Origin of the sequence: Martelella mangrovi (assembly GCF_040545495.1) — a bacterium.
In the GTDB taxonomy this organism is placed as follows: Bacteria; Pseudomonadota; Alphaproteobacteria; order Rhizobiales; family Rhizobiaceae; genus Martelella; species Martelella mangrovi.
Genome location: NZ_JBEPLY010000011.1, coordinates 54,743 through 170,085, shown reverse-complemented (window position 1 = coordinate 170,085; position 115,343 = coordinate 54,743). Strand labels below are relative to the sequence as shown.

Below are 115,343 nucleotides of genomic sequence, written 5' to 3'. Positions count from 1 at the left end.
CTGCAGCGGCATTATCCGCAGTTCATGGAGGTGATGAAATTCCAGCTCACCTCAAGGAGAGAGTTCGAACGTCTCGCCGCCACGGATCCTGCAACGCTCACCGACCTCGAGCGTTCCGCCCGCTTTCTCTATCTTCAGCGCCTGGCCTTCGGCGGCAAGATCATGGGGCGCAGCTTTGGCGTCGACCGCCATGGACCGGCCCGCTTCGACCTGACCCGGCTTGGGCCGATCCTTGAGGAAATCCATGAGCGTCTGTCCGGTGTTGTCATCGAGAACCTCGACTGGCGCGCCTTCATCGATCGCTATGACAGGGAAGGGGCCTTGTTCTACCTCGATCCACCCTATTATGGCTGCGAGACTGACTACAGCAGGGACAGCTTCAAGCGCGCCGATTTTGCCGAGATGGCGGAACGGCTGGCCGGTATCAAGGGGCGGTTTATTCTCTCGCTGAATGACAGGCCGGAAGTACGGGAAATCTTCTCGGCTTTCGAGTTTGCCGATGTGAAGCTCGACTACACGGTCGGTAGCGGCGCCCAAAAGGCTGTTGGAGAGGTGATTATCGTTGATGCGGGGGATGATCAAGAAGATCGCAACATGCCGCTACTATGAAGGGCTTGTGGTTGGCTAAGGTTGCTCACTATTGCCGTCGTTCTCCAGGCTGGTGTCAGTTGCCGGGTACCCGTAAAGGACTAATCTATCGTAGTCAGGCATCCTGCCGTCGCAAATTATTTTTTTGATGGACTTCGATATAGTCTTCAAAGTGGTAGTCATGACATCAGGTTTATCATTTTTCTTTGATATTGTGCCAGTATGAACCGCTTTTGATGCCTGATCGTAGCATGCCATAACAGACTGAAAAATATGATTCCTTTCATCCGGGTCTAGACCGATGTGAAACGATGAACGTAGGGCCAGCCGATACCTCAATTCATTCTTGTTGCCGTCATTAAGGTACAAAGATTCAAGGCAGACACGCAGAGCTATGGCTTGCTCAACCAAGTCTGTTTCTGAAAGGCAGTCATTGTATTTTCTTAACGGTATCCGGAGTCGGTTTTGTAAGGTCGAAGGGAGAGCTGAAAACTTTTGAAATAGATGTTCCGCGCCCTGCGTTTGGATGCCTATTACAGGCGGTCCGAGTGGGACTGGAGTGCGCCTCGAGTGGGGTGCATAGGAAACACCAAAGTTTCCGCTCGGAACATAGTCGGCAGGAATGATCGCCGTCGCTGCAATTTGAAAGCCTCTGTTCGCGACAACTGCCAAAAGCCCGATCCTATCCTCGATATCTTCAATTGTTGGTGGCTTCTCGATGTTCTTCCAGTCGATCGAATCTCCGGCCTCTTGTATGTGTTTCTGAAGGGAAATCTTCCTCCATAAAATGTAGTCGTCGCTTTCCGCCAGATATCTTCTGTCTTGCATGCTGAATTGCGACAAGGCCCGAACGGGAGAGTGCCAACGATGAGACAACTGTAGTTTGTCGGAAAATGACGCATCATCATCAGAACTTTCGCAATACAACCCCTCCACAATGATGACTTGGTAAGCATCTACATGATCATCGTTTATGTAGCTGTATAGTTCCTCAACGGTCTGCTCAGGCGTTGTCTCCAGAGAGCGCAAAATAAGCCACGAAACGAGTGTCTTGTGATTCAGATGGAGTCCGCCATAGGCAATCCTATGAAAGTAACTCTCATCAAATATCGCGAGACTAGGCGAGTTTCTGACACAATGAAAAACCTCTTCAAACCTACGATCGAAATATGTCAAATAGAGGTCTTGACCATCGGCGTCAGTAGCTAAAAGAAATTGTTTCAATTTGATACCAGAGATAGCACGATTGATCTCCGAAATTAGATTTTGCCTGGCGATATCTATTTCCTTCTCCTTTCACCTAAGCATCTACACGACTGAAGTGCTTTTTCGAGACTATAAGGAATCGACCAAAATCAATTCTTCGTCTGCGAGCGGTACCTGTAGCCTATTCGCCTCATCCCACGGTGCTTGCATCCAGACGTCCATTTCCTCCTTTGTCATCAGGATTACCGGCATTGCTTTTGGATGGATCGGCTTCACCACCGCGTTGGCCTCGCAAGTGAGAAAGCCGAACAGCTCATGCTTGCCCGGACGAGGATTCTTCTGTGAGCCACGTTCGCCCTCCCACGTTGTCCAGATCCCGGCAAAGGCCGCCAGCGGCTTGTCCTCGTTGATGGCAAACCAGCGCTTTGTCTTCTTCGGCTTGGAATTTTCCCATTCGCAAAATGTCGTCCACGGCACCAGGCAGCGGTGTTCCGGGCCCAGCCATCGGCGCCAATGGGGCGAGGTGGTATCGCGGATATTGGTGAGGCCGGTATCCGGTTTGCCTTTGGTGACGAAGGGAGGCGAAGGCATCCCCCATGTGGCAAAGGCCAGCTCCCGCTCGCCATCTGCATTGCGCACAATCGGCGCGGATCGATCCGGATAGCAGTCGCCGTTCAGTTCGGCGCGGTTCGTCAGGTCTCGAGTCGGTTTGAAAAGCTGGCGCACGGCCTCGTGTGTTGTCGTGTTGTTGTAGAGATTGCACACTAGACGTCATCCCCCAGTTTGACCGTCTTCCACACCTGGACCATCCCTGCCGGTCGCCTCACCCTCATATCACCATAATCTCCGACCTTTGGCGAGAGCAGCGCTGTCGTCATATATTCCATCGTGCCGCAGCGCGAGCACGGGAAGGGCGGTTCGTGCGCGTAATGTTGCCAGCCAAAAATCGGCACCAGATCAGAAGCTAGATAATTGATCCGCCGCCGACACCCCCCGCAACGTACCTGTAGAATCATGCCATCTTTGGCCGCATTATCGAGCGTGCGCCACCCTCGGCCGGGCGGCTCTCCAGGTGGAGGCCTTCTTGCGGGCATGGTCTTTTACCTCTTGAGTGTTCCTGTTATGTTCTATTTTCTGAAATGAAGAAAACAGAGTCAAGAACAGGAGAAGCCGCATGGCTCGTACGCAGGCACGGTCAAATCGGAAAAGGAATGCAGAGCGGAAATTTCCTGTCAGCGTACGCATCCTTGTGCCCGAGGGCGGTTATGGTCGCAAAACGACAGAGATGCACCTCTGGCTCAAGGAGCGCTACGGGCTGGAAGGGTTTGCCTGGACTTCAGACAGTATTCCGGGAATTCGCGATGCCAGCAGGTTCTTCTTTCCGAATATAGCCGGAGCAGCCGCATTCATGGAACGGTTTCCCGATCTTGAATACGCCGCCGCTCCCGAGGTCAAATTGTGGGGGTAGTATGGGTGCGGGCGTGATACTGAATGTGTAACAAAATGAGAACCATGCAGGTCGTTTGTCTCTATTTTTCTTTATAAATCAATGCACAATATAATAGGTGCGTGCGCTCCACGCGCACCACAAAGTAGCTGTTTAAATAGTTATAAGATATTGAAATATATTGATTTAGTTTTATGTCCATTTTTCGTGATTGCTGACTGTAGCGTGACGCGCGGTTTTGCAATTTTGACAGCTGGTTTTGCAGCAAACAGATTTTTTCCTTGGGGAAACGCCTCGGGCGGAAACTCTAGATTTCAGATCAGTTAGCATTCGGTGTTTCAGCACCTTGTCCACCCTCGGCCGATCCGAGCGTCTCAGCACAAGCTTCGGCGCTACTCCGATAGTGCTTGTGCCATTCATTCCGGATAAACTCGCGAATTTCCGATACCTTGTCCGGTTCCGATCCGTTGATCACCATGTTAGCGACAATTACATCCATCGCAGGTATCTGTTCCAAATCGCAGTTTGCCACCAACCACTCGGTCCACAGAGCTCCAGAAAGCTTGTCGTCGTAGTCTTGCGCCATTGCTAGGGTAACGGGCACCAAACTGACCAAGATCGTTATCAGGAATTTCATATTAGCCTTACCTCCATACGAACATCAAAGGCATACTAGCCGAAGGTCATTCGCAGTCCACTCGCCATTGTTGTGGATGGAAGCTTTTCGGATAGCTAATGCCCATCCACCCAAAATTACAGGGGGGCCTAGCAAGGCTAGTTACCCGACTTGTCTTCTTGCATTGCCCCACTGATAGGGTCTTCTCAATCCAACGCCGCCACCCGATGGATAGCCCGCGCCGCCGCCAGCAGCGAGGCGAGCCGCTCGATGGTGGCGTCGACCGGGGCGAGGGCGCCGATGGCGCTGTTGCGGCGGCCCTGGCCGATGTCCTCGGCCGCGAGGTCGACCTGGTTCATGATGTCCTCGGCGTCGCGCTGCATGGCCTTGATGATCTGGGTGATGGCGATCTTGTTGTCACTCATGTCGGTCTCCTTTGTTGATGACCGGACCATCGCTCTCGGCGGGGCTGAAGACGAGCAATCGGAGTGCTTCCGTCGGCCGGATGTGAATCAGTTTTGCTGTCACCGGCCTCATTCGGCCGCCACGAGCAAAGGTTTTGCTGGCGTTATGATCACCTCCTTCACGCCCTTCCCATTCCCATCCGAGATCGAATAGGTGCAGTCGACCTCCTCGATCGCAAACCGTGAGAAGGTTTCGAAGACGCCTTGAACGGCGTTTAAGGACAGGATGAAGGTGCCTTGAAGGCCGCTTAAAACCTCCGCCATCGCCTCGAAATCCTCACGGCCGAAGACGCCCGCGCCATAGTCGGCCTCGTTTCCCCAGTAGGGCGGATCGAGATAGAACAGCATGCCCGGCCGGTCGTAGCGGTGGATGAAGTCCTGCCAGGGCAGGCATTCGATGACGACGCCGGCGAGGCGCTCGTGAATGTCCTCCAGCGTCGAGGCGAGCTTGACCAGATTGAAGCGGGCGCCGGTGGTCTTGCTGACGCCGAAGTTCCGGCCGGCGACCTTGCCGCTGAAGGCGAGGCGCTGGAGGTAGAGGAAGCGGGCGGCGCGTTCGAGATCGGTCAGCGTCGTCGGGTCGGTCTTCATCAGCCGCTCGAACTCGCGACGGCCGGAGATCTGGAAGCGGAGTGTGTCCATGAACTGCGGAAAGTGGCGCTGCAGGATGCGGAAGAAGTTGGCGACATCACCGCTGATATCGTTGATCACCTCCGTCTTCGGCTGGCGATTGCGGCGCAGGAACACGCCGCCCATGCCGACGAACGGCTCGGCGTAGCCATCGTGCGGGGTCGCATTGATCTTGCGGATGACGGTTTTCGATAGGATGCGCTTGCCGCCGATATAGCCGGCTGCTGGCGTGACCGGGGCAACCGGCCGCTGATTTACCATTTCCAGTATCTCACGGCTCAGTCACAAGGCCGAGGTCCGTTTTCGGCGGGTACGAGGGCGACGGTTGGCGCTGCAATCTGAAAAGACAGTCCTGCCGCGATGATGTGTTTGCGGGGCTTGATCAAGCTCGTATGAAAAGCCGCCAGCCCATGATGCGGTGGTCTTCACAAAAAAAGCGCGCCGGTTGTCGGCGCGCTTTCTGTTTTGTTTCGTGGGCCCCTGTCGCTGCGATGCGAGGGGCGCATGATCTTATTTTTCGCCCGGGTAGACGAGGCCGATCTGTTTGCGGATGTCGTCAAGCGTGTGCATGATCGCGACCGTCTGGTCGAGCGGCATATAGGTCGAATTCGGTTTGCCGGAGCGCACCAGTTCTTCCATTTCGAAGGCCTGAAACTGCATGCCGCGGTTTTCGACCGTTTCGGCATATTCCTCGATCACGTTGCGCTTGTGGTCGATGACCTTGAAGGAGGTCGGCGTGTACCAGATCGTGTCGATCTCGATGCGCGCGTCCGAACCGTAGATCATCGCCTTGTTGGGGCCGGCGCAATCGAGTGCCGAGACACTGGTCGAAATCGCGTCGCCCGCATGCTTCATGGTCACTGCGATTTCGGCATCGACACCGGTTTCGGTAAACCGCGCCGTCGCCTTGACCTCGCTGGGCGCGCCCAGAATATCGAACATGAAGGAGGTTGGATAAATGCCGAGATCGAGCAGCGCGCCGCCGCCGAGCTCCGGCGCGTTCAGCCGGTGGGCCGGGTCCTTCGGCAAGAACTGGCGATGTTCGGCATGAACAGAGAGAAGCGTTCCCAGCGTACCGGCATCGATGATCTCGTGAATGCGCTTCATGTGCGGCAGGAAACGGGTCCACATTGCTTCGAGCAGGACAAGATTTTTCGCGCGTGCAAGTGAAACCAGTTCTTCGGCCTCACCGGCATTCAGCGTGAACGGCTTTTCGATCAGCACATGCTTTCCCGCTTCCAGCGCCAGCTTTGCGCAGTCGGCGTGATAGGGGTGCGGGGTGGCGACATAGATGATGTCGACATCCGGATCGGAAACGAGCGCTTCATAAGAGCCGTGCGCCTTTGCAATGCCGAAACGGTCGGCAAAGGCTTGGGCCTTTTCCTGCGACCGCGAGCCGGCTGCCGTCACCGTCAGGCCCGAGGCCTGCAGATCCTTGGTGAAAAGCTCGGCGATCAGGCCGGTGGCGAGAATACCCCAGCGAAGTGTATCCTGCATGGCGATGTTTCCTCCTGTTGTGTCATGAATGATTGTATCGGAACGCCTGTCAGCCGGTCATGGCCTCAGCGTGTTGCAGTCGAATACCATTCTCGTCGAAAAAGTGAAGGTTTTCGCTTTTGAAGCCGAGAGGCAGGCTGTCGCCGCGCCGGGCATCGAAATGTCCCGGAACCTTTGCGATGAGGGCATGTTCCATGGCGGGGTCGACATCCATATGCAATACGGTCAGTTCGCCGAGCTTTTCCGCAAACTGCGTCTTGCCGGTCAGGTTCGCCGCGGCCGCATCCACCCGGTAGAGATGTTCCGGCCGGATGCCGGCCTGAATGATTCGGCCATCATCACCGGCCGGAAAAGCGGCGCTGTCGCCGAGCAGAACACTGGTCTCGGCCAGTTTCAGCCGCGCGGTAGCGCCCGAAAGGTCAAGCGTCCCTTTGAGGATGTTCATTTCCGGTGAGCCGATAAAGCGGGCGACGAACAGATTTTGCGGTGTGTCGTAGAGTTCGAGCGGCGTGCCGATCTGCTCGATCCGGCCATCGCGGAACACCACGATCCGGTCGGCCAGCGTCATCGCCTCCACCTGGTCGTGGGTTACATAGATCATGGTCGAATCGGGCATCTTGTCCTTCAGATCCGCGATTTCGATGCGGGTCGCGACGCGAAGCGCGGCATCGAGGTTGGAAAGCGGCTCGTCGAACAAAAACACCTTGGGGTCGCGCGTCACCGCCCGGCCGATGGCAACGCGCTGGCGCTGGCCGCCGGAGAGATTGCGCGGGTGGCGGTCGAGATAGCTTGTCAGTTGCAGCATCTCGGCCGCCCGGCGCACCCTCTTATCGATTTCCGCTTTGGCCATGCCGGAGACCTTGAGCCCGAAGGCCATGTTTTCGTAAACCGTCATATGCGGGTAGAGGGCATAGGACTGGAACACCATGGCAATGCCGCGCTCGCCGGGCGGGATGCCGTTCGAAACTGCGCCATCGATTTTCAGCGTTCCGCTGGTGATTTCCTCAAGCCCTGCAATGATGCGCAGCATTGTCGATTTGCCGCAGCCGGACGGGCCGACGAAAACAACAAACTCGCCCTTTTCGATGTCCAGATCGATGCCGTGAAGCACTTCCACGGAACCGAAGGATTTGGTGATTTTCGAAAGCGAGACACTCGCCATGGTCTATTCCTCCTGTTGGCCGTTCCGGCCGGATGCGCTTCAGCTGCGCTGTGGCGCCTCTTTTGCGCGCCAGGATTCGTATTCGTCACGTGCCGAGGGGTGCAGCGGGTAATATTTTCTCAGGTCTCCGCCCTCCGACAGGCGCAAGCGGGAAAAGTCCTCCCATTCTGCATGTTCGCTGGCCACGGCAAGAACCTTTTCGGCCAGAGAGACGGGCACCGTGACCGCGCCGTCGGCATCGGCAACGATGATGTCGCCAGGCATGACCAGAACGCCGCCGCAGGCAATCGGCACGTTGACGGCGTGGGGGAAGAGGCTGGTCTGTGTATGATAGTTCGGCGTGGTGCCGCGCACCCACATCGGAAGACCGGTTGCCAGCGCCTTGCGGCTGTCGCGAATGCAGCCGTCGACAACGATGCCGGCGCCGCCGCGCCCGGCCATATAGGTGACCATCATCTCGCCGAAAATGCCGCTGCGCATGTCGCCGCGGGCATCGACAACGACGATATCGCCTTCCTCGACCTGATAGAGCACCTGACGGTGCATCTGTGCTTCGGGGTTTTCATATTCATCGATGTCATAAACATCTTCCCGCTTGGGGAGAAACTGCAGCGTCAGGGCAGGGCCGGCAATGGTCGGGATTTCGCGGTTGCCGCAAAAGGGAACCGGTCCGCAAATATAGGGGTCGCGGATGCCGAGCTTGTGCATTTCGCCGCTGATGGTCGCGGTGCCGATATCGGCAAGGGCTTTCACGAGTTCCTTCGGGGGGCGTTCGATTGTTGGAATCTGCATTGATTAGTCCTGTCTGGAAATCGCGGGTCGCGTCTCTTGCGCGCTCGGATCTGTCGTGTTTTTGGTTTTTCGGGCCGGGGGCGGATTTCGCCGCCCCCGGCATTTTCGTGGTGGGAGAGGGGATCAGTTTTCGGCCAGTGCCTCGATCTCGTCGGAGGCCCACTGAACGGCTTCTTCAGGGCTCAGGCCGTCGACCAGCATGCGCTGAACCGAGTTCGAAATGATCTTCGAGGTGTAGACCTCGGAAGCAAGCGGCGTCGGCGCACCCTTGTAGCCGATGGTCAGGCCGTTGCGGGCCAGGTTGTCAAAGTCCGCAAAGGCCGGGTTTTCGGTAAACAGCGGCATGGTGGTGGCCATGCCCGGGAAGATCGGGAACCAGCGGCCGCCGGTGACCTCGATCAGTTCCTGGTAATGCTCGGGCTGGAAGAAGAATTCGATCCATTCCTTGGCAAGATCGGCCTGCTCGGTCTGGCTGGAGACCATCCAGGAGAACGAGCCAAGCATGGTCGAACCGGCGTCCTCACCTTCAACGCCGGCGGGAATGCCGATGAGTGCCGTGTTTTCCAGAAGTTCAGGATCGTTTTCGACCATCCAGGAATAGACGCTGGGCGGGTTCATGATGAAGGCGGCGCGGCCGGTCTGGTAGGCCGTGTTGTTGCCGCCGTCGTCCCAGGTCAGCACCGAACGCGGAATGGTGCCTTCGTCGAACATATCCTTGATATACTGATAGGCGGCAATCGTTTCCGGCGAATTCCATGTCACCGTCGTGTTGTCGTCGGCAAACATGGCGCCGCCAAACGACCAGATCAGGATACGCAGATCGGATTCGGCATCATTGGCGTTGGAGAGCGGCAGGCCGAGACCGGTATATTGCGGGTTCTTTTCGACAATCGCCTGCGAGACTTCGCGCAGTTCCTGCCAGGTCGTCGGCATTTCCATGCCGGCTTCCTCGATCAGGTCCTTGCGGGCAAACATCGGCACGAGATCGATTTCGATCGGAACCGAATGGGCCTCGCCCTCATAAACCGCCTGCGGCACCATGCTCTCGTAGATACCGCCTTCATGTGCACGCATGGTTTCGAGCACGTCGTCGATCGGCTGCGTCATGCCGGCGGCGGCATAATACTGGGTGTTCTGGCCGAGCTGCATGAAGGCATCCGGCGAAGACTGCCCCTCGAACGCCGATGCAAGGCGCTGGGTCAGGACATTGGCCGGGACGATGATGTAGTTGACGTCGATGCCCTTCTCCTCGCCGAATTCCTCGGCCATCTGTCCGATCAGCTTGTCGGCCTGCTGATTGAAGGCCTGAAGCCCCCAGATATTGAGTTCCTGCGCCTGCACGCCGGCCGCAGCCAGAACGACTGCCGAGGCGAGAAGCGTTTGTTTCATGCATTTCATGGTTAGTCCTCCACTTGGTTGAGAAGTCAGCTCCATCATCCCTTCACGCTGCCGGCGGCGAGGCCTTCGACAATGTAGCGCTGGGCGACGATGTAGATGATCAGGATGGGGATGATGGCGATGACCGAACTGGCCATCAGCTGGCCCCATATAAATGTGTCCCCCATGACGAGGCCGGAGAGGCCCGCGGTGAACGTCTTGGCATCGTCCGAGTAGGCGTAGACGAGCGCATAGAGAAATTCGTTCCAGGCATGGGTGAAGGCAAACAGCGCGACCACCGCGATGCCCGGGCGGGCAATCGGCAGAACGACGCGTCTGAGGATCTGGGCGCGGCTGGCGCCATCCATCAGTGCCGCTTCATCGAGTTCCTTCGGGATCGTGGCGAAATAGCTGATCATCATCCAGGTGCAGAACGGCACCGTGAAGGTCAGATAGGCAACGATCAGGCCGGTCTTGGTGTCGATCAGGCCGAGATGCTGAAGCACGAGAAACAGCGGAATGAACAGAAGCGACGGCGGCAGGAGATAGGCCGTCACGATAAGCCGTGCCGTGATCGTGCGCCCCCTGAAACGCATGCGGGCGATCGGATAGGCCGTCATCGCGCCGACCACGGCGGAAATGACGGTGACGCCGATGGCGACCAGGAACGAGTTGATCACGTAGTGCAGAAAGGGCGAGTCAAACAGCGCCGCCTTGTAGTTGGCGAGGGTGAACTGTTCCGGCCAGAGGGTTGGCGGGATCGCGTAGATCTCACGGGATTTCTTGAACGATGTGACGGTAACCCAGTAGACCGGCGCCATCGACCAGAACAGTGCGACGAGAACGCCGATGGCCGTGAGGATGTTGCGGGTGATCTTGGTGTGTTGACGTTCGACCATGACAGGTTCTCCTCAGGCCTCGTCCTGCTTCAGCATGCGCTGGGTCAGCAGGAAGATGAGAATGACAAACACCGGAATGACCGAGACGATCACCGCCGAGCCGAGGCCGAGATGGCTCTGGGTGATGGCGTATTCATAGGCAAGCGTCGGCAGGATATGGGTTCGTCCCGCCGGTCCGCCGCCGGTCAGCACGTAAACCATCTCGAAGGAGTTGAAGGTCCAGATGGTCGACAGCATGACGGTAACGGCGATGACGCCGCGCAGCTGCGGCAGCGTGACCGAGAAGAACCGGCGAACAATGCCGGCGCCGTCGATTGCGGCGGCCTCGTTCAGGTCGGACGGCACCGAGGCAAGTGCTGCGACAAACATCATCGTGAAGAAGGGAAGGCCCTGCCAGACCATGGCGATTGCAATCGAGAACAGTGCGACAGAGGGATCGGAAAGCCAGTAGATCGGACGGTCGGAAAGGCCGAGCTGCAACACCAGATATTGCAGGACGCCGCTTTGCTCGTCGAAAATCCATTTCCACGACAGGCTGGCGATCATGCCGGGAACCGCCCAGGGCAGAAAGGCCAGAGCCCGGATCAGCCCGCGGGCCGGCATTCGCTGCGACAGGAGCACGGCGAAGGTCAGCCCGAGCACCAGCTTTACGGCCACGGTGCCGAGCGTCAGAAACAGCGAATTGAGCGATGCCCGGCCGAAGGTTGCGTCTGAAAACAGCGTCGCGAAGTTGGAGACGCCGTTGAAGGTGCCGCCCTGGGCAATCATGCGGTCTGTAAAGGCGGTGGAAATGCCGTCGACCAGCGGATAGGCGATAAAGGCGGCAAAGATTGCGGCTGCCGGCGCCAGAAAGATATAGGCCATCAGCCAGTCCGGACGGTGACGGCGCGGCCGCACCGGCGCCGGAGGCGTGGAAAAGCCTTCGGGAAGCGGTTTCGGGGCCATGGTGTTCACCGTGCCCGTTCTTTGGCCGCCGCCTCGATAAGCCCGCGCATGTAACCGATGGCGTAAATCCGCCCGAGGCCCTCATAACCCGGATTGGCATTGGGCTCGCCATACATCACCGGCGCATGATCCGGCCGCATGACGCCGTCAAAGCCGATATCCATATAGGCCTTGATGGTTTCATACATGTCGGTCTTGCCCATGCCGTGGAAGGTTTCCCGCAGGTTGCGGGCATCGCCCTCGACATCGCGGAAATGCACGAAGTGAATGCGTCCGTCCTTGCCGAGATTGCGGATTGCAGCCGGAACGTCGGCATCCATCGCAGCAAAATTGGCCTGGCAGAAGGTGATGCCGTTGGCCGGGCTGTCATTGAGCTTCAGGAGCCGTTCGAAGGAGCTGACGCTGCTCATGATCCGGCTGACCCCCATGATCGGTGAAAGCGGCGGGTCGTCGGGGTGCATGGCAAGCTTGACCCCGGCCTTTTCGGCCACCGGAACGGCACGCTTCAGAAAGGCTTCGAGCGTGGTCCAGAGCTGATCCTCGCTGACGATGATGCCCTGGTGGGAGCGCGGGTCCTTTTCGATGATCGAGTGATCGTAGCTCGTGGTCAGCGCGCCGCCGGGAAGGCGCTCGGTCACCGAGGTGCGCATCCAGCCGTGGATCACCATCCAGCTGTAGCAGAGCGTTTCGATGCCGAGCGCGCCCATGTTTTCAATGGTCGCCAGCATCTGCTGCATTTCCTGCTCGCCTTCGGGCTTGCCGAGCTTGAAATTCTCCATCGGCACCCAGCCTTCGAGCACGCGCACCTTGTAGCCAAAATCCTCGAAAGCCTTCATCGACCGGGCCAGCGTCTGCAGGTCCCAGATCGGCACGTCCGGTGTCTGGTCGCGCAGGGCCACGGCATCCTCGACGCACATCTCGCGGCCATAATGCCACTTGGGCGACATTGCGGGCTCAAGACACATTGCAATTTTCACTTTTGATTCCTCCCGGCGCGATCAATCTATGGACAAACAAGAAAAGTTCATATATGAACTTATAAAGTTCTTATTAGAACAATAGGCTCGAAAAATGAGGGCGTCAAGCAAATGAGCGGCACAAGCACGAATGGAAACCCGACGATCGAGCGGATGGTGATGATCCTGAATGCGCTGGAGCGGGCACCGTCCGGCCTCAGTCAGTCGGATCTTGTCCAGCAAACCGGGCTTGCCAGATCGACGGTCTACCGGATCCTCAATTCCCTCGCGGATTCGCGGCTGTTGCGGGAAACCGCGCCGGGAACCTATGTGTTCGGAAACCGTTTTCTGGAACTTGCCGCGCGGGTCACGCCGACCTCGCATTTTTTCTCGCTGGCGCGGTATCTTCAGTCGGACCTTGAGGCGCTGGCGGCAAATATCGGCCAGTCCTGCAAGATTTCCGTTTATGAAAACGGCGCGATCATGGTGGTTGCAGGGGCAACGGCAAAACGCCCGCACGCCCTGAATTACGAAATCGGAGAATATCTGCCGGTTCATGCCGGTGGTGCCAGCAAGGTGCTGATGGCCTATCTGCCGGATGACGAGCGCGAGCGGCTGTTGCGCAAGAACCCCGTGGCGCTGACGGAGCGGACGATCACCGACCGGAACCAGTTGCGCAAAGAACTGGCGGAGGTGCGCGCGCAGGGATGGGCCGAAGACAGGGGCGAATATAGCCTCAGCGTCAGTGCTTTCGCCGCCCCGATCCGCGATCATACCGGTGCCGTGATTGCCGCGCTTTCGGTTCCCTTCCTCACCACCGCCGACGAGGCGCTGCGCGACCGGCTGCGCGCAGAAACCATTAGCGGTGCCGATAAGCTGAGCCGCCTCATCGCGCACTACGCCGGCTAGGTGTCCGGCACGCCGCGTTTCATCGCGACGGTGTTTCGACTGTCGTTAACGCGCTGCCCGGCATTGAAAGCCAGACGATCCTGGATGCACGGAGGCGTATGCAGCCTGCACCGTCCATGCCGGTGTGAGGCATGCTGCAGGTGCTGAAGGAGCATCGGCATCAGGCGCCGGCATGGAACGCTGTATTTCGCGATCCTTTTCGGCTTGCGGCTATCGTGTGCGGTCTCTCCGGCCCCGTTTCTCCGCCCGGGAAGAGCTGAGGCGATTCTTTTTGCCGTCTTCGGGGACTGCACGACCTCCACGACACGTGTAGGATAAGAATCATAAATTACAACTTGTTATGCGCTTTTGCAGGTATCTTTCGGCGTTTGCATCGCAAGCCTGTGAGGCGATGAGCGCATTAAAAGTGTCTCATGGCGCTTGTAAAAAGAACAAATAAGGAACATAATAAAAACATAAAGTGAAACGGAGGCGAAAATGACCGAACTTCTGCGTGATGTGGCTGCATTTTTCTCGATCACCCTGTTCCTGACGAGTATGGCTCTGATCATAAGCTCGCTGTAACAGGCCATTATTGTCTGCCGGCGTGGCCGGCGACGCTTCCCGCTCTGTGGTGGCCGGACAAGCTTTCTGTGCATATGTGTTGTTTGCGTTGCGCCGGTCGTGCGGGCCTGCGAAAATCACATTCGAAGACAGAGCATGATGGAGCTGGCAATGGCGGGCGATAGCGCGAAGAATGAGCAAAACGAGTCGGGCGAAGCGCCGGTCAGGTTCGTGCATCTGCGCATCCATTCGGCTTATTCGCTGCTTGAAGGTGCGCTGCCGCTCAAGAAGGTGTTGAAGCTTGCCGTGGAAGACCGCCAGCCGGCTGTTGCGGTTACCGACACCAACAATCTTTTCGGCGCGCTTGAATTTTCGCAGAAGGCAATCGACGACGGGCTGCAGCCGATTATCGGGTGCCAGGTGTCGATCGATATGGAAGACGATGGCGATGGGGAACGGCGCGGCGGTTCGCATCTGCCGGTCAAGCTGCCGTCGCTTGTGTTTCTGGTGGCCAGTCCGGCGGGCTACGCCAATCTCATGCACCTTGTCAGTGAGGCCTATCTCGGCGGTGAGGCGCATGAGAGCGTCTATATCCGCAAGTCATGGCTTGAATCCAGAACCGATGGGCTGATCGTGTTGAGTGGCGGGTCGGGCGGTCCGATCGATCAGGCGCTGACCGCAGGCTTCGAGGCCAAGGCCCGAGACCGTCTTTCAGCGTTGAAGACGCTGTTTGGTGACCGCCTTTATGTCGAGCTTCAGCGTCAGGGGGCGTTCGATGTCCAGCGCGAACGCCATGTGATCAATCTGGCCTATGAGCTCGAGCTGCCGTTGGTGGCGACTAATGAACCTTTCTTTCCCGCGCGCGAGGATTTTGAGGCGCATGATGCGCTCATGGCCGTCGCCCACAATGCCATCGTCTCCGACGACCGGCGCTTCAGGCTGACGCCGGACCATTATATGAAGACACAGGAGGAGATGGCAGAGCTGTTTGCCGATCTGCCTGAAGCGCTCGACAACACCATCGAGATTGCACGGCGCTGCAGCTTCATCCTGCACACGCGCGATCCGATATTGCCACGCTTCACCGGCGCCTCCGATGACCCGGAAGAGGCGGAACGGGCCGAGGCGCTCGAACTGCGCCGTCAGGCGGTTGAAGGGCTTGAAGCGCGGCTCGACCACGTTGGTCTGAGCGATGGGCACACCCGCGAGGATTATGAAGAGCGGCTTGAATATGAGCTCGGCATTATCGAGAGCATGAAGTTTCCGGGATACTTCCTGATCGTTTCGGACTTCATCAAATGGGCCAAGGAGCAGGATATTCCTGTCGGTCCGGGTCGTGGCTCGGGTGCGGGCTCGCTTGTGGCTTATGCGCTGACCATTACCGACGTTGACCCCTTGCGGTTTTCGCTGCTATTCGAACGCTTTCTGAACCCCGAACGCGTTTCGATGCCGGACTTCGATATCGACTTCTGTCAGGACCGGCGCGAAGAGGTGATCCGTTACGTTCAGCGGAAGTACGGACGGGCGCAGGTGGCGCAGATCATCACCTTCGGTTCGCTGCAGGCGCGTGCGGCGCTGCGCGATGTGGGCCGTGTGCTGGAGATGCCTTACGGGCAGGTGGACCGGATCAGCAAGCTGGTGCCCAACAATCCTGCCAACCCGGTGACGCTTGCCAAAGCCATCGAGGACGAGCCGAAATTTCAGGAGGCCGCAGAGGAAGAACCGATTGTCGGCCGTCTTCTGGCGATCGCCCAGAAGATCGAAGGGCTGTACCGGCACGCCTCGACGCATGCCGCCGGCATCGTGATCGGTGACCGGCCGCTTTCGCAGCTGGTGCCGATGTATCGCGATCCGCGATCGGACATGCCGGTCACCCAGTTCAATATGAAGTGGGTGGAACAGGCCGGTCTGGTCAAGTTCGACTTTCTGGGTCTGAAAACGCTGACGGTGTTGAAGACGGCGGTCGATTTCATTGCCCGGCGCGGCATCAAGGTGGACCTGTCACTGGTGCCGCTGGATGACCATGAATCCTACGAGATGATGGCGCGCGGTGAAACGGTCGGCGTCTTTCAGGTGGAAAGTGCGGGCATGCGCAAGGCGCTGATCGGTATGAAGCCCGACCGCATCGAAGATCTGATCGCGCTTGTGGCGCTCTATCGTCCGGGTCCGATGGAAAATATCCCGGTCTACAACGCCCGCAAGCATGGCGAGGAGGAGATCGAGTCGGTTCATCCGATGATCGACCACCTGCTGGCGGAAACCCAGGGCGTCATCATCTATCAGGAACAGGTGATGCAGGTGGCGCAGGTGCTTTCCGGCTATTCGCTCGGTGAAGCTGACCTTCTGCGCCGCGCCATGGGCAAGAAGATCAAGGAACAGATGGACAAGCAGCGTGTCCGTTTTGTCGAGGGGGCGGTTGAGAAAGGCGTCAAGAAACAGCGCGCCAACGAGATTTTTGACCTGCTCGCCAAATTCGCCAATTACGGCTTCAACAAGTCGCACGCCGCAGCCTATGCAATCGTTTCTTATCATACCGCCTATCTGAAGGCGCATTATCCAGTCGAGTTTCAGGCCGCTTCGATGACGCTCGATATGGCCAATACCGAAAAGCTGAATGACTTTCGCCATGACGCCCGCAGGCTGGGTATCGACGTTGTCGCACCGTCTATCCAGACGAGCTATCGGCATTTCGAGCCGGGCGAGGGGCGCATCTATTATGCCCTTGCCGCGATCAAGGGCGTCGGCGATGCGGCTGTCGACCATATTGTCGAGATGCGTGGCGACCGGCCTTTCGCGGATCTGGAGGATTTCTGTCAGCGTATCGATCCCAAACTGGTCAACCGCCGGGTTCTTGAAAGTCTGATCTGTGCGGGTGCTTTCGATTGTTTCGGTCATGACCGCGCAGCGCTTCTGGCCGGCCTCGACCGGATCATCGGATTGGCGCAACGCACGCAGGAGGATCTCGTCAGCGGTCAGGCCGATATTTTCGGAAATGCCGGCCAGGTGGCGAAGATCGTGCTGCCCGACTATACGCCGCTTTCGGATTCGGAGCGGCTGATGCGCGAATATCAGATGCTTGGCTATTACCAGACGGCGCACCCGCTCGATGCCTATACCGATATTCTCTCGAAGATGCGGGTGCAGGCGTTTTCGGAGTTTCAGCTTTCGGTCAAGAACGGCTCCGATCGTGGCCGCCTTGCCGGCACGGTGGTCGCCAAGCAGGAGCGCAAGACCCGTACCGGCAACAGGATGGGCATCATCATGTTCTCGGACGCGACCGGACAGTTCGAGGCCGTACTGTTTTCGGAGATGCTCTATCAGTATCGCGAATTGCTGGAACCTGGAACCTCGGTCGTGATCACGGTGTCCGCCGAAATGCGGCCCGAGGGGATCGGCATGCGGATACAGACGGTGCAGTCTCTGGAAGAAGAGGCTGTGCGCCAGCAGCGTGCAATGCGGATATTCCTGCGTGATGACTCGCCGATAGCCTCGCTTGCCCGTCATCTGAATGACAACGGCGAGGGTTTGGTGTCCTTTGTGGTGATCCAGGATCACGGCCTTCGCGAGGTCGAGGTCGAGTTGCCGGGCAAATATCGCCTGTCTCCCGAGGTCGCATCCGCGATGCGGGCCGTTTCGGGTGTGGTCGACGTCGAACTGGTTTAGAGCGCGTACGAAAGCCGGTTCGTTACGCGAATCATTGTGCTTTTGATTCTCGTTGCAACGTCGAACCCGGTCGCAGGCGCGGTGGCAGCGCGTAAAAAGCGGGCTGGCACCGCACTGTTTTCTTCCTGATTTGCTGATATGCGCCTGTTGCGATGGCGTTGGGGCGGTTCTGCCACGCGGTTTCGCGCTTGTTTTCTTTACCTTTTGTAAAGGTTTGAGGCTTTTGGGAGGGGTGCTTGTTGCCAATTCGCAACAGCAAGCGGGTAAGGGGGCGTTGAAGGCGGCAAAGGCGACGATTGTTGATTGCGATCATCACGCGGTCTTGTATGTTCAATCTCGGAAGTTAGGGCGAGACGGCCCGGTCTTCTTGAAACCAGGATATGGGGCAGGGAACGCTTCGGCGAAAATCCTATATCCGCTAAAACCTTATTTGGAGGTCATTATGAACGTGAAGAGCCTTCTTCTCGGCTCCGCTGCCGCTGTTGCCGCAGCTTCCGGCGCTCAGGCTGCCGACCCGGTTGTGGTCATTGAGCCTGTTACTCCCAACTATGTTGAAGTCTGCGACACCTTTGGTGCCGGTTACTTCTATATCCCGGGCACTGAAACCTGCCTCGACATCGGCGGTTACGTCCGTTTCCAGGTCAGCGCTCTCTCCAAGCAGGAGCCGACTTGGGCCGATAACACGCCCAGCACCTGGGACGTCTTCACCAAGGCACAGCTCGATATCGCCAGCAAGACGGAAACCGAGCTCGGTGTCCTGACCGGTGTTATCAAGCTGAACGCTGAAGTTCACAGCGCAGGCGATACCGACACTGACGTCCATCTTGACCAGACCTACCTCGCTCTTGGTGGTTTCCAGGCTGGTTACTTCCAGAGCTACTGGGATGACGGTCTTATTGGCGAAATCGACGATCTGTCGGGTAACACCAAGTTCAACTCGATCCGTTATGTCTTCACCGGTGACGGCTTTGTAGCCGGTCTCTCGGTTGATGCTCTGACCGACGAGATGGTTGGTTACACCGGCGATCCGAACCTGGCTCGCATCGGTGTTTCCGGTCGTGTTGGCTTCCAGGCCGGCGGCCTCGGCATGAAGGTTGACGGCGGCTACGACACCTTCAACGAAGATGGTTCGATCCGCGCTATGTCCTCGCTGGCACTCGGCCCGGGTTCGCTCGATGTTGGTGCAAGCTGGGCTTCCGGTTGGAACGCTTACGCGAACACCTTTGATACCTGGTTCGATGACTATCCGCTTGCCGATAAGCCGGCTGCAAACTCGGTCTATGCCGAGTGGCAGGTTGCTGCTGGCTACGCTCTGGACGTAACCGAAAAATTCACGATTACGCCTGCTGTTCAGTGGACCTCGGTTAACATTCCGGACCGCTCTAACAAGAGCTTCTACACCTTCGGCGCTCTGTTCGACTACGAAATCGTTGACGGTCTGGCTGCCAAGATCAACGTTGAATATGCTGATCTCCCGGACTCCTACTTCAACAGCGATACCTGGGGCGGCTGGTTCCGTCTGCAGCGCGACTTCTAAGTTGCGTTCAGTTATCTGAATTGAGAAACCCGGTCCTTGTGGCCGGGTTTTTTGTGCTTCACCGCTCTTTTCGGCAAAGCCGATGCAGACCTTGCGCTGTGCAGGCGTTTGTTGCTGCGTTTTTGCTGCCCGCTTATTGTAGGGCAGGGCAAGGTGACCGTGCTTCTTGTAATATGATTAGCGCGAGCCCGATCCGATTGCCGTCCTAAAACAGGTCTCGGCGTTCGGTTAAGTCTGTTGCTGTGACATTTTTTGCAAGGATGGCTGGTGCGGACGGCGGGGCTCGAACCCGCATGACCTGACCGGTCGAGGGATTTTAAGTCCTAATTGTGACTGGTTCTGTTCCCTGATAGTCCCAAAAACAGAACTATAATAAGCATTTATCTCAACGATTTAAGTGCGCACAAATAGTCCTGAAAATGGAACTAAATTTGCGCCGTGACTAGATGTGACTCCCCCGGGTGACTAGGTGTGACTCGATTAGTGGACACCCCTAACCATCCCGTCACAGCCCGCCCTCTAAAATGGCCAACTCCTGTGACCGTCTAGTGACTTGCCGGCCTCTGTCTAGTGAAGGCCCGTGTTCTGTCTAGTTACTAGACGCTCAATTAGTGGACACTACTAGTCCACTCCCCACTCCAGTCAAATATTCAAGTCCTAACCTAGGGTCTAACTTCAGTTGAACCTTAGGGGAGGACTTTTGTGTGAACTAAAGGTTCTTCTCATATGACTAATCAGTACAAAGACCTACTCAAGGTGCAACTTGAGTTGGAAGACGAGATGCTGTCCGCAGGCCGTGACCGCTTCTATAAAGCGATTGAAGATGCGAAAGCCCGTGGCGAGGAGAGCAGCACCACGTATGGGAACCGGTTGATCAAGCAGCTAGTCATGCCCACCGCTTCGGCTATTGAGGAGTTCCTTCAGGAAGCAGACTCCGGGCGGGCAGGAAAGCGACACAGTGCTGTTCGTTACCTGCGGCTTCTCGATCCCGAGACGACAGCCTATCTCGCGTTGAAGCGAGTACTTGACGGGATCACGAAGCAGCACACATTGCAGCACGTCTCAATCGCTGTCGCGTCCGCGCTTCAGTCCGAAGTCTGGATGACCAAGTTCAAGGATGCCCACCCTGACAAGTTCGCGGTGACGATGCGGCATGTCTCCTCGGCAACCTCACGCCGCCACGCGGAGAACGTCGCGCGGATTATGGCGGGTCGCGTAGGCGTGACCGAAGATTGGCCGACGACTGACAAGCTTCAGATCGGCGCAAAGCTGATCGAGCTTTTGCAGGAGAAAACTGGACTAGTACATGTCGTTCGAAGGACGGTGAATGCCCGGGACACCCGCGTCTATGTCGAGGCCACCCCGGCGACACTGGAGTGGATCACCAACGCCAACGAGCGCATGGACGAGCTGACGCCTGCGTTCCTCCCTACAGTGATCCCTCCGAAGAAATGGGAAGACGTTTATACGGGCGGCTACCATAGCGGGTTGACGCGGAACCTCCACCTCGTCAAGGGCGTCAATGGGAACCACCTAGAAGAGCTGGACAACTTCGGTATGACTGACGTGCTCCGCTCTGTGAACGCCATGCAGGAAACCCCGTGGCGGGTTAACAAGCCCGTTCTAGATATCCTGTGCGAAGCTTGGAACAGCGATATGCGCCTTGCTGCCCTGCCGCCGATGGAGGCCGACGCCTTGCCGCCGAAGCCGGGCGATATCGAGACGAACGACGACACCCGCAAAGAGTGGAAGCGGAAGGCCGCGAAGGTCCACGCCAGCAATTCAAAGCTGAGGTCTAAGCGGCTCCAGCTCCGCAAGATCATCGAGATCGCCCGGAAGTTTGAGGACTTCGAGGCGATCTACTTCCCGCACCAGTTGGACTTCAGGGGCCGCGCCTACTGCGTCCCGATGTTTCTCAACCCGCAAGGCCCGGACCACGCTAAGTCACTCCTCACGTTCGCCCAAGGCAAAGCCATTGGCACCGGGGACGGCCCGCGCTGGCTCGCAATCCACGGCTCCAACACATACGGCTACGACAAGGTTTCCCTTGATGCGCGTGTCGATTGGGTGATTGAACATGAGTCCCAGATTATCGAAGCCGCCACGCTGCCCCTAGATGACGGCCTGAAGTTCTGGGCGGGCGCTGATAAGCCTTGGCAGTTCCTTGCGTTCTGCCTTGAGTGGGCCGCATACAAGCGCGAGGGTGCGGCTTTCAAGTCGTCACTGCCGATTGCCTTGGACGGCTCCTGCAACGGCCTCCAGCACTACTCAGCGGCCCTACGTGACCCTGTTGGAGGTCGGGCGGTCAATCTACTGCCTTCCGACAAGCCCCAAGACATCTACGCCAAGGTCGCGGAAGTGACGCAGGGACTCGTGGAGTCTTTTATTTGCCCTGATAGTTCTAAAAATGGGACTATCTTAGGCCTAGAGAAGCTGCGGGAAACGTGGGCGCGGTTCGGGATTGATGAACGGGAGATGGCCCACCGCTGGCTCGCCTTCGGTCTCAACAGGAAGCTGACCAAGCGTTCCGTCATGACGTTGCCCTATGGTTCCACCACGTTCTCATGCAGGGAGTTCCTTCAGGAAGCCACGGAAGACCAGATCGCCGCTGGGAAGCCGAACGTCTTTGCGCTGGGGCCGGAAGACGAGGGCATCTTCCGTGCAACCATGTGGCTCCAGCCGCTCGTCTGGCAGGCTATCGGGGAGGTCGTGAAGGCCGCTCGTGTCGGTATGGACTGGCTGAAGGACTGCGCCAAACTTGCCGCGAAGGAAGGTCTGCCGGTAATCTGGGAGACACCCGACGGCTTCCTCGTTCAGCAGATGTACCGCAACACCAAGGCGCGGCGGATCGTCACGAAGCTAGACGGCTTCACCACGAAGCTGACCCTCCGCGAAGACCTTCCGACACTGGATAAGAAGCGGCAGGCTTCCGGCATTGCCCCGAATTGGGTCCACTCAATGGACGCCACGGCGATGCGCATGTTCGTCAACCTTGCGAAAGAGCGCGGGCTAGACCGGTTCGCGCTGGTGCACGACTCCTATGGAACAACGGCGGCAGACGTAGGCGTCATGGCCGACTGCCTGAGGGAGGCGTTCATCAGTCTTTACACGCTCAGCGATCCGCTTGCGTCGTTCCGCGTGGACGTTGCGATGCTTCTCTCGGACGAACTACTGGAGAAGCTGCCCGCCCTTCCTGACAAAGGCATCTTGGACATTCAGCGGGTGGCGGAGTCCGACTTTTTCTTTGCCTAGATAGTTCTATTTTTGGGACTATCTAGCCGCTAGACGGAAGTTTAGTGGACACTACTAGTTCTCGGAGGCCGGGCTTCTGGGAACCCCCAACATCACATCAGAAACAACACGAAGGGAGAACGCTATGCGTCTCACTATTCGCATCGGCGCGGCCCGCGACGAAGTGACCATTGACGGCCACACGTTCGACCGTTCGACGCTCAAGGGCAGCGAGAAAGCTGTCATGCGCCAGATGGTCCGGTCCACTTTGAAGCAGCTCTGGAAGGTCTAAGGCAATGCGGGCAAACGTATATGAAGCGCTTATCAACGCTGACCGCGTGAAGACCGCGACGGCCACCTTCCACTGCATCGACGCCCTCCAGCGGTTCCACGAGGACCGGGGGGTTCAAACGAATGCAGCCGCGATCCTGTTCATCCTGCTTTGCGAGCGCTTCCAGCTCAATCAGCAGGACGTTTTCACGGTCGCCAAGAACCTCCTCAATACACATGACGACAGGCTTGGGACAGAGTTCGAAGCTATCCGCATGTACCTGCGGGAGGAACTGTAATGGACAATCCGCTTCAAACCGCTATCGCCCTTTGGCGGGCCGGTAAGCGCCCTTCGCTGGTTATCTTCGCTGCCCTCAATGAGCAGGGCTACAACGTGAAAACCCTCGAACGCATCTACTACCGTAGCCCCGGGTAATTCCTGGGGCTTTTCTGTTTAAGAAAGGAAATCCACATATGGCGAAAGCCAGACGCGCCCCCACCTTCCTGACGCCTGCCGTTACCTTCATCTATCCGAAGCTGAATGAGCCGGATACGAAGTACAAGGAAGAGGGGGAGTTCTCTGTCAAGGCGGTCCTGACCCGTGACGAGGCTGCGCCGTTTATCGAAGAACTTCGCCCCGTTTACGAGGCAGCGGAAGCCGAAGCCCGTGAACGCCTAGGCGAAATGAAGCCCGCGCAGGTCAAGAAGCTCGAAGCCAAGGGCATCACCTTCAGTATGAACCCGCTGTTCTCGCCGGTTTACGACGAGGAAGGGGACGAGACCGGCGAAGTCGAGTTCAAGTTTACGATGAAGGCCTCCGGCGTAGTCCGTAAAGGCCCGAAGGCCGGGCAGCCGTGGTCCCGCCGTCCCGCGCTCTTTGACGCCAAGGGCGCTCCTCTCCGGTCCAGCGTGGCCATCTGGGGGGGCACTGTCGGCAAGGTCGCTTTCACGCCTTCTCCGTATTTCGTGGACGGCACCCTCACTGGGGGTCTCGCCCTGCGTCTCTCCGCTGTGCAGGTCATCGATCTCGTTTCCGGCGGCCAGCGCTCGGCGGCAGGCTTCGGCTTTAGCAAGGAGGAGGGCGGTTACGAGCAGCCCGAGGAAGCTCCTGAGGACGAAGACGCCAAGGAAGAGCAGGTGGATAGTGGGAATAATGCGCCGGAAGAAGAAGACGACTTCTAATCCCGGCCTGAAGTACGGCTTCCGTAGTGGCCTCGAAGATAAGGTCGCTGCGGAGCTGCACGAACAAGGTATTCCGATCCGGTACGAAGACCCCGACGAGGTGATCAACTACACCAAGCCGGTCTCCTATCATAAGTACCACCCCGATTTTGTGCTGCCGAACGGCATCATCGTGGAAACCAAAGGTCGCTTCGAAACTGCCGACAGGAAAAAGCACCGGTTGATCCGCGAGCAGCACCCTGACAAAGACATTCGTTTCGTATTCTCCAACTCACGCCAGCGCATCAGCAAAACGTCCCAGACGACCTATGCCGCGTGGTGCGAGAAGTACGGTTTCAAGTTCGCAGATAAGTCCGTTCCTGCGGCTTGGCTGATTGAGGCCACACGTTCCAAGACAAAATGAGGCACATTGACCACCTCGTAGTTCACTGCGCGGCTACCCCTGAAGGCAAGCCGTTTACCGTCAAAGATATCGATCGCTGGCACCGGGAGCGGGGCTTCCGCTGTATCGGCTATCACTACGTTATCTATCTTGACGGCTCCATCCACCCCGGGCGACCGGTCGAGGAGATTGGCGCTCATGTGAAAGGGCACAATCGCAGCAGCATCGGCATCTGCTACATCGGAGGCGTTGCGGCGGACGGGCGCACCGCGAAAGACACGCGGACTCCTGCCCAGAAGGAAGCGCTGGAAACATTTCTCCGCTCTCTCAAGCGGAAGTACCCGGGCGCTGCCATTCTGGGGCACCGCGACTTCCCGAAAGTGCGGAAGGCTTGCCCAAGCTTCAACGCGAAGAAGGAATATGCCCACATTAAATAACTGTCTAGTTGCTAGACGGTGGTTTAGTGGACACTACTAGTTCTTATGAAGGCTTCATAAGCCACTCCTCTCGTTGCATCTCTAAAATATCCCTGACTAGCCCTCGTTCCTCTTCACTGAGGGGCGGGGGCCTTTTTGTTTTCTGCGCCGACTCATGCGCGATCAACCTCTTGATAGGAAATAAAATGAAAAACATGGCTCGTTCGTTGAACATGACGCCACAAGCACGTCTCCTGTTTGCTCACATGGACAGGACCGGCTCTATCTCGGCCCGCGAAGCGATGGCCGACTACGGCATTACCTCGGCCTCTCTGGCCCGCCGCGTGTGCGACATGGAGCAACACGGCATCGCGATTGTCCGCTCCATCAAGACGCACCCGATCACCGGCAAACAGTACACCCGCTACTCCATCGACATTGAAGCCAACAAGTAAGCTTCGCCAGCTCTTTCAAGGATACTCCCCCATGTATGAACAGTACCTCAATACCACGACGCTCTCCCTTGCTGCTTTCTTCGCACTCGTCGGCCTCTACCATGTTGGCCGCTTTTACGTTTTCCCGGGCGGCAAGGCCGCAGCGGCTCAGCTCAAACCGGCCAAGCTTCGCCAGCACGGGCGCACCGCTGGCCGGACGTGCGGACGCTTCTCCCGCAAGGTCGCAGGCACGATTGGCTCCCTGATCGACTCGATCCCCTCTGCCCTCGACGTACGGGCGGGCTGGCGTCGGCGTCTCTACATGACCATCCTCGTTCCACCGCTGATGCTGGCAGCCGTGTTTATGGCTTTGACCGCACTGGTGCTGGGCGGGGTTGTCGGCCTTGTCAAAGCTCTGGCGGCGCTGTCCTTTGAGCTGCTTTTCGAGGCGGGCGAGATTGGCCACGCACTGAAGAGGGCATGGACCGAGAAGTCTCCTAGCTAATGTCTGGAGAAACGGTCGGCCGTTCTGAGGAGGAGAGCGAGTTCCTAGAGCATCTGCCATGCGATAAGTGCGGCTCCAGTGACGCGAATGCTCTCTTCTCAGACGGTCACCTCTATTGCTATTCCTGCGAAGCCTACACTCCCGCCGAAGGTGGCCCGCCTCCTGAAGCGGGGGGGAACAGGCAAAGGAAAGCAGGGGGCCTGATCTCTGGCGGCGAGTTTTCGGCGCTGACGAAACGAGGGATTGCCGAAATGACCTGTAGGAAATGGGGATACAAGCTCTCCTCCTACAACGGCAAGCGCGTTCAGGTCGCTGAACTCTACAATCCCGAAGGTTCCGAAGTCGTGGCCCAAAAGCTGCGTTTCGCGAACAAAGACTTCCTCGCTCTTGGCGACCTCAAGAAAGCTGGCTTGTTCGGGCAGCATCTCTGGCGCGACAAGGGCAAGATGGTTGTAGTCACTGAGGGCGAAATCGACGCCCTTACGATATCCCAGCTCCAAGACCTGAAATGGCCTGTGGTCTCAATCCCCTCTGGCGCATCGGGAGCTAAGAAGGCACTGGCGAAAAGCCTCGAATGGCTTCTTGGCTTTGAAACAATCGTTCTGTTCTTCGATAACGACGAGCCGGGCCGTTCGGCAGTGGAGGAATGCGCTCCTCTGTTCCCGCCCGGACGCTGCAAGATCGCCCGCATGGACGGCTTCAAGGACGCGAACGAAGCTCACCAAGCAGGGCAATCCGGCGAAGTCATCAACGCCATTTGGGGCGCTAAGGTTTACCGCCCTGATGGGATCGTCGGTGGCGCTGAGATATGGGAAGACCTCACCAATGATGACGAACTGGCGGAAGCTTCCCCTTACCCGTGGCCGGGGCTGAACGAACTCCTCCACGGTCTCCGCATGAGTGAGCTAGTCACCCTGACAGCAGGCTCAGGCGTCGGCAAAACAGAAGTCGTGCGGGCAATCGCTCACTACCTCCTGACCGGAGGCGAGACGCTTGGGATGCTGATGCTTGAAGAAAGCATAAAGCGGACTGCAAAAGGCCTGATGGGGCTGGAGCTAAACCGCCCGATCCATCTCGATATGACCGCATGGGCTGACCTCCCGGAAGAGGAGAAGGAAGCCCGCCGCGCGGCCTATGACACGACGGTCGGCTCCGGGCGGTTGTTCCTCTATGACCACTTCGGTTCGACGGAAGTTGAGAACCTTCTGAACCGCGTCCGCTATCTCGCCAAGGGCTGCGGCTGCCGGTACATCATCCTAGACCACCTTTCGATTGTGGTCTCAGGCCTTGATGACGGCGACGAACGCAAGGCTATCGACGTGGCAATGACGAAGCTCAGGACGCTGGTACAGGAGACAGGCATTTGCCTAATCCTTATCTCACACCTGAAGCGCCCACCTATGGGCAAGGGACACGAAGAGGGGGCGATGACAAGCCTCTCCCAACTTCGCGGCTCCCATTCCATTGCGCAGCTCTCTGACGCCGTTGTCGGCCTAGAGCGCAATCAGCAAGACGAAGTTACCAAAAACATCACGACAGTTCGCGTCCTGAAGAACCGCTTCAGCGGGGAAACGGGGATCGCCGCTCACCTCCTATACGAAAAGGAGACCGGCAAGCTGACTGAGTGCAGCCCCGAGTTCGTCAAATCGATGGCGGACGAGGCAGAAGCAAAGTCGAAACGTTCTGGGTTCCCGGAAGAGGACGACGAGTTTTAACCAAATAGTCCCGAAAATGGGATCAATGATAGGAGATTGAGATGAATGATGGATACAAGCCTGAGGGCCTTCACCATCGGATGAAGCGCCCAGCCGCCAAGGCGGAGTGCGGCGTCCCCGTCCGCATCTTTGACCGGAAGAACCCGGAACGTTTGCTCGGATTTCTTTGCAAAAGACCATCGGCTTCTGTGAAGGGAGGGGTCTTTTGGATGGCTATTTCACGCGCCCCCACGCGGTACCTGTACGAGGACGTTGACGAGTTCAGCCTTAGCTCGGTTTTGCACGTCAAATTTCAGATCGCCTATCGGGACACGGAAGAGGGCTGGATGCGTGAAGCTGTACTCCAGACAGACGAGGCTCTGGAGACTCTGAAGCGGCTCCCTGACTTCCGCTTCCCCGGGGAAACAGGCTGCGAAGCTCGGATGCGCCAAGGGTACTTTGGCTGACCAAGCCCGCCGTCTCGTATTTGATATTGAGACGAACGGCCTCCTAGACGAGCTAGACCGCGTTCATTGCCTAGTGCTTCGAGATATCGATACAGGCGAAACGTGGTCCGGCTCGGCGGACGCCGCTTACAAGTCACCGAATGGAGCGGTAGTTATCTCCATAGCGGAAGCCGTGAAGATGCTGACGGAAGCGTCCTTGCTGTGCGGCCACAATATCATCGCCTTCGACATTCCCGCGCTCCAGAAGGTCTACCCGTGGTTCAGACCGAAAGCGGTAATCCGTGATACGCTGGTTCTCACGCGGCTTCTCTGGCCTACCGAAACGATCCGTGACGGGGACTTCAAGCGCTTCCGCGCGGGTACGATGCCTGCGAAGGTCATTGGGCGCTACAGTCTTGAAGCGTGGGGCTATCGGCTCGGCAATTACAAAGGCGACTACGCAGGCTCATGGCTCCACTGGAACGTGGAAATGCAGGAGTATTGCGAGCAGGACGTGGAAGTCACCACGGCTTTGTTTGCCCGCTGTGAAGCGAAAGAACCCGCGGAAGAAAGCGTCCAGCTTGAACACGCGGTTCAGACGATCATCTCCCGGCAAGAGGCATATGGCTTCGGGTTCGACGTTGGTAAAGCGGGCGAACTCTACAGTCTCCTCGTGCAGCGCCGGACGGAGCTGGAGGCCCGCCTTCAGGAAGTCTTCCCGCCGTGGGTTGTCGAGACCCCATTCTACCCCAAGGTCAACAACAAGGCCCGGGGATATGTGAAGGGCGAACTCTTCATCAAGCGCAAGGAAGTGACGTTCAACCCATCCTCCCGCGTCCATATCGCGCAGCGCCTCACGGCTCAACGCGGCTGGGAACCGAAGGAGTACACCGACGACGGAAAGCCGAAGGTGGACGAAACGGTCCTCTCAAGCCTGCCGTGGCCGGAAGCCAAAGTCCTGACAGAATTCCTCCTGGTCGATAAGCGGATTGGCCAACTCGCCAACGGCAAACAGGCGTGGCTGAAGCACGTCAAGGAAGATGGGCGCATTCACGGCAGGGTGACAACGAACGGCGCGGTCACGGGCCGCATGACGCACTCACACCCGAACTGCGCTCAGGTTCCTTCCGGCGATAGCCCTTACGGCCACGAATGCCGGAGCCTCTGGGTGGCGAAGGGGCGCGGCAAGGTGCTGGTCGGTGCTGACGCCGACGCCTTGGAGCTTTGCTGTCTCGCTGGCTACATGGCCCGCCATGACAACGGGGATTATGTCCGCGTCGTTCTGGAGGGTGATAAGAGCAACCACACTGACATTCACTCGGTCAACGCGCGGGCGCTCGGCTGTGACAGAAGCACGGCCAAGGTCTGGTTCTATGCCTTCATCTACGGGGCAGGGGACTTCAAGCTGGGCACGATCCTCGAAGCGCCGCCCGGGCAGGAGATGAATTACGGCAAGCGGTCTCGCGCTCGCTTCCTGAAGAACCTCCCCGCCCTCGGCAAAATCACCAAGCGGGTGAAGGACCGGGTGAACGGGAAGGCTTTCACGCCTGACGGTAGCAAGGCCCCTCGTCATCTGAAGGGATTGGACGGGCGCAAACTAAGCTGCCGGTCGGCGCATTCCGCACTGAACACGCTCCTGCAAAGCGCGGGGGCGATCCTCATGAAACGAGCTTTGGTCATCTTGGACGATGCCCTTCAAGCCGCTGGGCTTGTGCCCGGCGTGAACTACGAGTTCGTCGCGAACGTCCACGACGAGTGGCAAATCGAGACGGACGAAGACAAGGCTGAATATGTCGGACAACAAGCGGTCGCAGCCATTACGGCAGCGGGCGTCTATTACAACTTCGGCTGTCCCCTTTCAGGCTCATGGTCTGCGGGGGCAAGCTGGGCAGAAACTCACTGAGGTACTGGAGCGGTGCTGGCATAACCCGCCGTATACCAAGAGCGACTTCGCAAAATGTGAAGCCGACTGGATCGCAGTTGCCGCCAGTCTCAACTGGATCACTACGCAGGTAGGGCTGGGCGAGTTCGGGCGGCAATGGCGGGTCACGCCGGAGGGGGTACATGTGCTCTTCTCCGGCTGGGGCCGCTTAGAACTGCCTAGCGACTAGACGGAAAGGAAAAAGAGCAACCATTGAAACGCACGTTGCTAATCGACGCTGACGTTACGGCTTATCAAGCCGCGTCTGCCGTCGAAGAAGCGCTTGAAATCGAGCCGGACTATTGGGTCTGGAGCTGTGATTTCAAGAGGGTGAAAGCCCGCATTGAGGAGAACATCGCGTTCTTCATGCAGGAGCTTAAAGCCGACGACTATATCCTTTGCCTTACGGACAGCGCCGGGAACTTCCGCCGTGAAGTCTACCCCGGTTACAAAGGAAACCGAGTCAAGGTGAAACGCCCGCTGGCCCTGAAGCCAGCGAAAGAATGGATGATTGAGGAATTGAACGCTTACTTCAGGCCAAGGCTTGAGGGCGACGATATCCTCGGCATTCTCGCTACCCATCCCCACCTCGTCCCGGGAGAGAAGGTTATCGTGTCTTTGGATAAGGACATGAAGACGGTCCCCGGCCTTTACTACCGGAACCCTGATGATGGCCTCGTGTTGATCACTGAGGCCGAAGCCGAACGGTATTTCTTCAATCAGGTTCTCACGGGCGATGTGACGGACGGCTACCCCGGGTGCCCGGGCGTCGGGCCGAAGAAGGCCGAGAAAATCCTAGGCGACCTGGGCGGCGCGGAGGCTTGGCAGGCAATCGTCGCTGCCTATGAGAAAGCCGGTCTGACCGAAGCCGACGCCCTGACGCAGGCCCGGTGTGCCCGCATCCTTCATGCTTCCGATTATGACTTCAAGAGAAAGGAACCCAAGCTTTGGAATCCCCCAAAGTAATCACTAAGTTCTTCCGGGGGCAGTACAAATTCCCCCTCAACTTTACGCTGGTTATTGGCGAAGAGCGGAGCACCGGCGCTTATCAGTACCCGTTCCGCTGGTTCGCGGTAGGCAGCACTCCGCACCCCTTCATTGCCCATACCCGGTTCGCGTTCCTTGAGGTATACGGGCGCACCTTTGGCATGGAATGGCAGTGGCCACGGTTCTCTACGGAGAAAACCCGGAGGCTTCGCAAGTGATCATCGGCCTCTACAGTCCGCAGGCCGGGAGTGGAAAGTCCGAAGCCGCCTATGCGCTGATCAACTCCGCAAAGTTCTCCCGGGTCCGCCTAGCCGGTGCCCTCAAGGAAATGCTCGGTGCGCTCCTCTATAGCATGGGATTCCGGGGCGATGCCCTTCGCGAAATGGTCGATGGAAGGCTGAAGGATACCAAAATCGCTGCCCTCTACGGGAAAAGCCCCCGCGATCTCATGATCTCCCTCGGTCTCAAGTGGGGCCGGGGGATGGTCGCCGACACCCTCTGGCTGGACACCGCCCGCAGGGCTTTGAACGCCGTAACAGGAGCAGGCGCCTCGGCTGTCGTGGACGATATCAGGTTCCCGAACGAGGCCCAGATGATCCGCGACATGGGCGGCTATCTTGTGAAGATCGAACGCCCGTCTCCCTCCCGGGACGGGGGCAAGGAAGCTGAAGGCCAGCTAGGCGGCTGGGGGTTCGACGCGGTGATCACCAACGACGGGACGCTTGAGGAATTTAAGCGGAAAGTCGCGGCACTTCCGCAACGCCTGCGCCGCCCTGATTAGTGGACACTTCTAGGTAAGTGAGCCCCCACAATGGAAAAGAACGAACTACCCACTATTCCGGCAATCTCGGACGAACTGCTTTCCGCGCTGGACAGGCGTTTCCCCGAGCGATGCCCGGACGCCGAGACGCCAGACCGCGAAATCTGGATGGCAGCGGGAAAACGGCATCTCGTCCGCTTCCTTCTCGCTGAGAAGGCCCGCCAAGACCAACAATCAATGAAAGGAAGTGTACTTTAATGTGCATTCGCTTCGGCCCTTCTCGATCCCAGAAGAGGGCCATGCAGAGACAGAACGAACTTCAAGAGCAGATTTTGGAGCAGCAGAAGCAAGCCGAAGCTGCCCGACAGGCTCAGGAACAGAAAGCGCTTCAGTTGCGCGAGCAGGAACTTTCCTTCCAGAAAGAGCAGGCGCTGTACACCAAGGAACGGCAGGCGAAGGCCGACGCTATCGCGGCGCGTCCCGATGCCGTGACAGTCTCAGGCGCTTCCGCTGGCACCGTAGGGGAGGTCATGACGAACGACATGACCGCCTCCAGCGATGATACCGTGACCCGCAAGAAACGCGGACGCGGCGCGTTGCGCATCGACATGAATAAGCCGCAGTCGGCGGGCGCGACCGGCATCAACATTCCGCAAGGCTAAGTGGCCGCAGGTAATACGGCAGCGGGGCGGTATGCGCAGCTAACCTCCAAACGCAGTTCCTTCCTCTCTCGGGGCTGGGACTGCGCAGAGCTGACGATTCCGTCCCTATTGCCTCGCAACCACGCGACCGCTTCAGGCGGTTCGCCCGCATTTCATACACCCTATCAGGGCCTCGGTGCCCGGGGCGTGAACAACCTCGCTTCTAAGCTCCTCATGGCCCTTCTTCCGGCCAATCAGTCGATATTTCGGCTGACGATAGACGACTTCACGCTGGAAGAGCTGACCGGCAAGCCCGACGCTCGTGCGGAGATTGAGAAGGCGCTGGGCAAAATCGAACGGGCTGTCGGGACTGAGATTGAGGCAACCGCCGTCCGTCCTTCGATCTTCGAAGCGTTCAAGCAGTTGATCACGGTCGGCAATGCCCTGCTTTACGTGCTCCCTGAGGGGGGCGTGAAGGTGTTTAAGCTCGACAACTACGTGGTGAAACGTGACCCCTCGGGCAACGTGATCGAGATTGTCGTAAAGGAGCAGGTCTCCCCGCTCGTTCTGCCGGAGAAAACCAAGCGGCTCTTGAAAGACAAGGGCGAGCGCGAAAGCGCTGATGGTACGGTGGATATCTACACATGGATTCGACGCAAGCGCGGCAAGTTCAGCGTCCATCAAGAGGTGAAGGGAGAGCTTGTCCCCGGGACGAAAGGAACGTACCCGGTCGAGAAGACCCCTTGGATTCCTCTTCGCTGGGTGAAGATTGACGGCGAAGACTACGGACGCAGCCACGTTGAAGAATACATTGGCGACCTCCGGTCCCTCGAAGGTCTGACAAAGGCTATCGTTGAAGGCTCGGCAGCCGCCGCAAAGGTGCTTTTCCTTGTCGATCCTAACGGGATCACGAGTGAACGCACGATTGCCAACGCCCCGCCTAGTGCGGTTCGTTCGGGGAACGCAAAGGACGTTTCGGTCCTTCAGGTCGACAAATATGCCGACTTCCGCGTTGCTCTCGAAACGGTCAACCGACTTGAACAGCGGCTCGCCCAGGCATTCCTTCTTACGGCCTCTGTCACGCGGCAGGCCGAACGGGTTACTGCCGAAGAAATCCGCCTCATTGCGGGAGAGCTTGAGGATGCCCTAGGCGGCGTCTACTCGGTACAGAGTGCCGAGTTTCAGCTTCCCTTCGTGCGGCGCTTAATGTTCCAGATGGAGCAGCAGGGCCGACTTCCTTCTCTCCCGCCCGACACGGTACGCCCGTCCATCGTGGCCGGAATGAACGCACTCGGACGAGGGCACGACCTCAACCGCTTAATGACCTTCAGCCAGACCGCAAGGCAGGCCGTGGGCGACGAAACATTCGCCGAAGCGGTTCGCGGGCACGACTTCATCACTCGCATCGGCACTTCGCTGTCTATCGACATGGACGGCCTCATGCGGACTGAGAAGGAGATTGCGGAAGGCCGTAGGCAGAACAGCCAAGCGCGGCTCATGGAGCAGCTAGGCCCCGAAGCCATGCGTCAAGCAGGGCAGCAACAGATCACAGCACAGCAGAAAGGAGCCTCGTAATGGCAGAAGAACAGGACGCGGCAAAGCCCGCCGCCCCCAAGAAGAAGACCACCCGCCCGAAGGCGCAGCCGTCTAGTCACCAGACGAACGGCGTGATTGCCCCCAACATCAAACGGATCGACTTTTAATGGAAACATCTGAAGGAACGCAGGCACCGGAAGCCCCGCAGGAAACGGCAGCAGCCGAACGCCCCGCTTGGCTTCCTGAGAAGTTCAACTCCCCGGAAGACTTTGCAGCTTCCTACGCTGAGCTGGAGCGCAAACAGTCGGCAGGCGCAGCCGCGCCGCAGCCGGTGAGCGGAGCGGAGGCACAGGCAACGCCTGAAGCGGCAAAGGAGCTTGGCAATTCGCTGGAGGCGAAGGGCCTGAACATCGCTGACTTCTACGCGGAGTATGCCGAGCACGGCTCCCTTTCCGAAGAGAGCTACAAGAAGCTGGAGGAAGCGGGCCGTCCCCGGGCTGAGATCGACAGCTTCATTCAGGGGCAGGAAGCCTTGATGGCGCAGCAGACAGCATCGATCTACGCTGAGGTCGGCGGCGAAGCCAAGTTCAAGGCTATTCAGCAGTGGGCACGGGCAACGCTCTCTCCTCGGGAGATCGAGGCATACAACCGCATCACGGAAAGCGGCACCTTTGAGGCCCTGAGGCTGGCAGTGCAGGGCATGGCCTCGCGCTATCAGGCGGCGAACGGCAGTGAACCGCAGCTCGTCGGAGGTGAATCCGCTGGCCACGCTGAAGGCTTCGGCTCCAAGCAGGAAGTTATCGAAGCCATGAAGGATCCTCGCTACCGCAAAGACCCTGCCTATCAGAAGCAAGTCTATGAAAAGCTCCGAGCCGGTAGCCCCTTCCGCCCCTGATCAGTCGGACTATACCCCCTCGTGGAGAATCCGCCGCAAGCTACTCTATCTCGTTTTGGGATGGAGCGCGGCGATGGTCACTTGGCTCCTTATCCTAGGACCGAATGACTCTCTCCACGAGACGGGGCTTCTGGCTATCACCGGCATGACCACCTCACTTCTCCTCGGCTATTTCGGCTTCGCCACGCTCGGCGACCGCGACACGCTCAAACACCGGAGACCCCGACCCTGATCAAGAAGTTTCTGAAAAGCTTCTACGGCTATTTTACCGCCGCTTTGATCGGCCTCGTATTCACGCTGGGGCTGATGACGAAGAACCTAACCCAACAGAACTGGAGCCTTCAGGCCGACAATGCCTCCCTGAGACAGGAGCAGGCCGAACTCCAGCTTTCCATGAAAACCCTTGAAATGACCTATACCAAGCGCCTCGCTGAAACTGAGGCACTTCTGAAGGTCAAGGAGGCTGTCAACAGTGAAGAAGACGAGCCTGTGCCTCGCGCTATTGCCCGTGCTCTTGATGGGCTGCGTGAGCGCTAAGCGCGTCATTCCTGAGTCCCTTCTAGTCTGCAAGGACGCTCCCGAAGTCCCGGCTCAGGGGGCGCAATCCCGCGCTGTCGGGAACTACATCATCGACCTTTACGATGCCCACTCCGATTGTTTCACGCGCCTCAACGGGGTCCGTGCGATTGTCGCAGGGGAGAATAAACCGGAGGGAGGCCCCTAGGCCTTCCGCCTCGCTGCATCGCCAGAACTACTCGTGTGTTTCCAAGACCTCACGGCTCCTAAGCCGGTAGTCAAAAGGTTTCCCAACAAACAGGATTGAATGAAAACGCAGGCCCTCTGAGGAGGATAACCCGCGTGGCCGCTCGTGAATGTTTTGGAGACCGACAATCCCAAACAACACACACGAAAGGCTCACCCTTAATGGCTGATGCAAATGCTACCCCGTCGCGTCTCGGTATCAAGAACGGCACAGGCGCTGACGACGCTCTCTTCCTTGACGTTTTCTCCGGCGAAGTCCTGACGGCTCACGATGAAGTCAACGTCATGGCTGACCGCCACTACGTCCGCACGATCACGAGTGGCAAGAGCGCTTCCTTCCCGGCAACATGGAAGATCGACGCCCACTATCACGTCCCGGGCCAGTTCATCGGCGGGCAGGAAACCGTTCAGAGTGAGCGCGTCATCACTATCGACGACCTGCTTATCTCTGACGTATTCATCCCGAATATCGACGAGGCGAAGAACCACTACGACGCCCGGTCCATCTTCACCCGCAAGGCGGGGCAGGCGCTCGCAAACGAGTGGGACCGTAACGTCCTGAAGACCCTGATTCTCACGGCCCGCGAAAGCGGCACTGTGGAGGGTTCCCCGGGCGGCTCGCGTCTCGACGCTGGTGCGGACATTCTCACCAACGCCAACTCCGCCCTCGTGAACTCGCTCTATGAGGCGGCGGTAGTCCTCGATGAAAAGGACGTACCGGAGCACGATCGCTACGCGGTCATCAAGCCCGCCCAATACTACAAGCTGGTGCTGGACCCGAAGGCGATCAACCGCGACTTCACCGCTGGCAACGGCGATATCCGCACGGGCAAGGTCTTCGATATTGCCGGGATCAACATCGTTAAGTCGAACCACGTCCCGACGAAGAACCTCTCTGCTCCCTCTGGTGCGGCGGGCCCGCGCCCGATGGCGAAGTATGCGGGCGACTTCTCCAACACTGTCGGCGCGGTGGCAACGCCGGATGCTGTCGGCACTGTCAAGCTGATGGACCTCGCGGTTGAGGGTGAATACCAGATCAACCGGCAGGGCACTTTGATCGTCGCGAAGTACGCGATGGGCCACGGCGGTCTCCGCCCGGAGTGCATCGTTGAGCTGTCCTCGGCCACTGGCGCGTAAAGCACAAAACTAACCCTAGGGGGGCTTCAGAGAAATCTGTGGCCCCCCTTTTTTTCATCTCCAGCAATCCGTCTAGCCCCTAGACGCAGCGAAAGGATCAATGAGCAACGTAAGCCTCACGACGGAACTAAGCGCAGTCAACACTATTCTTTCCATTATCGGCGAAGCCCCGGTCAACACGGTCGAAGATACCGGCGTTGTCGATGCGGTAATGGCCCGTCAAATTCTCCAAGAAACAAACCGGCAGGTTCAGGCCGTAGGCTGGAGCTGGAACCTAGACGAGAACTACAAACTGGTCCCCACGTTTCCGCTTCCCGGCACAATCTACGTCCCCGCCAACACTCTCGCGGTGGACCCGGTGGACCGCAAGGAACACCTGATCGTTCGCGGAACCCGTCTCTGGGACCGCCTCAACCACACCTATTCCTTCGATGCGCCGGTCTTCGTGAATATCACCCGGCTCCTCGACTTCGAAGAGCTTCCGCAGCCTGCGCGGCATTACATCACCGTGCGGGCGGGCAGGATTTTTCAGGACCGCGTGGTCGGCTCCCAGACGCTCTCCGGCTTTAACGCCAACGACGAGGCGCGGGCCTATGTGCAGCTCAAGAACATTGAAGCCGAAGTCGCCGGTTACACCTTGTTTACCGGTAGCCGAAGCCGGAGGGGCTTGAGCTAATGCCGGTGATATCGGGGTCGATCCCGAACCTTGTCAACGGCGTGTCCCAGCAGCCCTTTGCCCTCCGACTGGCCTCACAGGCCGAAGAGCAGATTAACGGCTATAGCTCCATCGTGGACGGCCTCGCGAAGCGTCCCCCCACGCTGCATTCGGCAAAGCTTCAGGCTGACCTAACCGACAACTCCTATCTTCACATCATCAACCGCGATGCGAACGAGCGCTATGTCGTCGTGACTGGCGAAGGCGACCTGAAGGTCTTCGACCTCGCGGGCAATGCGCAGACGGTCTCTTTCCCGGATGGCAAGGACTATCTGGCGAGTACGGACCTCTCGATGATCACCATTGCGGACTACACCTTCGTGGTGAACAAGAGCATGTCTGTCGCCATGGCCGAAGAGACCGCGCCCGAGCGTCCCCCTGAGGGAATGGTGTTTGTGCGGCAGGGGAACTACCAGACCACTTACCGGGTTTTCGTGGATGAAACCAAGGTGGCTGAGTACACCACCGACAAGCTTGAAGCTTCAACCATTGCGACGGATCACATTGCCGCCCAACTTCAGCAGCAGTTCGCGGAGAACGCCGATTTCAACGTGAGCCGGTCGGGTTCAACACTTCACATCTACCGGAAAGACAGCGGTAGTTTTAAGCTCCGCACAGAGGACGGGATCGCGGACGCTGGGATGGTCGCGATCACGGGCAGTGTTCAGTCTTTCACGAGCCTGCCAGCGAAGGCGATCAGCGGCTACATGGCGGAAGTCACCGGGGCGCAGGGGAACCAGTACGATAATTTCTACGTGCAGTACCAAGGCTCGAACATGGATGGGGTCTGGCAGGAGATAGCAAAGCCCGGGCGCAAGGTCGCGCTCGACGCAGCAACGATGCCGCACGTCCTTGTGAGAGAGGCCGACGGTTCCTTCACATTCCGAAAAGCCGAGTGGGAAAAGTGCGAGAGCGGCGACGAAGACACAGCCCCGGAGCCTTCCTTTGTCGGTGGGAAGATATCCGACATCTTCTTCTACCGGAACCGCCTCGGCTTCATCTCCGACGAGAACGTTGTTTTCTCCCGGTCGGCGGACTTCTTCAACTTCTGGCGGTCCTCGGCAACAGGCCTCTTGGACACAGACCCGATTGACGTTGCGGTCTCCCATGTGAAGGTCTCTCTCCTCCGCCATGCGATCCCCTTCAATGAAACCCTCATTCTCTTCAGTGATCGGACGCAGTTCGTCCTGGGGGCGGGGGACATTCTCACGCCGGATACCGTGTCAATTGCGCAGGCTACCGAGTTCGACGCCTCGGCAAGCTGCCGCCCGGTCGGGGCAGGTTCCTTCCTGTATTTCACCACCAGTCGCGGGGGGTTCTCCTCGGTGCGGGAATACTATGTGACCGGCGATGCGAACAACAAGGATGCGAACGACGTAACGGCGCATGTTCCGCAGTACATTCGCGGGGGGATCGCCAAGCTCAGCGCCTCGACAACTGAGGACATAATCGTGGCGCTCTCGGACACCTGCCGTAACGAGATTTACACCTACAAGTATTTCTACACCGGGCAGGAAAAGGCGCAATCCTCGTGGTCTCGCTGGACGTTCCCAGAGCAGGACAAAATCCTCAACTGCGATTTCATCGACAATTCGCTGTGGCTCCTGATCAAGCGCCCTGACGGCCTCTACCTTGAACAAATGAAGATTGAGGCAGACCGCCGCGCCGGGGCGCTTCCGTTCGATATCCATCTGGACCGCCGCGTCTCAGAGCAGCAGTGCCTTGATATTTCGTATGATCCCGCCAGCCGGAAGAGCACGATCAAGCTGCCTTACGAAGAGGACGGCAAGCTTCAGTTCGTCACTGTCGGGGACGGGGGGCCTCGTCCTAAGGGCTACCTCATAGACCCGGAGCGCCCGAGCGCGGACGCTGTTAGAGTGCCCGGAGACTACCGGGGCGTTTCGTTCTGTGTCGGCAGGGTTTACGAACTGCGTTATGTCTTCTCCCCGCTGATGATCCGCGACAACGCGCCGGGCGGTGGGCAGATCGCGAACACTGAAGGCCGTCTGCAAATCAGGCGCGTCCTCGTGAACTACAACCGCTCCGGCTACTTCCGCATCGAAGTCACCCCGTACCGGCGCAGCACCTACACCTACGTCTTCTCAGGGCGGGTTATCGGCTCCGGCAAGAACGTCTGGGGGGAGCCTGTGGTGGATACGGGCAGCTTCAAGTTCCCTGTCATGTCCAACAATATGCAGGTCAAGATTGAGGTCATCAACGACACTCCGCTACCCACGCACCTCCTTAACGCGGATTGGGAGGCCCTCTACTCAGTGCGCACCCAGAGGATAGCCTGATGGGTGCGCCTCGCTTTCGTCCTACGGTTCTCAAGGATTGCCACGTCATGGCAGAGGAGCTTCGCCCGGAGGATAAAGAAGAGGCCCGGGCGGGCGGGGCTTCGCCGCTTCAAGCGCTTGTCTCGGGCTTTGCGCTCTCCGATCAGTGTTTCACGATTGAAGCCGACGAGGGGCCTATAGCGATCTTTGGGCACGTCCGCCTCCCGGACGGGGAAGGCTCGCCTTGGTTATTGGGGACTGAAGGGATCGAACGCCATTGGCTTTGGTTCCTCCGAAACTCACCCGAGATCATCGCCCGGGTTCAGCGGCCCTACCGAAGGATCTACAATTTCGTGGACGCTCGAAACGCCGTTCACATCAAATGGCTCCGCTGGTGCGGCTTCTCCTTTGCGGAGCAGCCCCTAAAGCTGGGGCCGGAAACCAGACCCTTTTACTATTTTTGGAAGGAAACCCCATAAGTGTGTGCCGTTATCGGCCTTGCGCTAGGTGCGGCAGGCTCGCTTATGTCCGCCAGCGGGCAAAGCCAAGCCGCAGCAGCAAGGAACCTATACGCCGCTGAGACTGACACCAAGCGGCTTCAGCAGCGCTTGGACGTTACCAAGTACAACAACAAGAAGTATGCGCAGGATATCCGCTATCAGGGCGAAGTTCTGGAGTTCAAGCGTTCGGAGTTTGACCGGCAGGCCGAACACAGCGCGAAGGCTATCAACTCGATTGAGACGAACCTTTTCAATCAGTTCGGAACCCTGATGAACCGGATGGTTCAAGAGAACATGGCCGCAGTTCTCGAAGAGGATGAAATCCGCAGGAGCGGCAGAAGCGCCCGGGCGACCGCGCAGGTGAATGCCGACGCTAGGGGAGTCAGCGGCGCTTCCGTGGATATGATCGCAGGCGACATTAGCAGGCAGGAGGGGGAAGCCCTGACGGTTCGCGGGATGAACGCCGCAGCGACACAACAGCAGCTCCTCCTTGAAGGGCAGGCAGTGAAAGCCCGCTCAGACACCTCGATCTATAACCTTGGCATTCAGACCTTCGCGCCGACGCCTTCCGTCCAAGCGCCCGCCCCGGTCGCGCCCTATCAGCCCACTCAGCGGGTCAAGGGGCCTTCGCTGGCGACCACGCTTGTTTCAACAGCAGGGCAGGCGGTCTCTCAGTATGCCGGCCTATCGGCGCAGGGCATCAACCCCTTCGCGATCTAACCCAACACAAAGGATAATTAATGGCTGATATACAGCGCGGGTCATTCCGGCCTGTCGCCGCGCCGCGCGATACCGTGGCGGTACAGCAGCGCTCCCTCGAAAGGGGGGCGCTTCCGGTCCAAGAGGTGGCACCTCTCGCGCCGAACGGCATTGTCATGTCCGCAGCACCTGCCGCAGGCCCGTCCGGGCTTGAACAACTCGGCGCAGCCCTGTCTAGCTTCAGTCCCGGCGTGAGTGCTTTGCTCGGCCAGCGGCAGATAAAGAAGAAGAAGGAAGACGGCGTTGAGGCGGAGCTTCTTGCCCTCAGGGACAATACAATGTCTTGGGCCGAAGCCGTTAAGGCGGACCCCTCGCTTGCTGAAAAGAGTCCCTACTTCCGTAAGGCCTACCGCGCCCGCACCGCCCGCAACCGCATTCAGCACCAGTCGGGGGAACTCCTCACGGAGTATTACAGCTCGCCCTTGGCAGCGAGCGATGACCCCGCCGCAGTGGAGCGCTGGCTTGTTGACGGCCTGAAGCCCGTGATCGACTCGGCGGGAACCCCGGAAGAGCGCGTGGCGATGCTGGAGGAGGCGAACGCAGTCTCTCAAAAGTTCGTCAACGCTCACCGGAAGAACGCCGTGACCAACCTTGTCTACAACAACATGGCAAGCATCGGCGTATCGCTGGGAACCACGCTCGATAACTTCATGCTCCAAGGGCCAGCCTACCAGATGCCCGGCGACCCCGACGCAGAAGGCGCTTATTATTCCGCCCTGCGCGGCCACGAAAGCGGTGGGCGAAACATCAAGACGGCCTACGAGGGCGGCTCCGCCTTTGGCGTCTACCAGATCACCAAAGGAACATGGAGCGGGCTGATCAAGCGCCACCCGGACTTGGGGCTTACCGAAGCTGATCGCCTGACGCCGGAAGGGCAGTCAAAGGCTATCCCGGCGTTGACCGCTGAGTTCGCCGCCGCGATCCGGCAGGGCGGGTTCGTGGACACCGACAAGAACGTCTATATGGCCCACTTCCTAGGCGGGGAAGGCGCTGTCCAATTCCTCAGGGGACTGGAGAGCAACCCCAACGCGCCCGCGACTGCCTACGCCAGCGCTGAGGCTGTCAAGGCAAACAGGAATGTCTTCTACACCAAGGACGGACGCGCCCGGACAGCGCAGGAGGTATACGCGCGACAGACCGCGAGGTTCAGCGCGGGGATTACCCACCGCACGGACACAGACGGCCTTATGGATACCTCGGCTACGATCCCGGCGCTTTCCGGCGAGATTGCGCAGCTAGAGGAGAGCGCCCGTATGCAAGGGGTGGCACCTTCGGCTGTCAACTCGATGGTCATCACCGCCGTTACGGGGGCGATGATTGAGTACGGCGACCCTTCCCTTGCCGACGCGATCATGCAGCCGCGCCCAGACGGGACGCCCGGAGCCGGGATGACGCTTGAGGGGCGGCAGGCGATTGAGCAGGCGAAGGCCCAGATTCTCAACAATCAGGTGAAAGAGGAGAACAGCCGGTATGCGGCGGAGCAGCGCGACGAGAAGGTCCAGAATAAAGCGATCCTTCAGCAGGTCGGGGACGTGTTGCTGGAGCAGCTAGATAACGGGGAAACCCCTACGCTGCCCGCGTCTCTCCTCAGGGAAATGAACTCCATCTCCCCGGACCTAGCTGACAAGGGCGTCAAACTGGCCAAGAGCCTCCAGAGTTTCAGCACAGCGGAAGACACTACCGCCGTCGCTGCGTTCTCGGCGCAGGTCTACCAAGGGACCGCCAATGCCATAGACGTGGTGAATAAGGTCGCGGAAGGCGTGATCAACGACCCCTCGACTATCCGCAACCTCCTCAGCGCGGCGGCAAGGAATGAGCAGTCAAGCGTCCTGTCCCGGCCTATCGTCCGCTCCTACCTGTCGGATATTGGCGATCTCGTGGGCGACCCCCTGTTTGAATCCGGCGTCTTCCAAAACCCGGAGAAAGCGGCCCAAGCAACCCACGCGCTTCAGAACTCGGTGATCCGGTTCGAAGAGCAGCACCCCGGGGCGTCGGAAGCGGATTATGCGGAGTTCCTGGCCAAGGAGACAGAGGTCATTGTCACACGCTTCAAGCCCGACAGTGATTATGCCCTGTACGGCCCGGGATACAACGCAGCGGGCCAGAGTGACACGCCCGACCGTCTAGCGCCTAGACAGGATGAAGCCCCGGTTAAAGTGGACACTTCTAGAGCTGACTCGCAGGAAGACGGGGCCGTGGTGCCCCCTCATGAAGGCTTCAATTGGATGGAGAAACCGGCGTTCAAGGACACGGACTCCCTCTTGAACAGCTATCGGCTTTTCCTCGGGGGAGACAACAGTGCTGCCTTCTCCCAATGGGTTCTAAAGCTCGATCTCCAGACCCCCGAAGATATCCAGAAATTCGTGACGTATCAGAAGCACTTGGTACGGTCGCAGTAACCAGAAAGGAAACTAGATGCAGCAGCCTACTGAGGGGGCAGGGCCGGGACAACCCGCGCTCGCCCCTGAAGAGGTCAGTCACCTTGACGCCCTGCGTCAGGGACTCCTCGAACAAGGCCATACGACAGAAGAACTCCCGACCGAACCCGCACTAGAAAGGAGCCTCCCGCGCCGTATCGCGACCGACCTTGTGAACACTCCAAGGCATGTTGCGCGGGGAGGGCTGAAGGCCGTCAATGCCACGTCCGACGCCGCATTCAGTGCAGGCAATTGGCTGAATGAGCACGTAGCCGACTTGGGGCACCTGACGTTCGGCAGCGCAGCCAACAATGGCTTCCTCGGCTGGGAGCAGGGGAACCCCTCGAAGAACGCCGCCAAGATACCTCTGTCCGTCATGGGGGATGCGCCGCAGTCTGCCGTCGGCGGGCTTACTGAAGGCGTGGCGCAGTTTGCGGTGGGGTTCGCTACCGCAGGGAAAGCCCTGAAGGCCTTCGGTTTCACCGCTGAAGGCGTTGCCGGGGCGATGGCGAAAGGCGCGATGGCCGATGCCTCCGCCTTTGATCCCCACGAAGAACGCCTATCAAACCTGATCGAAGCTTACCCGGTCCTGAGTAATCCCGTGTCCCGTTATCTGGCAGCAGGCGACGAGGACGGGGAAGCGGAGGGGCGTTTCAAGAATGCGCTCGAAGGGCTTGCCCTTGGCGGGGCTACCGAACTCCTCGCCTCCAGTGTCAAGGCCCTGAAGCTGTTCCGCAAGGGTAAACACGCGGAGGCTGAGGAGGTCTTGGAAGATATCGCTGAAAAGACCGGGCCGGAAGTAAACCCGTTCAGTGACCCCGACCAGATGGAGTTTTCTTTCGAAGGGGGAGGTCCGGGGGCCGATAGCCCACGCGGGGCTTTCGAGAATAACCCGGGAGCCGAAGTCCCTCCGACGAAGCCGAAGGCGGGCGACCCTCCGTTGAAGCCGGTGAAGAAGCTGGTGGAAATGGACGAGGAAGCCGTGTGGAAGGTGGCCTCGAAGACGCAGGCAGAGCGGGAGCTAGGCGACGGGGAGAACCTGTCGGGCATCCGGCTCGATCTTATCGAGAACGGCGAAGACGTAGGGCAGATCATGTCAACGCTCCGGGATACCTACCGGAAGGACATGGATCAGACTATCGGCGGCAACGCGGAGAACGTCCGCTCATTCGAGCAGGTGCAGAAGAACGTGGATAGGCTCGCGGATATCATCGGGGGCAACCCGAAAATCCTGATGCAGCGCCTCGCCGCGAACAGCGGTAACATGAAGCACCTCGACGCCGAGACCCGCCTATATGAAGACTTCCTGACCACCGTCACGAACAAGGTCTATGAGCTGGGCGAGAAGGTCTCCGATCCCCGGGGAGGTACCTACGGATATGCGGATAGAGCCGCCTTGCTGAAGGACTTCGCCAAGCACTACGAGCTTCTTGCGAATGTTCAGTCGATGTACAAGGGCATTCAGACAAACCTTGCGCGATCCCTCAACGCAATGAAGATGGGCGGCAAGGTCCGTAAAGACCTAGCGTTGAACATCGATCCCGACGAGATTTTCAACGGCGGGGCGGCGGCTGTCGAAGGCCTAGCGCGGCGCGTGACGGCGGGCGGCAGGAATCCGAAGAACGTGGCCAAGTCCACCCGGGGCGGGTTCTTAGGGAATGCGCTCGGCACGGTGAACGAGTATTGGGTGAACGCGATCCTCTCCGGGCCTAAGACCCATCTGGTCAACATCGCTTCATCGCTGATCAACACAGCTCTTCTCCCGGCTGAAAAGGCGCTGGCAGGGGCGCTTCGGGGAGCTACACCTCAGGGCCGTAGCGACATGCTTGAGGCGGGGCTTCAGTATGTCGGGATGGTCGCGTCGTTCCGGGACGCGGTGAAACTCTCGGCCAAGTCCTTCAAGCTGGACGATGGCATTCTTGACCCCTTCGCAGGAAAGTACGAGCTTAGGAACTCGATCTCCTCTCAGGCCTATGGCATTCAAAACCCCGGCCTTGCAGCCGCTATCGACGGCCTCGGCAAGCTGGTCCGGCTCCCTTCGCGGTTCCTCACCTCCGAAGACGAGTTCATCAAACAGCTCAATTATCGGGGGCAGGTCCGTGCCCGTGCGTACCGGGAAGCGCTTCAGCAGGGCCTTCTAAAAGACCCAAAGAAGTTCGCAGAACATGTTGAAAATGCTTTGGATAGCGCCATTGATTCCGGCAACGGGAGGGCGTTTGACTCGACGTTGCTAGAGCAATCCCGCTCGGCCACGTTCACCAACGATCTCAAGGCGGCAACATGGTCCGGGAAACGCACGGTAGGCGAATCCCTCCAGAACCTGACCCAGAACCACCCGACGATGCGGCTGATCATGCCCTTCGTTAGGACACCGACCAACATCATGCGCTTCGTCTGGAACCGGACGCCGGGCTTGAACCTGTTGAGGAAGCAGTATGCTGACGACATTATGGGTAAGAACGGCAAGCCCGCACAAGCTCAGGCGGCAGCAATGATGACAACCGGGACGGCCCTCTGGGGGACGGCGATCTCGTTCGCATCCGAAGGGACGATCACCGGCTACGGCCCGCGTGACCCAGACCTTCGCAAGCAGCTTATGGAGACCGGCTGGCAGCCCTACAGCGTCAAGACGACCAACGACGACGGCAGTGTCACCTACACGGCATTTGACCGTGCGGACCCCTTCGGAATGTTCTTCGGTCTCTCCGCAGACTTCGCCGAAGTTGGCGGCTTCCTTGAGGACCGCCCGCGTGAAGAACTAGCGGCTGGCCTCACCACCGCGCTCGTGAAGAACCTCTCCAGCAAGTCCTACCTCACCGGGCTTACGCAGGCCCTAGACGCTTTGTCAGAGCCGGAGAGGCGCATGGGTTCGTACTTCCGCAATTTTGCAGGCTCTTTCGTTCCGGCGGCGGTCACTCAAATGCTGAAGCAAGACCCCTACATGCGAGAAGTCCGCACGGTGATGGACGCGATCCATGCCCGGACGCCCGGGTTCAGTACCGAAGTGGACCCGCGCAGAACGATCCTCGGGGAGAAGGTTCTGATCCGGCCCGCCTTAGGGCCTGACTTCATTTCCCCGGTGGCGCAGAACACGCACTTGGCCGGTGCCCAGCCGAATGAGGAGGGCTGGAAGGAGACCCCGCAGACGAACGTTGACGACGAGCTTGCCCGTCAAATGTTTGTGGAGGATCGCCCTATCTCGCTCCCTCCGAAGAAGAAGGGGACCGTCGATCTCACTCAGTATAAGAGCGCGAAGACCGGATATACCGCCTATGACCGGTGGCAGGAGCTTACCGGTACGGTTGAACTCGGCGGGATGACGCTGCGGCAAAGGCTCAACGAGGTGATCAATTCTGATGCCTATCGGAACAAGCTGACAGACGGGGACATGGACCTCGCCGGTTCCAGGAGCGACTTGCTCCGCCGCGTGGTCGGCACCTACCGAAAGGCGGCTGAGGCCGTCCTGCGCCAAGAAGACCCGGAGCTTGACTTAGCGCTGAGGCAGGCGGAGCACCTGAAAGCCCTGACCAAGCGCGTCGGTGCTGACATGGCGAAGCGCCAGCAGCAGCAATAGCCGTCTAGCGACTAGACACAGACTTAACTGGACCCTGAGGAGGCGAACCTTCCTCGGGGTTTTCTTGTTTATCAAACACGAAAGGCCGCAATGGCTCTATCTTATGTTCAATACCAAGGGGACGGAAACACGCGCTCGTTTTCAATCCCCTTCACGTTCCTGCAAAAGGAACACATCGAAGTGCGCGTCAGTCTTGATGTGGTCCCCTACGAGTGGGATGACCCGCACACGATCCGCCTTACGCCTGCCCCGTCGCAGGGTGCGGTAATCGAAATCAGGCGCATTACACCCCGCGATAACGCGATGGTGGACTTCACCGATGGGTCGGTGATGGTCGAAAGCGATATGGACCTAGCATTTACGCAGGTTTTCTACATCGTCCAAGAGGCGATTGATATCGCTGGTGGTACGCTGGAGCTTCTGCCGGATGGCTCTTACGGAGCGGGTGGGCGCAGAATCGCGAACCTCGGCAATGCCTTGGATGCTCGCGACGCCATTACGAAGGAGTATCATGACGGAACGTTTCTTCCGCAGATGACGGATCTCCTTAACTCGACAATCGCCAGCGCTAATTCTGCGAATAAGGCCGGAAGCGGCGCTCTTGGAGCATTGGAGGCCGCGAACAGCGCCCGCGACCTTGCCCTTCAGTACAGGAACTCGGCTGACCGCTTCAAGGACCGGTCAGTCGAGGCTGAAGAGGCGGCTGCTCACTCCGCTGCGGAAGCGGCGGATTCGAAGGCAGAGGCTAAAACCGCGCGAGACAGCGCGAGCGGCCACCGCTTGAATGCCCAGAACGCACGGGCGGCGGCGGAGGAGGCCCGGGACACCGCGCTTGGTTACCGGGATACGACAAAGGGCTACCGCGATGAAGCTCTTGCTCACCGGGACGCGGCGGCGGAAAGCGCTTCAAACGCTGCCGTGTTTGACCCCTCCACCTTCTACACAAAGCCGCAGGCAGACGGGCGGTTTGCAACGGAGAGCGATAGCGTCGCGCGATATAACTCGGCAAACACGAATGCCAACAGCCGCTTGTCGAAAGGCGGCGATACCGTGACCGGCGAGATCAAAGCCAGCAATGACCGGAACTTCCGAATGATGAACGGTAGCCGGGGGGTGTTCTGGCACCTAAATGCAGATGATCTTTATCTGATGATCACTGATCCCGGTGATCAGCATGGGTCTTGGAACGGCACACGGGCGCTCCGAGTGCGTCTTTCGGACGGCTTTGTTTGGCTTGATCGAGCCCAGTCCAACACAAACTTTGGCGTTGGCGGTGCAATGGTTCATACAGACGGCAATATCCGTGGCAGCCGCTGGGAAAGCTGGGGCAATTCCTATGCTTTCGACGCGATCAGCAACCGCATCGAAGACCGAAGCTTCTGGCGCACACAGGACTATATCGCCAACAGCGGCTCCGGGGAGGTCGGCACTTTGGGCTTCTTCTACTGTTGGCGGGCATTGAATCCCGGAAATCTGGTCGCGGGCGGAGACATTCAGTGGGCGAGCGGCCAAGGCAATCCTTATTCAAACCCCGCTGGGACGTGGCGCTGCTTGGGGCTTATCCATACAAACCGCGGCCAAGGTTCTACGCTATTCGCGAGGGTGTCATAATGATGGATTTTCGGAACCCCGTATTCAGCTCGCCCGATAACTCAACGATCAACGCTGAGGTCGACCACCTAACGTTGGGGTGGATTCCCTTCACTGCCGTCAACGGCGACGAAAGTACGCAAGAAATGTTTGATGCGATGCTATCGGACGCTGCACCATATGCCGCCCCCGCGATCCGCCCTTCTCAGGTGGACGCAGAGCGCGACCGTCGCATCGCCGGAGGGGTCAGCTACGGCGGGGCAGTCTACCAGTCACGCCCTGCCGACGCCGAAAAGGTTTCCCGCTGGGCAGGAGTTGCCCGGGCGGCGCTCGAAGCCGGTTCGGCTCCCGGGGACTACCGCTGGCACGGGCAGCCCTATGACTTTGAGTGGATCGCGGCAGACAACGCTTCCCATAAGCTTGATGCCGCCGCCATGGTCGCGCTCAACGACGCGATGCTGGCGCACGAGCAAACGCATGTTTTGGCGGCGCGTAAGCTTAAAGATACTATCCCGATACCTGATAACTACGACGACGACGCCTTCTGGCCGCAGCATGAAACACAAAGAAAGGACGCATAATGGAAACACGCGCATATAAACCGACAGGCTCCCCGTGGACGACCTGACGAACTTCTCCCTCATGTTGGGCCGTCTGGAGGGGAAAGTGGACGCTCTCCTCTCCTCTCAAGGGGCAGTCGAAGAGCGTCTGATGAAAACCGAAAAGCGCCTCAGTGACCTTGAAAAGCTCAGGGAGCAGGGCACCGGCGCTTGGCACACGGCCCGAACCATGTGGCTCCTCGGGGCCTCGGCGCTCGGCGCTTTACTTGCAACATTCAAGGACTACTTGTTTAGCCGATGACTAAAGCTTCAGAAGATGCTTTAAATACTCTACACGCCCTTTTGGCCAAGGAGTTCGCAAAGCGGATCGAGAGCGGCGAAGCCTCAGCAGGCGACCTCTCGGCAGCCCGGCAATTCCTGCGCGACAACAGCATCACCGCCACAGCGCCAGAGGGCAGCCCCCTCGGCAACCTCGTTGAGAAAATGCCGTTCTCGGCAGACGAGGACAGCGCCTCCTCCTACAACTAAGCACTCCGTCTAGCCACTAGACAGTTGACCGGCCCGTTTAACAGCGGGTCGGTTTTTTTTCGTTTTCAGAAAGGACCAAAACAACATGCCAACGCAGAGCGGCACCAACCCGCTCTCGGACTTCCGAAACTTTCTCTACCTAGTTTGGAAGCATCTCAACCTCCCTGATCCTACCCCGGTTCAGTACGATATCGCCCTGCGCCTCCAGCATGGGCCGCGCCGCGATGTGATCGAAGCCTTTCGAGGCGTCGGCAAATCATGGATCACTTCAGCCTACGTCTGCTGGCTCCTCTACATGGACCCGGAACACCGCATCCTTGTGGTCTCGGCGTCTAAGTCCCGTGCGGACGATTTCACTACCTTCACGCTCCGGCTGATCAAAGAAATGCCCGTGCTTCAGCACTTGATCCCGGGCAAGGATCAACGCGAGAGCAAGATTTCGTTCGACGTAGGCCCTTCCTCGGCCTCCCATGCGCCTTCGGTTAAATCCGTGGGCATCACCGGACAGCTCGCGGGTTCCCGTGCGGATACGATCATCGGCGACGATATCGAAGTCCCTAACAACTCACAGACGCAGGCCATGCGGGATAAGCTGGCTGAACAGGTCAAGGAGTTCGACGCTATCCTGAAGCCCGGAGGTCGGGTTCTCTACCTAGGCACTCCCCAGACTGAACAGTCCCTCTACAACCTCCTGCCCGAGCGCGGGTACAATGTCCGCGTCTGGCCTGCCCGCATTCCCTCAGAGAAGCAGTTGGCCGTCTACGGGGAGCGCCTTGCTCCCTATATCAAGCGCCTGATTGAGGCGGGCGGCGTTGAAGGGGCCTCCACTGACCTACAGCGCTTCACTGACGAGGATTTGTTCGAGCGTGAGGCTTCTTATGGCCGGGCGGGCTTTGCCCTCCAGTTCATGCTAGACACCCGCCTATCGGACGCTGACAGATACCCGCTCAAGGTGGCGGACCTGATCGTCATGAGCTGCAACCCGAACCTCGCTCCAGTCCGTACAATCTGGGCTTCCTCGCCGGAACTCGCGATCAACGATCTCGTCAACGTGGGGTTCGCCGGGGATACCTTCTATCGGCCCATGCACGTAGATACAGACTGGGCGGAATACACCGGCACTGTGATGGCCATAGACCCCTCAGGGAGGGGCAAGGACGAGACTTCTTATGCCGTGGTGAAGTTCCTCCACGGATACCAGTTCCTGACCGCCTGCGGGGGCTTCCCGGGCGGCTATGAGGATTCCACTTTGAAGAGCCTCGCTGAGATCGCGAAGCTTCACGGGGTTAGCCAGATCGTCACTGAGGCGAACTTCGGTGACGGCATGTTTACCAAGCTCTTGCAGCCCGTCATTCAGAAGGTTCATCCTTGCAGGATCGAGGAGGTTAAGCATCACGGCCAGAAGGAGCAGCGCATTATCGACACGCTGGAGCCGGTCATGATGCAGCACCGGCTCGTAGTGGACCCGAAGGTGATCGAGCAGGACTACAAGACGATCCAGCACTACCCGCTGGAACGGCAGGCCCACTACATGCTCTTTCACCAGTTGACACGGGTGACCCGCGACCGGGGCGCTCTAGTCCAGGACGACCGCCTAGACGCTCTCGCAATGGCCGTGAACTACTGGACGGAGCACATGGCAAGAGACACCGATAAGGCAGCCGAAGCCCACCGCGAGGCCATGCTTGAGAAGGAGCTGAATAGGTTCATGGAGGCCTGCGGGAGGGGTGAAAATTCCCTTGTATGGTCAAGGGTTTAGATTAGTGGACACTTCTAGGGTGGATGATAGATAAGGATATAACCTAAGGTACACCTAAGTTATAACCTAAGTGACACCTAAGGTGGACACTGAAGTGGCACCTGAGGCCATGTGATCATTTTCCTAAGCTGTCCCCCAGCTTCATCTCCTACTCAGTCAATACCCTCCCATCACCCCCTATGTTGCCCCGTGCGGATCAGCATAGGGGGTTTTTGGTCCCCATCATTCTATTTCCCTCATAGAGCCTCACACAGCGCCTTCAGGTTCTCCATAGGCAATCACAGGGGAGGAGCGTCTAAAGCTCACCACGGAGCAACCTCAGGGGAAACTGGAGTCGAACGGGGGAACATTTTGGTGAAAAAATCTGAAGCGCTATATTACGGAGCGGCTGGCGCAAATCCCCCCCACGGGGGGTCACGAATGGCCGCGCGGTGGATTGAAGAACGCGGGCACGGGGGAGGGGGTCGTCTGGTCACGCCTTCCGGTCACACGCGGGCCTAACCCATTGAAATAATTGGCCCCACAAAGGACTTGAAGTCCCAAAGAGAGCCGGAAGGGGGCTTCCGTCTAGCGACTAGACACTTGCAAGCCGCCGCCTGATAGGCATGGGCGGGCCGGTGCGATCTTTTGCCCTCTGAATTGCATATCTATTGTTTTCGCCCACGGGACTAGACGGAAGTGTCTAGTGACTAGCCGGTCCCTTCAGTCTCCACCTAAGCCGCCTCGCGCCCGCGCCCGCGTTATCCCCTATCATTGGTTCACCCTCGCCGACCTAAGCGCCCCTCATGCGCCGCGCAAAGTCACGCCAAATTGTGCCACAAGCGGGACTAATAGCAAACCAATGTGCCACAAATGAACACGCTAAGTTATTGAAATAAAAGCCAAACCAAAAATATTTTCTGAAATAGTCACAATAGGGATTTACATAGTTCTGAAAATGGGACTATAACTTAGTCACACCGAACGGAACAAACCGAACGGAGGACCGGACCTAACCACCGGTCGCCACGAAGTCCCTCAAGGGGCGGGCGTGAAGGCAATACAAAGGCGGCAAACTCAGAAGGTTTGGTGGGGTGGCAGCAATCGCGGCTTGGCGGCGTGTGAAACACGTCTGAGGCACTGGCAAAGGTGATGGCGCTCAAGACTTGATCAATAGGCGGGCTAATGCCGCTCGTCCTGATGATGGCCTAGGGCAGGGCCGAAATTGATTAAAAGAGGAATTGAAGGGCATGGATGACGCCGACTTCACCGACAAGGCAGCGGCCAACGGCTTTGACGCAGGACGTAATGCGAACTTCCTAGCAGACCTCGCCGGGATAATAGCAAAGAAATCAAAGGCTGTGGCAGCCGCTTCTAAGGAAACTCTCTCCGAATATCGGGGCATAGGGATAGCGCTAGGCGAAGCCCGTGAGGCCCTGAAAGCGGAACGGGGGGCTTTCCACAAATGGTGTGACGCTTCCGAGTTCCCGTTTAGCCGGGCATGGCGCTTGCGCTTGATACAGCTTGCTGAAAACTGGGATGCGATCCTAGCGGCTGTGGAAGCCCTACCGGAAGCTTCCCGCAAGTGGACGGTGGACGGCGCGATAAGTGCATGGCAGGCCGCGAAGCGCGAAGCTAAGGGCGGAAGCGAAAGCGGGAACGACGCGGGCGAGGGGTCCACGAAGAAAGAACGGTCCAAGAAAGAGACTGAGGCCGAGCGCTTGCGGCGACAGCTTGCGGAAGCTCTGGCTCGTATCGAGGAGCTAGAGAACGCCTTGAAGGGCACCAAAGCAGGCGCGTCGGCGGGCAAGGGCAAGCAGAAGGCCGCTAATGACGCAAAGCCGGTGGATGGCGCGACCAAGGCCCGGGCAAATAAGGTTTGGGGCCTGTACAAGCGCGGGGCAACGCCCGGGGAGTGTGGCGCGGCTAAGGCCCGGCTCGATGAAATGGCGCGGAAGTTCGGCATGGACTTTGACACGTTCGCCCGGGAATGTGGCCTTGCGGCCTAACTTTGTCTAGACAGTCCCAAAAATGGGATTGTCTGGCGTCTGGAGCTAATGCCGCTCCACTGATGATGGCCTAGGGCAGGGCCGAAACGCCCCGGAGATTGTCTAGCGACTAGACGGAAGGACGGACCAGATGGCCTACCAAATACCAATACGATATTTCATGTATGACACCGAGATTGACACGGAAATAATAGAAGTGGGGCAGGGGGATTTTGAACGCTGGATGAAGCCCGGCGACCCGGTGGAATATGAGCGCGACACGATACGCGAAAACGGGGTGGCGCAAGTCTGCCTCACGCTTCGCCGTTCGGTGGCAGATGGGGGATTGGTATGAAACGCGGCAACCTGACATTCGAGGTTATTCAGTCGAACGAGTTCGGGCACCTGTGCCGCGCCTGCAAGGGCGCATACGAGGAGATAGGCCGCAAATTCATACACAACGGGCGTTGCGGCCCGGGGAAGTCAGCGGCGCGGGCTCTTGAGGAATTTGTAGCATGGTGCGGCTACTGAAAGACCGCCCTTGATTTGCCCTGATAGTCCCATTTTCGGGACTGTCGGGCGCGTCTGAGGCTGAAGCCGCCTCACTGATGATGGCCTACGGCAGGGCCGAAACGTTTCAATAAAATGGGATCAAAACAATGAAATGCGACCTAACACCGCGCATCTATGTCGCTTGCCTTGCCTCTTACAACAACGGGATATTGCACGGCGCATGGATAGACGCATCGGCGGACGTTGAGGAAATGCAAGAGGAAATCGCGGCGATGCTGAAGCGCTCGCCAATGCCGGAAGCAGAAGAATGGCGCATCGACGACTTTGAGGATTTAGGCCACCTACCGGACTTGGTGAGCTTGGAAGATGTCGCCCGGCAAGTCGAGATAATAGAAGCGGCGGAGAACTGCGGCATCGACCCCATGGCAGCGGCGGACGCCTTAGCGGACATGGGGGGCCCGGACGAAGACCCCGAAGACTGGCTTGGGGGTCATTACGCGGGGGCTTTTGAGCGCGATGCGGAAATGGCCGAAGAGATGTATTTCGCAGCCTACGGCGAAGAGAGCATCCCGGAACACTTGCGTTGTCACATCGATTGGGAAGGCGTAGCGCGGGACATGCTGGTTGGCCTGAGTTCCTACTCGGGCAGTGATGCTATGCGCCACTATTTCCACGCATGACATTCCGCGCCTTTACGATATAATCAGCGAGATAACGGACCTATGCAGATGCAGGACACCGAGAATATGGACCAAGCCCAACTCACCAAGATCAACGCGGAGATCGCAAAGCTGATGGCTGAGACCGCCAAGATCAACCGGGAGAATCTTTTCTATCCCGTGATCGTGACCGCGACGGCAACCCTATCGCTTGTCGCGATTGTCCGGCTGTTTCTCTGAGGCAATCCCCTTCAGAACTGACGTTTCCAAGGCTCGCTAATCGGCGGGCTTTTTATTGGGGACAGGACACACAAAAGGAAGCCTTTCCTAGGGCTTCCAGCGTCTGAGGCTGAAGCCGCCTCACTGATGATGGCCCACGGCAGGGCCGAAACGCACAATCACACATCCCTGCATCTGCGCTCCCTGTCTAGTCGCTAGACGGAAGGCTTCAGCGCGTCCGGGATAAGAGGAAATCACGATGAATCCTATTCTTTCGCTGACGCGGGCGGTCGTTGAAGTGGCGGCTCTTGTACTGTTTATCGCCGGGTTTTTACTGCTTTGCGTAGGTCTGAACTAACCATGTTTGAAGATTAATCAGACGATTAGACCGGTCCGCTAGACAGGCGCAGAATGAGGGGAGTAATTCCGTGAGCTACAATGCAGACGTCTCGGCCTACGTGGCCGCACTCGAGGAACTAGAGGTAGAAATCGTTCGTAAAATTGCCGAAGCAGATAGCGCTAACCAACGGGCGGAAACCCTGAGAAAGCGCTTGCGCGGCCTAACATCGAAGGCGGCAGTACTGGAAGAGGAGCGGGACGCAATGGCGCTCGCGCTCAAGCAGGGGCGAGAAGAGCTAGAGGAGAAGTGCGAAGAGCTGAAAGACACCAAAAAGGAGCTGGAAGAGTTCCAGCAAATCGGAGGCCGCGTGGCAGACGACGCAGCGGACCTTTTGAGGGACTACCTCGTGGCTCACGGCTATCCCGAGAACCCTGTAGGGCCGGTGAATGACAGAGAGCTCAACGCCTTGGTGGAGTGTCTACTCGGCTAGGACGGCCCCTCTTGAAAACATAGAATGAATTCAGTCGGAACCCCGGCTGGGAAATGCGGAATACAAAATATGCGACAAGATACATATAGACTTATTCACATAGTCCCAAAAATAGAATTATATATCGAATGGCTGTGGTCCTGCCCGGGTCTCAAGGGGGCACCGTTCGAGTATAGGGTAAACCGCAGGTCGCGCGACATAGAGATACGCAAAGGGCGACTCTACATCATAGCCAGCGTGAAGCGAAAAGAGAAAATCAAGAACTTTATAAACGAAGGGATTTTTGAAGATGGCCAAGATCGACCGCCATGCCGATCTGATGAAGATGGTTGAACTCGTTAGGGGCATCAGTAACAAGGTAGGCCCGACCCGGGTGCTTTGCATCATCGCCGCGAACCCGGGCATCAGCCCGACCGAGATTTTTGAGCGCTATTTTGAAGAGGAAGGCGGTTCGCGTTCCTCCTTTTTCCGGCACGTCCGGGAACTCTGCGGCGAGCGGGAGAAAAGCGACAAGTCAACCGAACCGCTCCCAAAATTCGTGAACCGAATCCACGTCGTGGATAACAAGACCAGCCAGCTCTTCCTCTCTCCGCTCGGGGAGAGGGTCTACAAAGAGTTCGGTAAGATTTTAGGCCCTAAGCAATAAGGAGATAGCAATGGCTGTTAGGAAGCGCGGCAAGTCCTTTCAGGTGGACTTGACGGTGAACGGGATGCGCTTGCCAAGGTACTCTTTTCCCTCTGAGAAAGAGGCGGAAGTTTACGAGGCAAGGGCAAGGGCGGCGGTCCTGTGCGGCAAGCCTGTGCCCAATCCCCGGGAAGAAGAAGACGTGGAAAAGCCTAAGGCCGAAGCGCGTACGGGCGACCCTGCCTCTTTCGGCGTCTGCGCTTCGCGGACGTTCGAGCGCTACTGGCGCGGCACTCGCTCAGAATACAAGATGGCGGGCATGATTCGCATTCTGGAGAATTTCTTCGGTGCGAACCGGGTTGTCAGCACGATTGATTCGAACCTACTGGACGAGTTCATCACGCATTGCGCCGGTATTGGGAACTCGAACGCGACGATCAACCGCAAACTTGCGTGTATCTCGAAGATCCTTCGGTTCGCACGGGATCGCGGCATCGTCCGTCATTTGCCGGTGATCGAGCGGAAGAAGGAAGGCGTCGGGCGCGTCCGCTGGCTGTCACAGGAAGAGGAGGAGGCATTGCTTTCCCTGTTCCGGCTTTGGGGGAAAGATGACCACGCGGATGTCGTTACGGTCCTGATCGACACAGGCCTTCGCCCCGGGGAACTCTACAGCCTAACGGGCCGCGACATTGATCTGAAGCAGAAGACGTTGACCGTCTGGGAGAACAAGACGGACCACCCGCGCACTGTCTACATGACCTCAAGGGTTCTGAAGATCGTTAAGAAGAGGGTCGCGCAGGCTGAAAACGGGAGCGCTAAGCTCTTCGACTACAGCAATGCGTGGATGCGGGACGGTTGGGACCGGGCACGGAACCACCTAGGATATGCCGACGATCCGCACTTCATCCCCTACATCTGCCGCCACACCTGCGCCTCGCGCATGGTTCAGCGCGGCGTCCAACTGAATGTCGTGAAAGAGTGGCTAGGTCACATGTCCCTGCACATGACCATGCGATACGCGCACCTATCCCCGTCTAATTTGAAGGCAGCCGTCTCCGCTTTGGACGAAAAAGAGGCACGGGAAAGCGCATAAAAACGCACCTTGATTCGAGCACACAAGGCACATATAGATGCTCGGGTCTTCTAACTGAGATTGTGTCTCTCCGGGTCACAAAAGCTGTGACTTGCAGGCACAAATGGCATCGCGGACGTGGTGGAATTGGTATACACACGAGACTTAAAATCTCGCGCTAGATCAATGGCTTACGGGTTCGAGTCCCGTCGTCCGCACCAGCCCTTCCAGTCACAAATATGGGATTTTAAGTCCCTTGCGTCTACCTGTTTCGCCACGTCCGCATTCGGTTTCGAGGTTTATTATGGCCGGGAGTGATAGGCAACACTTCTTCGCTCGATACGCATCTGCTTTTTTTCGCAGTGTCAGCGCTGCTATTATTGACGTTTTTCAGCCAAGACAACGAAGTTTTTACATTGTTTTCAATATGAAACATGGCAAGTGTGTCGCTTGCGTCACAGTAATTCAGTTTAATCTCACGTAAAAGACGATGGCGGGTATACGTCTATTTCCCGCCACAAACAAAGAGCATGTGGGATGTCGGGATGATGCCCGGAATGGCCGTGTTCGGGTGTTGAAGCCAGGTTACGGCAGGTTGGTATCCGGTGTACCGGTTCCGGCACAATGCGCGTCACGCAAGTGTCCGGACAAGTGTCATGGTGAAGAAACGTTCGATGATGATTCAAAAGACAGGTCACAGACAGATCGGCGTTTTCCTGGTGATGGCGAGCCTGATGATCGGCTATTCGCTCACGCGTCCGGTCCATGCGTTCGATATCACCACGGACGTGCCCAAGGATTCGGGTCGGTTCGATCTCTTCCGTTTCGGTTTCAAGGCCTACAAGAACGGTGACAAGAAAAAAGCCGTCGAGGCTTACCGTTATGCCGCCGAAAAAGGCCACACAGGGTCGCGCTGGGCTCTGGCCAACATGTATGCCGATGGCGACGGCGTGCCGGAAAACGACTATGAAGCCTTCAAGGCCTATGCGGAAATCGTCAATCAGGATGTCGAGCCCGGCTCGCCCGATACCGGCTTTTATGTGAATGCCCTGCTGGCGCTGGCCGGTTATTACCAGACCGGAATTCCCGATACCCCTGTCGCAAAGGATCTGGGGCAAGCCCGGCAGCTTTATTTTCAGGCTGCTTCGGTTTTCGGAAATCCCGAGGCGCAGTTCCGTTTGGCCGAAATGATCCTCAAAGGTGATGGCGGCGCCAAGAATGTGCGTCTTGCCAAGAAATGGCTGAACCTTTCAAGAAAGAACGGCAATGTCGGTGCCATGGCGGTCTTCGGTGATCTGGTGTTCAACGAGGGGCAGTCGGTCCTCGGTCTGGCCTATCTCACCATGGCGGCCGACCGTTGCGGGCCCAGTGAATGCCACTGGATTCGTGAGCTTCAGGAAAAATGTTTCTCGGTTGTCGACGAGAGTGACCGGCGTGGCGCAATCGCACTTGCGCAAAATATGAGCACAAGCAACCCTTGATTGTTGCTTCCATGAGCACGGTGGCGTGCCCGCTGTGCGTTAAAATGCGCCTTCAGAAGTTGTTCTCCGATGTCATCGCGGCGGCGCGCTGCTGAAAGCAGCGCGGGAAGCGCACATGTTTTATCTTTTCGGCAAGCCTTACACCCATTCAAATTCGAATGCAGCGACGACCGGGACATGGTCCGAGGGCTTTTCCCAGCCGCGGACTTTTTTGTCGATTTCGATTGTCTTCAGCCTGTCTGCGGCTTCTGATGACAGGAGCATATGGTCAATGCGGATACCGTTGTTCTTCTGCCACGCGCCGGCCTGATAGTCCCAGAATGTATACTGTCCGGCCTTGTCGTCGGCGCTCGTGACCGCGTCGTAGAGGCCAAGCCCGAGCAATGTCGTGAATGCTTCGCGGGTTGCAGGCAGAAACAATGCGTCTTCGGCCCATGCCGCCGGATCGTGGCAGTCGCCGGGGCGGGGGATGACATTGTAATCGCCGGCCAGGATCAATGGCTCTTCCAGCGCAAGTCTTTGTGAAACATGGCTCTTGAGCCGATCAATCCAGGCAAGCTTGTAGGGATATTTGTCGCTGTCGACGGGATTTCCGTTCGGAAGGTAGATCGAGGCAACGCGGATGACGCCGCCTGAAACGCTGAAAACGCCCTCGATATAGCGCGACTGGATATCGTCATCGGCGCCGGGAAGACCGCGATCCACCTCGTCGGGCGCCTTTTTCGACAGCAGCGCGACCCCGTTGAAGCCTTTTTGTCCGTGGGTTTCGACGTGATAGCCCAGCGCCTCGATCGGCGCCCGCGGAAAGGTCTCGTCCTGTGACTTGACCTCCTGCAGGCAGGCAATGTCGGGCTGTTCCGCTTCCAGCCAGGCCAGAAGATTGTCCTGCCGGGCCTTGATGCCGTTGATGTTCCAGGTCGCGATTTTCATGGGCTGGCTTTCTCGGTGCTTCGGTCTGTTCCTTATGCAGAGGACGCTGCCGATTTGCAAATTTCAACAGTGCTTGCGGCGTGTGCCGATTGACCGCCACAAGGCTTCCGGGAAATATGACAATTCCATGGCATGGAAATTGCATCGATGAAAACGCTAACAGCAGGGGACAACGCGCGGTCTTGGCCGCCTTTGAGAGAAAAGAAATGAGTGAACAAAATCCGACTGCGGAACACCATCACATCATATTCAAGCTGAATGACGTGCCTTCGCCGGGCGCGTCGTTTCTGGCAGCAATTCAGCATATTCTGGCCAGCATCATCGGCATCGTAACGCCGACGCTGATCATCGGCGGTGCACTCGGGCTGGGGGACAGCATGCCGCATCTTCTGGCAATGGCGATGTTCGTCTCCGGTGTGGCGACGTTCATCCAGTGCCGGCGCATCGGTCCGGTGGGGTCCGGGCTTTTGAGCGTGCAGGGAACGAGCTTTGCCTTCCTCGGCGTCATTCTTGCCGCGGGCTTCGCGGTCAAGGGCAGGGGCGGCACGCCGGATGATATCCTGGCGATGATCTTCGGACTTTGCCTTGTCGGCTGTATCGTCGAAATCATCCTCAGCCAGTTCATCACCAAAATGGGGCGCATCGTGACGCCAACCGTCACGGGCATCGTCATCACCGTGATCGGCCTCAGCCTTGTGAAATCGGGCTTTACCGATTTTGCCGGCGGCGCCGGCGCGGGCGAAAACCTCGGTGCGCCGGTCAACATTTTCCTGGGCCTTCTGGTTGTCGGTGTGATCATCTTCTTCTCGTTTTCCAAGACACCGATGGTGCGCATCGCAGCGATCATGATGGGGCTTGTCGTCGGCTTCGTCGTCTCGATCTTCTTCGGCATGGTGGACTTTTCGCAGCTGGGTTCCCAGCCGCTGTTCGCCATACCCCAGCCGCTGCGCTACGGTCTGGACTTCGATATCGGCCTGTTTCTTCCGATTGCCTTCGTCTATCTGATCACGGCGATTGAAACGACCGGAGACCTGACGGCAAACTCGGTGATCTCCGGTGAGCCGGTGCAGGGCGATGTTTACCTCAACCGTGTGAAGGGCGGGGTTCTCGCCGATGGTCTCAATTCGGGTATCGCCGCGCTTTTCTGCACCTTCCCCAACACCACCTTCAGCCAGAACAACGGCGTGATCCAGATGACCGGCGTGGCCAGCCGTCATGTCGGCTACTATATTGCCGGCATTCTGCTGGTTCTCGGCTTCTTCCCGGTCATTGGCGGGGCATTTCTGCTTGTGCCGAAACCGGTGCTTGGTGGCGCCACCGTCGTGTTGTTCGGCTCGATTGCCGTTGCCGGTATTCGTATCCTGGCATCCGAGCCGATCGATCATCGCAAGGTCTATATCATGGCGGTGTCGTTCGGCCTTGGCCTCGGTGTCACGCTCGTCCCGCAGTCCATGCAGCAGATGCCCGACATCATCCAGAAGGTGTTCGCAACGCCGATCACCCTGTCCGGTCTGTCGGCCATCGTTCTCTCGCTGCTTATTCCCGAAGGGGCGGGCAAGGAAATCGAGGACTGATCGTCTGACGGAAACGAAAAAGGCCGCGTCTTCGGGCGCGGCCTTTTATGTCTGAGGTGAAAGCGATCCGGTTGATCAGATCGCGAAACTGGTGCCGCAGCCGCAGCTTGCCACCGCATTTGGGTTCTGGATCTGGAAGGACTGGCCGAGCAGATTGTCGATGAAGTCGATTTCGGAGCCTGCCAGATAAACCAGCGAAATGCTGTCGATCAGCACCGTCGCGTCATCCTTGATGATCACCGCATCGTCTTCTTCCGGGCCTTCCACAAGATCGAACTTGTAGGAAAAACCGGAGCAGCCGCCGCCTTCCACAGAAACCCTGAGGGCATGTTTGTCGGCTTCACTTTCAATAATCGAGGCGATCCGCCGGGCGGCCGCATCGGAAAGCGTCACAGTCTGGGTGTCCATTTGTCTTCTCCGGGCCACAGGGCTTCATGGCGCCTTCAGGTGTGTCGGCGCCGAAAGCCAGGCCGTTTGCTTGTCCATCGGGCGCTGAATGCCGCGATGCCTTTCAATAACGTCCAATCTTAGTTAAGAACGACAGGGAAGGCCGTCAACGGTCAATTTGCACCCGGCTTCTCCGTGTGTCGCAAAAGCATGCATTTCGTGCAACAGGATTTTGAATGACAATCGACAGATCGGCTCTGGGCTTCGGTGATGTCGCGCTCGCAGTCTATGCCTGCGATCCGTGGACCAGCCGCGGCCGGCTTTTCCCCGAACATGACAGCCTCACGCGCTCGCCGTTTCAGCGCGACCGGGACCGGATCATCCACACAACGGCCTTCCGGCGGCTGAAGCACAAGACCCAGGTCTTCATCGCCCAGGATGGCGATCATTACCGCACGAGGCTGACGCATACGATCGAGGTGGCTCAGGTCGCCCGCTCGCTTGCGCGTGCGCTCAGGCTTGACGAGGATCTCGCCGAGGGCGTCGCGCTGGTGCATGATTTCGGCCACACGCCATTCGGCCATACCGGCGAGGACGCCCTGCACGAGAAAATGGCGGACTATGGCGGGTTCGATCACAACGCCCAGTCGCTCAGGATCGTGACCAGTCTGGAACGGCGCTATGCCGATTTCGACGGCATCAACCTGACCTGGGAAGCGCTGGAAGGACTGGTCAAGCACAACGGACCGCTTGAAACGGCTGCAGGCGAGGGCCGTGACGGCCCCGTTCCCCAGCCGATCGTCGATTACAGCCGCCGTCATGACCTCTGGCTTGCAACCCATGCCAGCCTCGAAGCGCAGATGGCCGCAATTGCCGACGACATTGCCTACAATACCCACGATATCGACGACGGGCTGCGCTCGGGCTATTTGACCCACAAGATGCTTGAGGAGGTTCCGTTTCTGGAAGGCCTGATGCGCGAAGTCCATGATCGCTATCCGAATCTGGAAGAGGCGCGCTTTACCAACGAGGTCATGCGGCGGCAGATCACGGCGATGGTCGAGGATGTCATCGGCGTGACGCAGGCCAACCTGCGCAGCGAAAAACCGCAAAGCGCGGACGAGGTAAGGCATGCCGGGCGCACGCTGGCGACCTTCTCGCCCGAAATGGCCGAGGTCGACAGGCAGATCAAGACATTGCTGTTCGGCCATATCTACCGTCACCCTGACATCATGAAGATCCGCGCCGGCGCGGCGCAGATCGTCAGCGAACTGTTCGATGCCTATTTCGCCGATCCTCAGCTGATGGGCTCGCATCCGTGGATGGACGGGATCGAGGCCTTGCGCCCGGCGCAGCGGGCCCGCCTCGTGGCCGACTATCTTGCCGGAATGACGGACACCTATGCCGAAAAGACCCACCGGCAGCTGTTTGACCATACCCCGGAATTGCGCTAGGAGCCGCGGCAAACAGCGCTTTTGCCGCCTTCCGGCGGCCCTATGGGACATGACATGAACCTCTTCACGGATTTTGAGCAAAGACTGAACGAACGGCTGCTGACGATTGCGGCCATTGCTGAAAAAAGCGCTTCCCTCGATTTTTCGCGCCTGGTGGTGGAGCCGCCGCGCGACCCGAGCCATGGCGATATCGCCATCAATGCGGCGCTGGTCCTGTCCAAACCACTCGGCAAGAAACCGCGCGATCTGGCAGCCGAAATCGTTGCGGCGCTGGAAAGCGACGAAGACATTGCCGAACTGTCGATTGCCGGTCCCGGTTTCATCAATATCCGGCTTTCCGATGCCTTCTGGAAGCGCATGCTGATCGCCGCCATTCGCGAGGCCGAGGATTTCGGCCGCAGCACGAGCGGGCAGAACCGGAAGATCAATGTCGAATATGTCTCGGCAAACCCGACCGGGCCGATGCATGTCGGCCATTGCCGCGGCGCGGTCGTCGGCGACACGCTGGCAAATATTCTCGCCTATGCCGGTTTCGACGTGACCAAGGAATATTACATCAACGATGCCGGCGCCCAGATCGATGTGCTGGCCCGTTCGGTATTCCTCAGATATCGCGAAGCGCTGGGCGAGACGATCGGCGATATTCCCGAAGGTCTTTATCCCGGTGATTACCTTGTTCCCGTCGGCGAGGCGCTGAAAGCGGAATATGGTCCATCGCTTCACAATCTGCCGGAAGAACAGTGGATGCCCGTCGTCAAGGACAAGGCGATCGAGGCGATGCTGGCGATGATCCGGGATGATCTGGAAGCGCTCAATGTGCGCCACGAGGTGTTTTTCTCCGAACGCACGCTGCATGCCGACGATGCCGAGCGCATTCGCACCGCGATCAACGACCTCACCTTCAAGGGGCATGTCTACAAGGGCACGCTGCCGCCGCCGAAGGGGCAGCTTCCCGAAGACTGGGAGGACCGCGAACAGACGCTGTTCCGGTCCACCGATGTGGGCGATGATATCGACCGGCCGCTGATCAAGTCGGACGGCAACTACACTTATTTCGCCGCCGATGTCGCCTACTTCAAGGACAAGTTCGATCGCGGCTTTCACGAGATGGTCTATATTCTCGGCGCCGATCATGGCGGCTACGTCAAGCGGCTGGAAGCCGTCGCAAAGGCGGTCGCCGGTGACGAGGCCAAGCTGACGGTGCTGCTGTGCCAGCTGGTGAAGCTGCTGCGCAACGGCCAGGAAGTGAAGATGTCGAAGCGCTCGGGCAATTTCGTGACCTTGCGCGAGGTCGTTGACGAGGTCGGCCGCGATTCTGTCCGCTTCATGATGCTCTATCGCAAGAGCAGCGAGCCGCTCGACTTCGATTTTGCCAAGGTGACCGAACAGTCCAAGGACAATCCGGTGTTTTACGTGCAGTATGCCCATGCGCGCTGCATGTCGGTGATCCGTCAGGCGAAGGAAACCTTCCCGGACCTTGAAATCACGCAGGAATCTCTGGAAAAGGCGGTTGCCGAAGCGAATTTTGAACCGGAAGAACTTAAAGTTGTGGCAAAATTGGCCGAATATCCGCGAGTCGTGGAGTCGGCAGCACTGATGCGGGAGCCGCATCGACTGGCATTTTACCTCTATGATCTTGCGTCAAACTTTCATTCCCACTGGAATAAGGGGAAGGACAAGAAAGAATTACGCTTTATTAATGAGGATAACGGACAATCGACGCTTGCAAAACTGGGACTGGTTTCTTCCGTGGCCGCTGTCCTGCGCTCCGGCCTGACATTGACGGGCACGGATGCCCCGCAGGAAATGCGCTAGAAACTGTCTCACCCGCACTTTACCATGCGCCGTTTGCGGCGCGTGGCAGCCTCGGTGGTAGAAGATGGCAGACAAGAACAAACCGGATCATGACGCCGGAAAGGTCGAACAGGACGATCCCTTCGCCGAACTGGCGCGGCTGATCGCCCCACGCGAGGAAGAAAAACCGCGCGCGCCGGAGACCGCGGACGATCTGGCTGACGAACTGTTGCGCGAATTCGATGCCTTTCCCGGTCAGTATCCGGCAGCCGAAGACCAACCGGTGGCGCCCGAGCCCTATATGGAGCCCGAGCCTCAGCCGGAGCCGGGCCCTGCGCCGCAAGGCCAGCCCCTGGTGTTCGAATCCTTTCATCCGGTTGACTATCCTGTGCGTGCGCCGCGCGAGGAACCGCAGGCGCCGGTCGATGACTATGTCGAAGCGCCGCTGCCGTCACAGCCCCCGGAGCCGAGCCTCGATGAAGCGTTTCTGGAAGAAGAACTGAGGCAGTCGATTTCTTCGCTCGACCTGTCGGATGACCGGCAGGACGAGCCGTTGGCTGCAGCCGAAGAGGACACGCGCGCCGAAGAACCCGTCCCCGGGCCTGCATTTCTGGTCGAGCCACCGGAAGCGGATACGCAGGCGCAGGAAGCCGGCTGGGAAGAGACCTGGTCTCCGACGTCTCAAACTGACGATCCGTCCGTGAGCGATGCGGATGTGGAACGGCAGGAAAATGAGCTTGCGCTTGATCTCGATGAGCTTGCGCTCGAGCTGTCCGATGTCGCCGCGGCTGAAGACAATGGGCCGGAACCGCTGGAAGAAGCCGGCGCGGGCGAAGCAGGCCGCGACGATGTCTTCGATCCGGCCGCCATCGTTTCGACCGACGATATTCCCGCCCCCGTCGACGAACTCGACCTGCCGCGCATGGGCGATGAGGCAGAACCGGCGCACGAACCGCCGCCGCCCTACGAGTTTGACCTCGATGAGGAACTCGCCGATGCGCTGGCCAGCCAGGCGGCTCTTGTCGATCCGCTTGCCGAGGCGCCGCCCGCAGAAGCAGCACCCGCCCCGGACAATGCCGGGCATGCGCATGACGACCGGGTTTATGACGAGGATATCGAGCGCGCGCTCGAGGATGGCTTCCAGTTTACCGAGACCGGTGCACCGGGCGAGCAGAATGCCTATGCCGATCTCGCTGATGACGGCTACTATGACAGTGACGCGCGTGAACGGCGGCCGAGCTGGCTTGCGGTCACCTTCATGGGCTATGGCCGGGTCATGCTCGTCGGTCTGGCCGTCGTTGTTCTGGCGGTGCTGTCGGTGTTTGCGGGGATGCGCTATTTCGGTGGCGAGAGCGACAGCGGTCCGGTGATCATTGCCGCCGATGATACGAGCGTCAAGGAAGCGCCGGAGGACCCCGGCGGCGAGGTGGTTCCCAACCAGGATAACGTGATTTTCAACGATGCTTCCGACACGCTGGAGGCCGCGCCGCGTCAGGGCAGTCTGATCGCTTCGGATCAGGAGCCGGTCGACGTTGACAATATCGCGCCCAATCCGCTGGCCAACGACACGGCAGGTCAGGCCGGCAGCGGTGTTGTCGAGCCGCGCAGGGTGCGCACCATCATTGTTCGCCCCGATGGCACGCTTGTCGAGCGTTCGGCCCCTGAAGAGGATGCCAATAGCGGCACGACGAACAATGTCCGTGGCCTCGATACCGTCACGGCAATGCCGGACAATGCCGGCCGTCTGGTGCCCGCAGGCAGCGGAAATAGCTCGAATGCCGCTGATGCCGGTGTGGAAGCCGAAGCCGCGCCGCAGACAGCGCCCGGGGCCGCACCCGAAACAACGCAAAACCCCTCGGTCGCCGATGTCCTGAACGGTACGGCAGCAGAAACCGCCGGAACGCAAACCGAAGATACGGCGAATGCCGAGCCTGCGGCCGATGCCGAACCCGAGACCGCCGAGGCGCCTGTCGAGGATTTCGGCATCGCCAATGTGCCGATCCCGACGCCGCGTTCGTCGACAGGCGGCGCACCGGTTTCAACGGCTTCTGCGCCGGCGCAACCGGCCCCTGCAACTCCGGCACAGCCGGCGGCTTCGGCGGCTCCGGCCGCCGGTGCCTCGGCGCCATCGTCGCGCTATGCGATGCAGATTGCCTCCCTGCCGTCGGAAGCGGAAGCGCGTCAGGCCTATCAGCGGCTGGCCGCTCAGTATCCGGCCATTCTTGGGCGCAGGCCCGTGGAATTTGTCAGGGCCGATGTTGCGGGCAGGGGGACCTATTACCGGGTGCGCATTCCGGCTGAGAACCTGTCGGCTGCGCTTTCCCTGTGCGAGAATTTCAAGGCCGCAGGCGGCAGCTGCTACGTTCCGCGATGAGGGCGATGGTTTGCGCCGTTACGGTTGCAACCCCCGTGTGAAGAAAACTGTGCATGACATGCAGGCATCGTTCGTGCTTTTGCGCGAAACCACTATGATTCGGCGATGACCAGTTCGAGCAGAGCCATGATTCTGGGTTGTGGCGGTCCACGGCTCAGCGTGGAGGAGAAGCAATTCTTCCGCGCTGTTCAGCCGTGGGGTTTCATCCTGTTCGGGCGCAACATCGAAAGCCTTGAACAGGTGAAGATGCTGACCGGGGAAATGCGTGAGGCCGTTGGCTGGCAGGCACCGGTTCTGGTGGACCAGGAGGGCGGCACGGTGCGCCGGCTCAGGCCGCCGCTGGTGCGCGACTATCCCCCGGCTGCCCGGATCGCCGCGCTCTATGCGGCGTCCCCGGAGGCTGCACGCGAAGCGGCGTGGATCAGCGGTCGGTTGATGGCCGGTGATCTTCTCCCCCTCGGCATCAATGTCGATTGCGCGCCTGTGCTTGATATTCCGCCCGCTCCCGGCGCCGGCTTTCTGGCAGACCGGACATTCGGCTGTGATCCCGATCAGGTGATTGCGATGGCCCAGGCACAGGCCGACGGGTTGAAGGCCGGCGGCGTGCTGCCGGTGGTCAAGCACATGCCGGGCCATGGCCGGGGCCTTCTCGATTCACACAAGCGCCTGCCGGTGGTCGATGCCCCGCTGGCGCTGCTGCGGGACCGTGATTTCCGGCCCTTCAGGGAGGTTACGGGCATTGCCATGGCCATGACCTGTCATGTGCTTTTTGAGGCGGTGGACCCGGACAACCCGGCGTCGGCGTCCAAAAAACTCGTCGAAGAGGTGATGCGCGGCGAAATCGGCTTTGACGGGCTTATCATCTCCGACGATATTTCGATGAACGCGCTTTCCGGTGATATCGCGACACGCGCGCGCGCGGTGGCAGACGCCGGCCTCGACATCATCTTGCATTGCAATGGCGATATGCCGGAGATGCGCGCGGTTGCCGGCCAGGCGCCGCAGCTTGCCGGCGATGCGCTGACGAGGGCGACGACAGCGCTTGCCAGCGCGCCCGAGGCCGATGACAGTGACCTGAAGGCGCTGTCACGTCGTTTTGACGCGCTGATGGATGAAAAGGGGTAGGGCATGCAGAAGACCTTCTTTTCCGAAGATCCGGGCGGCACGGTCGAGGTGCGGGCCGCGGGCGAGGCGGTGCTGGTCATCGACGTCGGCGGATTTGAAGGCCCGCTCGACCTTCTGCTGCATCTGGCCCGCACACAGAAAGTCGATCTGGCGCGGATTTCCGTGCTGGCGCTGGCCGAGCAGTATCTGGAATTCATCGAAAGCGCGCGGCGCATCCGCATCGAGCTTGCTGCCGACTATCTGGTGATGGCGGCTTGGCTTGCCTATCTCAAGTCGCGGCTTCTGATCCCGCGCCGCGCCAGCGACGAGGAACCCTCGGGCGAGGATATGGCGGCAACGCTGGCCCACCGGCTGAAGCGGCTGGAAGCGATGCGCGATGCCGCCTCCAAGATCATCAACCGCAACCGGCTCGGCCGTGACGTGTTCCAGCGCGGCGCGCCGGAGCATATTCCAGATGAAACCGGTTCAGCCTTCAAGGCCACGCTTTACGAGCTTCTCGATGCCTATGCCAATCTCAGGCAGCGTCAGGCCGTCAGTGAGGTGACGATCGAAAAACGCCTCGTCTGGTCGCTGACCGATGCCCGTGAGCTGCTGCAGGACCTCATCGGCGAGATCGGCGAGTGGACCGCGCTTGACCGCTATCTGCTGCGTTATCTTTCCCGCCCGGGTGAGATGCGCACAGCGATTGCCAGCACATTTGCCGCATCGCTGGAGCTGGTGCGCGAGGGGCGGCTGGACCTGCGGCAGGAAGAGGCGTTTTCTCCGCTGCTGATGCGACGCGGCCGCGATCGCGGACACCCCCGGACGCCGGTTCCCGGAGAGGCGGCCGAATGAGCGACGACGAGGCCGAAGACACCGGAGCGGTCGCAGCGGAAAATCCGGAACTGCTGCTGGAGGCCGAACGCATTGCCGAAGCGCTGGTCTTCGCGTCCGCTGAGCCGGTCGGCGAAGCCTATATCCGCGAACGGATACCCGAGGGTGTCGATGTCGCGGCGGTGATGGCCAATCTGAAGGGACACTATGCCAATCGCGGCGTCAATCTGGTGCGGGTCGAGGATTACTGGGCCTTCCGGACGGCGTCGGACCTTTCCTTCGTGATCCATCGGGGAGAGCGGGAAGCTCGTAAACTGACGCGCGCGGCGCTGGAAGTGCTGTCGATCATTGCCTATCACCAGCCGGTGACGCGGGCCGAAATCGAGGAAATTCGCGGTGTCCAGACCTCCAAGGGCACGCTCGACGTGCTGATGGAGGCGGGCTGGGTGCGGTTTCGCGGGCGTCGACGTACGCCCGGCCGGCCGGTCACCATGGGCACGACGCGGGCCTTCCTCGACCATTTCGGCCTTGAGGAAATCCGCGATCTGCCCGGTCTGGAGGAACTCAGAGGTGCGGGGCTTCTCTCAGGGCGCATTCCGCCCGGTTTTCAGATCCCGCTGCCGCTCAACGATGACGAGGACCTTGCCGATGACGAGGACCCGCTGGATGCCGCAGACCTTGAGGATCTCGGCCTTTTGACTCCGGGCGGTAAACATGATGAATAAGCTCTAGAAAGGGCTCGGATCGACCGGCCACAGCAGGATTTCTGGAGCGACGATGAACCTTGCGGCGCGCAATTTCGGCTCAAGCGGCACGGCCGCCCGGTTGCAGTTCGAAAATATCCGTCATGGGTATGGCGGTCGCGAGATCGTTCGCGGTGTTTCGCTGACGGCTTTTCCCGGCAAGGTGCTCTGTCTTCTCGGTCCCTCCGGTTCCGGCAAGAGCACGCTTTTGCGCATTGCCGCCGGCCTGGAAATCCCGCATGCCGGGCGGTTGCTGATCAATGATGTCGAAGCGAGCGGGCCGGCCGGCTTTCTGCCGCCGGAGCGGCGCGGCGTCGGCCTGATGTTTCAGGATTTTGCCCTGTTTCCGCATATGACGGTGGCCGCCAATGTGGCTTTCGGGCTGACGCATGTGCAAAAGCCGGCGCGCCAGGCCATTGCCGCGGAAGCGCTGGCCCGTGTCGGCCTTGCCGGATACGAGGCCAAATATCCGCATATGCTGTCGGGCGGCGAGCAGCAGCGGGTCGCGCTGGCCCGCGCGGTGGCGCCCCGGCCTTCGGTGCTTTTGATGGACGAGCCGTTTTCCGGCCTCGATTCCCGTTTGAAGGATCAGGTAAGAGCGGATACGCTGGCCGTGCTGCGCGAAACCGGCGCCACGGTGGTGGTGGTGACCCATGACCCGGAAGAGGCAATGGGCATGGCCGACCAGATCGCGCTGCTGAAGGATGGCGAACTGGTGCAGACGGGCAGCGCGCGGGAGCTTTTCACCCGGCCGAACAGCGTGTTTGCGGCGTCCTTCTTTTCCGAAATCAACAGGTTCGATGCCCTTGCCCGCGACGGAAATGTCGAAACGCCGTTCGGCACACGCCCTGCGCCGGAAAATTTGATGAATGCCGAACTCGACCTTGCCGTGCGTTTGAGTGACATCCGTATCACCACTGCGGAACACCCTGAGGCCACACCTGCAACCGTGCTAAACCGCCGGTATCTCGGGACTTCGGAGCATCTGACGATGCGTCTGGAACAGGGCGGCGATGTCGTTGAAGCCAGCGTCGGCGCAGGCGTGCTTGCCGACGGTATAAGCAGGGTTTTCCTGATTGTTGCCGATGACTCAATTTTGATGTTTGAAAAACAACCATAAACATCTTACACCGGAGACAAAGTGGTAACAGGAGAAATAGGCCATGGGTAATCTCGGAATCTGGCAGTTGCTGATCATTCTGGCAATTGTCGTCTTGCTGTTCGGCCGCGGCAAGATTCCCGAATTGATGGGTGATGTCGCCAAGGGCATCAAGAGCTTCAAGAAGGGTATTTCAGACGAGGACGAAAAGCCGGCTGAAACGGACGACAAGACCGTCGAGCACAGGGCAGACGAAAAGACCAAGCAAGGCTGACACGGTGCCGGACAGCCTAAGGGGCTGTCTGCAGGAGAATGTGAATGCTTGATATTGGCTGGACGGAGCTTCTGGTCGTGGCGATTGTTCTGGTCGTCGTTGTCGGCCCGAGGGAGCTTCCGCATGTCCTGAGAACGTTCGGCAAGACCATGACCAAGATGCGGCGCATGGCTTCCGATTTCCGTTCGCAGATGGATGATGCGCTGAAAGAAGCGGATATGGAAGATGTTTCCTCCGCTATACGGGATGTTAGAAAACTTAATCCCGCCAATCAGTTGCGCGATGCGGTCAATCCTTTGCGTCAAACGGCGCGCGATCTTCAGTCCGACCTGAAGACCTCGACTTCGCTGGAAAACAAGCCGAAGACGACGACCGACAAGCCGGATCTGCCCAAGGCCTCCTATCCGGCGCCCGGCGAGAAACCGGCCTTCACGCCGGACAACGTCTTCCAGAAGGCGGCCCGCAAGGACGATGAACAGGCAGGCGATCTGGTCTCGAAGCGACAGGATGACGGGCTTGTCAGTCGCCGTCCCGGTTACAGGGGAACGGCGCGGCCGACAAAGACTGCCAAGGGACGCTCAGGCGGGCGGAGGAACGACCGATGAGCGTCGAAAACGATATCGAAGACAAGCCGCAGCCGCTTGTCGAGCACCTGATCGAACTTCGGAAACGGCTGGTCTGGTCGCTGGCGGCGTTCTTCGCCGGTTTTCTGCTCTGTTTCGCCTTTGCCCGGGACCTGTTCAATATTCTGGTCCTTCCCTATAAATGGGCGGTTGTCTGGTCGGGTCTCGATCCGGACAAGATGCAGCTGATCTACACGGCGCCACAGGAATTCTTCTTCACGCAGATCAAGATTTCGCTGTTTGGCGGCCTGTTGCTGGCCTTTCCGATCATTGCCTTCCAGGTCTACAGTTTTGTCGCGCCGGGGCTTTACAGGAACGAGCGGTCGGCTTTCCTGCCGTTCCTCGTGGCATCGCCGATCCTGTTCATCGCCGGTGGCGCAATCGTCTATTTCTTCCTCATCCCCGTGGTAATGATGTTTTTCCTCGGCATGCAGCAGGCGCCCGAGGGCGGCGAGGTTGCGATTTCGCTTCTGCCGAAGGTTTCGGAATATCTGAGCCTGATCATGTCGCTGGTGCTGGCGTTCGGGCTGGTGTTCCAGCTGCCGGTGGTCACCACGCTGTTGTCGCGGGCAGGGCTTGTCAGTGCGGCATGGCTTGCCAAGCAGCGCAAATTCGCCATCGTCATCGCCTTCATCATCGCCGCCGTTCTGACGCCGCCCGATCCGCTGTCGCAGCTCGGTCTGGCGCTGCCGACGGTGATTCTCTACGAGGTCGCGATCTATGCCGCCAAGCTGGTCGAGCGCCGGCGCAAGGAGGAAGGCGACGACGCGGAGGAAACGGCGTCCCCGGAAGACGAAGTTTAGGCGATATCGTCAAAGCGTGTCTTGCGCTTTGAAGATGAGTTGGGCACAAGAGGGCCGCTGGTGCAGACGCGCCGGCGGCCTTTTTTCTTCATGGGAAAGCAGGAACGATGCTCGATATCAAATGGATTCGCGAAAACCCGGAAGCGCTGGACAAGGCGCTGGCAACGCGCGGCGCCGCACCGCTTGCGGCTCAGATCGTTGACCTTGACGAGAAGCGCCGGTCCGTTTTGCAGCGTTTGCAGGAAATGCAGTCCCGCCGTAACAGCGCCTCGAAGGAAATCGGCGCGGCGATGGGCAAGAAGGATACCGCGCTTGCCGAAAAGCTGAAGGCCGAGGTCGCCGACATCAAGACGGCGATGCCGACGCTTGAGGAAGAGGAGCGGGCGGCAACGGCCGCGCTCGACGATCTGCTGTCCGGCATTCCCAATGTTCCCTTTGAAGATGTCCCTGTCGGCGCGGATGAGGACGACAATGTCGAAATCCGCAAATGGGGTGAGAAGCCGACATGGAACCATCCGGCGAAGGAGCATTTCGAGATCGGCGAGGCGCTCGGCGGCATGGATTTCGAGCGTGCGGCCAAGCTTTCCGGCTCGCGCTTTACCGTATTGAGCGGCGCATTTGCCCGGCTTGAGCGGGCGCTTGGGCAGTTCATGATCGACATGCACACCGAAAAGCACGGCTACCGCGAGGTCAGCCCGCCGCTTCTGGTGCGCGATGCCGCCCTTTATGGCACCGGGCAACTGCCGAAATTTGCCGAGGACCTGTTCAAGGCATCCGAGGACCGCTGGATGATCCCGACGGCGGAAGTGCCGCTGACCAATCTTGTCGCCGGCGAAATCCTGCCGGCCGAAACGCTGCCGCTGCGCTATACCGCGCTCACCTATTGCTTCCGCTCGGAGGCAGGGTCTGCCGGCCGTGACACGCGCGGCATGTTGCGCCAGCATCAGTTTCTGAAATGCGAGATGGTGTCGATCACCGATCCCGACAGTTCGCTTGCCGAACTGGAGCGGATGACGTCTGCCGCCGAGGACGTGCTGCAGGCGCTTGGCCTGCATTACCGGGTCGTGACGCTTTCCACCGGGGATATGGGCTTTTCCGCCCGCAAGACCTACGACATCGAGGTCTGGCTTCCCGGTCAGGACACCTATCGCGAGATTTCGTCCTGTTCGGTCTGCGGCGATTTTCAGGCGCGCCGCATGAATGCGCGCTACCGGCCGAAGGACGAGAAGGCCACGCGTTTCGTTCATACGCTGAACGGCTCGGGCGTTGCCGTCGGTCGCGCGCTGATCGCCGTTGTCGAGAACTACCTGAATGAAGACGGCTCGGTCACGGTTCCCGAGGTTCTTGTTCCCTATATGGGCGGCAAGACCAGGATCGAAGCGGAAGGGTGAGCGGCGACAATGCGTATTCTGCTGACCAATGACGACGGCATTCACGGGCCGGGCCTTGCCGTGCTTCAGAAAATCGCTGCGGAACTCTCCGACGATATCTGGACCGTTGCGCCGGAAACCGATCAGAGCGGTCTTGCTCATTCGCTGACCCTGTCGGAGCCGCTTCGGCTGCGCCAGATGGGTGAAAAGCAGTTCGCGCTGCGCGGCACGCCGACGGATTGCGTGATCATGGCCGTGCGCGAGGTGTTGCCGGAGGCGCCGGACCTGATCCTCTCCGGCATCAATTCCGGCGCCAACATGGCCGATGACGTCACCTATTCCGGCACCATCGCCGCGGCCATCGAGGGCACGCTGCAGGGCGTGCGCTCGATCGCGCTCAGCCAGGCGGGGCGTTATGACAATGGCCGGCATTTTCCGTGGGAGGTTGCCGAGCAATACGCCCTGCCGCTGATTCGCAAGCTGTTGCCGCTGGAACTGCCGGAAGGCACGTTTTTCAACGTCAACTTTCCCTATTGCGCGCCAGACGCGGTTGAAGGTGTCCGGGTTACGGCACAGGGCAAGCTTGAATCCGGCCTGTCGGTCGAAAAACGCACCGATGGCCGCGGATTGCCCTATTATTGGCTGACCTTCCGCGAACGCCTGAGTGCGTTTGCCGAAGACAGCGACCTGAATGCGGTCGGCGAAAACCATGTTTCGGTGACACCGCTTAAGCTCGACTTGACCGATCACGCGGTTCGCGACAGGATCGCTGCAGCGCTGGCATAAATGACGAGGTCGAACGGTGGCGACGAAGCTTCAGGAACGTGAGGGGTTTGCCGCCCTGGTGATGCGGCTGAGATCCAGCGGCGTCACCAATCTCGATCTTCTGTCGGCCGTGGAAACGACGCCGCGCACCGCCTTCACCCCGTCCCACATGACGCCCTATGCCTATTCCGGCCGGTCGATCCCGATCGAATGCGGCGCTTTCATGGAAGGTGCAGATCTGGCGATCCGGCTTGTCGATATCCTCAAGGTCAAGCCCGGTCAGCGCGTTCTGGAAGTGGGTACTGGCTCCGGCTACACCGCCGCGATCATGGGGCGGATTGCCGAACGGGTGCTGACGGTGGAGCGCTACCGCACGCTTGCCGACCTTGCCCGCAAGCGCATGGCCGATCTGGGTCTGAAAAGCGTGGTGGTGCGCCAGGCCGACGGCCGTGAGGGCCTGAGCGGCGAGGGGACCTTCGACCGCATACTGTACACCGTGGCGCTGCCCGAAATACCGCGCGCACGCGTCGAGCAACTGGTTTCCAACGGTGTCATCATGGCGCCGCTGATCCGTGAGGGCGCGCCGCCGCTGATGGTGCGGATGACGCGGATCGGCAGCCGTTTCGAGCGCGAGGATCTTTTTGAGGTTCCTTATCTGGCCGTCGAGCGCGGCCTTTCCAAGGCGCTCTAGGCGCTTTGTCGCAGGGCGTGTGCGCTCTTTTCACATCTGCGCCAACCGCATCCTCTCATGCTTCGTGAATTGATTTTCTGCATTGTCGCTCGGGCTTTAACCGCACGGTAACTCTGTTGTGGTTAAAACCAGTGCAGTATTTAGTTCAAGCGTACAGGGTCGGTTCATGCGTATTTCAGGTGTGCCGGAAGGCGGCAAGGCAACACAACGTATTCTGTTCGTTTCGGCGTTGGCGATCATGGTCGCAAGCTGTAGCTCGGAGAGCGCACGGCTTGGCCGCGGACCCGATACGATGACAACAGGATCGGTTTCCGGAATTCCGCAGTACCAGTATATGGTGCCGCCGGCGAATGTCGGAAACGGAGGCTATCAGGCGCAGCAGTCGCAGAACGCCGGTTCCGCCGTGGTCAACCGACAGCCTATCAATACCGCGACAACGGCAGGCTCCGGTGCCCGGATGGCGACGACGCCGGCCCCCGTCCAGACCGCGGCTCTGGCACAGCCCGCCAATCCGTCGACGACCTACAATCAGCAGCAGGCAAATGTCGGCGCGCCGAGCAATCTGCCGTCGCGCACGCAGGATGTCGCCACCAAGCGGGTGATGATCCGCTCGGATGAATCGCTTTCCGCCTTTGCGGCGCGCAATGGGTCTTCCGAGCAGGATATTCTGCGGCTGAACGGCCTGACGAGCGCCTCGCAGGTCCGCCCCGGTCAGGTTCTGCTTGTGCCGCTGGTCTCGCCGCAGACCTCGGCTGCCAAGGCGACCGCGCAGACCCAAGGCCTGCCGCCCGCCTCGCCGACGCCGGCTCCGACCGACAAGCCCGATCAGCGCGTTGCCGTGCTGCCGAGCACGACCAGTACACGTGAACGCCAGAGCACGTCTTCCGGTGGCGCGACAGCCCCCACCGCAGCCGGGCAGAGCGGCGATGGCCGCAGCCCCGACGGCGGCAATGTCTACACCGTAAAGAGCGGCGACAGCCTTTATGTCATCGCCAAGGAAAACGGTGTGACGGTTGATTCGCTCAAGGCTGCCAACGGGCTGACCTCCGCGAATATCCGGATCGGCCAGAAACTGCAGATTCCGACCGGCGGTGCAGCGCCCGCCCAGCCGGTGACGCCGGTTCAGACCGCAACGGCCGAGCCGCAACAGCAGCAGACTGCGCCCAAGCAGACGGCGGCAGCGGAAACGGAAAAACCGAAGCCCTACCAGCCGCCGGCGGCTGAAAATGAGGTTGTCGTCGAGGATGTCGCCGTACGCAGCGATGCCGGCGAAGACGTTCCCCAGGGCACCGGCATTGCCACCTATCGCTGGCCGGTCAAGGGCGCCGTCGTGGTCGGCTTCGGCCAGCCCTATGGCGACGATCTGAGCGAGGGTATCGATATTTCCGTGCCGCAGGGCACGCCGATCAAGGCGGCTGAAAACGGTGTTGTGGTCTATGCCGATGACGGGCTTTCCGATTACGGCAATGCGATCCTTATCCGCCATGACGATGGCCGCGTGACGGTCTACGGCTATGCCGAGGAACTGACGGTCAAGCGCGGCGATAGTGTCCAGCGCGGCCAGACGATCGCCACTTCCGGCATGACCGGCAAGGCGAGCCGCCCGATGGTGCATTTCGAGGTCCGCGACAACACCAAGGCCGTCGACCCGATGCCTTACCTCAACGGCTGAAATTGAAAAACGGGCAGGCCGGAAAGGCCTGCCTCGGTTTGTTGACAAGCCCTTGTTGTAGACACTCGGAGCCCGCCTAGCCTCTGTCCGTCACCCCGGACTTGATCCGGGGTCCAGTTCGGTGTAACTCCCTGTATACAAAGGGTTTATTTTTGATGGTCTTCTGTATTTGGCCCTGGATACCGGCTCAAGGCCGGTATGACGAAAGAACGTGAGACGAGCGTTGTCAGCAGTCCGGGGCAGGCCTTTCCGGCTTGCCTTTGCGTCTGCATTGTCTCCAGCCCGTGCTCTCATTCTAGAACAAGCGCCAATGGCTTCCTCCCGCCCTCTCAAAGCGACAGATGCTTCCTCTGGCGGCCGGCGATATCCTGCACGAACTGCCATGCGACCCGGCCCGAACGGCCGCCGCGGGTGGTTGCCCAGGTGAGGGCTTCGGCATGTAGTTCGTCGGGATCGCCATCCAGGTTGAAATGGGCGGCATAGCCGTCGATCATGGCGAGGTAGTCGTCCTGGCTGCACTTGTGGAAGCCGAGCCACAGGCCGAAACGGTCGGAAAGCGAGACCTTTTCCTCGGTCGCCTCGGACGGATTGATGGCGGTGGAACGCTCGTTTTCGATCATGTCACGCGGCATCAGGTGCCGGCGGTTCGAGGTGGCGTAAAGCAGGACATTGTCCGGCCGGCCCTCGACGCCGCCATCCAGCGCCGCTTTCAGTGATTTATAGGCGCCGTCGTCGTGATCGAAGGAAAGGTCGTCGGTAAACAACAGGAACCGGTATGGCGAAGCCTTGAGGATGTCGAGAAGGTCGCCAAGCGAACCGATATCTTCCCGGTAGAGTTCCACCAGTTTCAGCTTGATGGCCGGATTCGTCACGATTTCGGCATGGATCGCCTTGACCAGCGATGATTTGCCCATGCCGCGCGCGCCCCACAGCAGCGCATTGTTGGCGGGAAAGCCTTCGGCGAAACGCAGGGTGTTGTCATAGAGAATGTCGCGCACGTGATCGACGCCGTGGATCAGCGAAAGGGTGACGCGGCTCGGCTTGCCGACCGGCGAGAGGTAGCGCGCCTCCGGTTTCCAGACAAAACAGTCCGCAGCATCGAGGTCGCTCTCACGTGCCGGGGTTGGCCCCATGCGTTCCAGCGCATCGGCGAGTCTTCTGACTTCCGCGATCAGCGCATCGGTGGATTCTTTTCCCAATTTCTACTCCCTTGATTTCGAAAAGCAGTCTTTTGGGCACACAGCTTTTCGGTTTTTGCCGTCCTTGCAAGGTCGAAATGCTGGTAAAAAGGTCGCTTCACCCCAAAAAGCACGCTTGTTTTTGCCGCTATTGTTGCATTGAACTGGCCTCCGACTATATACCGGCGACACATCCGAGGGGCGTGAGCCCCGTTTATGGTTTGAGGAGTTTTGAACGACATGTTTAGCACGGCTTATGCCCAGGCAGCGGGCGGCGCAGGCGCGATGGGATCGGGTCTCGAAATGATCTTCCTGTTCGTGCCTCTGATGGCGATCTGGTACTTCCTGTTGATCCGCCCGCAGCGCCGCCAGGCCAAGAAGCGCCAGGAAACGCTGGCTGCCATTCGCCGCGGCGATCAGGTGGTCACCGGCGGCGGTATCGTCGGCAAGGTGACCAAGGTGGTCGATGACAGCGAGCTGGAAGTCGAGATCGCCGAAGGTGTCCGCACCCGGATCATGCGCAGCTATGTGTCCGATGTTCGCGTCAAGGGCGAGCCGGTCAAGACTGAAGACGCCAAGTCAAAAAGCTGATGAGACTGCAAACGGTCCGGTGTCGCCCTGAAAAAGGCGGGATTGGGCCGGATCTGCATTGGTGCATGCACTGCCGGGACTGACCGTGCCGGTTGATGGGCTGACAAACAGACGGGGCGATGCCTGAAGGGTGTCGCCTGCTTCGTGAAAACCGACGAACCGAGACCTTCATGCTGTATTTTTCCCGTTGGAAGACCTTATTCATCTGGCTTGTTGTGGTGCTGGGGGTGGTGATTGCCGTTCCGAACCTGTTCAGCGACCAGCAGCTGGCAAAACTTCCCGGATGGATGCCGGACAGCAAGGTCACCCTCGGTCTCGACCTGCAGGGCGGTTCCTACATCATGCTTCAGGTCGATCGTTCCGACATTGTCACCGATCGCCTGAATACGCTGGTTGACGATGTTCGCGCCGATCTTCGCGAAGCGCAGGTGCGCTACACCGGTCTTTCCGGTTCGGGCGAGACGGCACAGGTGCGCATCACCGATCCCGATCAGTATGCCGCCGCCGAAGAGGCGCTTATGCCTCTGGCCGAAACCGTGAATGCCGGGACGCTCAACGGTGGCACATTTCAGGAAGTCAGCATTTCCGACGATGAAAACGGTCTGATCCAGCTTTCGCTCACGGAAGCCGGTATCGACTATCGCATGCGCTCGGCCGTACAGCAGTCGATCGAGGTTATCCGTCGCCGCGTCGACGAACTCGGCACGACCGAGCCGCTGATCCAGCGGCAGGGCGACGACCGCATTATCGTCCAGGTGCCGGGTCTCGATGATCCGCAGCGTTTGAAGGCGCTCCTGAACAAGACCGCGAAGCTGACCTTCCACATGGTCGACACCACGGTTAATGCGCAGGACGCCATCGAGGGCCGTCCGCCGGCAGGCGACGAAGTGCTCTATTCGATGGATGATCCGCCGGTTCCCTATGTAATCGAAAAGCGGGCGCTGATTTCCGGTGAGGATCTGGTCGACGCCAAGGCGGCCTTTGACCAGCGCACCAATGAGCCGGTCGTCAACTTCCGCTTCGATTCGCGCGGCGCCCAGCGGTTTGCCCAGGCAACCCAGCAGAATGTCGGCCGGCCTTTCGCCATCGTGCTCGACGATCAGATCGTCTCGGCGCCGGTGATCAATGAGCCGATCCTTGGTGGTTCGGGTCAGATTTCCGGCAACTTCTCGGTCCAGGGCGCCAATGACCTTGCCGTGCTGCTGCGCGCCGGTGCGCTGCCGGCCACGCTGACGGTGGTCGAGGAACGCACGGTCGGGCCGAGCCTTGGTGCCGACTCGATCCGTGCCGGTGTTCTCGCTTCGGTGATCGGTGCGGCCCTGGTCGTCATCTTCATGGTCGCGTTTTACGGCATGTTCGGCGTGGTCGCGAATATCGCACTGTTCTTCAATATCGTGCTGCTGATCGCGCTTTTAAGCATTATCGGCGCGACACTGACGCTTCCCGGTATTGCCGGTATCGTGCTGACCATCGGTATGGCGGTCGACTCGAACGTGCTGATCTATGAGCGCATCCGCGAAGAGCGGCGGCGCAATGGCCGCAGTGTCGTTCAGGCCGTCGATTCCGGTTTCCGGCGGGCGTTTGCGACCATTATCGACGCCAACCTGACCACGCTGATTGCGGCCGTGATCCTGTTCTTCCTCGGTTCCGGTCCGGTGCGCGGTTTTGCGATTACGCTGGCCATCGGTATCCTGACCACGATCTTCAGTGCCTTCTATCTGACCCGCTTCATGATTTCCGAATGGGTCCGTCGCCGCCGTCCGAAAGAACTGCCGAAGGGCATTCGCACGGGCATGTTCGACGGCATCAATTTCTCCTTCATGAATTTCCGCAGGATTTCGTTCATCACGTCGGCGGTTCTCGTTGTTGCCTCCGTCATCGGTTTCGGGACCCATGGCATGAATCTCGGCATCGATTTCACCGGCGGCTCGGTCGTGCAGGTGGAATCGAAGTCGGGCCCGGCAGACATCAGTCAGATCCGTACCGACCTGAACGGCCTGAATATCGGCGCTGTGCAGGCGCAGGGGTTCGGGTCCGACAAGGATGTACTGATCCGGATTCAGGCGCAGGACGGCGGGGCCAATGCCGAACAGAGCGCGATTTCCAAAATCCGCAGTACGCTGGAAAGCAGCTATGATTTCGTCCGTGTCGAAGTTGTCGGCCCGGTCGTTTCCGGCGAACTTTCACGCTCTGCGACCATTGGCGTGCTGGCCTCGCTGATCGCGATCCTGATCTATATCTGGTTCCGTTTCGAATGGCAGTTCGCCGTCGGCGCGATCATCGCGACCGCGCATGACGTGCTTTTGACCATCGGTATCTTCGTGCTGACGGGGGTCGAGTTCAATCTCACCAGTATTGCCGCGGTGCTGACAATCGTCGGTTATTCGCTGAACGATACGGTGGTGGTCTATGACCGCGTACGCGAGAATCTGAGGCGGTATCAGAAGATGCCGCTGCCGGAGTTGCTCGATATCTCGATCAACCATACCCTGTCGCGAACCATCCTGACCGCGTTGACGACATTGCTTGCACTGGCCGCACTTTATCTGTTCGGCGGTGAGGTGATCCGGTCCTTCACCTTCGCGATGCTGTTCGGCGTGGCGATCGGCACCTATTCGTCGATCTATATCGCAGCACCGATCCTGATCGCCTTCAAGCTGCGGCCCGATACATTCCAGAAGAGGGATGCGGAGAAAGACGCGCCGGAAGAACGCGGAACCGTGACGGGAATCTGATCCAATGGCGCGTGGCATCGAAATCCGCGAGGCGCATTTTCCCGGGACCGCGCCGATTGACACCTACGGCAATGGCGGGTTCCGCTTTGCCGACATGTCACATCGCGGATCGCTGCTGTGTGTGCCGTCCGGCATTCACGGCTGGGATGTGACCACGCCGGAGGAGATGACGGTATCCGCTTTCGAGCGGGTGCTGGATCAGGCTGACGAGATCGAGGTGCTGCTGGTTGGAACCGGTCTCGATATGGTGATCCTGCCCAAGCCCCTGCGTGAGGCTCTGCGCGCGAAAAAGATCGTTGCTGATCCGATGAATACCGGCGCTGCGGTCAGGACCTATAATATCCTGCTTGGAGAATCGCGTGCCGTTGCCGCGGCGCTGATTGCCGTGTGAAAAAGCGGGCCGGTTTGTTTCACGGACTTGCAGAACACTGGAGCATGTGTCGTGGCGGATCACGCCGAAACTGAAGGATTGCTGCTGTCCGAACTGCGTGAAGCGGATCGTGACCGTTATCTGGCAGCGCTGCTTTCGCCGGCCGACAGGCGCGGTGCGCTTGCCGCACTTTATGTGTTCAATGCCGAGTTGGCACGTGTACGCGAACGGGTCAGCGAGCCGTTGCCGGGCGAGGTGAGGCTGCAATACTGGCGCGATCTTCTGGAAGGGGCCGGTCACGGCTCGACCGAGGCGAACCCGACGGCCTCAGCCCTGCTTGCGGCCATCGACACCTTCCATCTGCCGCGCGAGCCGCTGATCCGCATGACCGAAGCGCGGATTTTCGATCTTTATGACGATCCGATGGGCACGACCTCGGAATTCGAAGGCTATGCCGGTGAAACCGCCTCGGCCCTGATCCAGCTTGCAAGCCTCGTGCTGGATCCGAAGGCTGCGGCCACCCATGCAAATGCCGCCGGTCATGCCGGTGTTGCGCAGGCTGTTGCCGGATCACTGCTGCTGTTGCCGCGCCACAGGACTGCCGGACAGGTATTCGTGCCGACCGAAATTCTGACGGCCACGGGGCTCGATCGGGAAAGCTTTCTGATTGCCAGCGACCGTGCGCGAGTCGGCAATGCGATCCGCGCTTTTGCGTCCTTCGGCCGGTCGCATCTGGCGAAATTCAGGGAAACCGGCCGTATTGCAAAAACACTTGCACCGGCATATCTGCCTATGTCAGTCTGCGAGAACATTCTTGTAAAGGCTGAAAAACTGGGTGAAGCTATCCTCGAAGAAGAGATACGGCCGGCCCAGTGGAAGAGGCAGCTCCTGATGATGCGCTCTTTACTGTTTCGCAAAATTTGATGAGCATGCTCACGCTGAAATATCGGATCTAGGGCCTGTTTTCCGGCCAGTTTCGCGGAATTCACCCTCTGGATTCGTTTATGCAGTCGCGATTCTTTGCGGGCCGCATCAGGAGAGGAAGGGCGTGAATGGAAACTTGGGTCTGGCTTCTGATCGCTGTGGTCGTCGCCATTGCTGCTTACTACATTTTCGGACGCGCGAAGGCGCAAAAACCGGATGATGAATTCTCGGTAGACGAGGCCAATGGATGGGCCAGCCGCGAATTCAGCCGCAGTTATCCCGATTCGAATGTCGCCGCGGTCATTGGCGATACCGAGATCGAGACCTTCTTTCTCAGATTGTCGGATGGCAAGGTCGGGATTTATCGCTCCCGGCGCGGCAAGGGGCAGGCCATCATCGTCAGTCAGAGCGATTATCGTCTGCGCGCGCTGCCGGAGGCCAATGGCCTGCAGGTGGATTATCCCGAAAACGATTTCTTCAGCGGAAACTATCATTTCCGCAGCGAGCAGGATGCCGCGGACGTTTCAACCTGGATGCTGAACGCCCGCTGACAAAGGTTTGGCCGGCGTCAGCCGTCGATCCAGGTTTTGCAGGCCTCCAGCGCGCGTTTGGCCACAAGCTGCTTCTTTACCGATGATTTGGCTTTGCCGCGCGGCCGCTTGCCGGTCTCGGGATCGATCAGCGCGCCGGGTTCCAGCTCGGGAAACAGGCCGAAATTGACGTTCATCGGCTGGAACGAGCGCTTTCCGCCTTCTTCTTCATGGGCAATGTGCCCGCCGGTGACGTGGCCGAGCAGGGCACCGAGCGCGGTTTCCGGCGGCGGTGCCACCGGGGCCTGCCCGAGCCGTTCCGCTGCGGCGAATCGCCCGGCGAGAAGGCCGATGCTGGCGCTTTCCACATAGCCCTCGCAGCCGGTGATCTGGCCGGCAAACCTGAGCCCCGGCCGCCCCTTGAGCGTCAGCGTTGCGTCGAGCAGCGTCGGTGAGTTCAGATAGGTATTGCGATGCAGGCCGCCGAGGCGGGCGAACTCGGCTTCCTGAAGGCCGGGAATCATCTTCAGCACGTCCTTCTGGGCGCCGTAGCGCAGCTTGGTCTGAAACCCGACCATGTTGTAGAGCGTGCCGAGTGCGTTATCCTGACGAAGCTGCACCACCGCATAGGGCTTTTCGTCCGGCTTGTGGGCATTGGTCAGGCCCATCGGTTTCATCGGGCCGTGGCGCAGCGTCTCGCGGCCGCGTTCGGCCATCACCTCGATTGGCAGGCAGCCATCGAAATAGGGCGTGCCTTCCCATTCCTTGAAATCGGTCTTGTCGCCGGCAATCAGCGCATCGATGAAGGCGTTGTATTCTGCCTCGTTCATCGGGCAGTTGATATAGTCCTTGCCCGTGCCGCCGGGGCCGACCTTGTCATAGCGCGACTGGTACCAGCAGATATCCATGTCGACCGTGTCACGGTAGACGATGGGCGCGATGGCATCGAAAAAGGCAAGCGCTTCCTTTCCGGTGTTCGCGCTGATCGCTTCGGCAAGGGCAGGGGCTGTCAGCGGCCCGGTGGCGATGATCGCCTGATCCCAGTCTTCCGGCGGCAGCGCCGTGACTTCCTCGCGCACGATGGTGACCAGCGGATGAGCGGCAAGCTTCTCGCTCACAGCATCGGAAAACCCGACGCGGTCCACGGCCAGCGCGCCGCCGGCGGGCACCTGATGGGCATCGGCTGAGGCCATGATCAGCGAATTTGCCATGCGCATTTCGGCATGGATGACGCCGACGGCATTGCTGGTGGCATCATCGGAGCGGAACGAGTTGGAGCAGACCAGTTCGGCAAGCCCGTCGGTCTTGTGTGCCGCCGTTTCGCGAACACCGCGCATTTCGTGTAAGATCACCGGAACGCCGCGATTGGCGATCTGCCATGCCGCTTCGGAGCCGGCAAGGCCGCCGCCGATGACGTGAACGGGTTTGGGAGAGGTGCTGGTATCGGACATTGTCGTTCAAACCGGAAGGTTGGCCGGATGCTGATCACGGCGTGTTTCATACGATTGCGCGGCAGCGTAAAGCCGCCGGAGCCTGCTTTGCAAATGACAGATCGGCGGCGTGCCGTCGAGAGTGGATCGCAGATTTACGGCTTTTCGTGCTTTCGTCGAAATTTTTTCGCTATGCCAAACGTTTGTCACGGTTGACCCTATAAAATTGGGCAGAGAAAATTTACAAACGTCAAGCCTTTGAAAGTGCTGAAACAAAAGTTATGTCATAGTGGGCGCTTACATTTACCGTCCCGCTGAGCTGGCGAAATCCTTCGGATCAGATGGCCGTAAAAAGCGATCCGTGGCGCTCCGGTTGATTTAGGTCATGTGATCTCAAACCGGTACGAGGGATATAGCAAATCGATTTAAACGCCAATTTGATTTCGAAAAGGGGAATCGACATGGAACAGATCACGCCTGATAGCACCCAGAATATTCTGGGGCCGGAAGAACTGGATCTGACGAATAGATACTGGCAGGCGGCCAATTACCTGTCGGTTGGTCAGATCTATCTGATGAACAACCCCCTGCTGAAGGAACCGCTCGAGGAAGAAGACGTCAAGCCGCGCCTGCTCGGCCACTGGGGCACGACCCCCGGACTGAACTTCATCTATGTCCACCTGAACCGCATCATCAAGAAATACGAGGCCAGCACGATCTATATTTGCGGCCCCGGTCATGGTGGTCCCGGCCTCGTTGCCAATGCCTATCTCGACGGCACCTACACCGAAATCTATCCGGAAATCACCGAAGACGAAGAGGGCATGCAGAAGCTGTTCAAGCAGTTCTCGTTCCCCGGCGGCATCCCGAGCCACGTCGCACCGGAAACGCCCGGATCGATCCATGAAGGCGGCGAACTCGGTTATGCGCTCGTTCATGCCTTCGGTGCAGCCTACGACAATCCCGACCTGATCGTCGCCTGCGTTGTCGGTGACGGTGAAGCCGAAACAGGTCCGCTTGCCGCTTCGTGGCATTCGAACAAGTTCCTGAACCCGATCAATGACGGCGCGGTTCTGCCGATCCTGCACCTGAACGGCTACAAGATTGCCAATCCGACGGTTCTTTCGCGCATGAGCAAGAAGGACCTGACCGACCTGTTCCAGGGCTATGGCTACGAGCCCTTCTACGTGGAAGGCGATGAGCCGGAATACATGCATCAGCGCATGGCCGAGGTCATGGAGGATTGCTACACGCGCATCCGCGAAATTCAGGAGGCTGCCCGCGCCGAAGGCACGGTCTACGAAATGCCGCGCTGGCCGATGATCATCCTCAGGAGCCCGAAGGGCTGGACCGGTCCGAAATTCGTGGACAACAAGAAGGTTGAAGACTTCTGGCGTTCGCACCAGGTTCCGATCTCGGCAGCCCGCCAGAACGCCGATCACAGAAGCCAGCTCGAAGACTGGATGAAGAGCTACGCCCCGGAAAAGCTGTTCGATGAAAACGGCAAGCTGGTTCCCGAGCTGAAGGCGCTTGCGCCGGAAGGCAATCTGCGTATGAGCGCAAACCCGCATACCAATGGCGGGCTGCTGCGCAAGGAACTGGTCATGCCCGACTTCCGCCAGCTGGCGGTCGACGTAAGCCAGCCGGGCGCCGTAATGACCTCGGCCACCAAGCATCTTGGCATGCTGCTGCGTGAGGTCATGCGTCTGAATGCCGACGAACGCAACTTCCGCCTGATGGGCCCGGACGAAACCGCTTCGAACCGCCTGCAGGATGTGTTCGACGTGACCGATCGCGTCTGGATGGCCGACATTCTCGACTATGATGAAGGTGTTGCCCGCGACGGCCGTGTCATGGAAGTTCTGAGTGAACATCTGTGCCAGGGTTGGCTGGAAGGCTACCTGCTGACGGGCCGCCACGGTCTGTTCTCGTGCTACGAGGCCTTCATCCACATCATCGACTCGATGTTCAACCAGCACGCAAAATGGCTGAAAACCACGCAGGATATGGCGTGGCGCAAGCCGATCTCGTCGCTGAACTACCTTCTGACCTCGCATGTATGGCGTCAGGACCACAATGGCTTCAGCCATCAGGATCCGGGCTTCATCGACCACGTCGTCAACAAGAAGGCCGACGTCGTCCGCACCTACTTCCCGCCGGATGCCAACACGCTTCTGGTTGTCGGTGACCACATTCTGAAGACCTACAACCGCGTCAACGTCATCGTTGCCGGCAAGCAGCCGCAGCCGCAATGGCTGTCGATCGAAGAAGCGATCGTGCATTGCGATACCGGCCTTGGCGAATGGAAGTGGGCCAGCAATGTGCCGGATGGCGAAGAGCCCGATGTCGTGATGGCTTCGGCCGGTGACGTTCCGACGCTGGAAATGATGGCCGCTGTCGACATTCTTCGTCAGAAGCTGCCGGAAATGAAGGTCAAGGTTGTCAACGTCGTCGACCTGATGGCTCTGCAGCCGAAGGAAGAACATCCGCATGGTCTGCGCGATGCCGACTTCGATGCACTGTTCACCGATAACAAGCCGGTCATCTTCGCCTATCACGGCTACCCCTGGCTTATTCACCGCCTGGCCTACCGCCGTCACAACCACAACAACATCCACGTTCGTGGTTATGTTGAAGAGGGAACGACGACAACGCCGTTCGACATGGTTGTCCAAAACCGTCTCGACCGCTACCATCTGGCCATGGATGCGATTGAACGTGCCGGTGGATTTGGTGAAAGAGGTGCTGCCGCATTGAACTATCTCAAGGAAATGCGCGCAAAACATCACGATTATGTCCGCGAGCATGGTCAAGACATGCCGGAGATTCTCGATTGGAAATGGCCTTATCCCAAGGGCTGATCCAAATTAACGAAGCCTGCGCACCGCCACCTCCCAGGGCGGTGCGCACACCATTTCTGGATAGCGATTATGAATGGCACAGTACTGGCATTGAATGCCGGATCATCCAGCCTCAAATTCCGTCTTTACGAAGTCGAGGGTGATCACTTTACTCTGGTTCTGCGCGGTCAGTTTGACGGCGTTAATGAAAATCCCCGCCTTGTGGTCAAGGAAGCGGGCGGCAAGGAAATCTGCAATATGGACCTCGAGATCGGGGAACATATGCAGGAAGACATGCTTGAGCGCATTTTCGGCGTCATCAAGCCCTACACCGCAAACAGCCCGCTGCAGGCCGTCGGCCACAGGGTCCTTCACGGCGGCGGCCGATTCGCCGATCCGGTTCTGCTCGATGACGAGATCGTTTCCTATCTCGAAACACTGATTCCCATGGGCCCGCTGCACCAGCCGGCCAATCTTGCCTCGATCAAGCTGTTCCGTCGCATCCGTCCCGACCTCCCGCAGGTCGCATGTTTCGACACGGCCTTCCACGTCAATATCGACGAGCGCGCCGCGCGCTATCCGATTCCGCTGGAGTACGAGGCCAAGGGCTATCGCCGATTCGGTTTCCACGGCCTGTCCTATACCTACATTGCCGACCGGCTGCGCGAGATCTCGGATTATCTGGTCAAGAAGCGCACGGTCGTTGCCCATCTCGGCAGCGGTTCGTCGATGTGCGCCATGCGCAACGGCAAGGCGATCGACACGACCATGGGCCTGACGCCGCTCGGCGGCCTGATGATGGGCACACGCTCGGGCACCGTCGACCCGGGCCTGGTTCTGACGCTGATGGAGGCGGAAAACCTTTCGCCGGCTGAAATCAAGAACATGCTCTACTACAAGTCGGGTCTACTGGGCGTCTCTGGCATTTCCGGCGACCTGCGCGTTCTGATGGAAAGCGATGACCCGAACGCGAAAAAGGCGATCGACCTGTTCGTGTTCCGCGCCTGCCGTGAACTATCGATCATGGTCGCCACCATGGAAGGCATGGAATCGCTGGTCTTCAGTGCCGGGATTGGCGAAAACTCGCCGGTGATCCGCAAGATGATCTGCGAACGTCTCGCATGGCTTGGCGTCCAGCTCGACGATGAAGCGAACAATGCCAGTGAGGAAATCATTTCCTGCCCGGAAAGCCGCGTTGAAGTGCGCGTCATCCCGACTGACGAGGAAATCGTTCTGGCCCGCCAGACCGCCCGCGTCGTCGCCGAAGCCGTGCAGGAAGGCCGCACTGTCGCCGCCTTCGCCTGAGCCTTTGCGTCAGTTCTGAAAATGGGAATGCCCGTGCGAAAGCGCGGGCATTTCGGTTTGTTGACAAACCCTGTGACCAATCACTGTCTTCCCTCCCTTTCGCCGTCATTCCGGCCTTGAGCCGGAATCTAGTAAGCGCAAGTCCTTGCGCGCAAAGACTCTTTCTGGAAGCGCACGACAAGCGGCCCTGGATACCGGCTCAAGGCCGGAATGACGGAAGAACGAGGGACGAGCTTTTTCAGCAGTCAGGGATGCCCCGTGCGAAAGCGCGGACATTTTCATGTTTGGCCGTGTTTGTGCGGGCCGGAGGGTACCGGCACGCACTCCCCGCTCAGACGGACTGCGCCCGTCAGGCAGTCCGCGCCCATTCCGGGATCCAGTCGTGATGGGCGGTCAGCAGGTCGTCGACGAGTGACCAGATCTGGTCGAGGTCGAGTTCGGCGGCCGTGTGCGGGTCCATCATCGCGGCATGATAGAGATGTTCGCGGTTTTCGTTGACCAGTGCTGCCACCGTCAGTTCCTGCACATTGACATTGGTGCGGATCAACGCTGTCAGTTGCGGCGGGAGATCGCCGACATAGGTCGGCTGAATACCGGAGGCATCGACAAGGCAGGGGACTTCGGCTGCGCAATTTGCCGGTAGCGATGTGATGCAGCCATTATTGCGGACATTGCCGTAGATGACGGACGGCTCGCCGGTCCATACCGAATTCATGATTGACGAGGCATATTCCTTGCTCTGCTCAACCTTGATCTCATCGGCCTTTTTATATTCCGCCGCCTGATCCTTCCATTTGGCAATCTGCTCGACGCAGCGGATCGGATATTCGTCCAGCGGAATGCCGAATTTCTCGATCAGGTCTTCGCGGCCCTCCTTGATGAAATAGGGGGTGTATTCGGCAAAATGCTCCGAGCTTTCGGTGACGAAATAGCCGAGCCTTGTCAGCATTTCATAGCGCACCTTGTTGGGGCAGCGCGGGTTCCAGCCCGACGGTTTGGGGAACCGGCCCTCGCGATAGCCGCGCACAAGATCGGGATAGAGATCGCGGTAGCTGCCGTCCTTCTGGCGATGCTCGAATTTCAGGAAGAATGCCATGTGGTTGATGCCGGCCGAGCGGTAACGGATTTCCTCATAGGGAATGTCGAGATCGCGGGCCAGTTCGCCGGCTGTGCCCTGCACCGAATGGCAAAGTCCAACCTGCTTGATCTTCGGATATTTTTCGGCAATCGCCCAGGTGTTGATCGCCATCGGGTTTACATATTGCAGCATGATGGCTTCGGGGCAGACCTGCATCATGTCTTCGCAGATCGACCAGAGGTGCGGCACGGTGCGCAAGCCCCGCATGATGCCGCCAATGCCAAGCGTATCGGCAATCGTCTGGCGCAGGCCGTATTTCTTCGGTACTTCGAAATCGGTGACGGTGGCCGGTTCATAGCCGCCAATCTGGAAGGCGACGACGACAAAGTCCGCACCGTCCAGCGCGTCGCGTTGATTGGTGTGCGTGGTGATTTCGGCTTTCGAACCGAGCGTTTTGGCAAGTTTACCGGCAACGATCTCGCTTTCGGCAAGACGCTCCGGGTTGATGTCCATCAGTGCGATTTTTGCGTCCTTCAGGGCAGGGCGCTGCAAGGCGTCGCCGATGATGTTTTTCATGAAGACCGTGGAGCCGGCGCCGATGAAGGTGATCTTGGGTTGTCTTGCCATGTGGTAATTCCTCAAATTCAGGCGGCAACTTCGAACGCGGCCTTGACCAGCCGTTTCGTGTATTCTGTCTGCGGGTTTTCCAGCACATCGCGCACCGGTCCCTGCTCGACGATTCTACCGTGCTGCATGACGCAGACACGGTGGCAGAGCGCACGCACGACCTTCAGATCATGCGAGATGAAAAGATAGCTGAGGCCCCGTTCGCTCTGCAGCTTGCGCAGAAGTTCGATGATCTGCGCCTGTACGGAAAGGTCGAGCGCGGATGTCGGCTCATCGAGCAGAATGAACTCCGGCTCCAGTGCCACGGCGCGAGCAATGGCAATGCGCTGGCGCTGGCCGCCGGAAAACTCATGCGGAAACCGATGGGTGATGGAGCCGGGCAGGCCGGCATCAATGAGCGCATCGCGCACCCGCTCGTTACGATCCTTGCCGGATGAGCCGATGCCGTTGACGATCAGCCCTTCCTCGATGATCTGGCCGACCGTCATGCGCGGATTGAGGGATGAAAACGGATCCTGAAACACAACCTGCATGCGCGAACGCAGCGGCCTGAGCTGTTCGCGGGAAAGCCCTTCGATGTGCTTGTCGTCAAAAAGCACCGTGCCGCCGTCGGAATGGATCAGCCGCATCAGCGCCTGGCCGAAGGTGGTCTTTCCCGATCCGCTTTCGCCCACAAGCCCCAGCGTTTCGTGCTTCCTGAGCGTGATCGACAGATCATTGACCGCGACAAGCTGGCTGTAGCTGGACTTGAAGAAGGTCCCGGTCTTCAGCGTGAAGGCGACGCGGACATCCTTGCCCTCCAGAATGGTCTGCGATCCTTCCGGCAGCGGATTGGCTTCGCCCGAGGGTTCGGAGCCGAGCAGCTTTTTTGTGTAAGGATGCTGCGGGTTGGTGAAGAGCGCCTTGGTGGTGTTGTGCTCGCGCACCACGCCTTCGCTCATCACATAGACATAGTCCGAGAAATGCTGAACCACGGTCAGGTCGTGGGTGATCAGGATGACGGCCATGCCGAGTTCCAGCTGCAGATCCCGAATCAGGCCGAGGATCTGCGCCTGAACTGTGACATCCAGAGCCGTCGTCGGTTCATCGGCGATCAGCACATCCGGTTTGTTGGCAAGCGCCATGGCAATCATCACGCGCTGGCGCTGGCCGCCGGAAAGCTGGTGCGGATATTGTTTGAGCCGCGCCTCCGGTTCAGGGATCTGCACCTGCCGCAAAAGCTCCAGTGTCTCTTCCTCCGCCTTTTTGCGGCTGATGCGGCGATGGGTCTGGATGGCTTCGACGATCTGCGAGCCGATCGTGTAAATCGGATTGAGCGAGCTCATCGGCTCCTGAAAGATCATCGAAATGCGCGCGCCGCGCATCTGCCGGCGCTTCTTTTCGGAGAATTTCAGAACGTCTTCGCCGTCATAGGTGATCGTTGCGCCCTTGCCGACGCTTGCCCGCTTCGGCAGCAACCCCATCACCGTTCGGGCCGTGACCGACTTGCCGGAGCCGGATTCGCCGACGATGGCGATGGTTTCACCGCGGTAGAGCTGGAAGGAGACGTCGCGCACGGCATTCACCGTGCCATCCTCGACGGTGATATCGACGGCGACATTGCGGGCGTCGATAATCGGCTCGCCCTGTTTTTCGGGATCGTCGCGCCGTTCGGAGGGCGCGGTGTCATGTCTGAGTTCGTCAGCCATTGAAAGCGGCTCCTTCTCAATAGGGATCGATGGCATCGCGCAGGCCGTCGCCGAAGGCGTTGAAGGCGAAAACGGTCAGAAGCACGAAGGCAACGGGCGACAGCAGCCAGGGATAGGCGCCGATCACCGAATAGTTGGAGGTATCGCGCAGCATCAGCCCCCAGGAGATCATCGGCGGCTTGACCGCAAAACCGAGGAAGCCGAGGAAGGCTTCGAGCAGCACGACCGTCGGGATGGCAAGCGTGACCGCAACGATCACATGGCTCATCACGTTCGGCAGGATATGGCGGAAGATGATGCGCTTGTCGGTGGCGCCGACGGCAATCGCCGCCCGCACATAGTCCATGCGCACCAGACCCATGGTCTTGCCGCGCACCTCGCGCGACATCTGCGCCCAGCCAAGCGCCGACATGACCGCGATGACGAAGCCGAGAAACACCTTGGTCGGGGCGGTGACGGGAATGAGCGAAGCCAACGCCAGATAGAAGGGCAGTTGCGGAAAGGCGAGCACCAGCTCGACAAAGCGCTGGATCCAGGAATCCACCGGCCCGCCGAAATAGCCGGAGGTCATGCCGACGGAGGTGCCGACGATGGTGACGACCGTAACCACGGTGAGCGCGATCAGCAGCGAAATACGCGAGCCATAGAGAATGCGCGACAGCACATCACGGCCGAGCTTGTCGGTGCCGAGGAAATGGATGACCGTGCCATCGGTTGCGCCGATGAAATGCCGGTTGGCGGGAATGAGGCCGAACAGCTTGTAGGGCGCGCCCTTCACGAACAGGCCGATGATCTGCGGATTCTCATAATCCTTGCCGACGAGCGGCTGGAAGGTGACCGGGTCGAGTTCGCCGGTATCGCCCAGCGGATAGGCGCGCGGGGGAAATACGAATTCACCGTCCTTGCCGAAAACAGTCACCATCTGCGGCGGCTGATAGGCCTGCCCGGTGACGCGGGGATCGGCTGGCGACAGGAAATCGGCGAAGATGGCGATGAACAACAGGAAGACCACGAGGATCAGCCCCATCATTCCGGAAAACGAGCGTTTCAGCCGGCGCCAGACCAGCGCCATATAGGTTTCGTTCTTGTTGGCGTCCGGTTCTTTGACGGTGTCGACGGTTTCAAGAATATTGTCGGTCATGCCGAAGCCCTCCCGGTCTGTCGGACGCGCGGATCAAGGGCGACAAGCAGAAGGTCGGCGATGATATTGCCGATCAGCAGCATCGCCGACAGCAGCAGCATGAAGGTTGCCGTGACATAGACGTCACCGACCTGCATGGAGCCGACAATCGCCGGGCCCACGGTCGGCAGCGCGAAGATGATGGCGACTTCTATTTCGCCGGTCAGCATGTAGGGCAGGACGACACCCTGATACATGACGAGGGGATGCAGCGCATTGGGCACGGCATGGCGCATGATCACCTTGCGCTCCGAAAGCCCCTTGGCGCGCGCCGTCTCGACATATTGCATGTTCAGCGTATCGAGCAGGTTGCCGCGCATGACCCGCATATTGTAGGCGAGCCCGCCGAATGTCGCGATGGCGACCACCGGCCATATGTGGTGCACAAGATTGGTGAACTTGCCCCACGACCACGGCGCGCCGCCATATTGGGGGGAGAAGAAACTGCCCACTTCGTTGACGTCAAAATGGAAGACGAGAACATAGACGATGATGAGCGCCATCAGGAAGCGCGGCACCGTCATGCCGAGAAAGGCGACCCCCGACAGCGCCGTATCGATCCAGCTATATTGTCGCGTCGCCGCCACGATGCCGAAGCCGATGCCGAATATCGAGGCCAGTATGTGGCAGGTCAGCGCCAGCGCCAGCGTGCGCGGCAGCCGCTCGGCGACGACATCGGAAACCGGCTTGTTGTAGTAGAGGCTCTGGCCGAAATCGCCGTGGAAGACGATGCCCGTGATCCAGTTCACATATTGCAGGGGAAGCGGATCGTCGAGGCCGTGGGATTCACGATAGGCCTGCGCCTGCCGGTCCGCCTGTTCGAAGGAGGCGCCGCCCTGGTTGATCGCCTGCGAGCGGATATAATCGCTGTAATCGCCGGGCGGTGCCTGGATGATGGCGAAGGTCACGATGCTGAGCACGAACAGCAGCATCAGCCCCGACATGATCCGGTTGAAAAGAAATCGTGCCATTGGTCCCTGCATCCCTTTGGCGCATCATCCGGTTGATCCGGTTTTTCGATACGCGCATTCCGTTTTATAGAACCGCATTTCGCATTCATGATGCGCATTACGCTCTATGATCGGGACCGGCAGCCGGGGAGAGTATCGGCTCCCGGTCCCTTGGCGTTGGCGGCGGCCTTTCATGAAGACCGCCACGCCGTCAGCCGCTGACCGGGCCGTCGGCGCCCGGTTTGCCGGGCAGGGTTTGCGGGAACAGCTGATAGTCCTGCTGCTCGTCGGTCGGCACGAACATGCGCTCGCGGATGATCGCGTCTTCAGCCCAGTTGAACATGAAGATCGGCGCACCGGAGGCGACATTGTCGAGACGTTTGTTGACGATCAGCGCGCCGGGGAATTCCGTCAGGCCGACCGTATCGACGTTTTGCGTCGCCACTTTCTGATACTGCTTCATCAGCTCGGTGCGTTCTTCATCATCGCTGGTGGCGATGAACTGGTTGACGATATCGACAAGCTGTTCCTCATGGGGCAGCAGGTCGAGCGTGCCATCCGGCCCCGCGCGGTGATTGTGGCTGGTGCGCGGTCCGACAGGCGCCAGAGACGTCGTGCCCTGAACCACCGATGCTAGCGCCGGGGAATTGCGCAGGATCATCCAGTCGAAATCGCCGCCATAGCGCATCGATTCATATTGATTGTTCTCGATCGCGTTCTGAACCACGCGCAGGCCGACCTGCTGCAACTGCCCGATCACGCCTTCGGCAAGGTTGACGTCGGTATTGTAGGCCGAGCTCACAAGCAGGACGATATTGACGTCGTCGCCATTCAGTGTGCCGGCCGGCCAGTTGACGATGCCGTTGCCATCGGTGTCCTCAAGGCCGAGCGAGGCAAGGATTTCCTGCGCGCCTTCGGGATCATAAGGGTAATAATAGGTCGAATCCCGATCATAAAAGCTGGTGCCGGAATTAAGGCCGCCGGGATAAATCGCCGTGAAGGGACCGCGCACCAGAGAATCGCCGAGTGCCTGCCGGTCGATCGCCATGGTCACGGCCTTGCGGAATTCGGAATTGCGGTTGAGTTCGCGCACCGCCTGCGCCCGTTCGTCCGGCTCGCCCCAGCCATTGCCGGAAAGGTTCATTCGCATGTTGTAGCCGATCAGGCGCGGGCCGAAGGCAAGGCGTGCGGGGGCCTCCTCTTCAGCGGCGCGGCGCAGCGCAACGACAAAGTTTTCCGGCTGTTCGAGGTTGGAAAGGTCGGCGGAACCGGCAATCGTCTGAATGTCGCGGTCGGCCCAGGTCGAAAGCTTGTATTGCAGCTCATCGATATAAGGCAGCTGATGGCCTTCCTCATCGACCTTCCAGTAATAGGGGTTGCGGCGCAGCACCACGATATCGTCCGGGCGGTACTCCACCGGCGCCCACGCGCCCATGACCGGCCAGTTCAGCATTTCCGGCGGAAAACCGTTGCGATACTCGTCATAGGTCGTATCGGCATACCGGGGGTGCTTGGTTTTCATGATATGCGCCGGGCCGGGGCAGAAATTGCCATAGGCCATGTTGAACAGATACTGGCGCGGGAAAGCCTCCGCGAAGGTCCATTCAACGGTGTAGTCGTCAAGGGCTTTCAGCGTCGTGTCGGAGCCGAAGGTCTCGCGCGAGGCGCCGTTGAGCGGCGTCACATTCGGGTCAACGATATTGTCTTCCCACATGAAGATCACGTCTTCAGAGGTAAACGGCACGCCGTCGGACCATTTTGCGCCCTCGATCAGGTGCATGGTCAGCGTGTGGCCGTCTTCCGACCAGTCCCAACTCTTGGCAAGGTTCGGCAGCGGTTCCATGTCGCTGGCTTCGACCTGATAGAGCGGTGCCGTGCGCGTCAGGCATTCGAACATGCCGATGTCGATGCCGCCCCAGCCGGTGCTCTGGCCTGCCTGGTAGTTCCAGCCTTCGGGCCGGCCGCCGATCACATGGCGCAGGGTTCCGCCGTAAACGCCGATGCCATCGGGCATATTGCCGGTCTTGAAGACGAGCGGCTCGGCGGGAAGGCGTTCTTCCACCGGCGGCAATGTACCGGCGTCGACGAAGTTTTCGGTCACCCATTCCGGCTCTGAATATGACGGCAGCGACCTGAATTCCTCAATTGCGTCGCGCGGTACATAGGTGATCTTCGATTGCGCCGGGAAATCCGGCTGCTGCGGCACGATTGTCATTTCCGAGGCCATTGCGCCGGAGACAAGTGCGAGCGTTGAAATCCCGGCAGCCAGAAAGCTGGTCAGATGCCGGGCAGCAAGGTGAGATGTCATCGTGTCGTCCTCCCTCGTTGACACTGAAGGCGAAGGTGCTTGACCTTTCGCCGGTTGATCCGCCAGCAAGGCTCCTACCCACAGGCCGCCGGAACAGGAAAGACCGGCCCGGCGCGCCGCCGAACCGGTCGAGATGAACAAAGTCAGGCGTTGGCCGCCGCGCGCTCGGCTTCCTTTTCCGCGCGCATCTCGTCAACCGAGCGGATGTGCCGGCGGGCAGCGCCTTCCCATTCGCGCGTCCTGACGGTTGCCTTGGCGAGCCGTTCCTTTGCGCCTTCGATGGCATGGGCATATTGCGGCAGCCATGCGGCCTGGGCAACGACCATCTCATCGACCATCTGCCACACTTCCTCCGGCGTGCAGACGGCGCCGACCAGCGGATCGTGCAGGACGGCGAGCTTGAGAAGTTCGATATCGCCTGTCACGGCCGCATGAACCGACATGCGCTGAACATTGACGGACGCCATGCAGGTTGCCGCGCAGGCTTCCGGAAGCGTGATGCCGGCGACCATGTTGAGGCCGAAGCGGTCGACGAAACCGGGCGATTCGATGATGCAGTCATCCGGCAGATTGGTGATCACGCCGTTGTTCTTGCGGTTGAAGTGGCCGCGATAGACCCGGCCTGTCTCCAGTCCTTCGAGGATGTAACTTGCGTGCTCGCTGGAGCGTTTTGCCGGATCGATGGGCTTGGCCGCGTCTTTGAGAAACCCGTCATACTCGGTCTCAAACCAGTTGCGGTTTTCCGCGGTGTGACGCAGATAGCCGCCGGTTTCGCCGTGGATCCATTCCGACATGTCGATCCAGCGGGTGATTTCCTCCGGGCGCTTGCGGTACCAGGGCAGGTATTCGGAAAGATGGCCGTTGCTCTCGGTCGAATAGACGCCGAAGCGCTTCAGCACATCGATGCGGACCTTTTCCTGCTTCGAGAAGACCGGATGCGCCTCGAAAGCGGCAATCAGCTCATCCTTTTCGATTTTGCGGCCGTTGACGCGCAGATCGGTGAACCAGGTCTGATGGTTGATGCCCGAGCATACATAATCGAGTTCGCCCGGTTTCGCGCCGAGAACCTCGGTAATCTGCTCGGCGCCGTGCTGGACGCCGTGGCAAAGACCGATCGTATCGACCTTGCCGTATTCATTCGCCGCCCAGGTGTTCATCGCCATCGGGTTGGCATAATTGAGGAACCGGGCACCGGGTTCGGCAAGCTCGCGGATATCCTTACAGAAATCCAGAATCACCGGGATGTTGCGCTGACCATATAGAATGCCGCCGGCGCAGATCGTATCACCGACGCACTGGTCGACACCGTATTTCAGCGGAATGCGGATATCGTCCGCATAGGCTTCGAGCCCACCGACGCGCACGCAGGAAATCACATAGCGCGCACCCTCGATTGCCTTGCGGCGGTCGGTGGTTGCGGTGACGGTGGTCGGCAGTCCGTTTGCCTCCACGATCTTGTCGAGGATGGTTTTGACCATCGTCAGATTTTTTTCACTGACATCCGTCAGCGCCACTTCGATATCCGCGAACTCCGGAACGCACAGGATATCCTTGAAAAGTGTCTTGGTGAAACCGACGCTGCCTGCGCCGATAATGGCTATTTTGAAAGCGCTCATAGCCGCCTCCCTGAAACAAGAACCAACAAAAGGGTAAAATCCAATGCTGCAGACGCGATCAATTCATCCACTGGGGCCCGACAGGTCAAGGTCGGTCCCGATGGATATGTTCTGCCTGTAGCGCTTGTGTTTCAAACTCCCGATATCCATTATGCAGCAGTCATGGGGACATCACAGAGAGGGATTGTGCTTTCATGGGTAATTTTGTGCTGCAGGAATTGCGTAAAAAAGCGCCAATCGGGCGACTGATTTCGCTACCACGCGGCCATCAGGACCTGCATGCCATGCCGGTGAGTGCCGGGTATGAAGTCAGAACGCGGCCGGATTATCAGTGGGATGGCAGGCGGCGCGGACAAAGCCCGTTTTCGGTCATCCAGTACACGATTGCCGGTGCGGGAAACCTGCGTTTTGAAAACCAGACCTATCGTATCCGGCCGGGTGAAACCATGCTCACGCTCATCCCGCACAACCACCGCTACTGGCTGGAGGAGGGCGGTTATTGGGAGTTCTTCTGGATTTCCCTGAATGGCGAGGAAGCCATGCGCATCCAAAGGGCGGTGCTGGCGACGTCCGGGCCGGTGCTGAAGCTGAAAGACAAGACCGTCGATGAGCTTGCCAACTGCCTCGGCCGTTTGCTTTCGTCGGAAACCGACACCCCGGCGCGCGCCTCTGCCGTTGCCTATGAAGCGACGATGCTGCTTTATGACGATGTCTTCGGCGCGCATGCGATGCCGCCGGTGGAAAGCCGGGCAATGCAGCGCGTTACCCATTATATCGACGCCAATCTGGACATGCCGCTGCCGGTCGACCGGCTGGCGGAAGTCTCGGGCTTCAGCCGCGCGCACTTCTCGCGGCTGTTCGCGCAGTCGGAAGGCATGCCGCCGGCCGAATATGTGCTGCTGCGCCGTCTCAGGCAGGCAACCCGGCTTCTGGCAAGCGGCGATCACACGATCAAGGAGGTCTCGGGCATGGCCGGTTTTGCCGATCCGAATTACTTCGCGAAAGTGTTCCGGCGCTATTTCCGGGTCAGCCCGACCGAGTTCAGAAAAATCGGTCTCGCCGCCAGCATCATGACGATGAACACGGAAACACCCGCGCCCGGCCTGCAGAAAGAGCCGGTGACCTATTCGGGTGAAGACACTGAAAACCCGTGAAGTCGTCCGCGTATCATCTTGCATTGTCAGCGCTAATTCGTGCTTTAGCTGTTTCTGAACTTACAACGGAGGCGTATGGGACGGCGCGACGCCTTCAAGACGCGGCTTGTGGCGGGGCGGCTGAAACGGCGAGGCGTGTCGCTCTGCGGGTGGTTGAGAGCTTCAAGTTTGTTCACAGTTTTTTACATTTATCTTATTGAAATGTATGTTTAAAACGCTCAATGTTGAATCGATTTCCGGTTCGGGGTGTTCGCTGATGGGCAAATTGCATGAGCGAGTGTTTCGAAATATGCTATTTCGTTGAGGACGCCGATTATGTATCCGCGGCACCTCTGACCTGCGGAGGGAAAAATGGTCGCGAGACTTTCCGTTAATCTGAATGCAATCGCGCAGCTTCGCAACCGGCGCGACCTGCCATGGCCGAGCGTGCGCCGTCTTGGCCGGATTGCGCTGGAGGCCGGCGCCTATGGCCTGACGGTTCATCCGCGGCCGGACCAGCGCCATATCCGGTTTTCCGACCTGCCGGTCATCCGCGCGCTGATCGACGACGAATTTCCGGACGCCGAATTCAATATCGAAGGATATCCGAGCGATCACTTCATCGGTCTGTGTCTCGAAAGCGAGCCGGAGCAGGTGACCCTGGTGCCTGACGATCCCGCCCAGTCGACATCCGATCACGGCTGGGATTTTATCGGTAATCTCGACCTTTTGAAGCGCACGATTTCACGCCTGAAAAAGAAGAATGTCCGCATTTCGCTGTTTGCGGATGGCGATGCAAGCCGGGAGCAACTCGTGGCCGCGCAGTCCGTCGGGGCCGACCGGATCGAGCTCTACACCGGTCCCTATGGCGGTGCCTATGATGCGCCGGACCAGCAGAAGGCAATGGCCGCCCAGCTTGGCGAGACGGCCGCGGTCGCGTCTGAACTGGGGCTTGGCGTCAATGCCGGGCACGACCTGACGGTTGGCAATCTGCCGCTTCTGACCCGCCATATTCCCGATCTTTGCGAAGTTTCCATCGGCCATGGGCTGACGGCCGATGCCCTGGAATACGGCATGGCCGAAAGCGTTCGCCGGTTCCGCAGGGCCTGCGGCGAGCACATCTGATCCGGCCTTTGGCCGGAACCGGTGCGATCAACAGCAGGCCTCGCCAAGCGCGCCGCCTAGAATGCGGCCTTGTTTTCCTCGAAGAAGGCCCGCAGCGAACGGGGCTTGCGGCCGGTCAACTGCTCGAAATCGTCATTGACAATGTCGAAGCCGCCGGCGCGGACATTCGCGTCGGTGCTGACCATGAGGTCGACCACGAAGGAGGGCAGGCCCGCGGAACCGAGGCCGGTGCGCAGGGTTTCGATCTCGATGTGTTCGACCTTGAGCGGTTTGCCGGTCACTTCGCTCGCAAGGCTTGCGATTTCGTCCACGGTGCGGCTTTCGCCGTCCGTCAGCGTCAGGATCCTGCTTTCGTCACTGTCGGAAAGCAGTGCCGCAGCAACCGCCCGGGCGCAGTCGTCGTGCCCGATGAAGGCCTGTTTTCCGGTCCCGGCGGCACTTGACCACACGCCTTTTGCAAAGGCGTCCGGCAGGCTCATCAACAGGTTTTCCTGATACCAGCTGTTGCGCAGAATGGTATGGGCAAGACCGCTGGCAATGACGGCCTTCTCCGATCCCAGGTGATCGGGGGCAAAGCTGATCTTCGAGTTTTCGGGGTCGGGCAGGGATGTATAGACGAGGTGACGCGCGCCTGCGCGCGCGGCGGCTGCGACCGCGTTGCCGTGCTGCTCCGTGCGGTCGGAACCGGGATCGATCGCATCCGTCGAGATGATGGCTATCCGCTCGGCGCCGGCAAAGGCCGCGGCAAGCGTGTCGGGGTCGTTGAAATCCGCCTTGCGGACCGTCACGCCCTTTGCTGCATAGTCGGCAAGTTTTTCAACAGTGCGCGTGGTCGCGATAATCCGGTCTGCCGGCTTGCCGGAAGCAAGCAGAAAATCGAGTGTTTTGCGGCCAAGCTTGCCGGAGGCGCCTGTAACCAGAACTGTCGTGTCTGTCATGATCTATCCTTTCCCGTCCGAGATATGGTCTCGAAATGAGACTTCCCTTCATGTATGGATACCGGAGCGATTGTAAAGAAGGCACTCTTCTGTGGCGCGGTTACACGCGTGTAACCGGGGAAGGCACGACCATGGACAAGCTCTTTCAAGACAGGATGGAAACATTGCTGGGTGCGCGCGACATTGAATCATGTCCGGTCCGCGATGTCCTGAGCCGGGTGTCGGGCAAATGGAGCACGCTGCTTCTGCTGGCGCTCAGCGATGGTCCGCGGCGGTTTTCGGAATTGAAGCGCTTTGCGCCCGATATCTCGCAGCGCATGCTGACCAAGTCGCTGACCGACCTCAGGCGCGACGGCTACATCACCCGCACGGTCTACCCGACACAGCCGCCGCAGGTTGAATATGCGCTGACGGAAGCCGGGCACTCATTCCTGGAAGCCTGGCATGGAGTTGTGGTCTGGGCCCGGGATAATCGGCACCTTGTCCACGAGGCGCGCCAGCGCTTCGACAGCGAAGAAGGTCAGGACCGCTAAAACACAAACACCCCGGCGCGGGGAAATGCCGGGGTGCCTGCTGGAGGTCTTGTGAAGATATACCGCCATAACGGCGACAGCGGGCTTCATGTTCCGCGATAGTGTTAATTTTTCCCTAAGCTTTTATCGGGCCATCGCGTAGCAGCGGCACGCCGGTACGCATCCGATTGCGCGGCGGTGCCGACAGACGCCGCGCGGGCGCGAAAACAGTTTTTTTCGAAAAATCGCAAGGGATAAACGAGAAACACCCCGACGCAGGGTTCTGTCGGGGTGTTTCCGGAGGTCATCGTAAACGTGCTGATCTGATGGGGCAGAGACGTGCCTTACAGGAGCCGCATCACGATGAAGGCTGGCGGGCAAAAAGAAATCACCCGCGTTGTTGAGTTGAAATTAGCGATTTGATTTCCGATAGTCAATCGATTGATTAAAAAAATTACATCATATTGGCAGATTTTCTGCTGCAGCGCCGTTACGCTCTCAACAGAGGCGTTTCATCTGCATTTCTATTGAACAAATCGGGCAATTCCGGGTCGTCCGGGCGACCGTTGGTTTCTGGCCGTTCACAATCGCGCGACGGTGCTGTCCTGACGGTCGTCAACAACGGAAGCCCGGTGGGCGGGAAATTTGTGTCCGCCGCTGCAAGACGCTTGACGGGGGACGGAAACTGCTGCAAAAGGTACCGTACCGTACAGTACCAGAACGCGAGAGCTGCATCTTGATCGAAGACGTCGAGGTCGAACTTCACTTTACACCCCGCCAGCAGGCGGTTCTCGAACAGGCGCTTCGGCTGCTGGTCGAAGGTGGCGAGAAGTCCGTCACGACGGCCGGCATTGCGCGCGCGGCAAGCTGTTCGAAGGAAAGCCTCTACAAATGGTTCGGCGACCGTGACGGCCTGCTTTCCGCCATGATCGCCTATCAGGCAAGCAAGGTGCGCACATTCGAAAGTGCGGGGCACCGGCTGGATGCCGATGAACTGAAACATCATCTCAGCGCTTTTGGCCACGATCTTCTCGAGGTGCTGGCCGGCGACGTGTCGCTGGCGCTCAACCGGCTTGCGATCGGGCGTGTCACCAAGGACGGGCAGAAGCTCGGCCGCATGCTTCTGGAGCGTGGCCGCGGCCAGATCGACCAGCGGGCGAGGGCGCTTCTGGAAGACGGACGGCGCTCGGGGCTTCTGGTGTTCGACAATGGCGATGAGGCCTACCGGGTGTTGTACGGGCTCATCGTCGGTGACAGTCATGTTCGCCTGTTGCTGGGGGAGGCCGCCGATCGCGGACTGTTCCAGCGGCGTGCCGAACGGGCTGTGGAAAGATTCTGGACGCTTTATGCGGCCACCTGAATTGCCTGCCGCAAGCGCGGTGAGGTGAAGCTTTTGTCAAGGGAAGGAAAGACAATGCGTGTTTATTACGATCAGGATGCGGATATCAATCTCGTCAACGGCCGGAATGTGGCTATCATCGGCTACGGCTCGCAGGGCCGCGCCCATGCGCTGAACCTGAAGGACAGCGGTGCGAAGAATGTCGTCATCGCGCTGCGCGCCGGTTCGTCGACCGTCAAGAAGGCGGAAGCCGACGGTTTCGAGGTCAAGACCGTTGCCGATGCTGCTGCATGGGCCGACCTGATGATGATGGCGACGCCGGACGAGTTGCAGGCCGGCATCTACAACAGCGAGATTGCCCCGAACATCCGTGACGGCGCTGCGATTGCCTTTGCCCACGGCCTCAATGTCCATTTCGGCCTGATCGAGCCGAAGAAGACCGTTGACGTCATCATGATCGCGCCGAAGGGCCCCGGCCACACCGTGCGCGGCGAATACCAGCGCGGCGGTGGCGTTCCCTGCCTCGTTGCCGTCGAGCAGGATGCTTCCGGCAATGCGCTTGACGTTGCGCTGTCCTATGCTTCGGGCGTTGGCGGCGGCCGTGCCGGCATCATCGAAACCACTTTCCAGGAAGAATGCGAGACCGACCTCTTCGGTGAGCAGGCTGTGCTCTGCGGCGGTCTGGTCGAACTTATCCGTGCCGGTTTCGAAACCCTGGTCGAAGGCGGTTATGCGCCGGAAATGGCCTATTTCGAATGCCTGCACGAAGTGAAGCTGATTGTCGACCTGATCTATGAAGGCGGCATTGCCAACATGAACTACTCGATTTCGAACACGGCCGAATGGGGCGAATACGTCACCGGCCCGCGCATCGTCACCGAGGAAACCAAGGCTGCGATGAAGGCCGTCCTCAAGGACATCCAGAGCGGCAAGTTTACGTCGGAGTGGATGCAGGAATGGCATTCCGGCGCTGCCCGCTTCAAGGCAACCCGCCGCCTCAACGACCGTCACCAGATCGAGGAAGTCGGCGAAAAGCTGCGCGGCATGATGCCCTGGATCAAGAAGGGCGCACTGGTCGACAAAGAGCGCAACTAAGCCTCTTTTACCTCATTACCGATGAAATGCGCGAACCGGGTGGCCTTGCTGCCCGGTTCGTTTCTGTTTGGGCATCTGTTTCCGGCGTAGCCGTGATCGGACTTGGGCGCCCCCGTTGCACGGATCGATTGCTATAAATTACCGTACTTGCCGAATTCGGGACTGAATATTACCCTGTGCGGTCTGAAAACACGGTTTTGTTGCCGAATAATAGGTCAGCATTGTTGACTTAAATAGCCGATTGTGGTCATGTTCGACCATCAAAAAAGACTTCGAGGAAACCCCCATGTTTGACTGGGAAGAAATCTACGCGACGCGCGCCAAAAGGATGGGCGCGTCCGAAATCCGCGAACTTCTGAAACTGCTCGAGCAGCCCGACATCATTTCCTTTGCCGGCGGTATTCCCGACCCTGCGCTGTTTCCCAATGACGCGTTTCAGGAAGCTTATTCCGATATCCTGTCCGGCCCCGAGGCGGGCCAGGCGCTGCAGTATTCGGTGAGCGAGGGCTATCCGCGGCTGCGGGAGTGGATCGTCAAGCGCATGCGCGCGCGCGGTATCGATGCTGATCTGGAAAATATCTTCATCACCTCGGGATCGCAGCAGGCGCTCGATTATCTCGGCAAGCTTCTGCTGTCGCCTGGCGATACCGCGCTTGTGAGCTGGCCGACCTATCTCGGCGCGCTGCAGGCCTTCAACGCCTATGAGCCGCGTTACGACCGGCTGGACCTGTCGCGCAATGCGGCACCCGAAGCCTATAGCGCTGCGGCCGACAAGGCCGGTAGCCGGGTGAAATTCGCCTATCTTTCGGCGGATTTTGCAAACCCCACGGGTGAATCGCTGACGCCGATGGAGCGTGAAAAACTCCTCGATATTGCCGACGCACTCGATATCGTCGTGATCGAGGACGCTGCCTATCGGGCCCTGCGTTATGAGGGTGAACGCCAGAAAACCCTTCTGGCGATGGACTGTGAGCGCTCCGGCGGCATTGAGAATACCCGCACACTTTATTGCGGCAGCTTTTCCAAGACGCTGTCTCCGGGCCTTCGCGTCGGCTGGGTCTGCGCCGCAACCCCGATCATCAAGCGGCTGGTGCTGGCCAAGCAGGCGGCTGACCTTCATTCGCCGACCATCAACCAGATGGCAATCGCGCGCGTGGCCGAAAACAGTTTCGAAGCCCAGGCCGAGAAGATCAATACGGTCTATCGTGAACGGCGCGATGCGATGCTGAAAGCGCTGGCGGACTATATGCCGGCAGGTGTGGAATGGACCCGTCCGGAAGGCGGAATGTTCATCTGGCTGACGCTGCCTGAGCGGATGGACGCCACGGAGCTTCTGCCGCTGTCGTTGAAGACGGCCAAGGTGGCCTTCGTGCCCGGCAATGCCTTTTATGCCGATGGCAGCGGGCGCAATCACCTGCGCCTGTCGTTTTCGTGCAGCGCACCCGAGGTGATCGATGAGGGCATCCGGAGGCTTGGCGCTGTTTTGAGTGAAGAACTGGCAGCCGCCGCCTGAATTCCGGCATTTTTAACTGCAAAAGCCGAAAGGCCCGTCATCTCAATGGCGGGCCTTTTGTTTGTCAGGTTGGTGCTGTAGCGTGCGCGCCGTTCATGACTGGCTTTCGCAGAATTCAGGATATTCCATGCCCATTTCGCTTCTTGATTGTCCGCAGGACTGGCCACCGGAAAACAAGGCCTTTCCGCTTCGTGAAATCGACATTCGCATCACCGATAATGCAGCGGTGGACCTGAAGCCGTTCGATGGCGCGGTGGAAGCCAACTGGGCGCAGGAAAAGGCGGCCAATCCGCATCTTTTCAATGGCCGTCTGGTCACGCTCAACCAGGTTGATCTCTGTGACGGCGCCGTGCGCGCCAGAGGTCAGATCGTGCCTTATGCCTATCATCTGTGGTGGCGCAAACAGCCGGAAGCGCCGCCGACCTTTCACAGTTTCGCCATGCCGATGATCCAGTCGGCCGATGACGCGGTCATCGCGATCCGCATGAGCAGCATCACCGCCAATGCCGGCAAGGTCTATTGCGCTTCCGGGTCGCTGGAAGAAGACGACATTGTCGACGGGCGCATCGATATCGATGCCAATATGGCGCGCGAAGTGGCGGAGGAAACTGGCCTTGCTCTGGGCGAGATGGAGGCGGGGCCTGACTATTACTGCGCCCGCCATGGCCAGATCGTCATGTTCTACCGCTTTTTCCGGTCCGCGCTTGACGCCGACGCGCTTATGGCAAAAGTTCATCGGCATATGCGTCAGGATACGGAAAAAGAAATCGACGCCGTTCTGGCAATTACCAGCGACAACAGGGATAATTTCGATTACTCCCATTCAATGCCGCCGGCACTGGATCTGATTTTCGGCGGTCGGGCGTGAGGAAAGACTATCCGGCGAAATGGCAGAGGAGCTTTTGCTGAGATGCGCGAATATGCAATCTACGATGTGTTTACGGCGGAACGCTATCACGGCAATCCCCTGGCTGTCGTTTTCGAGGCCGATGGGCTGAGCGATACGGAAATGCAGGCGATCGCTTGCGAATTCAATCTGTCCGAGACGATTTTCCTCTTGTCGGCGCAACATGTCTCGCAGTCTGCTGCAGCACGCATCTTCACGCCGAGCGGCGAACTGCCCTTTGCCGGGCATCCGACGGTCGGCGCGGCTGTCGCGCTTGCCGAACGCCAGCATGGCGGCGATACGGAAATCGATATGGTTTCCGTTCTCGGCGAAAAGATCGGTCCGGTGCGCTGTGCGGTAAAGCTGCGGCAGGACGCGGCGGGCTTTGCCGAATTCGACCTGCCGAAGCTTTCCCGTCGCAGTGACGAAGCCATCGCGCGCGAGAAGCTTGCCGAGGCACTGGGCATAACCGTCGAGGAAATCGGTTTCGAAAACCATGTGCCGACAATCTGGTCGGCCGGTGTGCCGTATGCGTTCATTCCGGTGCGCAATCTCAATGTGATGGAAAAGCTCGATTTCGATCCGCGGCTCTGGCAGTCCTTCACCCCGCTTGTCGACGGTCTGCCGACCTGGGCTTATGCCTATACCCGCGGTGGCGTGCGTCACGATGCCCATTTCCACACGCGCATGTTCGCGGTTGATGCGATCGTCGAGGATCCCGCCACCGGCTCCGCCGCGGCTGCGTTTTCCGGCGCCATCCAGTATTTCGACGCGCCGGGCGAGGGCTCGCACTCCTTCGTCATCGAACAGGGCGTCGAAATGGAGCGGCCCTCCTATATCCGGCTCAATCTTGAAACCGGTGCAAGCGGCGAGGTCGCTGCGGCGCGTATTGGCGGGCAGGCCGTTTGCGTTGCGCGCGGGACCCTGCTTTAGCGCGCTTTGGATCGAAACGGGTTCATTCTGCGGCAGGAACAGGAGGGGGCATTTCCGGCTTTGTAAAGAAAAAGGAATTTGCCCTCGAAAAAATCAAACGGGACGCTGGACAAGCCCGCGAATCCCCGTTATACGCCCCTCACACGACGCGAACGCGCCGTTATCGTGGGTGATTAGCTCAGTTGGTAGAGCAGCTGACTCTTAATCAGCGGGTCGTAGGTTCGAGACCTACATCACCCACCATTTTCTCCTTTAAATTCATTTATTTAAGTCGGTTTGTGACTTTTCTTGTGACTTCATTTGTGACTTTATTTTTCGAAAAAGTCACACGGGGGTCACACAGTCACTAACGCGATGTCAGCCAGGCAATCAGCCCATCCCATCGGGCGACAATCCAGAGAGCGATTGCCAGCAATAACCCGCCCAGCGTCCACAGAAAGCGCCCCAGCGCGCCCGCGCCTTCCACCTTGGCCTTTGTCCTGGCGTAGTCTTCAAGCGTCGGGGCGGCGTCGCTGACCGATTTTTCGACGGATCCGAGACGGTGTTCAATCGCGACCAGCTTCTGGCCCTGTTCTTCCTGCCGGCGGTGCATGCTGCGCCGGCTTGCGGACGCGCGATCCTCGGATGTGACCATCCGTCGATCGACGTTATCAATGCTGTTTTGAAGCTGGTCCATGCGCTTCAGGATCAAGTTTGTGATCTGATCTGTTTCAGACATCGTTACCAGCATCCAAGGCGCTCGCCGGCCGCATCATTGCCGGTGATGTTGTTGAGCGCGGTGCGGTCGGCCTGGGCCAGCGCCACGAAACCGGCCGGGCTAAGGTTATTCTTCACGAAGGGGCCGCACCCGGAGAGTGTCGCACTCTGGCACCCGGCCGCGATGGCGGAAATAGTCAACACAGAGATCGTAAGCAGAAAGCGCCTCGCGTTCAGCATCGTCCTTCACCCTTTCCTTGACCGCATCGAGCGCGGCTTGTGCAATTGCGGCTCTTTCCGCCTCACGGCCCTCCTGACGGGCTTGCGGCAGGAAGAATATGAACATGGCCAGCGCCATCACCGCCGCGCCCACCATGCCGCCTGCGAACGCCGTGAGGCGGGCTTTGATCCAGGCAATCATGTTTTCCACCCGAAGCGCCGTGCAAGCCGCCACCAATAGACCGTGGCGGTGGTGAGCAGCCCGGCAAGAACCGCCTGAACGCCATCGGCAACAGCTGGATCGGTGGTTATGATCCGCTTCACTTCCTCGTTGATCAGGCCGGACGAAACCATCCAGCCGGAAACGATGTAAAGCAGAATGCGCACATAGACGGTCATATCATGCCTCCTTGAGCACGTTGCCGCCGGCATCGATCAGCGGCAGGCTGTCGAAGCCGATCGATTTCGGAAGGGGGTAATCTTTCGGCCAGAAGAAACCGCAATCCTCGGCGCCGGAAAAAGCGCTGACGGGGTAGGGCGAAATCTGAATGCGGTCGTTCTGGTTTGCGCCGAGACAGGCCAGCCGGCCGTCTGTTGTGCGCCCGGCAACATTTGTCACATGGCCGAATGTCGCGCTGCCGGCGCGGCCTTTCACGGCGATTGCGCCAAGCGCCGGTCCATCGAGCTTTATGCCCCAGCCGCGCCCATAGGAACGGGCAAGCCCGGAGCGCGTCGAGCGAAGGCCGGACGTCTCCAGCCAGTAGCCCATCCCGGCTGCGCAATAAGGCGTTTCGTCGTCATACACCGGCTGGCCGATGGCCTTCCAGTATTCCAGGATCAGGGGATTGTGCTGCGCGCCCTTGATCTCGGCTTCGCCAAGATCGACATAGGCATTTTTCAGCCATGGCGGCATGTCGGCCTTGTCGGTCCGGTCGCCGATGATGGTGGAAATCACCGAAAGGATTGCCTGCCAAAGGCCGGTTTCCTCTGTCGTGGCCCCGGCGAACAATGCCGCGCCGGTCTGCGGGCCGACAATGCCATCAACCAGCAATCCGTTTGCCGCCTGAAACTTGCGGATAGCGGCAATCGTCTGCGGTCCCCGGATGCCGTCAACCGGTCCCGGATCGATCCCGCGCGCGGCAAGCGCTGTTTGAACTTCACGTGTGTTGGCCATGCTGACCTCGCCATTGGTTGGACTTGGCGGTCAGTCTAGGCGCGGCGCGGTGCGGTGAACTTCCGGGATGTGCGAATATAACCTTAACTGCTCTTCATCAGTCCGGCCGTTTTCAATGTTGCCAATAGTGAATTATATGCGTTTTTCAGGTCGTCGTTGGTAGGGGTGCCAGAGAGAGGTGCGATGTTTGTAGCCTTCTTGAGTGAAACCCATCCGCCGGCCCCATCCGCCACCCTGATTTCTTCGTCGCTTGCTGCAAACTGGCCAAGCACGGATGTACCTAGGGCACTTGCGATAGGTAGCTGATTACCGACGTGTCGTGCATTGCCGCCATAGATCAGCCGGAACGTGCCGTCCGTGCCGTAAGCAAGGCCACCCGCCATGCCGGTCAGCCAGCCAGACGGCGGCGCTGAAATATTGACCGGTACCAGCTTGAGAGCGCCCATATACCGGCCCATTTTGGTCGTATAGTCGTCATTCTCATCATCTTCGGAGATCAGGTATGTGTTGGTAGAACCTACACGATAATAGGCGATTTCCCGGCCGCTATCGTGAGCGTCCATTTTTGTCTCGGAAAACGGCAAGACATCTTCATAGCCGGATTGATCGTTGCCGAACTGTGCGCGAATGACGCCATTCTGATCTATCACTTGGAAGGATCGATAAAATCGCAGCCATGCATCCAGACCGTTTGCGGTACCGTCGAGGAGAATGCCAGTGTCAAATCCAGTGATATCATTCCGAACAAACCGCGTGCCGAGGCCGAGCATACCGGGCTGTCTGGCCCAAGGTACTTTGTAGTCGCCGCCAAGAATGCCAAACGCAAGCTCAGCATACGAGCGTGTCGGCGCCCCGAAGATATGAACGCCGTACTGTCCTGGATGAACACCAGTGAGACCGTCCGTGACGCCAGCGCCGAACGTATCGACAAGCCATTGCACGTATGCTCGCGCTGTCGCTTCTTTGCCATCAGGCATAAACGGGCCGAACTCATCCACAAAATCCATGACGCAACCTTCTGCCTGCGCCTGCGCAATCAAAGTGCGCCAAACCTCCATGCCACGAAGAACAGAATTATTCGAACTTTCGGATGTCAGCGGAAAGCCTGAAAAGACGGTAACGTCCGGGCGGTTATCAAGGCCCTTAAAGATGTTTACCATCATGGGTGCGTAGGTTGAGACCCAAGGTGTCGGATCATCTTCCGGGTCATCCTGGTACCCTTCGGGCCGCTCGCTCTCGCGGGCGGACCAGGTGACCCAATCAGGTGCCAATTCGTTCAGGACAAACCGGAAATTGTCCCGTGCCTGCGCGTATTCAAATGCATCATTGAGGTCGAGGCCGCCCCTCGAAAGGAACGAGAAATACAGGATTTCATCGTCATTGTTGACATAGTATTTCAGGACAATATCAACATCACCGGTGACGAGAAAACGACACTCATTGCTGTTGGTCAGTCGTGCAGGTGCTGTGTAAGTGTATCGGGCAACCTCGCCAGGCGTGCCAACTGATGTGTCGATCACATCGCCAACGGGCGTACCGTCAACGGTAACCTGAAAGGTGCCACCTGCCGCGTCAACCAGATAGTAAAAATGAATTTCATCCATCGTAGGCTTCGCGCCGCCAGAATATAGCCGGAACTCACCATCGGAATGCCGGTAAATGCTCGATGTGCGATACCAGAGCGTATAATCCGTTCGCTGCGTGCGCGTTCCAGAGATGGGCGTGTTTTCATCGAACTGCGTGGTAGGGTATGGGCTACCTGTGTAATCGCCGACCTTCTCTTGCTGTGGATTTTTCACACGCAGCATGCCTTGCAGCATCGGCATGATTATCCAATGCGGCGATCCGTTGATACTGTCAAATAACGGCGCGATCTTTACCGGTCCAACTGCCTCACCGCCTACTTTCCTGATTACCTTTTCCATTGTACGGGGAAGGCCACGCGATGCGGTTGCCTGTTGCAAACCACGTTTAACCGCCTCACGGCCCGGCCCTGTCAGCACCACCGGACCCAGAAAAGCAGCCTCGCCGCTGTCATAGATATAGCCGGTTGCCACACCGAATTGGCTGCTGTCGGAAAGCACCAGAACAGTATCATCATCAGCCCACGTCTCAGATGCGGCGTTGAAGGCCTCAAGCGTCGGATAGCTGTAAGCAAAGGCATTGAACTGGACGGCCGCAAGCACCTGATCGCGCGCCTGTTCTGTGGCTGTCTGGACGGCAAGCGAGGCAGTCAAGCTAGCGGAGGCCTGATCCTTGAAACCTTCAGCCTTGGCGGAATGATGTTTGGCAGAATACTTCCCCGGTTCAACAGGATCATTTTCCGGGTTTTCGGCCCACTGCTGGGCCTTGTCTTCCGCTTCTTGCGCGGCTTGCTTGTTCTGCGCGGATGCGGTGTCGCTCGCCTTGGCCTTGATGGCATGATGCTTTGACGAATACTGGCCCGGCTCGACCTCGGCATTTTCCGGGTTTTCCGCCCATTGTTCGGCCTTGTCGCGCGCGGCCAGGATCGCAGCCTTCTCGCCTGCAAGATAGTCGAGGTTCGGGCCGGATTTGACGACGCCGTTGTCGAGGAACAGGAAATGGTTGTCTTCCACATCCTTGTCGAAGGTTGCGCCGGTCTCGCCGTATTCCGCCTTGACGGCGCGGTCGCGGTCGCGGGAAAGCTCCTGGGCGATCATGGTCAGCCGGTCGAATTCGCTGTCGATCGTGGCAGAGGAAAAGCGGCCGTTCTTGACGATCGAAGACAGTCGCTCAAGCAGGGCCTCGCCCGCAACCAGAATGCGGTCGCCGGCGGTGCGGCCGGCATCAAAGGTCAGCGTGCCGCCGCTGGGGTTGCCGGCGCCGGTGATGGTGTAGCCGGAAGCGATCGGCTGAAACAGCCCGTCAACCTCGTAGCCGACCGAAATATCGAGGTCGGACTGAAACACGAAGGGGATGGCGAATGCCGTCTGTCCTGCGCTTGCGGTATAAACCGCCCAGCGCGGCACTTCGTTGATCGGCAGAACAGTGCTCATGAAAAGACCCCGGAAGTTAAGACCGGGGCCAGTTTTTCATGTGGGGGATGTGGTCAACCGTTCAGGCGCTGTTCCTCAGCCTCGCGGGCGGCCAGTGCCAGGCTTTCGCTGGCATCCGAGCAATCGTCCACATTGTCGATCATCATGTAGAACATGGTGTTCATCTCGCCTTTCAGCATCTTGAAGTCGTTGCCGTTGCAGCTTTCGGAGACGTAAAGCACGATCTTGGCGAGCGCGCGCAGATTGACGAGGCTGTTGTCCAGCCGGGCAAGAATGTCTTCGGAAGTCTCGTTTTCGATATAGTCGGTCATAGGTTCTGTCCCTTGTAAGAGTTAAACCAGACCACCCCTGCTAACGGGTGGCCGGGCAGTAACGGGTTAGCAGACCGGCCTACAAGGACACCGGCAGGGCAAAGCCCTCCCGTTACGCCCGACCATAAAAAAACGCGCCACAAAAGGCGCGCCGGACGCCTCGTAGTTCCCAACCCGCTGCTAACCGGGGCTTCCCCTTTTGCGAGAAGCGTGATTAGGTTGCGGGAGGTTTGGGCGTTTGTCAATGGGGGTAAGAAATGCTGGTACTCGCCGCTGTTAATCTTGTGCTTGGGCTCGTTCCACGCCCTTGGTGGTGGGGTGGCATCGTAGCCTTTGCTTCATCTGGTTTAAGCATTTATCTGTCTGAAAAAGTCGATGTATGGCGGACAGAAGCGCGGCTAGCGCAGATGCAAATCAACGATATTTTATTGAATATGATCGTGAGTTTCGTGGTTGTTTTTGCCGCTTATTTTGTCGGGTACGGTCTGAGAAAAATTATGGATCGCAAGCAGAAACACTAAAACGAAAAGTTCAAAACATGTTTCAGGATTTTGCGCATATTGCCATTTTTAAAATGGCCGATCTCGTGGCCTATGTGCTGGGCGGGATTTTATATATCGGTTATTTTTTGGGGTCACTCGCTCTGTCGATCTATGTCGGGAAGATAGTCTACGATCATATCAACGTGCCTGTCGTGAGGCTGGTCATCGCTATTATCCTTGGCGTTTGGATCAATATGGTGATGTACGCAGCGCAAGTTCCAACTGCCGTGACTTTCATTCGTGCAGCTGAAATGTCTGAGCTTGATTAACCGCCGCCACCAGCCGCCGCACCAACATCTGGCCCGCGCTCTGGCCGCATCTCGCCGGGCTTCCACCAGAATTCCTGCCCGAATTCACGCTCATAGAAGCGCTGCTTGCGCTTGAATGCCTTATTGGCTTCCGGGTCCATCAGATATTGCATCTGGTCGAACAGGATCCGTTCCCATGCCAGTCGCCAGTACCAGATCGTCGATCCCGGCGTATTGGAGCGCAGGAAGCGGTTCAGCTCGCGGCCGAATTTGGTATCCTCGCCGCTGGCAAGCTGGATGGCATTGCCGCCCGTGAGGTTCCAGAGATTATTGGCGCGCTCGACCACCGGCCCGGCCAGTGTGGTCGAAAACCCGCCGCCATAGCGGTTGACGTTGGAAAACAGGAAATCGCCGTAAATGCCCAGCCCGCCGCCCTGGAGCATGGCCGCGCCCCAGAATGCCGGGTCGCTCATGTCCTGCGGGTCGCGGCCGGCCGCCATCTGTTTCAGCTGATAGGCCAGTCCGCCGAAAAGCGTGGTCGAGATCAGCAGCGAGCCGGCATAGGCCGCGCCCTTGGCCGGATTATCGCCGACAAGCATGCGGTGCGTGCGTGCGCCGTGCAGCAACATGAACACCGCGCCGAAACTCTTGAACTGCGCGAATGAGCGCAGAACCTCGCCAATGAAGGTGCCGGGCTGGTTCTGGTCCAGCAGCGCCACGCGTGAGCGGTGCGAGCCGGAGGGAATGGCAAATTCCGTCTCGGACTGGATCATTTCCAGATAGCGTTCCGAAAGCCGGTTATCGCCGCTGTCGAACATCTCGTTCGGGCGGATGATCGTTGCGCCGCCCATGTCGTGGCGCTTTGTCTTGCGGATCAGGTTCCAGTCGGTTTCCGTCAGGCCATAGCGGCGCATCGTGTCGCGCAGCGCTGTTGGCAGGGCATCGTAGCCCTTGCCGGCATTTTCGGCGACGGTGCGCATGAAGGCGAGGCCGAAGGCATGGCGCCCCGCCTGCGTCCAGGGCGTCAGGCCGGAATAGGTCAGCACGCGGTCGGCGATGAAGCTGGACCATCCGGGGCCGTCCAGCGTGCCGACATAGCGCGCCTGGGCGTGAAACACATGCATGGCATTGTCGAGGATCAGGCCGGACGCAATCGCCTCCTGCCGGGTCTGCTTGCCCATGGCCTTGATGACATCGCTCAAAACGCCCCGCGCATTCATGCCGGCAAACTTGCGGGAAATCATCGTGGTGCCGATATCGGAAATGGCGGAGATCGTTGCCGAGCCGAGAACGCTTGCCGTGATCAGGCTGCGCGCGGCCGCCATGCCGGATGCCCATTTGCCGCTG

108 protein-coding genes and 2 tRNA genes (2 of these 110 running past the window's edge) are annotated in these 115,343 nt (G+C 59.0%); 79 read left to right on the top strand and 31 right to left on the bottom strand.

Features of this window, described 5'->3' with window-relative positions; translation table 11 throughout:
- Positions 1–609, top strand: the 3' portion of a protein-coding gene (locus ABID12_RS15495) for a DNA adenine methylase (RefSeq protein ID WP_354435017.1). The gene continues 216 nt to the left of window position 1, outside the view; only the last 609 of its 825 coding nucleotides appear in the window; the start codon falls outside the window, past its left edge; the stop codon is at positions 607–609.
- Between the two features lie 15 nt (positions 610–624).
- Here ABID12_RS15495 and ABID12_RS15490 read toward each other — a convergent pair whose 3' ends face one another.
- A complete protein-coding gene (locus tag ABID12_RS15490; protein ID WP_354435012.1) occupies positions 625–1,812 on the bottom strand; it encodes a hypothetical protein in 1,188 nt (395 codons plus the stop codon).
- A 111-nt stretch (positions 1,813–1,923) separates the two neighbouring features.
- Positions 1,924–2,559 (bottom strand): SOS response-associated peptidase, encoded by a 636-nt coding sequence (locus ABID12_RS15485; RefSeq protein WP_354435011.1) that lies wholly within the window; start codon positions 2,557–2,559, stop codon positions 1,924–1,926.
- A 409-nt stretch (positions 2,560–2,968) separates the two neighbouring features.
- Between ABID12_RS15485 and ABID12_RS15480 the strand changes: the two genes are divergently transcribed.
- Entirely contained in the window at positions 2,969–3,262 is a 294-nt protein-coding gene (locus ABID12_RS15480) for a hypothetical protein (protein WP_354435010.1), read from the top strand.
- Between the two features lie 298 nt (positions 3,263–3,560).
- On the opposite strand, the gene ABID12_RS15475 is transcribed toward ABID12_RS15480, so the two are convergent.
- From ABID12_RS15475 to ABID12_RS15430, 10 genes are all read right to left on the bottom strand, one after another.
- Positions 3,561–3,878, bottom strand: a complete 318-nt coding sequence (locus tag ABID12_RS15475; protein ID WP_354435009.1) for a hypothetical protein — start codon at positions 3,876–3,878, stop codon at positions 3,561–3,563.
- 185 nt (positions 3,879–4,063) lie between these two features.
- Entirely contained in the window at positions 4,064–4,282 is a 219-nt protein-coding gene (locus ABID12_RS15470; protein WP_354435008.1) for a hypothetical protein, read from the bottom strand.
- 108 nt (positions 4,283–4,390) lie between these two features.
- Positions 4,391–5,212, bottom strand: a complete 822-nt coding sequence (locus ABID12_RS15465; protein ID WP_354435007.1) for a DNA adenine methylase — start codon at positions 5,210–5,212, stop codon at positions 4,391–4,393.
- Positions 5,213–5,461: 249 nt separating this feature from the next.
- Entirely contained in the window at positions 5,462–6,448 is a 987-nt protein-coding gene (locus tag ABID12_RS15460; protein WP_354435006.1) for a Gfo/Idh/MocA family protein, read from the bottom strand.
- Between the two features lie 49 nt (positions 6,449–6,497).
- A complete protein-coding gene (locus ABID12_RS15455) occupies positions 6,498–7,610 on the bottom strand; it encodes an ABC transporter ATP-binding protein (protein WP_354435005.1) in 1,113 nt (370 codons plus the stop codon).
- Positions 7,611–7,649: 39 nt separating this feature from the next.
- A complete protein-coding gene (locus ABID12_RS15450; RefSeq protein WP_106301155.1) occupies positions 7,650–8,402 on the bottom strand; it encodes a ribonuclease activity regulator RraA in 753 nt (250 codons plus the stop codon).
- Positions 8,403–8,525: 123 nt separating this feature from the next.
- Positions 8,526–9,800, bottom strand: a complete 1,275-nt coding sequence (locus ABID12_RS15445; protein WP_354435004.1) for an ABC transporter substrate-binding protein — start codon at positions 9,798–9,800, stop codon at positions 8,526–8,528.
- A 35-nt stretch (positions 9,801–9,835) separates the two neighbouring features.
- The gene (locus ABID12_RS15440) at positions 9,836–10,678 is read right to left on the bottom strand and encodes a carbohydrate ABC transporter permease (RefSeq protein ID WP_354435003.1); all 843 of its coding nucleotides are present in this window, start codon (positions 10,676–10,678) and stop codon (positions 9,836–9,838) included.
- Between the two features lie 12 nt (positions 10,679–10,690).
- Complete coding sequence (locus tag ABID12_RS15435; RefSeq protein WP_354435002.1) at positions 10,691–11,623, bottom strand: carbohydrate ABC transporter permease; 933 nt, start codon at positions 11,621–11,623, stop codon at positions 10,691–10,693.
- 5 nt (positions 11,624–11,628) lie between these two features.
- Positions 11,629–12,600: a mannonate dehydratase gene (locus ABID12_RS15430; protein WP_354435001.1), complete on the bottom strand. Its 972-nt coding sequence runs from the start codon at positions 12,598–12,600 to the stop codon at positions 11,629–11,631.
- Between the two features lie 111 nt (positions 12,601–12,711).
- On the opposite strand from ABID12_RS15430, the gene ABID12_RS15425 reads away from it, so the two are divergent.
- On the top strand, positions 12,712–13,488 hold the full coding sequence (locus ABID12_RS15425; RefSeq protein WP_354435000.1) for an IclR family transcriptional regulator: 777 nt from the start codon (positions 12,712–12,714) through the stop codon (positions 13,486–13,488).
- A 714-nt stretch (positions 13,489–14,202) separates the two neighbouring features.
- Positions 14,203–17,694, top strand: coding sequence for a DNA polymerase III subunit alpha (gene dnaE / locus ABID12_RS15420; RefSeq protein ID WP_354434999.1), 3,492 nt, complete (start codon positions 14,203–14,205; stop codon positions 17,692–17,694).
- Positions 17,695–17,725: 31 nt separating this feature from the next.
- Here dnaE and ABID12_RS15415 read toward each other — a convergent pair whose 3' ends face one another.
- Positions 17,726–18,007 (bottom strand): hypothetical protein, encoded by a 282-nt coding sequence (locus tag ABID12_RS15415; RefSeq protein ID WP_354434998.1) that lies wholly within the window; start codon positions 18,005–18,007, stop codon positions 17,726–17,728.
- 129 nt (positions 18,008–18,136) lie between these two features.
- Between ABID12_RS15415 and ABID12_RS15410 the strand changes: the two genes are divergently transcribed.
- The 42 genes from ABID12_RS15410 to ABID12_RS15205 all read left to right on the top strand — a co-directional run bounded on the left by ABID12_RS15410 (position 18,137) and on the right by ABID12_RS15205 (position 58,474).
- A complete protein-coding gene (locus tag ABID12_RS15410) occupies positions 18,137–19,231 on the top strand; it encodes a porin (protein WP_354434997.1) in 1,095 nt (364 codons plus the stop codon).
- A 726-nt stretch (positions 19,232–19,957) separates the two neighbouring features.
- Positions 19,958–22,483: a DNA-directed RNA polymerase gene (locus ABID12_RS15405; protein WP_354434996.1), complete on the top strand. Its 2,526-nt coding sequence runs from the start codon at positions 19,958–19,960 to the stop codon at positions 22,481–22,483.
- A gap of 124 nt (positions 22,484–22,607) precedes the next feature.
- Entirely contained in the window at positions 22,608–22,754 is a 147-nt protein-coding gene (locus ABID12_RS15400) for a hypothetical protein (protein ID WP_354434995.1), read from the top strand.
- Positions 22,755–22,758: 4 nt separating this feature from the next.
- Positions 22,759–23,031: a hypothetical protein gene (locus ABID12_RS15395; protein ID WP_354434994.1), complete on the top strand. Its 273-nt coding sequence runs from the start codon at positions 22,759–22,761 to the stop codon at positions 23,029–23,031.
- A complete protein-coding gene (locus ABID12_RS15390; protein ID WP_354434993.1) occupies positions 23,031–23,168 on the top strand; it encodes a hypothetical protein in 138 nt (45 codons plus the stop codon). The genes ABID12_RS15395 and ABID12_RS15390 overlap by 1 nt, the downstream gene beginning before the upstream one ends.
- Before the next feature lie 38 nt (positions 23,169–23,206).
- Positions 23,207–23,914: a hypothetical protein gene (locus ABID12_RS15385; protein WP_354434992.1), complete on the top strand. Its 708-nt coding sequence runs from the start codon at positions 23,207–23,209 to the stop codon at positions 23,912–23,914.
- On the top strand, positions 23,886–24,317 hold the full coding sequence (locus ABID12_RS15380) for an endodeoxyribonuclease (RefSeq protein WP_354434991.1): 432 nt from the start codon (positions 23,886–23,888) through the stop codon (positions 24,315–24,317). Before ABID12_RS15385 ends, ABID12_RS15380 begins: the two co-directional genes overlap by 29 nt.
- Positions 24,314–24,733: an N-acetylmuramoyl-L-alanine amidase gene (locus ABID12_RS15375; RefSeq protein ID WP_354434990.1), complete on the top strand. Its 420-nt coding sequence runs from the start codon at positions 24,314–24,316 to the stop codon at positions 24,731–24,733. The genes ABID12_RS15380 and ABID12_RS15375 overlap by 4 nt, the downstream gene beginning before the upstream one ends.
- Positions 24,734–24,927: 194 nt before the next feature.
- Positions 24,928–25,167: a helix-turn-helix domain-containing protein gene (locus ABID12_RS15370; RefSeq protein WP_354434989.1), complete on the top strand. Its 240-nt coding sequence runs from the start codon at positions 24,928–24,930 to the stop codon at positions 25,165–25,167.
- 31 nt (positions 25,168–25,198) lie between these two features.
- Entirely contained in the window at positions 25,199–25,651 is a 453-nt protein-coding gene (locus ABID12_RS15365; RefSeq protein WP_354434988.1) for a hypothetical protein, read from the top strand.
- Entirely contained in the window at positions 25,651–27,366 is a 1,716-nt protein-coding gene (locus ABID12_RS15360; RefSeq protein ID WP_354434987.1) for a DnaB-like helicase C-terminal domain-containing protein, read from the top strand. Before ABID12_RS15365 ends, ABID12_RS15360 begins: the two co-directional genes overlap by 1 nt.
- Before the next feature lie 624 nt (positions 27,367–27,990).
- On the top strand, positions 27,991–29,694 hold the full coding sequence (locus tag ABID12_RS15355; protein ID WP_354434986.1) for a DNA polymerase: 1,704 nt from the start codon (positions 27,991–27,993) through the stop codon (positions 29,692–29,694).
- A 231-nt stretch (positions 29,695–29,925) separates the two neighbouring features.
- A complete protein-coding gene (locus tag ABID12_RS15350; RefSeq protein ID WP_354434985.1) occupies positions 29,926–30,678 on the top strand; it encodes a hypothetical protein in 753 nt (250 codons plus the stop codon).
- Between the two features lie 193 nt (positions 30,679–30,871).
- Positions 30,872–31,480 (top strand): deoxynucleotide monophosphate kinase family protein, encoded by a 609-nt coding sequence (locus ABID12_RS15345; protein ID WP_354434984.1) that lies wholly within the window; start codon positions 30,872–30,874, stop codon positions 31,478–31,480.
- Positions 31,481–31,510: 30 nt separating this feature from the next.
- Positions 31,511–31,717 (top strand): hypothetical protein, encoded by a 207-nt coding sequence (locus tag ABID12_RS15340; RefSeq protein WP_354434983.1) that lies wholly within the window; start codon positions 31,511–31,513, stop codon positions 31,715–31,717.
- A gap of 41 nt (positions 31,718–31,758) precedes the next feature.
- Entirely contained in the window at positions 31,759–32,121 is a 363-nt protein-coding gene (locus ABID12_RS15335; RefSeq protein ID WP_354434982.1) for a hypothetical protein, read from the top strand.
- The gene (locus tag ABID12_RS15330; protein ID WP_354434981.1) at positions 32,122–33,675 is read left to right on the top strand and encodes a portal protein; all 1,554 of its coding nucleotides are present in this window, start codon (positions 32,122–32,124) and stop codon (positions 33,673–33,675) included. It begins immediately after the preceding gene.
- Positions 33,675–33,803 carry a hypothetical protein gene (locus ABID12_RS15325; RefSeq protein ID WP_354434980.1) on the top strand — a complete coding sequence of 43 codons (129 nt, stop codon included), beginning with the start codon at positions 33,675–33,677 and terminating at the stop codon, positions 33,801–33,803. The genes ABID12_RS15330 and ABID12_RS15325 overlap by 1 nt, the downstream gene beginning before the upstream one ends.
- Entirely contained in the window at positions 33,803–34,531 is a 729-nt protein-coding gene (locus ABID12_RS15320; RefSeq protein WP_354434979.1) for a capsid assembly protein, read from the top strand. The genes ABID12_RS15325 and ABID12_RS15320 overlap by 1 nt, the downstream gene beginning before the upstream one ends.
- A gap of 73 nt (positions 34,532–34,604) precedes the next feature.
- Positions 34,605–34,763, top strand: coding sequence for a hypothetical protein (locus tag ABID12_RS15315; protein ID WP_354434978.1), 159 nt, complete (start codon positions 34,605–34,607; stop codon positions 34,761–34,763).
- 74 nt (positions 34,764–34,837) lie between these two features.
- Complete coding sequence (locus tag ABID12_RS15310) at positions 34,838–35,068, top strand: hypothetical protein (RefSeq protein ID WP_354434977.1); 231 nt, start codon at positions 34,838–34,840, stop codon at positions 35,066–35,068.
- A 387-nt stretch (positions 35,069–35,455) separates the two neighbouring features.
- Positions 35,456–36,430 carry a major capsid protein gene (locus ABID12_RS15305; RefSeq protein ID WP_354434976.1) on the top strand — a complete coding sequence of 325 codons (975 nt, stop codon included), beginning with the start codon at positions 35,456–35,458 and terminating at the stop codon, positions 36,428–36,430.
- Positions 36,431–36,530: 100 nt separating this feature from the next.
- Complete coding sequence (locus tag ABID12_RS15300) at positions 36,531–37,106, top strand: phage tail tubular protein A (protein ID WP_354434975.1); 576 nt, start codon at positions 36,531–36,533, stop codon at positions 37,104–37,106.
- A complete protein-coding gene (locus ABID12_RS15295) occupies positions 37,106–39,442 on the top strand; it encodes a phage nozzle protein (protein ID WP_354434974.1) in 2,337 nt (778 codons plus the stop codon). The genes ABID12_RS15300 and ABID12_RS15295 overlap by 1 nt, the downstream gene beginning before the upstream one ends.
- Positions 39,443–39,489: 47 nt before the next feature.
- Positions 39,490–39,900, top strand: a complete 411-nt coding sequence (locus tag ABID12_RS15290) for a hypothetical protein (protein ID WP_354434973.1) — start codon at positions 39,490–39,492, stop codon at positions 39,898–39,900.
- Positions 39,901–40,641 (top strand): virion core protein, T7 gp14 family, encoded by a 741-nt coding sequence (locus ABID12_RS15285; RefSeq protein ID WP_435528242.1) that lies wholly within the window; start codon positions 39,901–39,903, stop codon positions 40,639–40,641.
- A gap of 20 nt (positions 40,642–40,661) precedes the next feature.
- Positions 40,662–43,079, top strand: a complete 2,418-nt coding sequence (locus ABID12_RS15280; protein ID WP_354434971.1) for a lysozyme family protein — start codon at positions 40,662–40,664, stop codon at positions 43,077–43,079.
- Between the two features lie 16 nt (positions 43,080–43,095).
- Positions 43,096–46,671: a hypothetical protein gene (locus ABID12_RS15275; protein WP_354434970.1), complete on the top strand. Its 3,576-nt coding sequence runs from the start codon at positions 43,096–43,098 to the stop codon at positions 46,669–46,671.
- 90 nt (positions 46,672–46,761) lie between these two features.
- Positions 46,762–48,282, top strand: coding sequence for a phage tail fiber domain-containing protein (locus ABID12_RS15270; protein ID WP_354434969.1), 1,521 nt, complete (start codon positions 46,762–46,764; stop codon positions 48,280–48,282).
- Between the two features lie 2 nt (positions 48,283–48,284).
- On the top strand, positions 48,285–48,842 hold the full coding sequence (locus ABID12_RS15265; protein WP_354434968.1) for a DUF4376 domain-containing protein: 558 nt from the start codon (positions 48,285–48,287) through the stop codon (positions 48,840–48,842).
- 34 nt (positions 48,843–48,876) lie between these two features.
- Complete coding sequence (locus ABID12_RS15260; RefSeq protein ID WP_354434967.1) at positions 48,877–49,122, top strand: hypothetical protein; 246 nt, start codon at positions 48,877–48,879, stop codon at positions 49,120–49,122.
- Positions 49,119–49,349, top strand: coding sequence for a hypothetical protein (locus tag ABID12_RS15255; protein ID WP_354434966.1), 231 nt, complete (start codon positions 49,119–49,121; stop codon positions 49,347–49,349). Before ABID12_RS15260 ends, ABID12_RS15255 begins: the two co-directional genes overlap by 4 nt.
- Positions 49,350–49,434: 85 nt before the next feature.
- Entirely contained in the window at positions 49,435–51,108 is a 1,674-nt protein-coding gene (terL, locus tag ABID12_RS15250; protein ID WP_354434965.1) for a phage terminase large subunit, read from the top strand.
- Between the two features lie 1,229 nt (positions 51,109–52,337).
- Positions 52,338–53,096 (top strand): hypothetical protein, encoded by a 759-nt coding sequence (locus ABID12_RS15245; protein ID WP_354434964.1) that lies wholly within the window; start codon positions 52,338–52,340, stop codon positions 53,094–53,096.
- A 130-nt stretch (positions 53,097–53,226) separates the two neighbouring features.
- Positions 53,227–53,430, top strand: a complete 204-nt coding sequence (locus tag ABID12_RS15240; protein WP_354434963.1) for a hypothetical protein — start codon at positions 53,227–53,229, stop codon at positions 53,428–53,430.
- Between the two features lie 304 nt (positions 53,431–53,734).
- Positions 53,735–54,268 (top strand): antirestriction protein ArdA, encoded by a 534-nt coding sequence (locus tag ABID12_RS15235; protein ID WP_354434962.1) that lies wholly within the window; start codon positions 53,735–53,737, stop codon positions 54,266–54,268.
- A gap of 66 nt (positions 54,269–54,334) precedes the next feature.
- Positions 54,335–54,487, top strand: coding sequence for a hypothetical protein (locus ABID12_RS15230; RefSeq protein WP_354434961.1), 153 nt, complete (start codon positions 54,335–54,337; stop codon positions 54,485–54,487).
- A gap of 407 nt (positions 54,488–54,894) precedes the next feature.
- Positions 54,895–55,296 carry a hypothetical protein gene (locus ABID12_RS15225; RefSeq protein WP_354434960.1) on the top strand — a complete coding sequence of 134 codons (402 nt, stop codon included), beginning with the start codon at positions 54,895–54,897 and terminating at the stop codon, positions 55,294–55,296.
- A 289-nt stretch (positions 55,297–55,585) separates the two neighbouring features.
- Complete coding sequence (locus ABID12_RS15220) at positions 55,586–55,942, top strand: hypothetical protein (RefSeq protein ID WP_354434959.1); 357 nt, start codon at positions 55,586–55,588, stop codon at positions 55,940–55,942.
- 10 nt (positions 55,943–55,952) lie between these two features.
- Positions 55,953–57,014: a tyrosine-type recombinase/integrase gene (locus ABID12_RS15215; protein WP_354434958.1), complete on the top strand. Its 1,062-nt coding sequence runs from the start codon at positions 55,953–55,955 to the stop codon at positions 57,012–57,014.
- Between the two features lie 111 nt (positions 57,015–57,125).
- Positions 57,126–57,214 (top strand) — tRNA-Leu (locus ABID12_RS15210).
- A gap of 501 nt (positions 57,215–57,715) precedes the next feature.
- Positions 57,716–58,474 (top strand): tetratricopeptide repeat protein, encoded by a 759-nt coding sequence (locus ABID12_RS15205; protein ID WP_181190656.1) that lies wholly within the window; start codon positions 57,716–57,718, stop codon positions 58,472–58,474.
- A 138-nt stretch (positions 58,475–58,612) separates the two neighbouring features.
- Here the strand turns inward: ABID12_RS15205 and xth are convergent, their stop codons facing one another.
- Positions 58,613–59,404 (bottom strand): exodeoxyribonuclease III, encoded by a 792-nt coding sequence (xth, locus tag ABID12_RS15200; protein WP_354434957.1) that lies wholly within the window; start codon positions 59,402–59,404, stop codon positions 58,613–58,615.
- Between the two features lie 206 nt (positions 59,405–59,610).
- On the opposite strand from xth, the gene ABID12_RS15195 reads away from it, so the two are divergent.
- On the top strand, positions 59,611–60,978 hold the full coding sequence (locus tag ABID12_RS15195) for a uracil-xanthine permease family protein (RefSeq protein ID WP_354434956.1): 1,368 nt from the start codon (positions 59,611–59,613) through the stop codon (positions 60,976–60,978).
- 75 nt (positions 60,979–61,053) lie between these two features.
- Here ABID12_RS15195 and erpA read toward each other — a convergent pair whose 3' ends face one another.
- Entirely contained in the window at positions 61,054–61,386 is a 333-nt protein-coding gene (gene erpA / locus ABID12_RS15190; protein WP_354434955.1) for an iron-sulfur cluster insertion protein ErpA, read from the bottom strand.
- Positions 61,387–61,601: 215 nt separating this feature from the next.
- Here erpA and ABID12_RS15185 point away from each other — a divergent pair, with 215 nt between their 5' ends.
- From ABID12_RS15185 to ABID12_RS15120, 14 genes are all read left to right on the top strand, one after another.
- A complete protein-coding gene (locus ABID12_RS15185; RefSeq protein WP_354434954.1) occupies positions 61,602–62,819 on the top strand; it encodes a deoxyguanosinetriphosphate triphosphohydrolase in 1,218 nt (405 codons plus the stop codon).
- A 54-nt stretch (positions 62,820–62,873) separates the two neighbouring features.
- Positions 62,874–64,634 (top strand): arginine--tRNA ligase, encoded by a 1,761-nt coding sequence (argS, locus tag ABID12_RS15180; RefSeq protein ID WP_354434953.1) that lies wholly within the window; start codon positions 62,874–62,876, stop codon positions 64,632–64,634.
- A 64-nt stretch (positions 64,635–64,698) separates the two neighbouring features.
- Entirely contained in the window at positions 64,699–66,987 is a 2,289-nt protein-coding gene (locus tag ABID12_RS15175; RefSeq protein WP_354434952.1) for an SPOR domain-containing protein, read from the top strand.
- Positions 66,988–67,092: 105 nt separating this feature from the next.
- Complete coding sequence (gene nagZ / locus ABID12_RS15170; protein ID WP_354434951.1) at positions 67,093–68,112, top strand: beta-N-acetylhexosaminidase; 1,020 nt, start codon at positions 67,093–67,095, stop codon at positions 68,110–68,112.
- Between the two features lie 3 nt (positions 68,113–68,115).
- The gene (locus ABID12_RS15165; RefSeq protein WP_354434950.1) at positions 68,116–68,946 is read left to right on the top strand and encodes a segregation and condensation protein A; all 831 of its coding nucleotides are present in this window, start codon (positions 68,116–68,118) and stop codon (positions 68,944–68,946) included.
- Positions 68,943–69,650 carry an SMC-Scp complex subunit ScpB gene (gene scpB / locus ABID12_RS15160; protein WP_354434949.1) on the top strand — a complete coding sequence of 236 codons (708 nt, stop codon included), beginning with the start codon at positions 68,943–68,945 and terminating at the stop codon, positions 69,648–69,650. The genes ABID12_RS15165 and scpB overlap by 4 nt, the downstream gene beginning before the upstream one ends.
- A gap of 52 nt (positions 69,651–69,702) precedes the next feature.
- A complete protein-coding gene (locus ABID12_RS15155; RefSeq protein WP_354434948.1) occupies positions 69,703–70,788 on the top strand; it encodes an ABC transporter ATP-binding protein in 1,086 nt (361 codons plus the stop codon).
- Positions 70,789–70,831: 43 nt separating this feature from the next.
- A complete protein-coding gene (locus ABID12_RS15150; protein ID WP_106301114.1) occupies positions 70,832–71,041 on the top strand; it encodes a twin-arginine translocase TatA/TatE family subunit in 210 nt (69 codons plus the stop codon).
- A gap of 44 nt (positions 71,042–71,085) precedes the next feature.
- The gene (gene tatB / locus ABID12_RS20870; protein ID WP_106301111.1) at positions 71,086–71,646 is read left to right on the top strand and encodes a Sec-independent protein translocase protein TatB; all 561 of its coding nucleotides are present in this window, start codon (positions 71,086–71,088) and stop codon (positions 71,644–71,646) included.
- A complete protein-coding gene (gene tatC, locus ABID12_RS15140; protein ID WP_354434947.1) occupies positions 71,643–72,467 on the top strand; it encodes a twin-arginine translocase subunit TatC in 825 nt (274 codons plus the stop codon). The genes tatB and tatC overlap by 4 nt, the downstream gene beginning before the upstream one ends.
- 107 nt (positions 72,468–72,574) lie before the next feature.
- Complete coding sequence (gene serS, locus ABID12_RS15135) at positions 72,575–73,858, top strand: serine--tRNA ligase (protein ID WP_354434946.1); 1,284 nt, start codon at positions 72,575–72,577, stop codon at positions 73,856–73,858.
- A gap of 9 nt (positions 73,859–73,867) precedes the next feature.
- Positions 73,868–74,623 carry a 5'/3'-nucleotidase SurE gene (gene surE, locus ABID12_RS15130; RefSeq protein WP_354434945.1) on the top strand — a complete coding sequence of 252 codons (756 nt, stop codon included), beginning with the start codon at positions 73,868–73,870 and terminating at the stop codon, positions 74,621–74,623.
- A 16-nt stretch (positions 74,624–74,639) separates the two neighbouring features.
- On the top strand, positions 74,640–75,293 hold the full coding sequence (locus ABID12_RS15125) for a protein-L-isoaspartate(D-aspartate) O-methyltransferase (RefSeq protein ID WP_354434944.1): 654 nt from the start codon (positions 74,640–74,642) through the stop codon (positions 75,291–75,293).
- Between the two features lie 166 nt (positions 75,294–75,459).
- Positions 75,460–76,965 (top strand): peptidoglycan DD-metalloendopeptidase family protein, encoded by a 1,506-nt coding sequence (locus ABID12_RS15120; protein ID WP_354434943.1) that lies wholly within the window; start codon positions 75,460–75,462, stop codon positions 76,963–76,965.
- Positions 76,966–77,294: 329 nt separating this feature from the next.
- On the opposite strand, the gene ABID12_RS15115 is transcribed toward ABID12_RS15120, so the two are convergent.
- On the bottom strand, positions 77,295–78,164 hold the full coding sequence (locus tag ABID12_RS15115; protein ID WP_354434942.1) for an ATP-binding protein: 870 nt from the start codon (positions 78,162–78,164) through the stop codon (positions 77,295–77,297).
- Between the two features lie 219 nt (positions 78,165–78,383).
- On the opposite strand from ABID12_RS15115, the gene yajC reads away from it, so the two are divergent.
- The 5 genes from yajC to ABID12_RS15090 all read left to right on the top strand — a co-directional run bounded on the left by yajC (position 78,384) and on the right by ABID12_RS15090 (position 83,314).
- Positions 78,384–78,734: a preprotein translocase subunit YajC gene (gene yajC, locus ABID12_RS15110; protein ID WP_106302072.1), complete on the top strand. Its 351-nt coding sequence runs from the start codon at positions 78,384–78,386 to the stop codon at positions 78,732–78,734.
- A 170-nt stretch (positions 78,735–78,904) separates the two neighbouring features.
- Positions 78,905–81,469 (top strand): protein translocase subunit SecDF, encoded by a 2,565-nt coding sequence (gene secDF, locus ABID12_RS15105; RefSeq protein ID WP_106301093.1) that lies wholly within the window; start codon positions 78,905–78,907, stop codon positions 81,467–81,469.
- Between the two features lie 4 nt (positions 81,470–81,473).
- Positions 81,474–81,860, top strand: coding sequence for an Mth938-like domain-containing protein (locus ABID12_RS15100; RefSeq protein ID WP_354434941.1), 387 nt, complete (start codon positions 81,474–81,476; stop codon positions 81,858–81,860).
- Positions 81,861–81,911: 51 nt separating this feature from the next.
- On the top strand, positions 81,912–82,763 hold the full coding sequence (locus ABID12_RS15095; protein ID WP_354434940.1) for a phytoene/squalene synthase family protein: 852 nt from the start codon (positions 81,912–81,914) through the stop codon (positions 82,761–82,763).
- Positions 82,764–82,891: 128 nt separating this feature from the next.
- On the top strand, positions 82,892–83,314 hold the full coding sequence (locus ABID12_RS15090) for a hypothetical protein (RefSeq protein ID WP_354434939.1): 423 nt from the start codon (positions 82,892–82,894) through the stop codon (positions 83,312–83,314).
- Positions 83,315–83,331: 17 nt separating this feature from the next.
- On the opposite strand, the gene trmFO is transcribed toward ABID12_RS15090, so the two are convergent.
- Positions 83,332–84,744, bottom strand: coding sequence for a methylenetetrahydrofolate--tRNA-(uracil(54)-C(5))-methyltransferase (FADH(2)-oxidizing) TrmFO (gene trmFO / locus ABID12_RS15085; RefSeq protein WP_354434938.1), 1,413 nt, complete (start codon positions 84,742–84,744; stop codon positions 83,332–83,334).
- Between the two features lie 440 nt (positions 84,745–85,184).
- Here trmFO and ABID12_RS15080 point away from each other — a divergent pair, with 440 nt between their 5' ends.
- The gene (locus tag ABID12_RS15080) at positions 85,185–87,584 is read left to right on the top strand and encodes a phosphoketolase family protein (RefSeq protein ID WP_319519697.1); all 2,400 of its coding nucleotides are present in this window, start codon (positions 85,185–85,187) and stop codon (positions 87,582–87,584) included.
- A gap of 69 nt (positions 87,585–87,653) precedes the next feature.
- A complete protein-coding gene (locus ABID12_RS15075) occupies positions 87,654–88,868 on the top strand; it encodes an acetate/propionate family kinase (protein ID WP_354434937.1) in 1,215 nt (404 codons plus the stop codon).
- A 349-nt stretch (positions 88,869–89,217) separates the two neighbouring features.
- On the opposite strand, the gene ABID12_RS15070 is transcribed toward ABID12_RS15075, so the two are convergent.
- The 6 genes from ABID12_RS15070 to ABID12_RS15045 all read right to left on the bottom strand — a co-directional run bounded on the left by ABID12_RS15070 (position 89,218) and on the right by ABID12_RS15045 (position 98,315).
- A complete protein-coding gene (locus ABID12_RS15070) occupies positions 89,218–90,573 on the bottom strand; it encodes an alpha-glucosidase/alpha-galactosidase (protein ID WP_354434936.1) in 1,356 nt (451 codons plus the stop codon).
- Between the two features lie 17 nt (positions 90,574–90,590).
- Positions 90,591–92,261 (bottom strand): ABC transporter ATP-binding protein, encoded by a 1,671-nt coding sequence (locus tag ABID12_RS15065; RefSeq protein ID WP_354434935.1) that lies wholly within the window; start codon positions 92,259–92,261, stop codon positions 90,591–90,593.
- A gap of 16 nt (positions 92,262–92,277) precedes the next feature.
- Positions 92,278–93,402 (bottom strand): ABC transporter permease, encoded by a 1,125-nt coding sequence (locus ABID12_RS15060; RefSeq protein ID WP_354434934.1) that lies wholly within the window; start codon positions 93,400–93,402, stop codon positions 92,278–92,280.
- Positions 93,399–94,412 carry an ABC transporter permease gene (locus ABID12_RS15055; RefSeq protein ID WP_106301062.1) on the bottom strand — a complete coding sequence of 338 codons (1,014 nt, stop codon included), beginning with the start codon at positions 94,410–94,412 and terminating at the stop codon, positions 93,399–93,401. Before ABID12_RS15055 ends, ABID12_RS15060 begins: the two co-directional genes overlap by 4 nt.
- 190 nt (positions 94,413–94,602) lie before the next feature.
- A complete protein-coding gene (locus tag ABID12_RS15050; RefSeq protein WP_354434933.1) occupies positions 94,603–96,699 on the bottom strand; it encodes an ABC transporter substrate-binding protein in 2,097 nt (698 codons plus the stop codon).
- Between the two features lie 143 nt (positions 96,700–96,842).
- Positions 96,843–98,315: an alpha-glucosidase/alpha-galactosidase gene (locus tag ABID12_RS15045; protein ID WP_354434932.1), complete on the bottom strand. Its 1,473-nt coding sequence runs from the start codon at positions 98,313–98,315 to the stop codon at positions 96,843–96,845.
- 194 nt (positions 98,316–98,509) lie between these two features.
- Between ABID12_RS15045 and ABID12_RS15040 the strand changes: the two genes are divergently transcribed.
- Both ABID12_RS15040 and ABID12_RS15035 read left to right on the top strand, forming a co-directional pair.
- Positions 98,510–99,469, top strand: coding sequence for an AraC family transcriptional regulator (locus ABID12_RS15040; protein ID WP_354434931.1), 960 nt, complete (start codon positions 98,510–98,512; stop codon positions 99,467–99,469).
- Between the two features lie 351 nt (positions 99,470–99,820).
- Positions 99,821–100,573, top strand: coding sequence for a pyridoxine 5'-phosphate synthase (locus ABID12_RS15035; protein WP_354434930.1), 753 nt, complete (start codon positions 99,821–99,823; stop codon positions 100,571–100,573).
- A 56-nt stretch (positions 100,574–100,629) separates the two neighbouring features.
- On the opposite strand, the gene ABID12_RS15030 is transcribed toward ABID12_RS15035, so the two are convergent.
- Positions 100,630–101,511, bottom strand: coding sequence for an SDR family oxidoreductase (locus ABID12_RS15030; RefSeq protein ID WP_354434929.1), 882 nt, complete (start codon positions 101,509–101,511; stop codon positions 100,630–100,632).
- A gap of 131 nt (positions 101,512–101,642) precedes the next feature.
- Here ABID12_RS15030 and ABID12_RS15025 point away from each other — a divergent pair, with 131 nt between their 5' ends.
- The 7 genes from ABID12_RS15025 to ABID12_RS14995 all read left to right on the top strand — a co-directional run bounded on the left by ABID12_RS15025 (position 101,643) and on the right by ABID12_RS14995 (position 108,032).
- A complete protein-coding gene (locus tag ABID12_RS15025; RefSeq protein ID WP_106301045.1) occupies positions 101,643–102,044 on the top strand; it encodes a winged helix-turn-helix transcriptional regulator in 402 nt (133 codons plus the stop codon).
- A gap of 715 nt (positions 102,045–102,759) precedes the next feature.
- On the top strand, positions 102,760–103,383 hold the full coding sequence (locus ABID12_RS15020; protein ID WP_435528241.1) for a TetR/AcrR family transcriptional regulator: 624 nt from the start codon (positions 102,760–102,762) through the stop codon (positions 103,381–103,383).
- A gap of 54 nt (positions 103,384–103,437) precedes the next feature.
- Positions 103,438–104,457, top strand: coding sequence for a ketol-acid reductoisomerase (ilvC, locus tag ABID12_RS15015; protein ID WP_106301040.1), 1,020 nt, complete (start codon positions 103,438–103,440; stop codon positions 104,455–104,457).
- Positions 104,458–104,743: 286 nt separating this feature from the next.
- Complete coding sequence (locus ABID12_RS15010; protein ID WP_106301037.1) at positions 104,744–105,970, top strand: aminotransferase-like domain-containing protein; 1,227 nt, start codon at positions 104,744–104,746, stop codon at positions 105,968–105,970.
- Positions 105,971–106,097: 127 nt separating this feature from the next.
- On the top strand, positions 106,098–106,838 hold the full coding sequence (locus ABID12_RS15005; RefSeq protein ID WP_354434928.1) for an NUDIX hydrolase: 741 nt from the start codon (positions 106,098–106,100) through the stop codon (positions 106,836–106,838).
- Positions 106,839–106,880: 42 nt separating this feature from the next.
- Complete coding sequence (locus ABID12_RS15000; RefSeq protein WP_354434927.1) at positions 106,881–107,789, top strand: PhzF family phenazine biosynthesis protein; 909 nt, start codon at positions 106,881–106,883, stop codon at positions 107,787–107,789.
- Between the two features lie 167 nt (positions 107,790–107,956).
- Positions 107,957–108,032, top strand: a tRNA-Lys gene (locus ABID12_RS14995).
- Positions 108,033–108,135: 103 nt separating this feature from the next.
- Here the strand turns inward: ABID12_RS14995 and ABID12_RS14990 are convergent.
- The 6 genes from ABID12_RS14990 to ABID12_RS14965 form a co-directional block, all read right to left on the bottom strand.
- Positions 108,136–108,507 carry a DUF1515 family protein gene (locus tag ABID12_RS14990; RefSeq protein ID WP_354434926.1) on the bottom strand — a complete coding sequence of 124 codons (372 nt, stop codon included), beginning with the start codon at positions 108,505–108,507 and terminating at the stop codon, positions 108,136–108,138.
- A gap of 105 nt (positions 108,508–108,612) precedes the next feature.
- Complete coding sequence (locus ABID12_RS14985; protein ID WP_354434925.1) at positions 108,613–108,906, bottom strand: hypothetical protein; 294 nt, start codon at positions 108,904–108,906, stop codon at positions 108,613–108,615.
- Positions 108,903–109,103 carry a hypothetical protein gene (locus ABID12_RS14980; protein WP_354434924.1) on the bottom strand — a complete coding sequence of 67 codons (201 nt, stop codon included), beginning with the start codon at positions 109,101–109,103 and terminating at the stop codon, positions 108,903–108,905. The genes ABID12_RS14985 and ABID12_RS14980 overlap by 4 nt, the downstream gene beginning before the upstream one ends.
- Before the next feature lies 1 nt (position 109,104).
- A complete protein-coding gene (locus tag ABID12_RS14975) occupies positions 109,105–109,878 on the bottom strand; it encodes an NlpC/P60 family protein (RefSeq protein WP_354434923.1) in 774 nt (257 codons plus the stop codon).
- Between the two features lie 83 nt (positions 109,879–109,961).
- Positions 109,962–112,895, bottom strand: a complete 2,934-nt coding sequence (locus ABID12_RS14970; RefSeq protein WP_354434922.1) for a hypothetical protein — start codon at positions 112,893–112,895, stop codon at positions 109,962–109,964.
- Positions 112,896–112,948: 53 nt separating this feature from the next.
- Positions 112,949–113,206 (bottom strand): hypothetical protein, encoded by a 258-nt coding sequence (locus ABID12_RS14965; protein ID WP_354434921.1) that lies wholly within the window; start codon positions 113,204–113,206, stop codon positions 112,949–112,951.
- A 257-nt stretch (positions 113,207–113,463) separates the two neighbouring features.
- Between ABID12_RS14965 and ABID12_RS14960 the strand changes: the two genes are divergently transcribed.
- Positions 113,464–113,727 carry a hypothetical protein gene (locus ABID12_RS14960; RefSeq protein WP_354434920.1) on the top strand — a complete coding sequence of 88 codons (264 nt, stop codon included), beginning with the start codon at positions 113,464–113,466 and terminating at the stop codon, positions 113,725–113,727.
- 17 nt (positions 113,728–113,744) lie between these two features.
- Positions 113,745–114,017: a hypothetical protein gene (locus ABID12_RS14955; RefSeq protein ID WP_354434919.1), complete on the top strand. Its 273-nt coding sequence runs from the start codon at positions 113,745–113,747 to the stop codon at positions 114,015–114,017.
- Here ABID12_RS14955 and ABID12_RS14950 read toward each other — a convergent pair.
- A protein-coding gene (locus ABID12_RS14950; RefSeq protein WP_354434918.1) for a hypothetical protein crosses the window boundary here: on the bottom strand, positions 114,014–115,343 show its 3' portion. It continues 1,169 nt past the right edge of the window; 1,330 of the gene's 2,499 nt are visible here — the last part of the coding sequence; its start codon lies off the right edge, out of view; the stop codon is at positions 114,014–114,016. The two genes, ABID12_RS14955 and ABID12_RS14950, sit on opposite strands and share 4 nt — an antisense overlap.

Excerpts from the sequence above, each read along its gene's own strand:
- ABID12_RS15040 (WP_354434931.1), top strand. The coding sequence starts at position 98,510 with ATGGGTAATTTTGTGCTGCAGGAATTGCGTAAAAAAGCGCCAATCGGG.
- erpA (WP_354434955.1), bottom strand. The coding sequence starts at position 61,386 with ATGGACACCCAGACTGTGACGCTTTCCGATGCGGCCGCCCGGCGGATC.
- ABID12_RS14975 (WP_354434923.1), bottom strand. The coding sequence starts at position 109,878 with ATGGCCAACACACGTGAAGTTCAAACAGCGCTTGCCGCGCGCGGGATC.
- ABID12_RS15035 (WP_354434930.1), top strand. The coding sequence starts at position 99,821 with ATGGTCGCGAGACTTTCCGTTAATCTGAATGCAATCGCGCAGCTTCGC.
- ABID12_RS15375 (WP_354434990.1), top strand. The coding sequence starts at position 24,314 with ATGAGGCACATTGACCACCTCGTAGTTCACTGCGCGGCTACCCCTGAA.
- ABID12_RS15265 (WP_354434968.1), top strand. The coding sequence starts at position 48,285 with ATGGATTTTCGGAACCCCGTATTCAGCTCGCCCGATAACTCAACGATC.
- ABID12_RS15370 (WP_354434989.1), top strand. The coding sequence starts at position 24,928 with ATGGCTCGTTCGTTGAACATGACGCCACAAGCACGTCTCCTGTTTGCT.
- ABID12_RS14990 (WP_354434926.1), bottom strand. The coding sequence starts at position 108,507 with ATGTCTGAAACAGATCAGATCACAAACTTGATCCTGAAGCGCATGGAC.
- ABID12_RS15475 (WP_354435009.1), bottom strand. The coding sequence starts at position 3,878 with ATGAAATTCCTGATAACGATCTTGGTCAGTTTGGTGCCCGTTACCCTA.
- ABID12_RS15060 (WP_354434934.1), bottom strand. The coding sequence starts at position 93,402 with ATGACCGACAATATTCTTGAAACCGTCGACACCGTCAAAGAACCGGAC.
- ABID12_RS15215 (WP_354434958.1), top strand. The coding sequence starts at position 55,953 with ATGGCTGTTAGGAAGCGCGGCAAGTCCTTTCAGGTGGACTTGACGGTG.
- ABID12_RS15450 (WP_106301155.1), bottom strand. The coding sequence starts at position 8,402 with ATGCAGATTCCAACAATCGAACGCCCCCCGAAGGAACTCGTGAAAGCC.
- tatC (WP_354434947.1), top strand. The coding sequence starts at position 71,643 with ATGAGCGTCGAAAACGATATCGAAGACAAGCCGCAGCCGCTTGTCGAG.
- ABID12_RS15240 (WP_354434963.1), top strand. The coding sequence starts at position 53,227 with ATGGCCTACCAAATACCAATACGATATTTCATGTATGACACCGAGATT.
- ilvC (WP_106301040.1), top strand. The coding sequence starts at position 103,438 with ATGCGTGTTTATTACGATCAGGATGCGGATATCAATCTCGTCAACGGC.
- ABID12_RS14965 (WP_354434921.1), bottom strand. The coding sequence starts at position 113,206 with ATGACCGACTATATCGAAAACGAGACTTCCGAAGACATTCTTGCCCGG.
- ABID12_RS15455 (WP_354435005.1), bottom strand. The coding sequence starts at position 7,610 with ATGGCGAGTGTCTCGCTTTCGAAAATCACCAAATCCTTCGGTTCCGTG.
- ABID12_RS15305 (WP_354434976.1), top strand. The coding sequence starts at position 35,456 with ATGGCTGATGCAAATGCTACCCCGTCGCGTCTCGGTATCAAGAACGGC.
- ABID12_RS15120 (WP_354434943.1), top strand. The coding sequence starts at position 75,460 with ATGCGTATTTCAGGTGTGCCGGAAGGCGGCAAGGCAACACAACGTATT.
- ABID12_RS15340 (WP_354434983.1), top strand. The coding sequence starts at position 31,511 with ATGGAAAAGAACGAACTACCCACTATTCCGGCAATCTCGGACGAACTG.
- yajC (WP_106302072.1), top strand. The coding sequence starts at position 78,384 with ATGTTTAGCACGGCTTATGCCCAGGCAGCGGGCGGCGCAGGCGCGATG.
- ABID12_RS14985 (WP_354434925.1), bottom strand. The coding sequence starts at position 108,906 with ATGATTGCCTGGATCAAAGCCCGCCTCACGGCGTTCGCAGGCGGCATG.
- ABID12_RS15435 (WP_354435002.1), bottom strand. The coding sequence starts at position 11,623 with ATGGCCCCGAAACCGCTTCCCGAAGGCTTTTCCACGCCTCCGGCGCCG.
- ABID12_RS15355 (WP_354434986.1), top strand. The coding sequence starts at position 27,991 with ATGCTGACGGAAGCGTCCTTGCTGTGCGGCCACAATATCATCGCCTTC.
- ABID12_RS15075 (WP_354434937.1), top strand. The coding sequence starts at position 87,654 with ATGAATGGCACAGTACTGGCATTGAATGCCGGATCATCCAGCCTCAAA.
- ABID12_RS15380 (WP_354434991.1), top strand. The coding sequence starts at position 23,886 with ATGCGCCGGAAGAAGAAGACGACTTCTAATCCCGGCCTGAAGTACGGC.
- ABID12_RS15100 (WP_354434941.1), top strand. The coding sequence starts at position 81,474 with ATGGCGCGTGGCATCGAAATCCGCGAGGCGCATTTTCCCGGGACCGCG.
- secDF (WP_106301093.1), top strand. The coding sequence starts at position 78,905 with ATGCTGTATTTTTCCCGTTGGAAGACCTTATTCATCTGGCTTGTTGTG.
- ABID12_RS15275 (WP_354434970.1), top strand. The coding sequence starts at position 43,096 with ATGCAGCAGCCTACTGAGGGGGCAGGGCCGGGACAACCCGCGCTCGCC.
- ABID12_RS15425 (WP_354435000.1), top strand. The coding sequence starts at position 12,712 with ATGAGCGGCACAAGCACGAATGGAAACCCGACGATCGAGCGGATGGTG.
- ABID12_RS15300 (WP_354434975.1), top strand. The coding sequence starts at position 36,531 with ATGAGCAACGTAAGCCTCACGACGGAACTAAGCGCAGTCAACACTATT.
- ABID12_RS15010 (WP_106301037.1), top strand. The coding sequence starts at position 104,744 with ATGTTTGACTGGGAAGAAATCTACGCGACGCGCGCCAAAAGGATGGGC.
- ABID12_RS15025 (WP_106301045.1), top strand. The coding sequence starts at position 101,643 with ATGGACAAGCTCTTTCAAGACAGGATGGAAACATTGCTGGGTGCGCGC.
- surE (WP_354434945.1), top strand. The coding sequence starts at position 73,868 with ATGCGTATTCTGCTGACCAATGACGACGGCATTCACGGGCCGGGCCTT.
- ABID12_RS15405 (WP_354434996.1), top strand. The coding sequence starts at position 19,958 with ATGACTAATCAGTACAAAGACCTACTCAAGGTGCAACTTGAGTTGGAA.
- trmFO (WP_354434938.1), bottom strand. The coding sequence starts at position 84,744 with ATGTCCGATACCAGCACCTCTCCCAAACCCGTTCACGTCATCGGCGGC.
- ABID12_RS15295 (WP_354434974.1), top strand. The coding sequence starts at position 37,106 with ATGCCGGTGATATCGGGGTCGATCCCGAACCTTGTCAACGGCGTGTCC.
- ABID12_RS15315 (WP_354434978.1), top strand. The coding sequence starts at position 34,605 with ATGGTCACTTGGCTCCTTATCCTAGGACCGAATGACTCTCTCCACGAG.
- ABID12_RS15045 (WP_354434932.1), bottom strand. The coding sequence starts at position 98,315 with ATGAGCGCTTTCAAAATAGCCATTATCGGCGCAGGCAGCGTCGGTTTC.
- ABID12_RS15270 (WP_354434969.1), top strand. The coding sequence starts at position 46,762 with ATGGCTCTATCTTATGTTCAATACCAAGGGGACGGAAACACGCGCTCG.
- ABID12_RS15030 (WP_354434929.1), bottom strand. The coding sequence starts at position 101,511 with ATGACAGACACGACAGTTCTGGTTACAGGCGCCTCCGGCAAGCTTGGC.
- ABID12_RS15465 (WP_354435007.1), bottom strand. The coding sequence starts at position 5,212 with ATGGTAAATCAGCGGCCGGTTGCCCCGGTCACGCCAGCAGCCGGCTAT.
- tatB (WP_106301111.1), top strand. The coding sequence starts at position 71,086 with ATGCTTGATATTGGCTGGACGGAGCTTCTGGTCGTGGCGATTGTTCTG.
- ABID12_RS15470 (WP_354435008.1), bottom strand. The coding sequence starts at position 4,282 with ATGAGTGACAACAAGATCGCCATCACCCAGATCATCAAGGCCATGCAG.
- serS (WP_354434946.1), top strand. The coding sequence starts at position 72,575 with ATGCTCGATATCAAATGGATTCGCGAAAACCCGGAAGCGCTGGACAAG.
- nagZ (WP_354434951.1), top strand. The coding sequence starts at position 67,093 with ATGACCAGTTCGAGCAGAGCCATGATTCTGGGTTGTGGCGGTCCACGG.
- ABID12_RS15290 (WP_354434973.1), top strand. The coding sequence starts at position 39,490 with ATGGCAGAGGAGCTTCGCCCGGAGGATAAAGAAGAGGCCCGGGCGGGC.
- ABID12_RS15195 (WP_354434956.1), top strand. The coding sequence starts at position 59,611 with ATGAGTGAACAAAATCCGACTGCGGAACACCATCACATCATATTCAAG.
- ABID12_RS15460 (WP_354435006.1), bottom strand. The coding sequence starts at position 6,448 with ATGCAGGATACACTTCGCTGGGGTATTCTCGCCACCGGCCTGATCGCC.
- ABID12_RS15410 (WP_354434997.1), top strand. The coding sequence starts at position 18,137 with ATGAACGTGAAGAGCCTTCTTCTCGGCTCCGCTGCCGCTGTTGCCGCA.
- ABID12_RS15255 (WP_354434966.1), top strand. The coding sequence starts at position 49,119 with ATGACTAAAGCTTCAGAAGATGCTTTAAATACTCTACACGCCCTTTTG.
- ABID12_RS15335 (WP_354434982.1), top strand. The coding sequence starts at position 31,759 with ATGCAGAGACAGAACGAACTTCAAGAGCAGATTTTGGAGCAGCAGAAG.
- ABID12_RS15080 (WP_319519697.1), top strand. The coding sequence starts at position 85,185 with ATGGAACAGATCACGCCTGATAGCACCCAGAATATTCTGGGGCCGGAA.
- ABID12_RS15480 (WP_354435010.1), top strand. The coding sequence starts at position 2,969 with ATGGCTCGTACGCAGGCACGGTCAAATCGGAAAAGGAATGCAGAGCGG.
- ABID12_RS15400 (WP_354434995.1), top strand. The coding sequence starts at position 22,608 with ATGCGTCTCACTATTCGCATCGGCGCGGCCCGCGACGAAGTGACCATT.
- ABID12_RS14980 (WP_354434924.1), bottom strand. The coding sequence starts at position 109,103 with ATGACCGTCTATGTGCGCATTCTGCTTTACATCGTTTCCGGCTGGATG.
- ABID12_RS15205 (WP_181190656.1), top strand. The coding sequence starts at position 57,716 with ATGGCGAGCCTGATGATCGGCTATTCGCTCACGCGTCCGGTCCATGCG.
- ABID12_RS15155 (WP_354434948.1), top strand. The coding sequence starts at position 69,703 with ATGAACCTTGCGGCGCGCAATTTCGGCTCAAGCGGCACGGCCGCCCGG.
- ABID12_RS15360 (WP_354434987.1), top strand. The coding sequence starts at position 25,651 with ATGTCTGGAGAAACGGTCGGCCGTTCTGAGGAGGAGAGCGAGTTCCTA.
- ABID12_RS14960 (WP_354434920.1), top strand. The coding sequence starts at position 113,464 with ATGCTGGTACTCGCCGCTGTTAATCTTGTGCTTGGGCTCGTTCCACGC.
- ABID12_RS15090 (WP_354434939.1), top strand. The coding sequence starts at position 82,892 with ATGGAAACTTGGGTCTGGCTTCTGATCGCTGTGGTCGTCGCCATTGCT.
- ABID12_RS15390 (WP_354434993.1), top strand. The coding sequence starts at position 23,031 with ATGGACAATCCGCTTCAAACCGCTATCGCCCTTTGGCGGGCCGGTAAG.
- ABID12_RS15050 (WP_354434933.1), bottom strand. The coding sequence starts at position 96,699 with ATGACATCTCACCTTGCTGCCCGGCATCTGACCAGCTTTCTGGCTGCC.
- ABID12_RS15365 (WP_354434988.1), top strand. The coding sequence starts at position 25,199 with ATGTATGAACAGTACCTCAATACCACGACGCTCTCCCTTGCTGCTTTC.
- ABID12_RS15395 (WP_354434994.1), top strand. The coding sequence starts at position 22,759 with ATGCGGGCAAACGTATATGAAGCGCTTATCAACGCTGACCGCGTGAAG.
- ABID12_RS15070 (WP_354434936.1), bottom strand. The coding sequence starts at position 90,573 with ATGGCAAGACAACCCAAGATCACCTTCATCGGCGCCGGCTCCACGGTC.
- ABID12_RS15320 (WP_354434979.1), top strand. The coding sequence starts at position 33,803 with ATGGAAACATCTGAAGGAACGCAGGCACCGGAAGCCCCGCAGGAAACG.
- ABID12_RS15065 (WP_354434935.1), bottom strand. The coding sequence starts at position 92,261 with ATGGCTGACGAACTCAGACATGACACCGCGCCCTCCGAACGGCGCGAC.
- ABID12_RS15385 (WP_354434992.1), top strand. The coding sequence starts at position 23,207 with ATGGCGAAAGCCAGACGCGCCCCCACCTTCCTGACGCCTGCCGTTACC.
- ABID12_RS15245 (WP_354434964.1), top strand. The coding sequence starts at position 52,338 with ATGGATGACGCCGACTTCACCGACAAGGCAGCGGCCAACGGCTTTGAC.
- ABID12_RS15175 (WP_354434952.1), top strand. The coding sequence starts at position 64,699 with ATGGCAGACAAGAACAAACCGGATCATGACGCCGGAAAGGTCGAACAG.
- ABID12_RS15440 (WP_354435003.1), bottom strand. The coding sequence starts at position 10,678 with ATGGTCGAACGTCAACACACCAAGATCACCCGCAACATCCTCACGGCC.
- ABID12_RS14970 (WP_354434922.1), bottom strand. The coding sequence starts at position 112,895 with ATGAGCACTGTTCTGCCGATCAACGAAGTGCCGCGCTGGGCGGTTTAT.
- argS (WP_354434953.1), top strand. The coding sequence starts at position 62,874 with ATGAACCTCTTCACGGATTTTGAGCAAAGACTGAACGAACGGCTGCTG.
- ABID12_RS15415 (WP_354434998.1), bottom strand. The coding sequence starts at position 18,007 with ATGATCGCAATCAACAATCGTCGCCTTTGCCGCCTTCAACGCCCCCTT.
- ABID12_RS15000 (WP_354434927.1), top strand. The coding sequence starts at position 106,881 with ATGCGCGAATATGCAATCTACGATGTGTTTACGGCGGAACGCTATCAC.
- ABID12_RS15230 (WP_354434961.1), top strand. The coding sequence starts at position 54,335 with ATGGACCAAGCCCAACTCACCAAGATCAACGCGGAGATCGCAAAGCTG.
- ABID12_RS15235 (WP_354434962.1), top strand. The coding sequence starts at position 53,735 with ATGAAATGCGACCTAACACCGCGCATCTATGTCGCTTGCCTTGCCTCT.
- ABID12_RS15055 (WP_106301062.1), bottom strand. The coding sequence starts at position 94,412 with ATGGCACGATTTCTTTTCAACCGGATCATGTCGGGGCTGATGCTGCTG.
- ABID12_RS15150 (WP_106301114.1), top strand. The coding sequence starts at position 70,832 with ATGGGTAATCTCGGAATCTGGCAGTTGCTGATCATTCTGGCAATTGTC.
- ABID12_RS15005 (WP_354434928.1), top strand. The coding sequence starts at position 106,098 with ATGCCCATTTCGCTTCTTGATTGTCCGCAGGACTGGCCACCGGAAAAC.
- ABID12_RS15185 (WP_354434954.1), top strand. The coding sequence starts at position 61,602 with ATGACAATCGACAGATCGGCTCTGGGCTTCGGTGATGTCGCGCTCGCA.
- ABID12_RS15445 (WP_354435004.1), bottom strand. The coding sequence starts at position 9,800 with ATGAAATGCATGAAACAAACGCTTCTCGCCTCGGCAGTCGTTCTGGCT.
- scpB (WP_354434949.1), top strand. The coding sequence starts at position 68,943 with ATGAGCGACGACGAGGCCGAAGACACCGGAGCGGTCGCAGCGGAAAAT.
- ABID12_RS14955 (WP_354434919.1), top strand. The coding sequence starts at position 113,745 with ATGTTTCAGGATTTTGCGCATATTGCCATTTTTAAAATGGCCGATCTC.
- ABID12_RS15325 (WP_354434980.1), top strand. The coding sequence starts at position 33,675 with ATGGCAGAAGAACAGGACGCGGCAAAGCCCGCCGCCCCCAAGAAGAAG.
- dnaE (WP_354434999.1), top strand. The coding sequence starts at position 14,203 with ATGGCGGGCGATAGCGCGAAGAATGAGCAAAACGAGTCGGGCGAAGCG.
- ABID12_RS15165 (WP_354434950.1), top strand. The coding sequence starts at position 68,116 with ATGCAGAAGACCTTCTTTTCCGAAGATCCGGGCGGCACGGTCGAGGTG.
- ABID12_RS15310 (WP_354434977.1), top strand. The coding sequence starts at position 34,838 with ATGACGAAGAACCTAACCCAACAGAACTGGAGCCTTCAGGCCGACAAT.
- ABID12_RS15280 (WP_354434971.1), top strand. The coding sequence starts at position 40,662 with ATGGCTGATATACAGCGCGGGTCATTCCGGCCTGTCGCCGCGCCGCGC.
- terL (WP_354434965.1), top strand. The coding sequence starts at position 49,435 with ATGCCAACGCAGAGCGGCACCAACCCGCTCTCGGACTTCCGAAACTTT.
- ABID12_RS15220 (WP_354434959.1), top strand. The coding sequence starts at position 55,586 with ATGGCCAAGATCGACCGCCATGCCGATCTGATGAAGATGGTTGAACTC.
- xth (WP_354434957.1), bottom strand. The coding sequence starts at position 59,404 with ATGAAAATCGCGACCTGGAACATCAACGGCATCAAGGCCCGGCAGGAC.